Annotated in this window: 90 protein-coding genes and 2 tRNA genes (2 of these 92 only partly in view); 31 read left to right on the plus strand and 61 right to left on the minus strand. The window is 32.4% G+C overall.

What is annotated here, in order from left to right:
• A protein-coding gene (locus tag J3S90_RS09595; protein ID WP_210646017.1) for a S9 family peptidase crosses the window boundary here: on the plus strand, positions 1-2,038 show its 3' portion. Its footprint begins 551 nt before the window's first position; only the last 2,038 of its 2,589 coding nucleotides appear in the window; its start codon lies off the left edge, out of view; the stop codon is at positions 2,036-2,038.
• Between the two features lie 43 nt (positions 2,039-2,081).
• On the opposite strand, the gene J3S90_RS09600 is transcribed toward J3S90_RS09595, so the two are convergent.
• The 3 genes from J3S90_RS09600 to J3S90_RS09610 form a co-directional block, all read right to left on the minus strand.
• Positions 2,082-2,351 carry a DUF6520 family protein gene (locus tag J3S90_RS09600; protein ID WP_210646018.1) on the minus strand — a complete coding sequence of 90 codons (270 nt, stop codon included), beginning with the start codon at positions 2,349-2,351 and terminating at the stop codon, positions 2,082-2,084.
• Positions 2,352-2,446: 95 nt separating this feature from the next.
• Complete coding sequence (locus tag J3S90_RS09605) at positions 2,447-3,931, minus strand: MauE/DoxX family redox-associated membrane protein (protein WP_210646019.1); 1,485 nt, start codon at positions 3,929-3,931, stop codon at positions 2,447-2,449.
• A gap of 98 nt (positions 3,932-4,029) precedes the next feature.
• Positions 4,030-4,935: a helix-turn-helix domain-containing protein gene (locus J3S90_RS09610; protein ID WP_210646020.1), complete on the minus strand. Its 906-nt coding sequence runs from the start codon at positions 4,933-4,935 to the stop codon at positions 4,030-4,032.
• A 1,106-nt stretch (positions 4,936-6,041) separates the two neighbouring features.
• On the opposite strand from J3S90_RS09610, the gene J3S90_RS09615 reads away from it, so the two are divergent.
• From J3S90_RS09615 to J3S90_RS09625, 3 genes are all read left to right on the plus strand, one after another.
• The gene (locus tag J3S90_RS09615) at positions 6,042-6,335 is read left to right on the plus strand and encodes a helix-turn-helix domain-containing protein (protein WP_210646021.1); all 294 of its coding nucleotides are present in this window, start codon (positions 6,042-6,044) and stop codon (positions 6,333-6,335) included.
• Between the two features lie 99 nt (positions 6,336-6,434).
• Complete coding sequence (locus tag J3S90_RS09620) at positions 6,435-7,862, plus strand: DUF3945 domain-containing protein (RefSeq protein WP_210646022.1); 1,428 nt, start codon at positions 6,435-6,437, stop codon at positions 7,860-7,862.
• 21 nt (positions 7,863-7,883) lie between these two features.
• Positions 7,884-9,965, plus strand: coding sequence for a type IA DNA topoisomerase (locus J3S90_RS09625; RefSeq protein WP_210646023.1), 2,082 nt, complete (start codon positions 7,884-7,886; stop codon positions 9,963-9,965).
• A gap of 496 nt (positions 9,966-10,461) precedes the next feature.
• Here the strand turns inward: J3S90_RS09625 and J3S90_RS09630 are convergent, their stop codons facing one another.
• From J3S90_RS09630 to mobA, 11 genes are all read right to left on the minus strand, one after another.
• Positions 10,462-10,764, minus strand: coding sequence for a hypothetical protein (locus J3S90_RS09630; protein WP_210646024.1), 303 nt, complete (start codon positions 10,762-10,764; stop codon positions 10,462-10,464).
• Between the two features lie 14 nt (positions 10,765-10,778).
• On the minus strand, positions 10,779-11,150 hold the full coding sequence (locus tag J3S90_RS15945) for a hypothetical protein (RefSeq protein WP_236023922.1): 372 nt from the start codon (positions 11,148-11,150) through the stop codon (positions 10,779-10,781).
• 159 nt (positions 11,151-11,309) lie between these two features.
• Positions 11,310-11,543 carry a hypothetical protein gene (locus tag J3S90_RS15950; RefSeq protein ID WP_236023923.1) on the minus strand — a complete coding sequence of 78 codons (234 nt, stop codon included), beginning with the start codon at positions 11,541-11,543 and terminating at the stop codon, positions 11,310-11,312.
• A complete protein-coding gene (locus J3S90_RS09640; protein ID WP_210646025.1) occupies positions 11,537-12,526 on the minus strand; it encodes a MarR family transcriptional regulator in 990 nt (329 codons plus the stop codon). The genes J3S90_RS15950 and J3S90_RS09640 overlap by 7 nt, the downstream gene beginning before the upstream one ends.
• 123 nt (positions 12,527-12,649) lie before the next feature.
• Positions 12,650-13,408 carry a metallophosphoesterase gene (locus J3S90_RS09645; protein WP_210646026.1) on the minus strand — a complete coding sequence of 253 codons (759 nt, stop codon included), beginning with the start codon at positions 13,406-13,408 and terminating at the stop codon, positions 12,650-12,652.
• Positions 13,409-13,755: 347 nt separating this feature from the next.
• Complete coding sequence (locus J3S90_RS09650) at positions 13,756-15,786, minus strand: DUF4365 domain-containing protein (RefSeq protein ID WP_210646027.1); 2,031 nt, start codon at positions 15,784-15,786, stop codon at positions 13,756-13,758.
• 113 nt (positions 15,787-15,899) lie between these two features.
• Complete coding sequence (locus J3S90_RS09655) at positions 15,900-18,956, minus strand: Eco57I restriction-modification methylase domain-containing protein (RefSeq protein ID WP_210646028.1); 3,057 nt, start codon at positions 18,954-18,956, stop codon at positions 15,900-15,902.
• A 795-nt stretch (positions 18,957-19,751) separates the two neighbouring features.
• Positions 19,752-19,943 (minus strand): hypothetical protein, encoded by a 192-nt coding sequence (locus tag J3S90_RS09660; RefSeq protein WP_210646029.1) that lies wholly within the window; start codon positions 19,941-19,943, stop codon positions 19,752-19,754.
• Between the two features lie 810 nt (positions 19,944-20,753).
• Positions 20,754-22,754 (minus strand): conjugal transfer protein MobC, encoded by a 2,001-nt coding sequence (mobC, locus tag J3S90_RS09665; protein WP_210646030.1) that lies wholly within the window; start codon positions 22,752-22,754, stop codon positions 20,754-20,756.
• Positions 22,755-22,870: 116 nt separating this feature from the next.
• Positions 22,871-24,175: a conjugal transfer protein MobB gene (mobB, locus tag J3S90_RS09670; RefSeq protein WP_210646031.1), complete on the minus strand. Its 1,305-nt coding sequence runs from the start codon at positions 24,173-24,175 to the stop codon at positions 22,871-22,873.
• Positions 24,172-24,621: a conjugal transfer protein MobA gene (gene mobA / locus J3S90_RS09675; protein WP_210646032.1), complete on the minus strand. Its 450-nt coding sequence runs from the start codon at positions 24,619-24,621 to the stop codon at positions 24,172-24,174. The genes mobB and mobA overlap by 4 nt, the downstream gene beginning before the upstream one ends.
• A gap of 723 nt (positions 24,622-25,344) precedes the next feature.
• Here mobA and J3S90_RS09680 point away from each other — a divergent pair.
• Genes J3S90_RS09680 through J3S90_RS09690 form a run of 3 tightly spaced genes read left to right on the plus strand, consistent with a single transcriptional unit; the run spans position 25,345 to position 27,182 of the window.
• Complete coding sequence (locus J3S90_RS09680; protein ID WP_210646033.1) at positions 25,345-26,112, plus strand: ParA family protein; 768 nt, start codon at positions 25,345-25,347, stop codon at positions 26,110-26,112.
• Between the two features lie 4 nt (positions 26,113-26,116).
• Positions 26,117-26,542, plus strand: coding sequence for a DUF3408 domain-containing protein (locus tag J3S90_RS09685; RefSeq protein ID WP_210646034.1), 426 nt, complete (start codon positions 26,117-26,119; stop codon positions 26,540-26,542).
• On the plus strand, positions 26,517-27,182 hold the full coding sequence (locus J3S90_RS09690; RefSeq protein WP_449536179.1) for a conjugal transfer protein TraD: 666 nt from the start codon (positions 26,517-26,519) through the stop codon (positions 27,180-27,182). The genes J3S90_RS09685 and J3S90_RS09690 overlap by 26 nt, the downstream gene beginning before the upstream one ends.
• Positions 27,183-27,198: 16 nt before the next feature.
• Here J3S90_RS09690 and J3S90_RS09695 read toward each other — a convergent pair whose 3' ends face one another.
• From J3S90_RS09695 to J3S90_RS09705, 3 genes are read right to left on the minus strand one after another with little or no spacing between them, the layout of a single operon-like run.
• The gene (locus J3S90_RS09695; protein WP_210646035.1) at positions 27,199-27,999 is read right to left on the minus strand and encodes a TIGR02391 family protein; all 801 of its coding nucleotides are present in this window, start codon (positions 27,997-27,999) and stop codon (positions 27,199-27,201) included.
• A 5-nt stretch (positions 28,000-28,004) separates the two neighbouring features.
• Positions 28,005-29,045 carry a nucleoid-associated protein gene (locus J3S90_RS09700; RefSeq protein WP_210646036.1) on the minus strand — a complete coding sequence of 347 codons (1,041 nt, stop codon included), beginning with the start codon at positions 29,043-29,045 and terminating at the stop codon, positions 28,005-28,007.
• Positions 29,045-31,726 (minus strand): hypothetical protein, encoded by a 2,682-nt coding sequence (locus J3S90_RS09705; RefSeq protein WP_210646037.1) that lies wholly within the window; start codon positions 31,724-31,726, stop codon positions 29,045-29,047. Before J3S90_RS09705 ends, J3S90_RS09700 begins: the two co-directional genes overlap by 1 nt.
• A gap of 483 nt (positions 31,727-32,209) precedes the next feature.
• Here J3S90_RS09705 and J3S90_RS09710 point away from each other — a divergent pair, with 483 nt between their 5' ends.
• The 10 genes from J3S90_RS09710 to J3S90_RS09755 all read left to right on the plus strand — a co-directional run bounded on the left by J3S90_RS09710 (position 32,210) and on the right by J3S90_RS09755 (position 40,622).
• Positions 32,210-32,512: a DUF4134 domain-containing protein gene (locus J3S90_RS09710; RefSeq protein ID WP_210646038.1), complete on the plus strand. Its 303-nt coding sequence runs from the start codon at positions 32,210-32,212 to the stop codon at positions 32,510-32,512.
• 10 nt (positions 32,513-32,522) lie between these two features.
• The gene (locus tag J3S90_RS09715; protein ID WP_210646039.1) at positions 32,523-32,846 is read left to right on the plus strand and encodes a DUF4133 domain-containing protein; all 324 of its coding nucleotides are present in this window, start codon (positions 32,523-32,525) and stop codon (positions 32,844-32,846) included.
• Between the two features lie 5 nt (positions 32,847-32,851).
• On the plus strand, positions 32,852-35,356 hold the full coding sequence (locus tag J3S90_RS09720; RefSeq protein WP_210646040.1) for a TraG family conjugative transposon ATPase: 2,505 nt from the start codon (positions 32,852-32,854) through the stop codon (positions 35,354-35,356).
• Positions 35,357-35,380: 24 nt separating this feature from the next.
• Complete coding sequence (locus tag J3S90_RS09725) at positions 35,381-36,013, plus strand: DUF4141 domain-containing protein (protein ID WP_210646041.1); 633 nt, start codon at positions 35,381-35,383, stop codon at positions 36,011-36,013.
• Positions 36,014-36,015: 2 nt separating this feature from the next.
• Entirely contained in the window at positions 36,016-37,008 is a 993-nt protein-coding gene (traJ, locus tag J3S90_RS09730) for a conjugative transposon protein TraJ (RefSeq protein WP_210646042.1), read from the plus strand.
• Positions 37,009-37,027: 19 nt separating this feature from the next.
• Positions 37,028-37,651, plus strand: coding sequence for a conjugative transposon protein TraK (gene traK, locus J3S90_RS09735; protein ID WP_210646043.1), 624 nt, complete (start codon positions 37,028-37,030; stop codon positions 37,649-37,651).
• 11 nt (positions 37,652-37,662) lie between these two features.
• The gene (locus J3S90_RS09740) at positions 37,663-37,950 is read left to right on the plus strand and encodes a nitrogen regulatory IIA protein (protein WP_210646044.1); all 288 of its coding nucleotides are present in this window, start codon (positions 37,663-37,665) and stop codon (positions 37,948-37,950) included.
• Positions 37,937-39,238 (plus strand): conjugative transposon protein TraM, encoded by a 1,302-nt coding sequence (gene traM / locus J3S90_RS09745; RefSeq protein WP_210646045.1) that lies wholly within the window; start codon positions 37,937-37,939, stop codon positions 39,236-39,238. Before J3S90_RS09740 ends, traM begins: the two co-directional genes overlap by 14 nt.
• Before the next feature lie 34 nt (positions 39,239-39,272).
• Complete coding sequence (gene traN / locus J3S90_RS09750) at positions 39,273-40,175, plus strand: conjugative transposon protein TraN (protein ID WP_210646046.1); 903 nt, start codon at positions 39,273-39,275, stop codon at positions 40,173-40,175.
• A 216-nt stretch (positions 40,176-40,391) separates the two neighbouring features.
• Entirely contained in the window at positions 40,392-40,622 is a 231-nt protein-coding gene (locus tag J3S90_RS09755) for a hypothetical protein (protein ID WP_394369412.1), read from the plus strand.
• 425 nt (positions 40,623-41,047) lie between these two features.
• Here J3S90_RS09755 and J3S90_RS09760 read toward each other — a convergent pair whose 3' ends face one another.
• Entirely contained in the window at positions 41,048-42,121 is a 1,074-nt protein-coding gene (locus tag J3S90_RS09760) for a DUF932 domain-containing protein (protein ID WP_210646047.1), read from the minus strand.
• Between the two features lie 45 nt (positions 42,122-42,166).
• Positions 42,167-42,559, minus strand: coding sequence for a single-stranded DNA-binding protein (locus tag J3S90_RS09765; protein ID WP_210646048.1), 393 nt, complete (start codon positions 42,557-42,559; stop codon positions 42,167-42,169).
• A gap of 1,124 nt (positions 42,560-43,683) precedes the next feature.
• Here J3S90_RS09765 and J3S90_RS09770 point away from each other — a divergent pair.
• Positions 43,684-44,025 (plus strand): hypothetical protein, encoded by a 342-nt coding sequence (locus J3S90_RS09770; protein ID WP_210646049.1) that lies wholly within the window; start codon positions 43,684-43,686, stop codon positions 44,023-44,025.
• A gap of 65 nt (positions 44,026-44,090) precedes the next feature.
• Entirely contained in the window at positions 44,091-44,384 is a 294-nt protein-coding gene (locus tag J3S90_RS09775) for a helix-turn-helix domain-containing protein (RefSeq protein WP_236023924.1), read from the plus strand.
• A gap of 138 nt (positions 44,385-44,522) precedes the next feature.
• On the opposite strand, the gene J3S90_RS09780 is transcribed toward J3S90_RS09775, so the two are convergent.
• From J3S90_RS09780 to J3S90_RS09895, 24 genes are all read right to left on the minus strand, one after another.
• Positions 44,523-45,737, minus strand: coding sequence for a site-specific integrase (locus tag J3S90_RS09780; protein ID WP_210646050.1), 1,215 nt, complete (start codon positions 45,735-45,737; stop codon positions 44,523-44,525).
• Between the two features lie 250 nt (positions 45,738-45,987).
• Positions 45,988-46,075 (minus strand) — tRNA-Ser (locus J3S90_RS09785).
• A gap of 167 nt (positions 46,076-46,242) precedes the next feature.
• Positions 46,243-47,376, minus strand: a complete 1,134-nt coding sequence (ribB, locus tag J3S90_RS09790; protein ID WP_210646051.1) for a 3,4-dihydroxy-2-butanone-4-phosphate synthase — start codon at positions 47,374-47,376, stop codon at positions 46,243-46,245.
• Positions 47,377-47,384: 8 nt separating this feature from the next.
• Positions 47,385-48,818: an LptF/LptG family permease gene (locus J3S90_RS09795; protein WP_188050758.1), complete on the minus strand. Its 1,434-nt coding sequence runs from the start codon at positions 48,816-48,818 to the stop codon at positions 47,385-47,387.
• An 8-nt stretch (positions 48,819-48,826) separates the two neighbouring features.
• Complete coding sequence (locus tag J3S90_RS09800) at positions 48,827-49,504, minus strand: LolA family protein (RefSeq protein WP_188050878.1); 678 nt, start codon at positions 49,502-49,504, stop codon at positions 48,827-48,829.
• 4 nt (positions 49,505-49,508) lie between these two features.
• The gene (locus tag J3S90_RS09805) at positions 49,509-51,953 is read right to left on the minus strand and encodes a DNA translocase FtsK (RefSeq protein WP_210646052.1); all 2,445 of its coding nucleotides are present in this window, start codon (positions 51,951-51,953) and stop codon (positions 49,509-49,511) included.
• Between the two features lie 18 nt (positions 51,954-51,971).
• A complete protein-coding gene (locus J3S90_RS09810; RefSeq protein WP_210646053.1) occupies positions 51,972-52,346 on the minus strand; it encodes a diacylglycerol kinase in 375 nt (124 codons plus the stop codon).
• 10 nt (positions 52,347-52,356) lie between these two features.
• A complete protein-coding gene (gene tpx / locus J3S90_RS09815) occupies positions 52,357-52,854 on the minus strand; it encodes a thiol peroxidase (RefSeq protein ID WP_210646054.1) in 498 nt (165 codons plus the stop codon).
• Positions 52,855-53,043: 189 nt separating this feature from the next.
• Complete coding sequence (locus J3S90_RS09820) at positions 53,044-53,301, minus strand: DUF6952 family protein (protein WP_210646055.1); 258 nt, start codon at positions 53,299-53,301, stop codon at positions 53,044-53,046.
• Positions 53,302-53,357: 56 nt separating this feature from the next.
• The gene (locus J3S90_RS09825) at positions 53,358-53,666 is read right to left on the minus strand and encodes a thioredoxin family protein (RefSeq protein WP_210646056.1); all 309 of its coding nucleotides are present in this window, start codon (positions 53,664-53,666) and stop codon (positions 53,358-53,360) included.
• Between the two features lie 72 nt (positions 53,667-53,738).
• Positions 53,739-54,377 (minus strand): peroxiredoxin, encoded by a 639-nt coding sequence (locus tag J3S90_RS09830; RefSeq protein ID WP_188050752.1) that lies wholly within the window; start codon positions 54,375-54,377, stop codon positions 53,739-53,741.
• 228 nt (positions 54,378-54,605) lie between these two features.
• Positions 54,606-56,786 carry a catalase/peroxidase HPI gene (katG, locus tag J3S90_RS09835; RefSeq protein ID WP_210646057.1) on the minus strand — a complete coding sequence of 727 codons (2,181 nt, stop codon included), beginning with the start codon at positions 56,784-56,786 and terminating at the stop codon, positions 54,606-54,608.
• A gap of 180 nt (positions 56,787-56,966) precedes the next feature.
• Positions 56,967-58,424 (minus strand): Na+/H+ antiporter NhaC, encoded by a 1,458-nt coding sequence (nhaC, locus tag J3S90_RS09840; protein WP_210646058.1) that lies wholly within the window; start codon positions 58,422-58,424, stop codon positions 56,967-56,969.
• 220 nt (positions 58,425-58,644) lie between these two features.
• The gene (locus tag J3S90_RS09845) at positions 58,645-60,255 is read right to left on the minus strand and encodes a glycoside hydrolase family 3 protein (RefSeq protein ID WP_210646059.1); all 1,611 of its coding nucleotides are present in this window, start codon (positions 60,253-60,255) and stop codon (positions 58,645-58,647) included.
• A gap of 145 nt (positions 60,256-60,400) precedes the next feature.
• Positions 60,401-61,711, minus strand: a complete 1,311-nt coding sequence (locus J3S90_RS09850) for an MFS transporter (RefSeq protein ID WP_210646060.1) — start codon at positions 61,709-61,711, stop codon at positions 60,401-60,403.
• Positions 61,712-61,736: 25 nt separating this feature from the next.
• Positions 61,737-63,269 carry a glycoside hydrolase family 10 protein gene (locus tag J3S90_RS09855; RefSeq protein WP_210646061.1) on the minus strand — a complete coding sequence of 511 codons (1,533 nt, stop codon included), beginning with the start codon at positions 63,267-63,269 and terminating at the stop codon, positions 61,737-61,739.
• 151 nt (positions 63,270-63,420) lie between these two features.
• A complete protein-coding gene (locus tag J3S90_RS09860) occupies positions 63,421-64,692 on the minus strand; it encodes an acyltransferase family protein (RefSeq protein ID WP_210646062.1) in 1,272 nt (423 codons plus the stop codon).
• Between the two features lie 28 nt (positions 64,693-64,720).
• Positions 64,721-65,929 (minus strand): anhydro-N-acetylmuramic acid kinase, encoded by a 1,209-nt coding sequence (locus tag J3S90_RS09865; RefSeq protein WP_210646063.1) that lies wholly within the window; start codon positions 65,927-65,929, stop codon positions 64,721-64,723.
• 127 nt (positions 65,930-66,056) lie between these two features.
• Entirely contained in the window at positions 66,057-69,056 is a 3,000-nt protein-coding gene (locus tag J3S90_RS09870; protein ID WP_210646064.1) for a glycoside hydrolase family 3 N-terminal domain-containing protein, read from the minus strand.
• 85 nt (positions 69,057-69,141) lie between these two features.
• Entirely contained in the window at positions 69,142-70,650 is a 1,509-nt protein-coding gene (locus tag J3S90_RS09875; RefSeq protein WP_188050743.1) for a sodium:solute symporter, read from the minus strand.
• 53 nt (positions 70,651-70,703) lie between these two features.
• Complete coding sequence (murQ, locus tag J3S90_RS09880) at positions 70,704-71,531, minus strand: N-acetylmuramic acid 6-phosphate etherase (RefSeq protein WP_210646065.1); 828 nt, start codon at positions 71,529-71,531, stop codon at positions 70,704-70,706.
• A gap of 66 nt (positions 71,532-71,597) precedes the next feature.
• Positions 71,598-72,803: an exo-beta-N-acetylmuramidase NamZ family protein gene (locus J3S90_RS09885; protein WP_210646066.1), complete on the minus strand. Its 1,206-nt coding sequence runs from the start codon at positions 72,801-72,803 to the stop codon at positions 71,598-71,600.
• A 224-nt stretch (positions 72,804-73,027) separates the two neighbouring features.
• Entirely contained in the window at positions 73,028-74,755 is a 1,728-nt protein-coding gene (locus J3S90_RS09890) for a RagB/SusD family nutrient uptake outer membrane protein (RefSeq protein WP_210646067.1), read from the minus strand.
• Between the two features lie 24 nt (positions 74,756-74,779).
• A complete protein-coding gene (locus J3S90_RS09895; protein WP_210646068.1) occupies positions 74,780-78,046 on the minus strand; it encodes a SusC/RagA family TonB-linked outer membrane protein in 3,267 nt (1,088 codons plus the stop codon).
• Between the two features lie 215 nt (positions 78,047-78,261).
• Between J3S90_RS09895 and J3S90_RS09900 the strand changes: the two genes are divergently transcribed.
• The 7 genes from J3S90_RS09900 to J3S90_RS09930 all read left to right on the plus strand — a co-directional run bounded on the left by J3S90_RS09900 (position 78,262) and on the right by J3S90_RS09930 (position 91,022).
• The gene (locus J3S90_RS09900; protein WP_188050738.1) at positions 78,262-79,011 is read left to right on the plus strand and encodes a DeoR/GlpR family DNA-binding transcription regulator; all 750 of its coding nucleotides are present in this window, start codon (positions 78,262-78,264) and stop codon (positions 79,009-79,011) included.
• 126 nt (positions 79,012-79,137) lie between these two features.
• Positions 79,138-81,063 (plus strand): glucosamine-6-phosphate deaminase, encoded by a 1,926-nt coding sequence (gene nagB, locus J3S90_RS09905; protein ID WP_210646069.1) that lies wholly within the window; start codon positions 79,138-79,140, stop codon positions 81,061-81,063.
• A 28-nt stretch (positions 81,064-81,091) separates the two neighbouring features.
• A complete protein-coding gene (locus J3S90_RS09910; protein WP_210646070.1) occupies positions 81,092-83,119 on the plus strand; it encodes a beta-N-acetylhexosaminidase in 2,028 nt (675 codons plus the stop codon).
• 139 nt (positions 83,120-83,258) lie between these two features.
• Positions 83,259-86,171 carry an FAD-binding and (Fe-S)-binding domain-containing protein gene (locus J3S90_RS09915; protein WP_210646071.1) on the plus strand — a complete coding sequence of 971 codons (2,913 nt, stop codon included), beginning with the start codon at positions 83,259-83,261 and terminating at the stop codon, positions 86,169-86,171.
• Positions 86,172-86,266: 95 nt separating this feature from the next.
• Positions 86,267-87,082 carry an alpha/beta hydrolase gene (locus J3S90_RS09920; RefSeq protein WP_210646072.1) on the plus strand — a complete coding sequence of 272 codons (816 nt, stop codon included), beginning with the start codon at positions 86,267-86,269 and terminating at the stop codon, positions 87,080-87,082.
• 10 nt (positions 87,083-87,092) lie between these two features.
• A complete protein-coding gene (locus J3S90_RS09925; RefSeq protein ID WP_210646073.1) occupies positions 87,093-88,931 on the plus strand; it encodes an outer membrane protein assembly factor BamB family protein in 1,839 nt (612 codons plus the stop codon).
• 159 nt (positions 88,932-89,090) lie between these two features.
• Positions 89,091-91,022, plus strand: a complete 1,932-nt coding sequence (locus tag J3S90_RS09930) for an amino acid permease (RefSeq protein WP_210646074.1) — start codon at positions 89,091-89,093, stop codon at positions 91,020-91,022.
• A 94-nt stretch (positions 91,023-91,116) separates the two neighbouring features.
• On the opposite strand, the gene J3S90_RS09935 is transcribed toward J3S90_RS09930, so the two are convergent.
• Positions 91,117-91,692 (minus strand): hypothetical protein, encoded by a 576-nt coding sequence (locus J3S90_RS09935; protein ID WP_210646075.1) that lies wholly within the window; start codon positions 91,690-91,692, stop codon positions 91,117-91,119.
• 215 nt (positions 91,693-91,907) lie between these two features.
• Entirely contained in the window at positions 91,908-92,417 is a 510-nt protein-coding gene (locus J3S90_RS09940) for a YqiA/YcfP family alpha/beta fold hydrolase (protein ID WP_210646076.1), read from the minus strand.
• 425 nt (positions 92,418-92,842) lie between these two features.
• Here J3S90_RS09940 and J3S90_RS15955 point away from each other — a divergent pair, with 425 nt between their 5' ends.
• A complete protein-coding gene (locus J3S90_RS15955) occupies positions 92,843-93,202 on the plus strand; it encodes a hypothetical protein (protein WP_236023925.1) in 360 nt (119 codons plus the stop codon).
• A 373-nt stretch (positions 93,203-93,575) separates the two neighbouring features.
• On the opposite strand, the gene J3S90_RS09950 is transcribed toward J3S90_RS15955, so the two are convergent.
• Positions 93,576-94,382, minus strand: coding sequence for a DUF2490 domain-containing protein (locus tag J3S90_RS09950; protein ID WP_210646077.1), 807 nt, complete (start codon positions 94,380-94,382; stop codon positions 93,576-93,578).
• 13 nt (positions 94,383-94,395) lie between these two features.
• On the minus strand, positions 94,396-96,441 hold the full coding sequence (locus tag J3S90_RS09955; protein ID WP_210646078.1) for a TonB-dependent receptor: 2,046 nt from the start codon (positions 96,439-96,441) through the stop codon (positions 94,396-94,398).
• A gap of 987 nt (positions 96,442-97,428) precedes the next feature.
• Here J3S90_RS09955 and J3S90_RS09960 point away from each other — a divergent pair.
• Both J3S90_RS09960 and J3S90_RS09965 read left to right on the plus strand, forming a co-directional pair.
• The gene (locus tag J3S90_RS09960; protein WP_210646079.1) at positions 97,429-98,652 is read left to right on the plus strand and encodes a metallophosphoesterase family protein; all 1,224 of its coding nucleotides are present in this window, start codon (positions 97,429-97,431) and stop codon (positions 98,650-98,652) included.
• Between the two features lie 11 nt (positions 98,653-98,663).
• Positions 98,664-101,705, plus strand: a complete 3,042-nt coding sequence (locus J3S90_RS09965; RefSeq protein ID WP_210646080.1) for an SbcC/MukB-like Walker B domain-containing protein — start codon at positions 98,664-98,666, stop codon at positions 101,703-101,705.
• A gap of 15 nt (positions 101,706-101,720) precedes the next feature.
• Here the strand turns inward: J3S90_RS09965 and cls are convergent, their stop codons facing one another.
• From cls to J3S90_RS10010, 9 genes are all read right to left on the minus strand, one after another.
• Complete coding sequence (cls, locus tag J3S90_RS09970) at positions 101,721-103,175, minus strand: cardiolipin synthase (protein ID WP_210646081.1); 1,455 nt, start codon at positions 103,173-103,175, stop codon at positions 101,721-101,723.
• Positions 103,176-103,185: 10 nt separating this feature from the next.
• Positions 103,186-104,112, minus strand: a complete 927-nt coding sequence (locus J3S90_RS09975; protein WP_236023926.1) for a DMT family transporter — start codon at positions 104,110-104,112, stop codon at positions 103,186-103,188.
• 161 nt (positions 104,113-104,273) lie between these two features.
• Positions 104,274-105,053 (minus strand): glucose 1-dehydrogenase, encoded by a 780-nt coding sequence (locus J3S90_RS09980; RefSeq protein WP_210646082.1) that lies wholly within the window; start codon positions 105,051-105,053, stop codon positions 104,274-104,276.
• A 58-nt stretch (positions 105,054-105,111) separates the two neighbouring features.
• A complete protein-coding gene (locus tag J3S90_RS09985; protein WP_210646083.1) occupies positions 105,112-106,815 on the minus strand; it encodes an amidohydrolase in 1,704 nt (567 codons plus the stop codon).
• Positions 106,816-106,936: 121 nt separating this feature from the next.
• Complete coding sequence (locus J3S90_RS09990; protein WP_210646084.1) at positions 106,937-107,353, minus strand: DUF2141 domain-containing protein; 417 nt, start codon at positions 107,351-107,353, stop codon at positions 106,937-106,939.
• Positions 107,354-107,641: 288 nt separating this feature from the next.
• Complete coding sequence (locus tag J3S90_RS09995) at positions 107,642-108,085, minus strand: META domain-containing protein (RefSeq protein ID WP_188050721.1); 444 nt, start codon at positions 108,083-108,085, stop codon at positions 107,642-107,644.
• A gap of 207 nt (positions 108,086-108,292) precedes the next feature.
• Positions 108,293-108,961, minus strand: coding sequence for a ferredoxin reductase domain-containing protein (locus tag J3S90_RS10000; protein ID WP_236023927.1), 669 nt, complete (start codon positions 108,959-108,961; stop codon positions 108,293-108,295).
• Between the two features lie 101 nt (positions 108,962-109,062).
• The gene (locus tag J3S90_RS10005) at positions 109,063-109,530 is read right to left on the minus strand and encodes a PepSY-like domain-containing protein (RefSeq protein WP_188050719.1); all 468 of its coding nucleotides are present in this window, start codon (positions 109,528-109,530) and stop codon (positions 109,063-109,065) included.
• 733 nt (positions 109,531-110,263) lie between these two features.
• Positions 110,264-110,337, minus strand: a tRNA-Arg gene (locus J3S90_RS10010).
• A gap of 93 nt (positions 110,338-110,430) precedes the next feature.
• Here J3S90_RS10010 and J3S90_RS10015 point away from each other — a divergent pair.
• Positions 110,431-110,943 (plus strand): adenine phosphoribosyltransferase, encoded by a 513-nt coding sequence (locus tag J3S90_RS10015; RefSeq protein ID WP_210646085.1) that lies wholly within the window; start codon positions 110,431-110,433, stop codon positions 110,941-110,943.
• On the opposite strand, the gene J3S90_RS10020 is transcribed toward J3S90_RS10015, so the two are convergent.
• The 5 genes from J3S90_RS10020 to J3S90_RS10040 all read right to left on the minus strand — a co-directional run bounded on the left by J3S90_RS10020 (position 110,940) and on the right by J3S90_RS10040 (position 114,923).
• Positions 110,940-111,080 (minus strand): SsrA-binding protein, encoded by a 141-nt coding sequence (locus tag J3S90_RS10020; RefSeq protein ID WP_210646086.1) that lies wholly within the window; start codon positions 111,078-111,080, stop codon positions 110,940-110,942. The genes J3S90_RS10015 and J3S90_RS10020 overlap by 4 nt on opposite strands.
• A gap of 63 nt (positions 111,081-111,143) precedes the next feature.
• Entirely contained in the window at positions 111,144-112,061 is a 918-nt protein-coding gene (locus J3S90_RS10025) for a hypothetical protein (RefSeq protein WP_210646087.1), read from the minus strand.
• 10 nt (positions 112,062-112,071) lie between these two features.
• Positions 112,072-112,980: a M56 family metallopeptidase gene (locus J3S90_RS10030; protein WP_210646088.1), complete on the minus strand. Its 909-nt coding sequence runs from the start codon at positions 112,978-112,980 to the stop codon at positions 112,072-112,074.
• A gap of 45 nt (positions 112,981-113,025) precedes the next feature.
• Positions 113,026-113,388, minus strand: coding sequence for a BlaI/MecI/CopY family transcriptional regulator (locus J3S90_RS10035; protein ID WP_188050706.1), 363 nt, complete (start codon positions 113,386-113,388; stop codon positions 113,026-113,028).
• A gap of 323 nt (positions 113,389-113,711) precedes the next feature.
• Positions 113,712-114,923, minus strand: a complete 1,212-nt coding sequence (locus J3S90_RS10040; RefSeq protein WP_210646089.1) for an MDR family MFS transporter — start codon at positions 114,921-114,923, stop codon at positions 113,712-113,714.
• A 358-nt stretch (positions 114,924-115,281) separates the two neighbouring features.
• On the opposite strand from J3S90_RS10040, the gene J3S90_RS10045 reads away from it, so the two are divergent.
• Positions 115,282-115,343 carry the 5' end (the start) of a DUF1684 domain-containing protein gene (locus J3S90_RS10045; protein ID WP_210646090.1) on the plus strand. The gene runs 541 nt beyond the window's last position, so only the first 62 of its 603 coding nucleotides appear in the window; its start codon is at positions 115,282-115,284; its stop codon lies off the right edge, out of view.

A 115,343-nucleotide genomic window follows, 5' to 3' on the forward strand; every position in this document is an offset into this window, starting at 1 on the left:
GAATCTTACAAAGACTGTAAATTATTTTACTCTGCATAATTTAGAAAATTATAATTTATATTCAACTACGGAATCCCTTGGTTCCTTGATACTATCAGAGTATGGAGGTGGTTTTTTCGTTATGGAGTCAGGTTTGAATTTCACGGATACTATTTTGTTGTATTTTAATAATACAAATGTTGAACCTATTCGTTTTGATCCAAAAAACTATCCTGATTTCCCCTTGTTCCATGGAGTTGTGCGAGATTTATCATTCCGCATATCTAAAGATGGAAAACGTGTGTTTTTTGGAATTAAAAAATCAAAGGACACTACTTTTAATAATAAAGATGCCGTTGAGGTTTGGGACACTGATCAAGCAGTTTTATATCCTAAAGCCAAAAAAGATGATTTGGAATTTCAGGCACAATTGATTTGTTGGTTTCCAGCTGAAAATCGCTTTATCAAGGTGACTGATGTTTTGCACTCTAACGTGCAATTAAACGGCAGTAAATCTGTTGCAGTAGTATATAATCCTAGTGCTTACGCACCTGTTTTTAACCGAGAAGGTGAAGTAGACTACTACTTGTATAATATTGTTGATAACACAAGAAAGCTATTGTTACAGCAGCAACCAAGCGAACGTGGGCTGATTTCATTTTCACCTGATGGCAATTATATTTGTTATTTTAAAGATGGTAATTGGTGGTTGTATGATATTGCACAAGCTATACATAAAAATATTACAGCCAAATTTGATACCACATGGTTTTCCAATGATATGAAATATAGTTCTAGACCTAAAGTGTTTGGAATTAATGGTTGGAGTTCTGACCATAAGTCGTTGTATTTAAGAGACGAATATGATGTTTTTGAATTTAATATTGAGCAACAACAGTTGAGGAGATTAACCAAAGGGAAGGAAAAAAATGTTGTTTATTCTATTGACTCCAGTTGTTTTTTAAAAAGATTGTATAACAATTATAATGGTTGGGAGTCTGTAATCGTGAATATTAAACAACCCATTATTTTCAAATCGCAAGATCAAAATTCGAAGGTTCAATTCTATTCACTGCTACAAAAAAACGGATCGCTAGCCATGCTCTCTTCTCCTAAACTAAAAGCAGATGTGCTTGTCATGTCGGAAAGTGGTGTCTGTGTTTTCAGCGAACAAAGTTACACGGTTGCTCCAAGATTAGTTTGCATTCGAAATCAAAAAAGGAAAATTTTGTACGAAAGTAATAAGCAGCAGTCGCCTTACAATTGGGGTAAAGTAATTCAGATTAATTACAGTACAGAAGATGGAAAAAATCTAAGTGGCTTACTTTATTACCCTTCAAACTATGACAGTACTAAAAAATATCCCTTAATTGTTTCTATTTATTCTGAGATGACACGCTATTTGCATGATTATATGTCGCCTTCAAATTATAACGATACTGGTTTTAATATTAAGAATTTCGTCCTAAAGGATTATTTTGTACTTGCTCCTGACATTGTTTATGATGAAGGGTTCCCGGGAATCAGTGGTTACAATTGTGTTGAAGCTGCAACCAAAAGTGTTATTGCAACTGGTTTAATAGATTCCAAACGTATTGGTCTTACGGGTCATTCCTTCGGAGGTTATGAAACCAACTTTATTGTTACAAAAAGTTCGCTTTTTGCTTGTGCAGTGGCTGGGGCAGGGGTTGCAGATTTAATTAGTTGGGGATTTACAGTTAATTCTGTCAGGAATATAGCTGAACTGTGGCGGAGTGAAAATCAGCAATGGCGTATGGGTGGTCCGTTTTTTGAGAATAAGGAAAATTATGCTTTAAATTCTCCTTTATTTTTTGCGGAAAAAGTTACCACTCCCTTGTTGACATGGACAGGAAGATTAGAAAACAACCTTCCTTTTGATCAAAACATCTTGTTTTTTAATGCTCTGCGCCGAGCTGGAAAGAAAAACGTGATGCTAATATATCCCAATGAAGGGCACACTATTATTCAAAAGGAAAATCAAATAGATCTGACTAGACGAATTGAAGAGTGGTTTGATTATTATTTACAATCTAAATAAAAAAGTAAAAGCAGTTCTGTCAAGAACTGCTTTTTTTAAATATTTATATTCTGTAAAGTGGTTTTGCACAAGTTGTACCAGTATCCAAATCAAACACTTGTGACGCACCTATGGTACATAGTACACTACCATTTTCATCACATTCTACTTCGACACTTTGGCAACTTGAAGGTAACGGTGCGTGAATGTAACCAGTCATTGTTACAACATCTGCTTTACTTTCATTTACGTCATTAGTAGTTACTGCAGCAGCACTTGCTAACATGAATGCTGCAATAGGCAACATCATGATTTTTACAACATTTGTTTTCATAATAAAGATATTTATTGTTAGTAAAAAATGATCTACTCTTTTATACAGGTTTTCGATCTAGGTCCTGCTAACGGCCGTATTAGATTTTTAAATTATTAATTTTTCAGAATAGATAATATGGGTTTTCCAAAATTGTAACGGACCACTTTATGGCCAATTATCGCATAAATACCGCTATCATTGGCTACATAATCGGTCATCTTTTCATCATTTTCGTGATAAATATAACAACTGCCTATATAAGTCTGTTTTTCATAATTGTATATATCTATTATGGATGCTTTAGTCCATATTGTACTGTTCTCAAAGCGTCCACGTAATCCTGATTGAATAAAAAGTAAATTGTTGTGCATTGTACTTTTAATATTTACTGAATAGGGTGGAGCAGCTAATTTTGAATCGCCTGATTTTAAAATTTTGACTACTTTAAGTTTTGCTTGTGAAGTGGTATCGATTGTTTTACCACGAAAGAGGAGTTTCAAATGACTGTCAGTTGCAGTATATTGATTACGATAGAAATAGGTATATATAAAAATATTCCTTTTAGGGCTGTAGGCCATCATCCCGTCGGTATCAAATTTACCATCCATTTGTTTCTGCAGTATTTTTTCAGCTCTGTTAATTTTATAGTTGTTACCTTTCTCAATTGTTCCCAAGAAACTCTCACCGTTACGTAGTTGCTGACCCATAAATATACATTTATTATATGCTACCGGTTGTAACATAGTAAAATAGGGTTTGCGTGTGACCCATGTCTTAGCTTCCCAATTGGATACCGCCCCACGATAAATGATAGGAACATATCCATCATACAGAAAAAATACAGTATCTAAAACTTTGATTTTTACCGACCGAAATTCAAATTTATCATTGTCTAATGTAATTGTAAATAGCTTTTTTTGATTGGAGCGGTAGTCTATTTCCAGAACAGTTAATGGTGAAAATGTATTACCGAGATATACTTTATTTTTAGATTGACCAGCAAAGTAAAAACCGTAGTTATTTAATTCTACTGCTTGTAATCTTGAGATTATATTTGGTGTAAATCTGCGTATAAAGGGATTTTCTTTCTGAATAGTAGATTCGGAATTGATAAACAAAATTATTATTAGGAAAGAACTAATCGAAATTGTTGTAATTAATGCTGGCAGTGCTTTTTTTATGTGATTGTTTAAAAGAATTGCAACACAGCCGCTGACAATAAAAAAAATATTAAAAAGTAGGTGCTCTGTCCAACCCAATTTCTCTAAAATTCCACCACAGGAGCAAGGTACATAGGCACTAAAGTTGAGTATTATAATGATGTAAGATGTAAACATACTCATCAAGGCTATTGCTAAGTACAGCGCATACGTTCTGTACTGTGGAATCCCTAGTATAATAGAAATGAGTAATTCACTGCCTATAACGCCATAAGACACATATTCAGCATATGAACTTAATAGCGGTGATTGCCCCAATTGCACTTGAAAGTTTTGAAAATCCATTAGTTTGCTAACTGCAGCATATACAAAAAGCAATATGAACAAATAGCTTATTGTGATTTTGAATTTCTCTCTTAGTGTAGCAGTTAATTTCATTTTAGATTTTTTAGTAGCGTAAAATTCTACAATAAAATTTTGTAAAGTTATGCAATTCAGGCATTTCGTTATTCAAAAAGTAAAACAGGGCAAATGTATTAGGATTGAAGACCTTCTTCAGGTCTTGAAAGATCACTTGGTTTGTAGCCAAATCTTTTTTTGAAGGCTTTATAGAAATTGAGATAGCCCTTAAAACCATTCAGATAGGCAATTTCTTTTAAAGAAACAGATGTTTGCTGGATCATTAGATTTGCTCTTTTTAAGCGTTCCTCTTGATAAAAGCTATAGACACTGGTTTTAAAAAAGGTTCTAAAACCATTTTTTAATATGTGTTCTTCAATAGCAAACATTCGTGCTAGGTGATGTAAAGTGGGTAATGGTTCATCCAGATGAATTAAAATATAATCATGCAAATTTTGTACCGTCGTCACTTCAGTGTGTTTGCGAATTTTTGAACCAGATACACTTTCGTTAATGTTACGCATCTCTTCCAGCATGGTTGATACTGAACTTACAATTATTTCATCGCTGTATAGTAATCGTGATACTGTGCAAAATGACGGCAGTAAGTGATTATCACCAGTAATTAAAATTAATTGCAAAGAAGTGTTGTAATTAGAGTTTTTATTTAATTCATCAAGAATACCCTTCCAAATATCTTTCGATTGCTGAGCGATTAATTTACCAAAGTCGGTATTGACAATTGTATCCGGATTGTACTTAAGAGTAAGCGGCACTTCATTATTAAAACTCAATAAAACAAAATCATTATCCAATACAAAGGTTAACTGAATTAGATTGTGGTATTGGTAGCAAGCGGTTATGTATCCTGATTCCGCATTTATTTTTTGGAGTTCTTCAGCAATTTTATTTAATGCTTCAGCAGTATTTTTTAATTCATCATTACTATTATCATGGATGCGGAAGGTCATATTTCCAGTTGCCATTTCGAACAGCATTTGGTAAATACGTTTAATCCGGTCCTGATTAAATTGTTCTGACATATTGTATAATTTGAAGTGATTTGCCGGTTGAAGAAAAGGGAAAACCTGTGCAAACCTATCAAAATAAATTATTTGAAGCTAAAACTGTAGTGTGTAATTCGGGAATTGAATAGGGAAAATTAAGTTCGATTATAGTCTTAGATTTGTTTTAGGCATATAATTTTAGGATTGTTTGAATTTGAATGCGAGGCATTGAAGTTTAAGATACTTCTAAATTTTATCTTGTTACTATTAAGAGACATACTTTTCAGTTGGGATGTATTTGTTGATGATTCGGGAGGGGAGTTGTCAGTTTGAGAGATGAAAGTTCACATATTGCTACATTTTTATTAAAAAATACATGTTGTAATATAGAATTGAATAATGAGGTAATATTATAACGCAATTTAGTATCAAAGTAGACCTTTGTAAAAATAACTCTTCGTCTTAGCCATTAAATCATCTTTAAGTTTATCCTTCAAATCAATCATGTCCTAACTGACTTTCTTTTATACGAATTTTGAATAATGCTGAGTAGTTCATAAGTTTTTATGTCCAAGAATTTTGCCAACACTTAAATGGAAACCCAATTTTTAAGTGTAACCGTATATGCAAAAGTGTGTATAGCAATATGGTAAGTAAGTTCTTTTTCAGTTTCGCAATCAACAGCAATTTGTTTTAAAAAATTATAATTTTCCAATTACTCAAAATATGGGGTAGTTTTCTGATTATATCACTTTTCATAGGTTTAAGCCGCTAAAGTATTAGTATATCAGTGACTTTCTAAATTTTGATTATTTTTTAAAACTTTTATGAAGAGTATTAGTAGATTTTCTGAACTTGAATTTTCGCAACAAATATGTTTGAGTTCTTTTTTCAATTTTAAAGTTTATAAAAATAAAACTTTCACAACTTGTGAAGTACTTGTGAAATTCTTCTATTTATTTTTATAAAATTTACTCTTTTTAAAAAATAATTCTTTTCCACATTATCAGCTTAAAAAAACTCAAATTTTAATTTGTTAGAGTAAGGGCAATCTTAGTTTGAGTAAGCACATTTCTTAAATATAAATTTCAAAATAAAAAATATTGAAATTTAAAGGATATAACCTCTTAAAATATATCACTATGAATATAGATAGAATGGAATTTATAGCGTGGATGGAGCGTATCATGGATCGTTTTGATATTTTGAACGAGCATATTAATGAAAATCAAAAGAAACGAAATAACATTGATGGTGAGGAATTACTGGACAATCAGGATCTCCTACAAATGTTAAAGATTAGTAACCGTTCCCTTCAGCGATATCGCTCAACGGGTAAGCTACCATATTATACAATAAGTGGAAAAATTTACTATAAACTATCCGATGTTCATCAGTTTGTTCGAGACAGTTTTAATGCTCCTAGACATAATTAAAAGACAACCAAAGACAAAATCTACCATCTAAAGTCAGTCTTTGAGCAATGTGGTTTTAACTATTTATTTTCGATTAAGTAAATTTTAAAAAGCATTGACATGAGAGAAGAAATTGTAAGTAATCCAAAATTAGGGGATCAATTTTCGGATGTTTTGTTGGTGTCTGATACCAATAAAAAGGAAGTAAGGGCAGTTAAGGGAATTGGAAAAGATAACGAACTACAGTCAGTAGTTCCGGATAAAAAAAATGATAGCCAGTTCATGCGTGTGGATAGACAAGGTGATTTGTTTTCTAATTTTTTTTCCAACTTTTATCGACAGTTAAAGGATCCAACAAATTTAATCTTTTTTAGAGTTCCAGAAAACCAAGCAATACACATAGCGAAAAGAATGCAGAAAGAAGTTGATAAACCTACGAAAATGGGAGGGAAGCAATTTGAACAACACGAGATAAAATTAGATTATAAACCTGAAAATAAAAATAATATGGAAACTAAACAATCAACACCCGAAGTTGGCGAGTATCGCTACAAATTGGAACAAATCGATTGGAAAGCTATGTCTAATCTAGGATTAGGTCAAGAGCGTCTCGAAAAAATGAACTTATTAGAACCGCTGTTAAAAGGCTATAAAACCAATGAACTAGTTCCTGTAAGTCTTGATTTGGGATCGTCCATCACGCGAATGGACGCTAGACTATCACTACAAGAAAAAGAAAACGGACAAGTTGTTCTTGCTATTCATGGCATCCGAAAAGAACCTCAGTTAAACTACAAATTCTTCGGACATGAATTTACAAAAGAAGATAAGGAAAACTTGCTCAAAACAGGAAACATGGGGAGAGTCGTTGATTTGATTAATCCCAAATCGGGTGAAACAATCCCTTCTATAATTAGCCTTGATCGTTTGACCAAAGAAGTTATTGCACTGCGCACAGAACATATCAAAATCCCAGAAGAAATAAAGGGAATAAAACTAAACGAGCAACAAAAGCAGACGTTGACAGATGGTAAATCTTTGTATATCGAAGATATGATTTCCAAAAAAGGAGAGCCTTTCAATGCATCGGTTCAATTTAATGCGGATAAACGTTATGTTGAATTTCTTTTTGATAGAGCAAATCCCAATAAACAATCACAAAGTAAACAACAAGATGTACCAAAAGAATTTCGAGGCAAAGAACTTGACGAACAACAACATCAAAATCTTAAAGACGGACAAACCGTTTATGTAAGTGGTTTGCTTGACAAGAAAGGTAAGGAATATCAAGGGTATATTACATTCGATAAAGAAACAGCCAAAACTGTTTTTTCTTTTGATAATCCTAATAAATTAAAAGAAAAAGCAACACCAAAAGAGGAAAGTAAAATACAAGTTGCTGTTAATTCAGAAGGTAAAACCAACGAGGCAACTAAGAATATTAAAGAGCCATTAAAAAGCGGACAGAATAATCCTGACAGTACCAAACAACAAGAACAACAGGAGAAGCCAAAAGCGGCAGCTAAATCAAAAGGTCGAAAAATGTAATTATTCTAAAGTGTCAAATCAATGAAAGTAGTTATTGCAGAAAAACCAAGTGTTGCTCGAGAGATAGCCATCTTGTTAGGAGCTACTGAGAAGAAAGAGGGTTACCTGACAGGGAATGGATATCAGGTAACCTGGGCGTTCGGACATTTAGCGTCTTTGGCAATGCCAGAAGATTATGGTGTAAATGGATTTCAAAGAGAGGCTTTACCTGTATTACCTAATCCATTTTTGTTAACAGTGCGCAAGGTCAAGATAGATAAAAGTTATGTTCGTGATCTAGGGGCATTAAAACAACTGAATGTTATTGATCAACTATTTAAAAATTGTGAAAGCATAGTTGTGGCTACTGATGCAGGACGAGAGGGGGAGCTTATTTTTCGTTACATCTACGAATATCTTAATTGCAGTAAGCCTTTTGAGCGTTTGTGGATTAGTTCGCTAACTGAAAAAGCAATTCTAAATGGTTTTAATAACTTGAAACCAGGAAAAGATTTTGATGATCTGCATCAAGCAGCATTAGGTAGAAGCCGTGCAGACTGGTTAGTAGGAATTAATGCATCACAAGCATTAACCATAGCAAGTAGAGGAGGTATTTATTCTTTGGGAAGGGTTCAGACACCTACACTAGCACTCATTTGTAAACGATTTTTAGAAAACAAGTCATTTGTTATCAAGGAATATTGGCAAATTGAATTGGAACATCGTAAAGAGTTTATAGATTTCAAAAGTTTTTCTATAATTAAATGGGATGAAAGTAAGCAAGCTGATGATGCGTTGAAATCGTTACAGAGACATGGAACAGCTTTGGTTACTGGCATAGAAACAAAAACAGTTAATGACCAGTCACCATTGCTATTCGATCTTACAGCATTACAGAAAGAGGCTAATATAAAATTAAACCTAACTGCTGAGGAAACGCTTAATATCGCTCAAAGCCTTTATGAGAAAAAATTCATTAGTTACCCTCGTACCGGGAGCAAGTATATTCCTGAAGATATGTGGGGAGAAATTTGTAAACTTATCTGGATTTTGGAAGAGACAGAGAAATTTAAAGGAGTAGTTGCTAAAATGAAGATAGGACGTTTAAATAAACGAATTGTCAATGATTTAAAAGTAACTGATCACCATGGTTTATTGATTACAGATAAGATCCCATCAGGTTTGTCTGCAAAGGAAAATGCTATTTATGAAATGATCGCTTATCGTTTACTTGAAGCAGTTTCTCCTGTTTGTATCAAAGAGCTAACTAATGTTGTCTTCCAAATTATACACTATGATTTTGAACTAAAAGGGATTAAAATTATTGATGCAGGTTGGCGAGCTATAAAAGGCAGTTTTTCAGATCAAGAAAAGGATCCTCTTCAAGATTTACCAGAACTAAAAATTGGTGATGAAGTCAAGATTAAGGCAGCCAGAATATTGGAGAAGAAAACCAAACCACCTGCTCTTTATACGGAAGCTAGTTTACTTTCTGCAATGGAAAATGCAGGAAATCAGATCGGAAATAAAGAAGAACGTAAAGTATTGCAATGTATTGGAATTGGTACACCAGCAACTAGAGCAGCTATTATTGAAACACTTTTTAAAAGAGATTATGTGAAACGCGATAAAAAGGCACTTGTACCTTCAGACAAAGGATTAAAAGTTTACGAATTAGTAAAAGACATGAAGATTGCTAATGTAGCGATGACCTCCGAGTGGGAATTGAACCTGCAAAAAATAGAAAACAAAGAAGAGGATATAGCAACATTTCAAAAAGGAATAGAAGCTTTTACAACTACTATTACAGAAGAACTACTTACTCTATCTATTGAAGTCGAAAAGCAACCAGAACTAATTTGTCCAAGATGTAAAGTTCAGAAATTAGCGATTCGGGATAAGTTGGTAAAATGCAAGGATGAAAATTGTAATTGGGTTCAGTTTCGAAATATATGTGGCGTACAGCTAAGCCTTCTGGATTTAGAGGGATTAATAAGCAAAGGAAAGACTAGTCTCCTAAAAGGAATGATTAGTAAATCAGGAAAGAAATTCGATGCATTTATAGTTATGAATGAAGTAGGAGAAACCTCTTTTGTTTTTCCAGAAAAGAAGAAAAGGAGATAAAGTCATTGATTAATTTCTGTTTATTTTTAGCAAAATCTAACTATGAGTGAATGGTATAATTGACTAAAATATAAGAGATAAAGTACGTGAGTACCAACTCACATTTTAAAAAGGAAGGCTATAAACTGGATAGGGCTGGAATGCAGTGGAGCGTAGGATCGGAGCATAACGAAATGAAGCTTTATCCTGGTTATTAAAGCCTGACCGAACACAAGGAATGAACGTGTGGAGATGAGGAACGGAACAGCATAGAAAAATAGCTTCTTATTTTTAAGAGGCTGTTTTTGTATTGGCTGTGAAGTGCCTGTGAAAGGTAGGGATGCCAAAAAACAAATTTCGTTTATACCTTCTTGATGAAGGCATACCGACTGGAACAGCCGAACGGAGCAGAGTGATTGACTGGAGTGAGACTTATTGATTATCTAAATTGTCTCTTGGAACGTTTCTGCTGTTGAGTTAAATTGGTAATCGTGTTTGCCATAGTTTCTAAATTCTATTATTTATTGCCTTGGAGATAAAGTGTTAGAACTGCAATGTATGTTGTCAAGGATATATTGAGCCAAAATTGCCAATTTATAACATCTATGATGCTGACAATTAGTAGGATGGTAGCGATAATACATAGTACGATGCTGCTTTTTTGTCGTTTTTTAGTTTTATTGACTGGAGTGAATTGTTTATTTTTAAAACCAGTGTTGTAAATGTTCACTCCACTATTAATCACCTGATTTGTATCATTGTCAATTATAGCCCAACCAATTGAATCTGTTCCTAAATCAAGTCCTAAATACTTTCCCATTTATTTTATTATTTTTAAATATTAAAAGCCCTAATCAATTGCTCAAATAATTCCTTTACATTCACATTTCCTGGACCCATTTCTTTAAAAATTTGTTTGTCTGGCAAATCAGTTTTTACTGCTTCAGCAAAATTTGTTATATCAGTTTTTATGGTTGCCGGGATTTCGAAATTATCATCTGCTGTTAGCAGTAGTAATAATCTGAAAACATCCATTTTATGTTTTCTTAATTGTCTTTCATCAATTTTTTCTCCGTCTTCTTTGCGCGTTTTATAGTCTAGGAATGCCTTGGCTTTTAATCCTATTAAAGCCTCTGTATTGGCTAGATGTATTCCGTTATCTAATTGGCTGTGTAGTATGGTGAAGTTATAATAATCATCATTCATCAATATGGCTGATAAACTTGAAATTTCAGTGTCAACAGGAATAGGTGTTAAATAGGTTTCTTCATTTAAATCTAATAAATCAGGTATTCTGGAGAATAATTCAATTTGAAATGGAAATTCTTCTACTTGTGGTTTCTGGAAGCGATAGTATTTGCTGTCTTATTCACTTTTCTCCTTGACATCATAATTTCCTTGTTTGATAAACTCCCAAAAATGAATTACAAATTCGGGGCTTAATGCTTCAATGACTAAAATAATATCAATATCTTTTGTTGCTCTTGGTGTAAGTCCAACGCTATCAATGATAATATCGCAAGCGGTTCCACCAATGATGATATAGTTATCTGTGAATTTTTTGAAATGCTGTCTGAAAATTTCTAAACCTCTTACCATACATATTTTTCTATTATTTGGTCTAATGCCATATCTGTTCGTTCATCAATAAATCCGTCTTTTAAACTTAAATATAATGACAATGGATCTACATTATTTTTCTTTGTTATTCCTTTTGTGAGTAGTTGTGGATTGTATTTCCAAACTTCTAATGCATAGTTGCCATTTTCACTATTTAGGTTTACTAAAAGATTGTTTTTTCTCAATTCGTAAAATTGTTTTTTCTCAATAGCAAAATATTCTATTGAACTTGGATTCATATCTGTGTATTCTTCTAATGCGGTTGTATTAGATTTTAATAAACCTTTAGGTTTTTCATCAATGTAGACTGTTTTAAATATTGGATTAATTAAAAATCGTTCACTGTCTTTCCAAAGTTTTACAATATGTTTTTCGAATATGATATTCTTTTCTTTAGTACCTTCTACTTTCACTATGGCTAATCTTTTCAAGTTTTCTATTGCTTTGGTAATTCCCATTTGTGTATATTCAAATTTTTCTGCAAGTTCTTTGAATGTATATTGGCTTAAGTTATCCTCTTTGTGTAAAATTTGATATAATAAGATGAGTTGAGCTGAGGGCAGTAGCAAGACTGATTTTTTAAATGCTTTGTCTTTCTCAAAATCTTGAAGATCTATTAGCAACTCAGGCATAAACATTTGTTTCCCAGGTATAATGAAACTTATTCTGTTTTCTATTAGCCGTTTACGATTTATTGTAGTTATATTATCGGTAACTATAATTATCCTTTTTTCAAGTTTTTTTTGAATCTCAACTACTTGCTTTCTTAACTGGTTAGCATTGAAAGTATCTTCCTTATTCAACTCCAATAAAATTAATTGGTGATTTCTAAAGGTGGTGCTATAGAATTTAAAATTACTTTTTAATACATAAGGTAATTTATTCAATTGTTCACTTTTCAACTCTTGTATTTCGAGCTGCACATCGAGTATTTGTTGAAAATATTTTTTTAATTCTTCCATAATAAACTAATAAAATTCATAATAAACTAGATAGGTTTATTATGCAAATATAGGTTTATTATGATAATTATCAATTAATTAATGGATAAAGTCAATTGATTATTTTATAATTTGTCAACTTATTTAAATTGAAATAATAGCTTTGTTGTTAAATCCTCTATTTTCATTGTATTTGATATATCCCAATTGATTGGTCAGCAGTTTTGTATTTTCAATTTGAAAATCACAAACATTACAATGATGATGCCCATAAATCCAATAATCAATAGTATTATTTTCAATAACGAAATCTAAGTTTGAGGCGAAGGCTTCATTAATTTTGCTGTCGGCATATTTTTCAGGGTAATGGCTAAATGTTGGCGCATGATGTGTTACTACAATTGTTTTTTTATCATTGCTTTCCTGTACTGCTTTTTTAATAAATGCTAAACTTTCTTGATGCAGCATATTATAATCATCAGGATTGAATAAACGATCCACGTATTTAATTACTTTAAAGTCAGAGAGACTTTCTTGTATAAGCCATTGTCTTGACGGAGAAATGTTCGACCATAAAGTTGAAAAAATCAGATTGACACCTGAAATTTCTTTAACGCAATTGTTTACCAAAAAAATATTGTCTCGGATTTGCTCCTCCAAAACACAACTTTTTTCTGCAATGTTGTAATAGTAATATTCGTGATTTCCAGGAATCCAAAAAGTCGTTCTAAAATGCTCTGAAATGTAATCGAAAAAATCCTGATGTTCATCCATTATCGCAAACGGCACTATATCACCAGCTAAAATTAGAATATCTGCTCCTGGTTTAATGGGGTTTTGAAGTAGATAGTTTTTATTTTCTGGGAACTCAAGATGTAGGTCGGAACAATATTGGATTTTCATACTAAGGAAGTTGTTTGGTTTTTAAAAAATAAGGAATTTCCTTCTCTAATTTAGGACGTTTTGACCTAAATTAAAAATATTTAATCTTCTCATCAAAATAATTATCTTCTTTAAAATCATCACTTTTGGCAGAAGAGATGGCGTCCGGAGGATTGAATATATTCATCTTCTTCGGTCAATGAGTCCATTAAGCTTTCAGCTAACTGGTAACTCAGTTCTGCTCTTTGGTCGATAGGTAGGTTTTGGGCTTCATCAAAGTTGGACATAGCTGTTTAGTGTATGATTGTAGTAACGGATTATAAATCCGCTCCATCGGGTCTAGACGTTTAAAATAGATGAACGAAAATCTATTTTTGTTTCATTCTGTAAAATTTATTTTCAAAAAAAATCTTTCTTGCATTATACATATTTTTGAAGCTCTCAAAACCCTTATCTTCAATATTTCCTCGAAGGTATCCTTCTCTTGTTACTGGATATACATAAACATTGACTATAGGAACAACACCTAGTTCAAACATATATTTGAATTGGTCTTTTAATTTTGAATTACTAATATTAAAAACTCGATAAAATTCCTCCAATTTATCTTTAGGAAGGTGAAAATTTCCCATTGGAAATAATTCAATTTGATGGTAATCTGTATGATTGAGCTTTATATCTTTGTCTATATTATCAAATTCTTTTAGTTCTGCAGTCATTCTCTGGGTCTCTTCCTTAGGATGATATATTTTCTCATTTAAAAGATTTTGTAACATTTGGTGGTTTGTTCCCCCATTCTTTATGAAGCTAACTTGGTTTCTAAAACTTTTTATATCTAATAACTCCACTTTTTCTTCCATTGTTTTCAAAAGTATTTTTGCTGCTTCATTCTGGTTTTGGTAGTGAAGTATTTCATATTTTATTGATTGACAAAAAAGTATATTTTCGACGTGACCAATACTATCAAAATAATTTGTACACCTCTCAATATTATTTTGAATTGTTTCGAAATTATTTGATAAGTCTTGGTTAAAAGAAGGCTCTTTTACAACTTTAAGAATTTCAAAAGTCGAGTATTTTTCGAAATCATATTTTTGTTTGTAAGAGAATAGATAAAAGAAGGCGAAATAATTGTTCACTTCTTGAGCTTCTTTATATAGAATGGTATATTGATTTTCTATTGTTTTAAATTGTGATTCTATTTCTTTACCTACTTCTATTCTGAATTCCATATTAACTCCAATGCTTTCTTCAAAAGCATTTATTTTGCATAGATAATTTCGGTAATTTACTAAGGCAATTTTCCCTTCATAAATTAATAATTCAGATTTTGCTCTCAGTTTTACGTGAAGTGATGCCGCTGGATTTGAAATAATAGATTGTAAACTTGATTCAAATTCTTCAATTCTTAATTTTTCAGTACGATAAAATTTTTCTTTTAAAATTTCAATTGCATTATCTATTTGAATGTGAAATGAAATATGCTTGTCAGGAGGTAAAGCAGAAATGATATTTTTATACTCTTCTTCAGTTATCATTTGGAATAACAATTTAACACAAGAAGTGATAAAAATCAAATGATTTTGTAAATCTAAATCTAAATCCAGTTTTTCTTTTGCGGCTTCTTTTAATTTTTTTAATGAACTTAAGTAATCTCCACTATAATAATAAGCTAGACCAACAATCATATTATATCTTGTAGAGTGTAATAAACTGCTTGAAGTTCTCTTATGTAATTCTATTACTTTGTTCCAATTGGACTGATTAATTAATTCAAAACCAAACTTTTCGATAATATCCCTGATTTCAGAGTCACTGGTTACATTACCATCATAATCGACAAGTATTTTATCGGCAAAATTAAATTGACCACTTTTAACGGCAAGAATTGAATTTATTTTTCTAAGAGTAATTCCTTTCTTTAAGGCCTTGTTATATATTAATTTGATAGTATTAGCATCAATTTTTTTTGAAAATTGCAATGTATGATTTGATTGTTTTTCCCAATCAGGATTTTCATTGTTAAGTTTTACTATGAAATCATCAAGACATTCATAATAGAAGCAATCTTCTTCGAGTATATAAAAACCATAATATCCCGGTTGAGCATTATTTAAAAGATATTGAATGTTAGAAGTTTCTAAATTCTTACTATATGTGCCATTTTTATTTGTTTTGGCCTTTTCTTTACTTTTTAGTTGAAAGTTAAATCCAAATCCAGTAACTAGATCATCATAAATTATTTCACATCGATAATCAACACCATTGTCAATATTTTCAGGTTTTAAAATAAATTTTTCTACATCAAATAATGGTTCAAAAATTCTCTTTGAGATCACTTCCAAATTTTGATTTTTAGATCTTTTAGGCAATGACATTTTATTTAAATTATGTTCCATTTTATATTTAATGTTTTAATTTTTAACTATTTTCAACAATCCCAATTTACTCACGCTTTTTTTTTGTTTTTTTGGTGTTCGTGAATAAAAATTGATATTATTTTGTTTTAAAATTACGATTGTTCAACAATTTTTATTTCCTCCTCACTCAAACCATACAATTCATAAACCATTTTGTCGATTTCTTTATCGGTTTTGTCGATTTCCTGTTTTAGGGTTTGAGCTTGTTGTTTGTAGTCTTCAAAAATTTCCATCCATTCTATTTCATCTTTTTTGGAAAGTGTTGGTTTGCCAGTTGCCTTTATGGCTTTGTTGAGTTCCAGAATGAAGGTAGAAAAGTTTTGGTCGTGCCAGTTTTCCAACTTTTTACTGAGTTTTTCTAAATTTAATTGACCTGAATAATATTTGATAAATTTAATATTGATAGTTTGTAAGTCATTGTTTAACGATAGCATTGAGTTTGCTTTCTGAACAAATAATTCTTGGTTTTCCAAAGTAATTATTCTAATTGGTAATTCTTTAATGTCTTTAGGATTTAATTTTGGGAAAGTTTTTTTTGAAAAATTAGAACACTTTTGAGATGCATACCAACTTATTAATCTAGAGTTTACTATGGATAAAATATAAAATACATCAAATTCTTTATTGTTTAAAATAAAAGGAGTAATACTATGACCATAATAGCTTTTTTCTGAAGTAAATATAGTTTGAATTCTTTTGTTTTGACCAGGAATTTCTCTAAAAAGTAATCTTGGGGATTCAAAAAATTTTGGTTCCCTTGGAGCAGCTAACCAATCTCCATACTGTAACCATTCTTCATTTTTATTTATTGAATACCTGCTTATATGTTTTCCATCAAGCCATTTTCCACAAGTTTCATCAATTTTTAACTTATGATGATAAGCTCTGTTTTTTATTATTTCTTGTGATTGGCCTCTATAGCTGTCATAAGGGGTTAATCCTTGTATAGCATCCCCTAATTTACCTAAACTGATTGAGTTTTTATCAACTTTTGAAATTAATTCAAAAGTGTTTGTTGAAATTTCATATTCAATTTTCAGATCATTAGCTTTTTTCCATATAGAATATTTATATGCCCAAGAAATTCCATTTTCTGGAATTATAATAAAACTTTCTACCATTGAAATTTCTTTTTTCAATGTCAAAATAACACTGTTAACTTTAACGTCCGCAAATACGTTTTCACCACAAAATTTTAATTCCAAAACTGTTGAATTTTCTAGTAAAAATTTTCTAATATTACCAGATTTTTCTAATCTTAAAAATAATTCTGGTGTTATGAAAGACAACAAACCTTTTTCATTTAATATGGATACACCTCTTTCATAGAAGTACAAGTAACTTTCGAATTTATATTGATAACTTTTGTATTTTTTTAAAATATAGTTTTTTTCACTTTCATTAAAACTAGCTCCATAAGGCGGATTCCCAATAATCACATCAAAACCCCCTTTGGCAAAAACTTCCGGGAATTGTTCTTTCCAGTTAAAGGCTTTGTCTCCGGCTATGGCTTTGCTTTCTATAAGAGAGTTACCACATTTAATGTTGTTGTTCAGGCTCGTCAGTTTTCGTTTGGGTTGGGCAGTACGAAGCCACAAAGAGAGTTTCGCAATCTCGATACTTTCCTCATTAAGATCTACCCCATAGATGTTGTGTTCTAGGATTTGGTTTTCGATATCGGGAAAGACAAAGAAACCTCCAAAAAGTTGCTTGCTGAGTTCGTCCAGATAGGCGTGTTCCCGAATCAGGAAATCTAAGGCTTGGTTCAGGAAGGCTCCGGAGCCACAAGCCGGATCACAAATGGTGAGTTGTAACAGCCATTCGCGGTAGTCCTTTAGTTGCTGGTCCAGTTTTATGATGGTGTTGGATTGGCGGTTCTTGCGACCTTTGGCATACTCTTCGTCTATAATTCCAAGTTCCTGTTTTTTCTCGGTACAGAGTTTACCAATAGTATTGTCAACTATGTATTTGGTAATGTATTTTGGGGTGTAGAAAACCCCATCTTTTTTGCGTTTGGTTTTTTGTTTGTCGAAATCTGTTCCTTCAATTTCGGCATTGACACTTTCGATTTCGTTCAAGGAATGTTCGAAAATGTGCCCCAGAATATTGACATCCACCTGACTTTCAAAATCGTAGGTTGAAAGTTTTAAGGTATGGCGGTAGAGCAAATCATTGTCAATAATTACAGCGTCGAGAATGGTATCGGGCTGAAAAAGCCCACCGTTATAAGCAAAGATTTCTTCTTTCTTTTCGGTGCCTTTGCGACCAGTATCAAGATAGCCAAAGTATTGTTTGTAGCGGTCGTAAAGTGGCATTTCGACATCCAAATCGGCCAAGGCTTTCCATTCTTTAAGTACGGTATTGATGGAGTTTGGCGCTAGTAGTCCGCGATCTTCGGCAAAGAGAATGAACAAAAAACGATCGATCAATTTTTGTGATTTTTGGAAAAGAATCAGTTTAGTAGTCTTTTCGGGTAGCTCCATCAACATCACATTATTCCTGTTCTGTTTGACTAAATCCCGGTACAATTCGCGTTTGAAAACGGAATAATCGGAATAGAATTTTTTGGTGATATTTTCTTCTTCCACTACCGAAGCTTCTTTTATGCTGAGTGGTTTGTTAGCTAGGATATTTTCTTTAGCCAGACAGAGGTAGAAAATTTCAAATTCGGCGTGGGTGAGGGTAAATAGATTGAATTCTTCATAGTCCACGGCATTATTGATGTAGAACCTCAACTTCTCGAAATTGGAGGTAATGACATAGATACAACCTGTTTGGTTGGCTTTGTAATCAAAGGCTTGTTGGCGGATGCTTTCGAGGTCTTTGGTATTGGTCCCCTTAAGTTCGATTACTCCTAGGGCGTTTCCGTCTTTGAGAATGGCACCATCCACTTTTTTGGCTCCTCTTATGTTTTTGAGTTCCGTGGTCAGGTTGAAGCTTGGTGCCGGATTGAGTGTATAGCCCAAGATATCCACAAACAATTCACGTAAAAAACCTTCCTGGAATTGTTCTTCCTTGCTGTTTCGAATGTTTTCTTGAATAACAGCATTGTGAAAATACTTGGTGTATTTTTTATAGGCTTTCTGAACTTGTACTGTATCTTGTTGACTCAAATATTTTTTGAGTACGGAAGGCTGAAATAATGACATTGGTAACGCTTTTTTTTTGAGAATCTAAAAATACACAATTTGAAAGAAGTGTAAGATTTTTGTTATTAACAAAGTTGGCTGATAAATTACACTACTTTCAAAGTTATGCGGAGTAAATGGGATTAGTTTACGGTTTTCCACATCTTGATATAATTTAATAGCTACTTGGACTTCGTTTATTCATTTGTTTTGTGGTTATTTGGTTTACTTTGGTTGGTAAAATGTAAATAAACACTTAATATTTTAAAATAACAATACCCACTTTTAGTGATATTAGTCTATTTAAAATGATTCAAGAGAGTAATTGAGTTTCTGTAATTTAATCAGTTCATGCTTTGGATCTTATAGCATTGGTAGTTGCGCAAAATAACTGTTATGCTTTCTCTTTTTTCTCCAAAAGGAGTATGAATAATTACGAAAATTGCTTGTGTAATCGTTTTTATGTTACAATATAAATTGTAATATTTTATATAAATCAAAACCTCAAAAATTTTTATTTCAGTTGATTTTATAAAGTCAAAAATTTGAGTTCGCCAATTTTTAAAATAATTTCTTGAAAAATATCTTACTCGACTAATTCTTCGATAATTAGATCTACTCTAGTTGTTGGTTGAATAAAGAAAATGAATTTTCATTTTCTTAACCGTGGCGCATAATCAACTACAGAACTTCTAGGGTTGAAATAATCTTTGTTTCCATTGGCTGTGTTAATGAAATCTGCCATACAAATTTCTTATTTAGGAAAAACAATTATCAAGACTATTTTTCTGCAATTTTAATTTAAATGTTTGTTTATCAAAATGAGATATGTTTTTGGTTTATAGGTATTTCATTGATGATTTTATTTATGATGTTGTAGTTGTGATTTTCAAAAATAGCCGCAGCGTTTTGTAATTCAAGAATGTAAAAGCATTGTTGAGCAGGAGTGATTTTGTTGTTTTCTAAGAAATCTGCAATTGGGTCGGTTTTAAATCTTAATGCTCCCATACGACTTTCGTCTTACACAAACACTAGAAAAACAATATCATAGAGTGTTTTTGGTTTTTCATTTTTTTCTTTAGACAGTTACACTTCTCTACTTTTTAATAAAGTGCGTCCTCAAGTATCAGGTATGCTTTCTTGAAAGATACCAAAGTTTTCTTTTTGGCCCGGGTACTGTGAGTTACTTTATAATTGAATGTCGGGCTGTAAAATATTTTTTGTTCGTTTTTAGCCAATTTTTATTGTATTCAAAACTGAATGCCTTTTTTCCTTTGGCTTGTTTAGTTCTTTCAATACCTCTTAGTTTAGGTTTCTGCATTTGTTACCAATACGCATAAACGTAGATATCGGTTTAGGCTGGAGACATGTATTTTTATTCAGAATATTTCAATAAGTCAAGATCTTGGAGTTTGCTTCCCAGTTAGCCATCTGCAGCTAGTTTTAAAAAATCATCTTGAATTGCTAAAACTCGAAGTACATTGAAGTAAGCACCAATTGCTACACTAGAAGTTCCTTTTTTTATTTGGTATAAAGTATTTCTAACGATAAAGGCTCTTCCAGCGCTTTGTATCGCTGTTAGTATTCTCGCCCATTCTGCCCATTCTGCCCAAGACGAGTTGGTATTTCGGGAAAAAGATTTATTTTCTAGTGCTCATTTTTATAAACGTTCGTTATTATGAACAAAAACAACCAATTTGTACATAATAACAAACATTTTTGCTTTTGTTTCTTGAATGGTTTTATATACATAGAATGCTTAGATACCCTATTTGAAGATTATATATAAGTCTGCTAGATAGTCGATATTCTTTTCAATTAACCCTCCTGAACCAAATGCTGTAAATCAGGATCATTCTTAATTCGATCCAATTCACTTTCGATAATCAAAACAATATCCCGTTTTATCTGTTTGTAATTAGCCTCAATTTCGGCTTTCATTTGATCTTCACCTTTTTCATCAACGAAAGATAAGATAACGGGTATCTTCTTATAAGCCTTAGTTTCTGAAGCTACTTTTTCATTATCGACTACAATTTCAGAATGGAAAATTTTCTGTTCAATACGTTCATCAAAGTTATCTGAAACAGCTCCGACAAACATTCCTTGTGTAAGTGTGGAGATTTTTGAAGCTGGTATCAAGCTATCTAATTGTGTAGAAATGGATGTTGATTTATCGTTTCTGTTTATAGTAAGACTCTGGCGTTTCTGCAATATCTTCCCAAAGCGTTCCGATAAGCTTTTCGCAGTATCTCCTACAACCTGACCGCTAAAGATATTACCCACCGTATTTTGGATAACCTTACTTTCCTTATCGCCATAATCTCTTGTCAATTGAGAATAGTCCTGAAACCCCAAACACACGGCTACTTTATTACTTCTAGCCGTTGCGATCAAGTTATCTAATCCTCTAAAGTAGATCGTTGGCAACTCATCGATTATAACAGAGCTTTTTAATTTTCCTTTCTTATTGATTAGTTTTATAATTCTCGAATTATACAAACCTAAAGCAGCTGAATAAATATTTTGTCTGTCGGGATTGTTTCCAACGCAAAGTATTTTAGGTTCATCTGGATTATTGATATCCAGCGAAAAATCATCTCCAGTCATCACCCAATATAGTTGAGGTGAAATCATTCGTGACAAAGGAATTTTTGCGGAAGCGATTTGACCTTGCAACTGATCTTGTGCGCCACCTTGCCAAGCATCCATAAAGGGAGATAAATAGTTTTCTAGATCAGGGTAGGAAGTAAGTATGGTAAATACATCAACATATTTCTTGTTGAGTAATTCAATGGCATGTGGGAACGTACAGTACTTTCCGTTGTCATAAATTTTTAGATACCAGATTATAGCGGCAAGTAATATAATAGGAGATTCGACAAAGAAATCTCCTTGTTTTTGTATCCAACTACGGTTAAGATTTAGCATAATGGTATAGGCAGATTCATAAGCATCTGAGATGTCAGTCATGAAATCCGGATTGATAGGATTACAGCGATGGCTTCTACTAGGATCATCAAAGTTGATGATATAGAACTTTGGTTTAACGATATAATTATCGCTATGCTTTAGTAAATGATTATAAGCAATAGTGGAAAGATCATCGAATTTAAAATCATAGATATACATCGAAAATCCTTTTTCAATATGCTGCTTGATATAGTTATTTATAATGGCATAACTTTTACCTGATCCAGGTGTTCCCAAAACTATGGAAGCTCTAAAAGGATTTACGACGTTAATCCATCCTTTATTCCATTTGCCTTTATAATAAAATTGGGTAGGCAGATTAACCGAATATTCATTTTGCATCAATTTGGTTTCCTGCATGAAACTTTCATTTTCGTTATTAAAGACATCGTTCATGAGATTGGTACGAAGCAAACGGCTAATCCAAACTCCAGCCATCATTAACAAAATGTAACCTGCTGAAGTGGTCACGATATATAATGAAGTAGCTAGGCTTGCGGATAACTTTAATAATGGTGTATTGAAAAAAAAAAGAATAAAACCAATAATTAAGACAACGGATATTTTAGACCAACTAATTTTTTCGTTTTTTACTCCTTTTGTTCCCAAACAGCTTAAAGCTAATAATACAAGTGCAAAAATCTTGGTGTATAAGGTGTGAGAGAACAGGCTTGCCGTACGCTGAAAATTACCTAGTATCTTGTTAATGATCTGCAGTGTCCAGCCCTTTTCTAAAAAAAAGCTATAACAAAACCAGTAAAAGTGCATTAGCATCAAAAGGATACTTACTGCTCGCATGAAAGCCATTATTTTGGCTAGTCCTCTTAAATCGTCTTCTCCTTGCATGTTTAAACTAGTTAAAATTTCAGCAAGTGAATTTAATAGTTAGCAGAAATCCATTAATCGAAGTGACTTCAAATGGCTTTTAGTGGCGCTATTTGTCTGTAGAATAACTTATGAATCTATTTCTTGCTTCGATAATTTCTTTGTTTCGCCTTTTTCTTCATTTGATTAGCAAATGCTTGCTCTTCATAATCTTCACCTTGAGATTCGGCCAATAAACTAGCAAGGCTTTCTGTAAGTCCAAAACTAGTACTAGGGTGGGCTGACTGATTTCTATCAACAAAATCAAAAAGTGAATGTGGTTTTTCTGTTTCTATTTTGGTTTCCTTTTTAGATTCGGACGATGAACTTTTTATAGTTTCCTGAGGTTTTTGAGATGTTGTTTCTTTCCAACAGTCGTTAAAAATAGTAGCAGATAAATTTTTGCCCAATTGTGAGCCATTCCAAACGGTACGTGATTCATGGTCGATAAAAGTCATTCCGTAAATGCGTCCTTGCTCATTTCTTCGAACAACCGTATTTACGCCTTGCTCTAGTAGCTGTTTCTTAAAATCGGTTTCGTTATAAGAAGTATGAATGGCAACTTCGATCGTTTTTTTTAGGATCTCTTTTGTAGGTTCAGTTTTCATTTTTTCTTTTGATTTTTCGAAATGGTTTTGCAAACTGTCCATTCCAGCCTGTTTTCCAAATAATGATGCCTTAAATGGATTAGTTGCTTTTTGTCCCATTTCATTCAATGCAAAATAGACAAGCCCTTGCTTTGGTATCCCATTTAGCTCTCCTTTTACTTCTTCAGCTGATATTTTAAAAAGAGAAAGTAGCGCGTTATATGCCCCTAAACTTTGATACTGATAATACTTTGGTAGATGCCTAACTACTGATGCTATTTGGCTCGTTATATTAGCTTCTCTGTAGTCAACTGGTTTGAAAATTGCTTCTTTTGGATTTCGATTTTTTGCAGTTGCAGGTTGTAGTTGGAATTGCTGTTCGAATGAACGACAAGCCTCCATTGAACGTAATTTTTCGTAGGAATCAGGTAGTTTTTTACCGTAACGATCTACACAGGTCGAAACGATATGGATGTGCGTTCGCTCTATATCAGTATGTTTAAATACTACATAGGGCTGGTCTCCATAGCCCATAAGTTTCATATACTCTTCTGCAATCTTTTTAAAGTCTTCATCGCTTACAATGTCTTTTGGATTGGGATTGAGAGAGATATGTAAAACTGGTTTTTCTGTTCGTTTATTCGCAAATAGGTAAGGTTCAAATGAACTATATAATTGATTTACGGTAAACTGTCCATTGACTGTTTCTCTTATTCTATGGGTGGCTAGTATTGTTCCATTTTCTTGATCAACTTTCAAATGGTTATACGAAAGCGCGCCAATTATATTTGCTCCACGACCTATTTTTGCTATCATATTTCTTCTTTTTTAATCAAATGTTTCCCTTCAAATTCTTCTGTCAATTGTATAATAGCACGACATAATTGAGCTAATTCTATTGTTTGTTTTTCTAATTTAAAGAGATAAGCGGCTGCTTTTTTTTCGGAAAAATTACGGTAGAGTATCTTTACAATCTGATTGTAATTAACGCCAACGGCACGAAACTGACCATATAAAGTGGTCAATCTCATGTAATAATCCATTGTTGCCATATCTACTTTTACCGTTTTTATTTGCTTTTCAAATAGTACCGAAGTAATAAAATGAGCTTTACTGTCTGCTCCTGAAGTTTCAAAAAGAGAAAGGAATTTAGCATTTTCCTGTTCCGTTAATCGAAAAACATAGCGATGGATGCTAGGATCCTTTTTGGGATTCCTACCGCTTTTGTTTCGTTTATTATCTTCTTGACCTTCCATTATCATTCCAATTTTAATTTTTAGAAAACCCCGACTTTGGAGGGAGTTTTTAGCCCCGCCGCAGGGGGCAAGTTGTTTTGAGGCACGGAATTCATTTCGAGTGCCTCAAAACACAACTTGCTCTGTTCTGGTGAACAGATAATCCGTCCGCCTGTCGGCGGAACAGGATTTAGTAAAGCAGGGAAAAAACGGCTTAAGGCCGTTCCAGTTCTTATCCAGATATTGATTTGATCCTTTCATTGATTCATTTGATTTGTATTAAAACAAAGTAAATAATAGAATTTTAGAATGTTGCAGTAGAAAGCATTGCCAAACAACGCCAGTAAAAGCCAATTAGTACCTTCTGTTAAAACATAGATGTATTAGATGCTTTATTTGTACTCATAAACAAACATAAATACATATTTAGGTAGGGGAGTAACAACATAATTACGCATGTAGTACTGTAGAAAAGTACTGTCATACAGCTATAATTAGCTATGGATTGAACTACCTAATTATAAGATTAAGTACAGACCTATTTAGGTTTTTAAGTAAATCTGCAGGTCAATATTTATCTATTTACCTATAGATTTAAAGGCACAGATCAATGTATAGATACTTTGTTAAGTACCTATTTGACTACATAAAACGATAGGTAGCGAGGAATATATATACTGTACTATGCAACTAAGTGGATATATACATCTACATGTAATTGAATATATAATAAATTAAAATAACTGTAATATGAATGCAAATCACAAAACAAAATTTATCGCCTTTTCTTCTCAAAAGGGCGGTGTAGGAAAAAGTACGTTTACGACATTGGTTGCAAGTACCATGCATTATCGATTGGGTTACAATGTTGCCGTATTTGATGCCGATTTTCCACAGCACAGTTTGATAAAAATGAAATCTCGGGACTTTTCCATGGTAATGGAAAATGAGCATTTGAAAAAACTAGCGTATAGACAGTTTACTACCATCAGCAAGAAAGCATATCCTATTATACAACACAAAGCAGAAAGCGTATTGGAAGCGGCAAAAGAATTTCTAAATACCTCTAATGTTGCGATAGATGTTATATTCTTTGATCTCCCTGGAACGGTAAACACTCCCGGTATTCTGAATGCTTTGGCAGGAATGCACCACATTTTTACACCTATTACGGCTGACCGTTTGGTAATGGAGAGTACGCTCATTTTTACACAACTTTTACAAGATGTAATTATGAAAAAAGGAGCAACTTCTATTGAAACTATTTATCTGTTTTGGAATCAAGTTGATGGTAGGGAAAGCACCCCTTTATATGAAGTTTACAACCAACTTATTGAAGACTTGGGATTAAGTTTAATGCAAAGCCAAATCAAGAACAGTACCCGTTTTCGAAAAGAAAGTGAAGAGAATAGCAAAACCGTATTTCGTTCTACTGTAATGCCTCCCGATGAACGTTTGATGAAAGCTTGTCAATTAGACCAATTTATGAACGAATTTTTTAAAATCATTCAATTGTAGCCTTATGGAGAAAGAAAATAAGAAAAAATCTACTCCCGAAATTAACGAGGAGTTGATGATGAACCTGATGGTGGAAGGTATAAAAAAAGAAGGTTTACAAGTTCCGATAGAAAAGGAAACTGAAAATAGAAATTATAATGAACCTGCCAAAGAGAAAAGCACGATTAAGGAAAAGAGTAGGGGCAAACGGGCAAGCGAAGGGGATTACGAAGGTATCTTTTTCAAAAGAATCGATACCAATGCTCGTGATGGGAAAACGGTCTATATCAGACCCGATTTTCACGAAAAACTTTCCCGCATTGTTCAGGTGATAGGCGAAGACAAGATCACTATTTATGCTTATTTGGATAATTTACTAGATTACCATTTTCAGGAATTTGGTGAGCAGATAACTAAGAGTTTTAATGATAAATACAAACCCATTTTATAATGAAGCTATGGAAACAGTAATCGTAATATGCTTGCTTATTGTTATTGTACTGCTGTTACAAGACATAATAGTCATTAAGAAATATCAGGAGCAAAAGCCAATACAGGATAAAAACAATTTAAAGCTACCTGATATTATGGGACAACCCAAGCCTCGAAGAAGTCTTTCAGTGCCAATGAGTACCAATGAAAGTCAAAAGCTAGAGCAGGAACATAAAACGGATAATTTTGAAATTGAAATCAACGAAGAAAAAGTCGAATTACAAATGCTACCAGAAGAGCTGGATGAAGTTTTGGGGAATGTACCTGATTTTGAGAATGAAGAGGAAGAATGGAATAGTTATGGAATATCCGATGGCGAAAATGGTTTTGCCCAAGGGGTTACCTTTGAAGAATTAAGCACTGTAAAAAAGTTGTTAAAAAAAGAGAAAATGAGACCCTCTCAAAAGGAAACAGCCGCAGCAATAGTTCAGAAAATACAAGGAACCGAATTATTCGACCTATTGGAAAATTCTATCGAAGATGCTTCTCAAAAAATAGCCAAGCTGCTAGACGGTACACTTTCTGCAGAGACGGATTCTGGTTCTTCTTTTTTGCATAAAAGTGATTTGGAAGGTTTTGATATTGGGGAGTTTGTTTGAAAATCCTTTGTCTATATTATATAACTTTATCAAGTCGTTTATGTATAAAAGAAACAGTGTTTAAAATATCCAAAGCTTCTTCTTCTGTAATTTCAAACTTAATTTTTGGCTCATGTGCCGTTGGATTTCTTATCAAACCAAATATTCCCTTAATTAGATTACACAACCCTATATGCTCACTTCTGTCTGTATCCGTTATTAAAAGATTGATTTTAATCAATGGGTTACTGGTAGAAAATGAAGTTTCAGCTAAAGCATTACCATCTGCGTATAGTCCAGTCATAGTTCTTAAACGATCTGCAATGCTTTTGGTTGCTTCAAAGACTGAATGAAAGTAATTTTCAACCAAAAGTTCAGCTTTACAATATTTAAATATAGCAGAATGAACATTTCTATTTTCTAACTTATGTTTTAAACGACTTGCACGCTGTTCTGATTCTGCAATTGTAGTAGCTTTTTCAACTATTCTGAATTTGCCTTCTTCCGTAAGCTCTATACCTATAAAATACAAACGTTTATTTACCTCCAGTCTACAGTTATGAAAAGCCTCTTCTTTTCCAATGTATCTAACGGGTTGCAATGCATCCTGAACAAATTTTAGTATATGATTTGAACATCGATTCTTATTTTGCCAATCAGCAAAAGCAGAATACAGGCGTTTCCATTTAGTGTTTTGAGAATCAATATCTGGAATATTAGAATTCACTAGGATTTGGCCTATTTCTGTACCACTTAAACCATCTGTAGTATCTCCAATAGATCTGCATAGTCCTTCTAATACATGTGGTTCAAACATTGGTCGTTTAGTACTAGCCATATTTTTTACTTTTCTTCTTCGTAATAAATTTTATAAAATTTTCTTCCAGTTTCATCTGTTCCATTTTCAATAAGCTTTTTATCCCCATGAATATAGATGTGGAAATTTTTATCCAATTTTAATACACTCTTAAAAACACGAGCTTGCTTCTTAACTGCTTTATCTGAGATTTCAAAGTTTTCAGAAGGAGCAATTTCATTATCTTTCCTAAAAGTTTTATCAAAATTTTGAAAGGATGCAATCAAACTATCATCTTCAAAGACTTTTTTCTCAAATTCTTGTTTGTCGAATTTCTCGTTATTTTTAAAGTAATCAACCGAACGATTTAGTAAATCTATTTTATCCGCTTTACTTACTTCAAATTCTTCAGAAAGATGTTTTGTAACAAAGTCTTTTGTAATAGATAGGAAATTTTTTGTAAAATGGTAATTATCCGCACTTGGTCGAATGCTCAGAAAATCATCTTTCCAATATTGTGTGTCGTTTGATTTATTAGAGTCAACGATACAAACTGTGTATCCACTTTCAACTTTTACATCGAATATAATACAACCTTTATCAAGTTTTCCAATATTTACACCATTTTCATATTTGATGGTGTAATTATCCTTTGTGGGATCAAATTTTAGAAACACGTCTTTTACTTCTGTTTTAAATAACCCAATTGCTGTAGTCTCTATACCATCCAAAAAAATATTTTCAAATAAACAAATTGTAAATTCTCCTGCATTAACTTTTGGATGAGTAGAACTTTCGTATAGATGTTTTGATATTTCAACAGTATTATCATAAAAGGAATCAGTGTTGGAAAATATCCTGCTAATTAATGTATAAACTGCATTTAATGACAGTTCAGTAGGATTACTGAAATTAAATTTTTCATTATCTTGAAAAGACGAAAGAAAATACTTTAATAAATATTTTTCTGTATCTCCCTCAACTATGTTTACTTCTCCTGATGAAACTTTTATTCTTTCGTCTCTCAATTTGTTTCCAACAAAATGAGTAACTATACTTTGTAATTTAACTCCTGTAAAATCGATCATTATTCTATAATATTGAATTGTTTAAGTTTTTCCAATTTTATTCTTTCAATTTCTTTTGAAAGTTCCCTCTTAAAAAGGTCTATGTTTGCTAGTTTTTTTACTTGTAATGACATGTATAAATTAGGTTCCGATTTGAATACTCCATCTTTTTCAGGTTTATTTTTTAGAGCGTCTGAGAAATTATATTTCACACTATAAAAGCCATTTTTTAAATTGTAATGGTCATATTTGTAAGTAATATAAATTTCCTCTAATAAAAGAACTTTCTTGAAATCATCTTCCGAAATCTCATTAATTCCCGACAAGTTTCTACCTGAAAAATAAGTAATCAAATCTTTATCTTTTTTATCTTTAAATGCTTCAGGTATATCTTCAACATCATCAAATTTGAATTTGATTGATTTAATTTCGGGCTCTTTAAATATTGTAGATGAAGTAATATTTGTAAAGCTTAGTAAAAAATTGACACGGTCAATATTGTCTTTAAAACTCTTGAACATAATTTTAATAGTTTCATCTTTAATAAAATCAGCTTGTTTAAATTCACTTTCAACACTTTTCATTACCCTTTTAGCGATAACCTTATCTTCACGAGACACCGTATTTACTCGATTTACTACCAGAGTATCATTTTCTTTTGTACAAATAATTTCAATTCTTCCCCATAAAGTATTTACTGATACTTGGCTGGTAGGATCTTTTCTTTCTGTACGCACATCAAGTATGTATTCATTAGGATTAGACGGGTTTGGTTTAAAAACTGGTGTATCTAGCAGTTTCGTGTTTAGATTCTCTGTTACATTATCAAAATTTGGACGTATTCGCTTAAATACACTTTCTAGACTTTCATTTTGTTTTATTTGAAATATCTCGTTAATTGTATTAACGGGTCTATCTTTTACATCTATAAGGGTCTTAAAATCTTCCAGCTCTTTAGGACTAAACAAAAGGACTGACATTAAACTAATCAGTTTACTTCGATCAGCACTTTTTACAAAAATCCCTTTTTTTGCAAGGAAAATTTTCATATCGTTGGCCGTGATTGCATCAGTTTTTAGAAAAGGCTTAATAATATCTCCGTATGGGAGTATGTTTACAAAGGCTTCGTTTAAGTGCTTTGATTTCAGTTGAGTTTGAGTCTTTAGCTCGTCAAAGTTTTCGTTTTTTACAAGAGAATTTGATGTTGCCAAAACTCCGTCCAATGCCTCAGCATCTATCCGGTCATATTTTTGTACCTGAATTTTATCTTCCAAAATTTCGTCATCAAAAGAGCGTATAACCTCGGCTACGATGTTCTTGTTTTCTATTTCATTATAATCTGAAAAATATAGAAGATACTCATTTCCCAAACCACTTGTAAGCCTAATTGTCAACCAAATGAGTTTTTTCAATGAATCCTCCGAAAAAGAGTCAGAGCAGAAAATAAGGATACTTATCTTGTTGCTACTTTCCTTAATTATTGGGAGTATTGAGCTATTAATGAATTGAGCAGGCAACTTTGTACCTCTTTTACCTATTTGCCCAGGGCTTTGATTAGCTTCAGTTATTGGATATAAAAACTTTACTGTAAGATCTTCGCGATAATTTTTAGCAGTTACAATGGAACTTATTAAAAATACAGCTTTATTATTATCTACAAGATAATAGTACATTTCTTCATTTAGCCAGTCTTTTCTATAGTTGTCTTTTGCATGATGAATAAAATCTTGATTTACCTCTGAATTTTCTGTTGTGAGCCAAAAAAGAATATTATGATATTCTGTTGAAGAATTTCTTTTAAGTCGTATTTTATTTTTTAATTGCAAATCATCAAAAATTTTTTCAGAGCTATAGTGGTAACGCTGAATTTCCTTTTTTGATGATAAAGGGTAGGTTAAATCATGAATTGATGTTACTAAAATGGCATCATCTGTGTTAGATTTTAGCTTACTTTCAAAATCTCCAAAAAAGTCGACTTTAAATTCATCCTCCTCTTCAGTTTTATCATTATAGATTTTTAAGGCAATGTTTTCATTGAAATTTGTCCATCCTATCAATTCTAAAATTTTCTCCACAATTCTAATGTTAAAAGGTTTACTTTCATTAGCAGCGGGACTCGCCAATACCGCAAACGGATTGGTTTCTATTTGTCTTTCAATAGCAGAAATCCAATCTAATAGTTGTTTGTCAAAATCTTCTCTAGTGACTTCTTTACCCGTAATTGAATTTGTTCCAAAGTGCATAGCAAGTGTCTTAACGAGAATTTCTCTAACTTTAGAAGACATCTTCGTCCTGCCGTGTTTTTCATAGTAAGCATCAATTTTTGTTGAAGCAATATCGATAAGATTATCAGTATTTAAGGATTGTACTTTTGATATTTTTACCTTTCCAATTGAATCACTTTTGAGGAGTTTTTCTTCTGGATGCCCAACAACAATCAATTCATACTCTTCAATATTTGGAGAGTTGGTAATTAATTCATTACTCCATTTTTTAGCATCAGTGAGCCTGATTATATTTTGAGAGGATTTTACTTGACAAACTTTCACTTTATCTGAATAAACCCACCTAATATCAACTTTTTCGGATTCATCCAATGGCTCTAAGGTTACTTCAGACCACTTATTGTCTGAATCCAATGCGTCTAAAATACAGATAATTGTTTGTATCAGATAACCTCTTATTCCTGCATTACCTCCCATATTTTAATTTTTGTATTATTTTTAATAAGGTTTAATTGTTTTTTTGACTCAATTTAGAAGCATATTAATAAAAAAGCTAATGTAATATATTTCTTTGTTTTAATTTCTGTTTTTAGCCAGACAATTACACTGATTACCAATTTAATAACACATTTGTACAGAAGTCTTTTGAGATTGTATGCATGTCAATAGTAGAAACTCCTATTTTATTACTTGTTCTATTTTCTTCATCAATATTTGAAATCGTTCTTCTCTAATTAGCAATTTTTCATCATGCTGTATTGCATATTGCGATTTACAATATAACATTTTTGATTACTCAAATTTAGTGTTTTTTATTATCACAAACTAAGTTGTCAAGTCTTCTTCTGCCAAACAACTCCACTTAACGACAACATATTAAACTGCAACTGTCTCCACATGATATTTGTTTAGTACTCCTGCAAAGTGCAGGAATAGAGAACAATTTAATTTATTAAAATCATGAAAAATCAAAGAAAAAAACTAGTGTTGGTAGCTTCTGTACTATCAACAATTGGTGCAGTAGCACAAGGAAACGGTACAGCGGGAATCACTGAGGCTACACAAATGGTAACCTCTTATTTTGATCCTGCGACAAAACTCATTTACGCTATTGGAGCAGTAGTAGGGCTCATTGGCGGGGTAAAGGTGTACAACAAGTTTAGTAGCGGTGATCCTGATACAAGTAAGACTGCAGCCAGTTGGTTTGGTGCTTGTATATTTCTTATCGTAGCGGCAACTGTTTTACGTTCTTTCTTCCTTTAATTATTGTCTTATGAATATTTACAATATAAATAAGGGAATAGGAAGAACAGTTGAGTTTAAAGGACTTAAAGCACAATACTTATTCCTATTTGCAGGTGGTCTACTCGGGATGCTTATCCTGATAATGATCTTGTACATGACTGGAGTCAATTCTTATCTGTGTCTGTTTATCGGAATTGGTGGGGGATCACTGCTAGTGTGGCAAATTTTTTCACTAAACAAAAAGTACGGCGAACATGGGTTGATGAAAGTGGGAGCCAATAAACGACATCCACGATACATCATTTGTCGAAAGCCAGTGCATCGTTATTTTAAGTTCAACTCCAAATTGTAAAAGCTATGAGAAATAAATCAAAAGCGACTACATTGGAATCTAAGTTTCCGTTGTTAGCAGTCGAAAACAATTGTATCATCTCAAAAGATGCTGATATCACAGCTTGTTTTCGAGTACAGCTTCCAGAACTTTTCACTGTAGCCTCTGCGGAATATGAAGCCATTCATTCGGCGTGGCACAAGGCGATCAAGACATTGCCTGACTATACTGTGGTACACAAACAGGATTGGTACATTAAAGAAAATTATGCTCCTGATATTGCAAAAGAAGATTTAAGTTTTTTGGCAAAATCGTACCAGCAACATTTTAATGAGCGTCCATTTCTCAATCATTATTGTTATCTGTTTTTAACAAAAACTTCCAAAGAGCGTATGCGAATGCAGAGTAATTTCTCTTCGCTTTGCAAAGGAGTACTTATCCCAAAAGAAATAAGAGATAAAGAAACAATCCATCGTTTTATGGAATCGGTATCGCAATTTGAACGCATCGTGAATGATTCAGGTTTTATAAAATTGGAACGATTAAGCGAGGAAGACATCATTGGAACAAATGACAAACAAGGATTATTGGAACAATACCTAAGCCTTTCAAGAGAGGAGGGAACACCCATGCAGGATATTGCTTTAGGAGCGGAAGAAGTTCGTATTGGAAACAAAAGACTTTGTTTGCATACTTTGTCAGACACCGATGATTTGCCTAGTTCCGTATCCGCAGAAACCCGTTACGAAAAATTGTCCACCGATAGAAGTGATTGCCTCTTGTCTTTTGCGGCACCTGTTGGATTGCTGTTGAGCTGTAATCACATCTACAACCAGTACCTTTTTTTGGATAACAGTGAGGACAACCTTAGGAAGTTTGAGAAATCAGCAAGAAATATGCACTCTTTGGCACGGTATAGCAGAGCCAACCAAATCAATAAAGAATGGATAGAACGTTATTTGAACGAAGCACACTCTTTCGGACATGCTTCTATTCGAGCGCATTTCAATGTGATGGCTTGGTCTGATAACCCAGCAGAACTAAAACAGTTAAAGAACGATACAGGTAGCGCTTTGGCGTTGATGGAATGCAAACCAAGGCACAACACTACCGATGTTGCGACGCTTTATTGGGCAGGAATGCCAGGGAATGCAGGGGATTTTCCGAGTGAAGAAAGTTTTTACACTTTCATCGAACCTGCGTTGTGTTTTTTTACGGAGGAAACCAATTATAAAAGTTCACCGTCTCCTTTCGGAATTAAAATGGCTGACCGACTTACAGGAAAACCGATTCACTTGGATATTTCTGATTTGCCAATGAAAAAGGGTATTATCACGAATAGGAATAAGTTTATTTTGGGGCCTTCAGGCTCTGGAAAGTCATTTTTCACCAATCACATGGTCAGACAATATTACGAGCAAGGTGCGCATGTATTGCTAGTAGATACTGGAAATTCGTATCAAGGTTTGTGCGAACTCATCAAAGGAAAAACCAAAGGAGAAGATGGGGTTTATTTCACTTATACCGAAGACAATCCAATTGCCTTTAATCCTTTCTACACCGATGATGGCGTATTCGATATTGAGAAAAGAGAAAGTGTCAAAACTTTGATATTGACTTTATGGAAACGGGATGATGAACCACCAACTCGTTCGGAAGAAGTCGCATTGTCTAATGCTGTGAGTGGTTATATTGAACGCATCAAGCAGCATGACGATTTTCCGTCTTTCAATGGGTTTTATGAATTTGTACAAGGGGACTATAGAAAGGTATTGGAAGATAAAAAGGTACGAGAAAAAGACTTTGATATTGACAACTTCTTAAATGTATTAGAACCCTATTACAAGGGCGGAGAATATGATTATCTGCTAAACTCAGAGAAGCAACTTGACTTACTTAGTAAGCGATTTATTGTTTTCGAAATTGATGCCATCAAGGATCACAAAATTCTTTTTCCAATTGTGACTATTATTATCATGGAGGTTTTCATCAATAAGATGCGTCGCCTGAAGGGAATACGAAAGCTAATCCTGATTGAAGAAGCTTGGAAAGCGATCGCCAAAGAAGGAATGGCGGAATACATAAAATACCTTTTTAAAACGGTACGGAAGTTTTTTGGAGAAGCGATAGTGGTAACTCAAGAAGTAGATGATATTATTCAATCACCTATTGTCAAAGAAAGTATTATCAATAATTCAGATTGTAAAATACTCCTTGACCAACGTAAATACATGAACAAATTTGATGATATCCAAGCCATGCTTGGTCTTACTGAAAAAGAAAAAGCGCAGGTACTTTCGATCAATATGAACAATGATCCCAATAGGTTATACAAAGAAGTTTGGATTGGGTTAGGAGGAACGCATTCTGCAGTATATGCCACAGAAGTGAGTCTTGAAGAATATTTAGCCTATACAACAGAAGAAACCGAAAAGTTAGAAGTGATACGTCTTGCGGCAGAACTGGATGGAAATGTAGAGCAAGCCATTAAAAGGTTAGCTCTTGAGAAAAGAGAAAAAGAAAACAAATAGTAAACATTTTAAAAAAGAGTAAAAATGAAAAATTTAAAAATTATGGTATGCATGGCAATTTTATTTACTGTGATACCTACTGCTAAAGCACAATGGGTGGTAACAGATCCTACGAATTTGGCTCAAGGAATTGTCAATTCAGCGAGACAGATCATACAGACTTCGAGCACTGCGACTAACATGATTAACAACTTTAAGGAGGTCCAAAAAGTCTATAATCAAGGAAAAGAATACTATGATAAGCTAAAGGCAGTAAACAACCTTGTGAAGGATGCTCGAAAGGTACAACAGACTGTATTACTTGTTGGTGATGTTTCTGAGATGTATGTAAAGAATTTTGGAAAAATGTTGAACGATACTAATTTCAATGAACAAGAATTAACGGCTATTGCTAATGGGTATTCCGTCTTACTGAATGAAAGTACCGAACTTCTGAAAGAGTTAAAGCAAATTGTAAGTACTTCCAGCTTGTCGCTTACGGATAAGGAGCGAATGGATATTATTGATAGTGTGTATATTAAAGTAAAAGAGTACCACAATTTGGTTCGTTATTTTACCAATAAAAATATTTCTGTTAGTTATCTGCGAGCAAAGAAAGCAAACAGTAGTAAAAGAGTTTTGGAGCTTTACGGAAATGCTAACCAAAAATACTGGTAACCATGGAATTTAGTAATCTACACCAAGTACTACGATCGCTCTATGACGAGATGCTGCCACTATCAGCAAATATGGCAGCAGTAGCTAAAGGTTTAGCTGGATTGGGAGCTTTGTTTTATGTAGCGTTAAAAGTGTGGCAGGCACTCAGTAGTGCAGAACCGATAGACGTATATCCGCTACTTAGGCCATTTGCATTAGGCCTCTGTATTATGTTTTTTCCAACGATTGTTTTAGGAACGCTCAACGGCGTGCTTAGTCCAATTGTAAAAGGAACACACAGTATATTAGAAAACCAAGTGCTGGATTTGAATGCTTTGCAACAGCAAAAAGACCTATTGGAGAGAGAGGCAATGCTTCGAAATCCAGAGACAGCTTATTTAGCATCTGATGAAGAATTTGATAAAAAATTGGATGAAATAGGTTGGTCTCCTGCTGATTTAGCAACCATATCGGGTATGTATATCGAAAGAGAAATGTACGGGGTAAAGAAAATGATTCGGGATAGTTTTCGAGAGTTTTTGGAAGTGCTTTTTCAAGCTGCCGCACTAGTCATTGACACGATTCGAACTTTTTTTTTAATTGTGTTATCAATTTTAGGACCTATAGCTTTTGCTATTTCGGTCTGGGATGGGTTTCAGTCCACGCTGACGCAATGGTTTACCCGATACATTAGTGTGTACCTCTGGCTGCCAGTTTCTGATCTTTTTAGCGCGATGTTGTCCAAGATCCAATCACTAATACTTCAAAAGGATATCGACAGTTTATCCGATCCCAGTTTTATTCCAGATTCATCCAGTACGGTGTACATCATCTTTATGATTATTGGAATCATTGGCTACTTCACAATTCCAACAGTAACCGGTTGGATTATTCAGGCTGGGGGAGCAGGTAACTTTATGCGGAACCTAAACCAAACTACCACCAAAACTGGAAATATGGTAGGTGCTGGTACAGGAGCAGTTGCGGGAAATATTGGAGGTAGATTAATGCAGTAACAATTTAAAATTGAAGAAAATGGAATTTAAAACATTAAGAAATATCGAAAATAGCTTTAAGCAAATCAGACTGTATGCCATAATATTTGTAGTACTCTGTGTTGGCGTAGCAGGATATGCAATATGGGAATCGTATCGATTTGCAGAATTGCAGCGTCAAAAAGTTTATGTGTTGGATAACGGAAAATCATTAATGCTAGCGCTGGCACAAGATGCTTCAATCAATCGTCCTGTAGAAGCTCGGGAGCATGTACGCCGATTTCATGAGCTTTTTTTTACGCTGGCACCTGACAAGGATGCTATAGAAAACAATGTGAAAAGAGCATTCAATCTAGCAGACAAGAGCGCTTTTAATTATTACAAAGACTTAGCTGAAAAGGGATATTACAATCGGATCATTTCAGGGAATGTACAACAGCGACTTGAAGTAGATAGTGTGGTTTGCAACTTCGAAACCTATCCTTATGCAGTAAAAACCTATGCTAAACAAATCATCATTCGCTCTAGTAATGTAACCAAACGCAATCTTATTACCTCCTGCTATCTTGTGAATTCGGTTCGTTCAGATACTAATCCGCAAGGTTTCAACATAGAAAAGTTTACTGTAGTGCAGAATAATGATTTAGAAATTATAGAACGCTAAAATAAACCAAGATGGAAAATCTTCGAACAAATATTGACCAATGGTTAATACAAATTGATGCACGCTGGAGAGCGCTCCCTTTAAAAAAACAGTACAAGTACATTCTGTATTGTTTTATCAGTTATTTGATTCTTACGGTAGTTGTTACCCTTAGCGTTTGGTTTGAAACCGGAAAAAACAGTAGCAAGCTAGATGAGGATCGTATTGAAAACGCTCTTATCAAAAAGAACGAATCCACGACATCGTTGGGGGATTCATTGCTATTAATTATAAAAAACAGAAGACATGAAAGAAAGTGAAAACAAAAAAAACACGGTTTTGGTTACAGATGGTAACTTAAATGAAAGTACAGATACAGTACGAGAACTTTCAGATAATAAATTAGAAAAATTTAAAAAGCCACTCTTGTTCACGTTGATGAGTATAGTATTTCTTGGTTGTATGTATTTAATTTTTAAACCATCGGAAGACATAAAAAAGAAAGAAGGAATAGGTCTTAATGATTCAGTTCCTCAAGCTTCTACTGTCGGTTTACAACATGATAAACAAAAAGCCTATGAACAAGAATTGATGGACGAAAAAAATCAACAAAAACAAAATGCGCTAAGCTCGCTTTCTGATTACTGGAGTGAAGGTAACATCCACGAAACAGTTGATGATGGTCCTGAAAATGAAAAAGAAGCTAATACCAATACTTCGCTGAATAGTTATCGCAATGCGCAAAAAACACTAGGTACTTTTTATGAAAACGATACTGCTGAGACACAGGAATTGCAGAAACAACTGGATGAATTAAAAGCACAAATGGCTAGAAAAGACGAAGCGCCTATGAATCCAGTAGATACCCAATTGGAACTTATGGAAAAATCCTATCAGATGGCTGCAAAATACTTGCCTACGAATACAGCATCAAAGGAACAATCAAAGGAGAAAAAGGAAGCTATTGCTAGCCCTTCTAGCCAAAAGGAATCGTTTGTCTCAATTATTTCGGCTCGTAAAAGTGCGGTTTCGTCATTGCATAGAGATCTTCCTGATAGCACCTTTATAGCCAGTTGGAGCGAAAGTCGCAATCGTGGATTCTTTACAGTTGGCAAAATAGAACAAGCGTCACAACCCAAAAATAGTGTTCGTGCAGTCATCCAAACCACACAAGTGGTATCAGTGGAAAGTAATGTTCGTTTACGTTTGTTAGAGCCAGCCAAAATGCAAAATCGTATTATTCCACAAGGGACAGTATTGACGGCAAATTCAAAATTTAATCAAGGAAGGCTGCAAATGAGGATTACCTCGATTGAGTTGGATGGTAATATTATTGCAGTTGATCTGACCATTTATAGTTTAGATGGACAACAAGGATTATTTGTACCCTATTCGCCAGAAATGAGCGCTGTAAAAGAAATGGCTGCCAATATGGGGCAAACCTCAGGAAGCAGTATTATGATTTCAAGCTCCCCGGGGCAACAGATAGCCGGCGATTTGAGCCGTGGTCTTGTCCAAGGCATTTCAGGCTATTTTTCCAAAAAAATGAAAACACCAAAAGTGACGTTGAAGTCAGGGCTTCAAGTGTTTCTAGTCTCAAAAAATTAAATGTTCAGTTTGGTAAAATTTAATAAAGTAAAATATGAAAACAACAATAAAAAATATAGTATTAGGATTGGTCTTATTTTTAGGATACAGTACGGAATCAGAAGGGCAAGTGACTGTTAATAATGCCCAAAAAATGAATTTAGAGGAAATAGAGCCGTACAGGATAGAGGTAACTTATAGTAAAACTTCACATCTGTTATTTCCTGCTGTAATCCGATACGTAGATTTAGGAAGTGACTATTTGATTGCGAGTAAAGCAGAAGATGCGGAAAATGTATTACGAGTAAAAGCTTCAGTGCGCAATTTTGAAGAGGAAACCAACTTTTCTGTAATTACCGAAGATGGCCATTTTTATAATTTCAATGTGGGTTACAATCCTTTAGCTGTGGATTTGAATTATAATCTTTTAGGAATGCAGAAAGGGATTAGTAGATCACCTACAAATGATGTTCTTTTTGAGGAACTCGGAAAGAATTCGCCTTCATTGGTGAGCGATTTAATGGAAACGATATGTAAAAAAGACAAACGTATAGTAAAAAATAAGGGTGCTAGAAGTTTTGGTATCGAATTCTTATTGAAAGGACTATACATCGATGAGGGTAAGTTCTATTTCCATACTCAAGTTACAAACTTTAGTCATGTCTCCTTTAATATCGATTTCATTACTTTTAAAGTAGTGGACAAAAAGCTAGCTAAACGCACAGTTTTACAAGAAAGGATGTTGCATGCACTAAAAACCTATAAGCCACTGGGCGCAATTAAAGGTAAAACAGCAGAGCCAAATGTTTTTCTGCTGGACCAATTTACTATTGGCAATGATAAAATACTGCTAATAGAAATTTCCGAAAAAAACGGAGATAGACATCAGGTACTAAAACTTAAAAATTCAGATTTAGTCAAAGCAAAACTAATAACGAATAACAAGTCTCGTGACTGAAATAGATCCTTTTGAATAAGATGTTTGAAAACTAATCATTTCAAAAATTCAAAATATTAAAATGGAAAGCAGGCTGTGTCACTCGTAATGACAGAGCCTGTTTTTTTTAGAACGACATAATTTATTATTTAATTAGCTTTAAATCAATGGATTGAGTTTTTTTTAAAAAAATAATTTTTCTTAAATTTAGAAATTGAAAATTAAAATAATCACATTATGTATTCAACATTAGTTTTAAGTATTCTAGCTTTACTAAGTGGTTTCGGTATGCGTTATTGGATTAACAGAAGAAAATTTTACAGAAGAAGTCCTTTGGGTGTGGAAGGTTTTTCAAGTTATGAAAAAATCAGTCTTTATTTTATTTCTGGAACGTTAAGGAAAATGGATAGCCTATATTCTGATTATTTTTGGACTCCTTTTTTTGTGGAGCTATTCAAGAGAAAGTAACGATAGTAAAGAGATGATTCAAAAAGAGGTATCGTATAAACACGTTTAAAAGAAAATAAAAAAAAGCGGCATTCTTTTGCTTCTTTTCTTTTGACGCTTATGTGGAAAGAAAAGAAGTCCAGTAAAAAAGATAGGATAATGAATATCCTATATAATAAACGCGACCTTTTTGGTGAAATAGCAAGAGCAATGAGAAGCTACGCTGTTGCCGTTTTACTAAAAGGGTTGTACCACTTCCTGCAAAAAGACTTTCCCGACCATGGGAAGGGAGTGTCTTTTTGCACCCAAAGTCTGAGGTAATGCAACTGGAAAAGGTTGTGTCCCAAAATCCTTAAGATTTAAAGAAAAACTTTATTCTGAAAAATAAGAAAAATAATTAAAGGCGACTGCTTTAGTGAGTAGTCGCCTTTAATTTTAAAATTTTTTTATTTGAAGTTGAAAACTTCAGTACCTATTTTTTGAAATGAGGCACACAGTTCAAAAGCTTTTTGTGATTTTATCTGTGCAGTACCGCCCAAAATGATAGATTGCAATTTGGCTTCATTATCCTTATAGCTACGTACATTTTGGTAGTAGCCTGTAACTGCGTTATAAGCTCCAAACAAAGTGCCTTTTGTCGTTTCCATTTGTTGTGAGTCGCTTGTCATAGCATAGGCAAAAGCATCTTCAACAGTGTTTTTAAAAACGGTGGATATTTCGTCCTCATTTCCGTTTTTAATATGCTGTAAGGTTTCCTTATTGGGACATAGTGCTAGTTGTATCAATTTTTTTGCCTCGTTGTCATTTACTCTTACTTTTGCCCATTCATTAAAAATCCCCTCAAGTTGATTACTAAATTCGTTTGCTAATCCCATTACTTTGTGAGCGTTATCCAAACGTTGTTTAGCTCCCGAAGTATGGCGGATACGTACTACATTGCTCATATTTCGAAGCGAAGCGTTAAGCGTATTTTGGCAAACAATTCTAACAGGTGTAAAAGCTGCCGTAATACTTCCACTACCATCATGAGAAGTGGTTAAAAAAATGTATTTTTCTGTGACATCATCACCAGTACCCACACGAATATAATCAGGTAGTTTTGCAGTAATGAAAATGCGTTCCCCATTTCCCAATGCGCCTGCAGTTTCGTACATGATTCCCTCTGTACCACCTACAATAGAATCAAAAAAACTAAAGGCCTCTCGATTTTGTACGATATGATAATCTTTGCCTACTACGCCCAACACCGTATTGTTATCATTGCGGATAGTAGCAAAATAATTAGGAACTTCCAGCTCATTATCTCTGATTTCGGTAGCGTTTGTATTTTTTACAAAACTTGAGACTTTTGTTAAAATAGGGCTTTTTATTACCTCATAATCGAGTCCAGCGTGCTGGATAGCTTCCGAACTTGTGGGATAGTCTTTTACGATTTGCCCTAAACCGTGCCATGCTTTTTCTTGTACGCTAAAAAATGAATAACGTCCTGTTCTTTCGTTGAAATTTAAATTGTGTGCCATGATATTAAAATTTTAAAAGGTTGAAAAATGATTAAATAAAAGGTGTTAAAAAGGTAGGTCATCGACCGTTTCATGTTCTGTAACTTTCCTCTTTTCTTGATCTGAGATGTCAAGTAGATTGTCTGTTTTCTTACCGCCTCCATGCAATTTAATAGTAGCCGTATGAAAATTTAAACTTGCTCTTAGTTCCCCGTGTTTCGCTGTCCACGCTCTAGTGCTTACTCTGCCTGTAAGCTCTACCAAAGCGCCTTTGGTCAGTATCTTCGCTACATTTGGACTTATCCAATAGGAGCAATCAAAATAGCTTGTTTGCTCTATGCGTTCGCCCTGTTTGTTGCGATAGCTGTCATTGATAGCTATCGAAAAGTTTACTACTTGTTTTTCCTGTGACGTTGTGCGTACTTCCGCATCCCTTGTCAGTCTTCCGATGATGTTCATAATTTCTAATTTTTAGAGTTATAATTTTTTAATTAATTTATTCGGCAATGAGAGGAGGAGCTGTTTCGTTTCACTCTGTTTCCATTTCTAAAGCTTTTGTTTTCCATAATTGACATTTTTTTTATTCGTTTAAAGAGTCGGAGTATGCTTTGTTTCGTTTCACGAGCATAAAAGGTTAGTGTTTAGCAAAAACAAGGTTTTATCAAATAAATACTATCCGCCTCGGCGGATGGAGATTTTTTGATAAACCCGTAGGGCTTGACCTTTTTTTTGCGTTAAGAACACTAGTATACCTTTGCTCTTGAAATGGGACAGAAAAGCATATTGGCACTTGAATAAAAAAATAGTGGAAGTTTAGAAAAGGTTTGTTCCAAATGGTTCAATGTGTTCGAAAAAAGAGATCAGCCATAAAGAATGACTTCAAAACTTTAAGTTTTTTCTACTTTCCTAAAATATCTGGCTATGAAAGCCAGGTAAAAGGATCTTAAAAAATAATCAATAGTATTTTTTAAGATTATTTTATCAGACATCCGACTAAGCTCTTTTTTAATGGAGTGGAGCGGAATTATAAATGTGCTTTGAGGATCAATTTTAAAAGTTCAATTCGATAATATTTTATTATAATATCTGGCTTCGAAAGCCAGGTAAAAGGATCTTAAGAAATAATGAATTATAATGCCATTATTTTTTAAGATTATTTTATCAGATATCCGATTAAGCTCTTTTATAATGGAGCGTAGCGGAGTTATAAATGTGCTTTGAGGATCAACCTAAATTGTGAATTGTATAAATTATTTAATAAATATATTATTCTTGATGTGAAGGTGAAAGTTAATTCGTTGAATTATAGTTGTTTAGTACGGTTGGACAAAAATGGTCAAAAAGTGACTTTGTATGACATATAGTTTTGTTTACGCTGTATTGCTTTAAATTTAAGTTTTGGAGCTAAATGTTAAACGAGTAAGTGCAAAATAATTTTAGATTAAGAACAATGATTTGTACTTCCGCAATGCTATGGAATTATGAAGTGTAATAGAAAAAATTTAGGCGATGATCTATATATGGTCAAGAATTTACATGAAAGACTAGGAATTGTTGAGGACTATCTATTTAGAATTGGCTTTGTGAAAAGTCATCACATATTACTTACGGAAGGTGTTGAAACTGTTAAATGTGGTTCTAGTCTGCAAAAAGGTGAATTAGTCTATTTGTTTCACATTTTGATGGAAGATGGAATATTATATTTTGATCCAGTAGATAAGAAAAGGAACAGAAGGCTTTTTCAAAACTTCATTGAAAAAAATTTCACATACTTTGGAGACGGCGGTTTCCAGCATCGCATCTTAGATTCGAGTAGGCATTTTTCGGAATGTGTAGGTTATACGTATAGGGAGAAGCAATTGCGCTACCTTGAAAAAATTATTATGATATTGCTATCAAAGAAGGAATATTTAACTAAATCATAGTATGTATTTAAGGGGCTGCATTCTTACGATTCAGAAAATTAATTGACTATTAAAATGTATACGTTATGGGAAAAGAAGAAGAAGAAAAGAGACATGAAGAGATGATAATAATTTTAAAAAAAGTACTACTACCATTATATTCCAAATTAGATGAAATTGAAGTTAAGCTTGTATCTTCTAATAATAACAAGTTTCCACAGTATTATAGAAATGAAGATTTAAAAAAAGTTTTTGGATTTTCAAGTAACACTATTGTTAAGTATCGACAAACAGGAATTCTGCCGTATACTAAGATGGGTGATATATTTTTGTATGAGGCAAGTAAAATAGAAAAATTACTGAATAAGAATGGACATTGAAAATAGAAATAAAATCAAGAACTGGAGATTCTTGCGATACGAATAATTAGAACAAAAAAGGATTCCTGCGGGAATCCTTTTTTGTTGAGAATACCTGGTTTTTTAAAAGATATCTCTATTAGGAATGGTGATGAAAGACTATACGTATTTTTCCTTCAGTTTTTCCATGTCTTCCATTACGTTTACATCTAAAACCTTAGCATAATGTTGCGTTTGTTTAATATTTGTATGCCCCATCATTGAAGAAACATTTTCTATTCTAACACCATTACCTAAAGTTACGGTGGTTGCAAAAGTATGTCTTGCGACATACCAGGTCAGGTTTTTATCAATTCCGCATAAATCCGCAATTTCCTTAAGGTATGCATTCATTTTTTGATTTGATATTTGAGGAATTAATCCTATTTGTAAGTCTTTATATTTACTGATAATTTTAAGAGTGGGAGGGAGTACAGGTACGTTTGCTCTGATTGCCGTTTTTGTTCTGTTAGTCATAATCCAAAGTGCGTCATTATTGTCTTGGAATATATTATTTGAAGTAAGTTTTGATGCATCTACAGGAGCATATCCTGTGTAGCAACTAAAAAGGAAAGTGTCCTTTACTCTCTCAAGACGCTCCGTCGTGAACATTTTATTTTCAATGCGGTTTAACTCTTGTTGAGTTAGGAATACTGCATTCTTAATATTTAATTTACCATCGTAAAGTATAAATGGATTTTTATCTATCAAACCCATCCTTATGCAGTAATAACAGGCTGTTTTATACATTCTCATATACTTTACCACCGAATTGTTTTTAATGCCAACCCGCCCTTTATAAACACTTTCATATTTAAGGAAAGATTCTAGATTATAAATGAAGGCGCTAGATATTTCATTTAATGAAATATCTTGAATTCCATATTGCTTTTTCATAAAGATGGTCAGTAGTTCTTTGGAGCGTTCATATTTTTGGAAAGATGCTTTAGATCTTTCGTCTGTATTGACCTTTTTTTGAAAATAGTTATTATGCGTTTCTATCAGGTGTAAAATGCTTGTCCCTTCAGTTTTTGTTTTCCCTGTAAACTCATTTTTAAGTTGAGTCAAAGAGATTTCTGGGTCAACTTTAGTCAACTCATTAAATTTTTTTTCGAGGTTCAACTCAAATATGTCCAAGGCATGTTTGAGTACTTTTTCTTTTTCAATTTTGAGTACATTCCTAAGGTTGTTGGTAAACTGCCATCTCTCTTTAGAGATACGTTTACTGGTGGTCATATCAATAGATTGCTGATTGTGGGAGATTCGCGCAAAAATAGGAGATTCACCATTTTTGTTTGCTTTACCGGGCTTGAGGATAAAAATTACTTTTAACATAATTTAGGTTTTTAAATTAATAATCAAATTGATTTAAAAACTTTGAAAGTATCTAGTATTCAAAGGGAATTCCCGGGGAATACTTGAATTTTAGTGTCCCTATTTTTAGTGAAAAATAGAAGGGTCACTAATAGGGACACTAGCCTTTGATAGTATATGTGTATTTTGAGACTTGACAAAAAACAAAAAAGCCTTTAAATACTAGTATTTAAAGGCTTTTGACTTTTAAAGTTTCTTTTGAAACTCTATGTGGCGGAGAAAGAGGGATTCGAACCCCCGGACCTGTTACAGTCAACAGTTTTCAAGACTGCCGCATTCGACCGCTCTGCCATTTCTCCAATATGTCGCTTTCGTTATCTGATTGCGAGTGCAAATATAAGCACCTTTTTCGGTTTACAAAAACAATTTTAATAAAAATTTCAACTGTTTTTTAAAGTATTTTTTAAACCTTTCATTTCCTTTGTTTTAGCTTTGAAAATAATTTCAGAAATGAAACTAAAAACTTTTAATAACTAACGTATTCTGTTATTTCAAGACCATAACCAATCATTCCAACGCGTTTTTCTTGTTTCGTATTAGACACCAATCTTATCTTTGAAATATCAATATCATGAAGAATTTGGGCTCCAATTCCAAAATCTTTATTATCGATTTTTAATTTTGGTGCTTTCATTTCACCCTTTGTCTGTAATTCTTTTAATTCAGTGATACGATTTAATAAATTTACAGATTGCATATCTTGATTAATAAAAATAACAGCTCCTTTGCCTTGCTCATTAATTATTTTGAACATATCGTCTAACTGCTGGTCGGCATTATTAGTTAGGGTTCCTAATAAATCATTATTTACTTGAGACGAATTAATGCGTGTTAAAATAGGTTCTCCTAGATTCCAGGTTCCTTTTGTTAATGCAATATGAATTTGTTTATTGGTCGTTTGCTGATACGCTCTTAAACGGAAAGCTCCAAAACGCGTTTCTATATCAAAATCTTCTTTTTTGATAATTAAACTGTCATGTTGCATGCGATAGGCAACCAAAGCTTCAATTGAAACTAATTTTAAATCAAACTTTTTAGCGACTTCAACCAATTGAGGCAAACGTGCCATAGTTCCATCTTCATTCATAATTTCAACAATTACTCCTGCTGATTTAAAACCCGCCAAGCGTGCAAAATCAATAGCAGCTTCTGTGTGCCCTGTACGTCTTAAAACACCACCTTGTTTTGCAATTAAAGGAAAAATATGTCCAGGTCTTGCCAAATCATGTGGTTTTGTATCGGTATTTACCAATGACAAAACAGTTTTTGCTCTGTCAGCTGCAGATATTCCAGTAGTTACACCGTTTCCTCTTAAATCTACTGAAACTGTAAAAGCAGTTTCCATTGGATCAGTATTATTAGTAACCATTACGTGAAGACCTAATTCTTTACAACGGCTTTCTGTCAAAGGAGCACAGATTAAACCACGTCCGTGTGTAGCCATGAAATTAATCATTTCAGGAGTTACCTTTTCGGCAGCAGCCAAAAAATCACCTTCATTTTCACGATCTTCATCATCAACAACAATTATTATTTTGCCTTGACGAATGTCTTCAATTGCTTCTTCAATTGTGTTGAGTTGTATTTTATTTAAGTCCATTTCGGGTATTAGTTTTGTGTTGGGAATAGTTTTTTTAGTAGTTTTTGGAATGGAGCTAATATAACATCCATATTGATTAAACCTATATCATTAGTAGCTCTATAAGTCAATAAAATAGCTAATGGAGTCAGAATTAGAGAGGATAACCATGCGCCCATAAATGGAGTCATTCCGTTCTCTTGTGCTAATCTTTTTCCAAAAGTATTTATAAAGTGAAAAGTTATAAATATCAAAATAGCAAAAACAATAGGAAGTCCTAATCCACCTTTTCTAATAATTGCACCTAGTGGAGCTCCTATGAAAAACATTAAAAAGCAAGCAAAAACAATTACAAACTTATCGTAAAGTGCTAATAGGTGATTGTTAATGTTTTTATGTTTGTTTAAAAACTCTGCATTTGATGCTTCTATTGAATAAATGCTATTCGCTATATTGCTATTCGCCATTTTTAAAACCTCTATTTTTTCAGCATTTGTGTATAATGATAAAATATCATTAGGTAATGGCTTATTCTTAGGTGTCGCAATAAATTTATTTTTCTTGGGAAATTCAATTTTACTATTGCTATTTTCAGCAAAAGAGAGAATATCAGTTTTTATGTTTTTATTTAATGAATCTAATGTGTAATTAAGTTCACTAATATTTAACATAGTGTTGGTATTGGATACGGATTCCTTATCAACATCTACTTTATTTAATTCTGATAAATCAATGTTTATAATTTGTTTTTTGAACGAACTTTTCGCAAAAGGCATTTTATCGCGATCTTCATATTTTTTGGGTACAATATCTTCATAATAATAACCGTCATTAAGCACCAATTGTAGAATGCTAGACTGTTCACTACTTATCAATTTACCATTTTTAGCTTTAATTACGGTTTTACTGCCGTCACCTATTTGAGATTTTTTATGAATGGTGATTCCCGTGAGAGTATTTCCCTCTGGTCCACTTTTTTTATTTACTTTGATATTATAAAAACCAACATCATTAAATTGTCCTTCTGCAATTGCTAATGCAGGCTTGAGTTGCGCTATGTTTTTCCTGAAATTAATAAATTTATACTCAGCAAAAGGAATCACATTATTAGCAAAAAAGAAAGCAACAATGCTTAATAAGATTATAAAAACAGTTAAACTTCGCATGGATCTTTGAAGCGAAATTCCAGATGATTTCATTGCAGCAAATTCATAATTTTCAGCTAAATTCCCGAAAGTCATGATCGAAGCAAGCAATATAGATAGGGGTAACACTAATGGTACAATCCTTGGCATCGAAAAAGCCAAAAATTTAAGAACCATCAAGAAATCTAAATCTTTACCCGCAAGTTCCGATATAAATAACCAAACAGTTTGAAGTATAAATATGAAAAATAGGATTACAAATACCGTAGCAAATGTAGTCAGAAAGGTTTTTAATAAGTATTTGTCAAGAATTTTCACTTAATGCATCAATCTAATTTGTTAATGTAGTAATTTGGATATTTACTTCCCGCAAAGGTAAATTGATTTTTTGACAAAGGTTGATTGGTTTTGAAAGAATTAACCGTTAATGTTGTTTTTGTACCTTTTTTACCCACTTCAATTAAATTGTAAATGTGTTTGGTCTGCACATCAATACCTAATAACACCTCTTTTCTCTGGTCTTTTGGGTTAGTAGAAACTAATTTAATGTATTGAATTTTTCTTCCTTTTACATTTTGCAATATGTCCATATTGTATTTGTATCCCGTATTGAAAAAAGTCAACATTTTTGATGGTGTTATTGCATTGTCATCTTTTTCATTTACTGTCGAAACAGTCACTTCTTCATCTTCTGGTACGATAGTATAGGTTTTTTTACCATCAAATATTTTTGTAACGCCCATGAAATTTAAGACATATTGATTGCCTTTCATAATTACATTTCCTTTACTATCTTGGTTTATATTTTCTTTAGAATTATTTAAAGAATATTTAAAGTCAATGGTGATATTATCATAGCTTTTTACCTTAGCTGCAACTTGGTCTAGTAGTTCTTTAGCTTTCTTATCTTGTGCTTGCCCTGAAAATCCAATAAGGAATAAGGCGGTTATAAGAAGAATTTTTGAGCCTAAATTTTTTATAAAATCTTGATTTGTTACTTTCATTGTATTATTTATTTTGTTCATTATTGAAAAATTGATCAAGAGAACTCATATCTAGAATATTTACGCTTCGTGCTTTACTTCCTTCAAATGGGCCAACAATTCCTGCAGCTTCAAGTTGGTCAATTAATCTACCCGCTCTATTGTAGCCTAATTTTAGTTTTCTTTGTAATAAAGAGGCTGATCCTTGTTGGGCATTAACAATAATTTCTGCTGCTTCTCTAAATAAAGTATCTCTGTCGGATATATCCATATCAAGATTGATGCCACTATCTTCTCCAATAAACTCTGGAAGTAAATAAGCAGTTGCATATGCTTTTTGTGAACCAATGAATTCTGTTATCTTTTCAACCTCAGGTGTGTCGATAAAAGCACATTGCACACGAACTACATCATTTCCATTGGTGTAAAGCATATCTCCACGACCAATTAATTGATCTGCTCCTTGTGTGTCAAGAATGGTTCTTGAATCAATTTTTGACGTAACTCTAAAAGCAATTCTAGCAGGGAAGTTGGCTTTTATTAAACCTGTAATCACGTTTACCGATGGTCTTTGTGTTGCAATAATTAAGTGAATTCCAATAGCACGCGCTAGTTGTGCTAAACGAGCAATAGGAACTTCAACTTCTTTACCCGCAGTCATAATCAAATCGGCAAATTCATCTACGACTAACACGATATAAGGAAGAAAGCGATGTCCATTTTCAGGATTCAGTTTTCTTGCTTTAAATTTATCATTGTATTCTTTGATGTTACGTACCATTGCATCTTTTAACAAAGTGTAGCGATTGTCCATTTCTACACAAAGTGAGTTCAATGTATTAACCACTTTTGCATTATCAGTGATAATGGCGTCATCCATGTCTGGAAGTTTCGCTAAATAATGTCTTTCTATTTTATTAAAAAGAGTCAATTCTACTTTTTTAGGATCGACTAAAACAAATTTAACTTCTGCTGGATGTTTTTTGTATAAAAGTGAAGTAAGAACCGCATTTAATCCAACTGATTTTCCTTGACCAGTTGCACCAGCCATTAATAAGTGAGGCATTTTAGCTAAATCAACTACAAATGTTTCATTAGAAATTGTTTTTCCAAGGGCGATTGGTAATTCCATTTCAGCTTCCTGAAATTTAGCTGAGCCAATTACACTTTTCATAGAAACCATCGTTGGATTTTTATTAGGAACCTCGATTCCTATCGTTCCTTTTCCAGGAATAGGAGCGATGATACGAATTCCTAATGCCGAAAGTGATAAAGCAATATCGTCCTCTAAACTTTTAATTTTAGAAATACGTATTCCGGCTTCTGGTACGATTTCATATAAAGTAACTGAGGGTCCTACGGTTGCTTTTATTTGAGCTATTTCAATTTTATAATTTCGAAGTGTATCTACAATTCGGTTTTTATTTTCTTCTAATTCTTCTTGGTTTATTGTAATTCCTCCAGTTGAATACTCTTTTAATAAATCAATGGTTGGAAATTTATAATTTGATAAATCTAATGTAGGGTCAAATAAACCAAAATCAGCCACTAATCTTGATGCGAGATTCTCTTCAATTATATCTTCTTCTGGAGCGGTTTCAATTACAAATGATTCACCTGCACCAACCATAACTTCAGGTAATGGTGGTGGCATAATTTCCATTGAAAGAGGTTTTGCAATAGGATCTTTATTTATATCAGACGAGTTGTTAATAGTAGGCTTTAACGCTTCTTTATTGATTTCAAATTGAGTGCCATTAGTTTTTAGGTGAATAGTGTCTTCTTCATCAACAACAGCAAACTCTTCTAAATTGTAATCTGTATTTTTATTATTTGAAATTTCAGTATTAACAGTAGGGTTTGTTTCTTTTTTAGTATCACTAAAAAAGGATTGTATGCTTTCTGGTGATAACTTTATTTTGAAAATAATGTAAATTATTAATCCGAAGATTAAAGTTAATAAAGTTCCTGTTTTACCGAGGTAATCTTGCAAAAATAAATTTAATTCATATCCTATTGTTCCGCCTAATTCTGGTGCTGATGTTGCAAAAAAACCAAACAATATGGACAAAATTATAATTACGAATAAATCCCAAAACCAAGTGTTTTTTAATTTTCGTACACTAATGCCCAGCACCATATAAATTCCGGTAAGAAAAAATAAACGTACAAATACAAATGCAGCAAGGCCAAAGCCTTTGTATATTAATAAATTGGCTAAAAAAGCGCCAAATTTACCCAACCAGTTTTCTACGATCTCAGATCGGTCGGTTAATTCGCCAACGGCACTTTGATCTTGCTGTCCGTAAATAAAAAAGGAAACAAACGCAAACAATAGAGCTATAGAAAATAAAACTAATAAAGAACCAATAACAATTTTGTGCTGCTTGGTAAGTTTTATTGGAGTTTTTGTCTCCGCAATAGTTTCATTTTTCTTGTTTGAAGAAGCTGTTTTTATTGTTTTTGCCATTCTTTTTTGTACTAAAGCCTATAAAAATAGAGGCACATATATTGTTAAACCAATTGCGATTGCTGTCATTGCAGCAAAGAACACGGCTCCTGCAGCGATATCCTTAATAAATCCAATTTTTTCGTGATAATTAGGATGTATAAAATCTGCTATTTTCTCAATAGCAGTGTTCAAACCTTCTACACTTAAAACTAAACCAATAGCAAAAATTTGAAAGAGCCATTCTGTTTTTGAAATACCAAAATAAAACCCAGCAATGGTCATCAAAATTCCTAAGGAAAATTGAACCATTACACTGTGTTCCGTTGTGATTAGTTTTATAGCCCCTTTATAAGCATAGGTCATGCTCTTCATTCTACCTGTGATGAAGGTATTGTCTTTTTGAAATTCCATTAATGAAGTTTTATAATACTGCTAATGCAGCTTCGTAATTAGGTTCGTCAGCAATTTCGGCTACTTGCTCGGTGTGTATTATTGTTCCTTTTTCATCTAAAACAATAATTACTCTTGAGTGCAAACCAGCTAAAGGTCCGTCAGTTATTTCTAAACCGTTCTTTTTTCCAAAATCACCATTTTTAAAATCCGATAAGTTAACTACATTTTCAAGTCCTTCTGCGCCACAAAAACGTTTTTGAGCAAATGGTAAATCTCTTGAAATGCATAAAACAGTAGTGTTATCTAATTGGCTAGCACTTTCGTTAAATTTTCTAACGGATGCTGCACAGGTACCTGTATCAATACTTGGAAAAATATTCAAGACTACTTTCTTTCCTGAAAAATCTCCTAATGAAACATCAGAAAGATCAGTGTTAATTAATTTAAAATCACTCAATTTAGTGCCAACTGCAGGTAATTGTCCTGAAGTGTGAATAGGATTTCCTCCTAATGTTATTGATGCCATGATGTCAATTTTTTTGTGAGGTTCAAAAGTATGAAAATTATTTAAGATTTTGTTCTCAATTCTAGGTTTAAAGTTTCCCTTTTTGGGTTGAAATAGTAAGTAGTATAAATTCTTACTGTTTAATTTCTTAAACAAAAAAAAACGTACTTGATTAGGAGTACGTTCTTCAATAGGGTAGTATGAATTATTTTATTTGTCTATAGCGCCTAAAACTCTTTTCATAAAAGTATTCAAAGCTTCTTTTTTATCGACTCCAGATTTTATTAATTTATTCACTTCTAAAGAACCATACATGTTTGAAATCAACTCTCCAATTACATCCAATTCCTCATCTTTAAGTGATGAAATCTCAGTCATTGCTTCTAGTACTTCAATAGTTTCTACGATATAATCTTCATCATTTTCTTCTATAAATTGAGTTAAATGCTTAATTACAGGTAATTTCATAGGTTTAGTTATTTTGTGTTTTTAAATTTTAATTTGGAATAAAACGGCTAAATAAATTAAACAATCTCTTGCACTAAATCAATAAGTACTTCTTGTTTATTAGTCTGAGTTTCATTTACTAGTTTACCATTTACAAAAGTGGCAAAAGTTGGCAGATTACTCACGTTAGCTAGTTTTCTAGATTCTGGAAAATTTTCGGCATCTACTAGAGCAAAAGTAATAGCTTCATTTTCAGCGGCTAATTTTTTAAATTTAGGTTTCATAATTCTACAGTTTCCGCACCAAGAGGCAGAAAATTGAACTACAACTTTCTCATTTTTTGAGATTAAATCCTGTAACGTATCTTCGGTTAATTCGATTAACATATTTTTGAATTTAAAAAATAATTTGCCATAGCATTCTTTAAAACTGCTATGACAAATTACATTGTTATTAATTTAGTTTAAGCTTAAATATTCAGCTGTACTTTTTCTGTCTGCACTCATTGCTTCTTTACCAGCTTCCCAGTTTGCAGGACAAACTTCTCCTTTTTCTTGGATGTGTGTGTAAGCGTCAACCATACGTAAGTATTCGTTTACGTTACGACCTAATGGCATATCATTAACACTTTCGTGGAAAATTTTTCCAGTTTCATCAATCAAATAAGTAGCTCTAAAAGTAACATTAGATCCTTCAACAATTACAGAATCTGTTTCTTCAGAATACTCTGTAGAATCAATATCAAGAATTCCTAAAATGTTTGATAAATTTCTATTAGTGTCAGCTAGAATTGGGTAAGTAACTCCTTCAATTCCACCATTGTTTTTTGGAGTATTTAACCAAGCAAAGTGTACTTCATTCGTATCGCAAGAAGCTCCAATTACGATTGTATTTCTTTTTTCAAATTCAGGTAAAGCAGCTTGAAAAGCATGTAATTCTGTTGGGCAAACAAAAGTAAAATCTTTTGGATACCAAAACAAAAGTACTTTTTTGTTGTTTTTTGTAGCTTCTTCAAAAATATTAATTTTTAAATTATCACCCATTTCTGAAATGGCATCTACTGCAATACTTGGGAATTTTTTTCCTACTAAAGACATATAATTTTAATTTAGATTGTTATTATTTTTTGTAGTGCAAAAGTACAAAAAAAGGACAAGCTATTTCTATTAATTTATGGTATTTTCTTATCAAATCATAAGTAAAACCTATGCGTTATAAAGACACTTTTAATGATTTTTTTTATATTTTGTATTGTGTAAATTTATCGGTATGTAAAAAAAAATCCACCATATAAATGGTGGATTTTAAGCAAAACAAATTAAATTTTAATTTAAATCAAAACGATCTAAATTCATCACTTTTGTCCAAACTTTGACAAAATCCTGGACGAATTTTTCTTTATTATCATCTTGCGCATATACTTCTGCATAAGATCTTAATATAGAATTAGATCCGAAAACTAAATCTACACGACTAGCGGTCCATTTTGTTACTCCAGATTTTCTATCTACAATGTTATATAAATTTTCTCCAACTGATTTCCAACTGTAATTCATATCCGTTAAATTAACAAAGAAATCATTTGTCAAAACACCTTCATTATTAGTGAAAACGCCCATTTTGGTACCATTATAGTTTGTACCAAGAACACGCATTCCGCCTAGCAAAACGGTCATTTCTGGAGCGGTCAATCCTAATAATTGTGCTTTATCTAACATTAATTCTTCGGGTTGAGCAGTGTTTTCTTTTTTCATGAAGTTCCTAAAAGCATCATTGGTTGGTTCTAAAACGCCAAAAGAGTTTGCATCTGTTTGTGCGTCACTAGAATCTCCTCTTCCTGCATAAAAAGGAACTTTTACATTAAACCCACCATCTTGAGCCGCTTTTTCAATAGCTGCGCTTCCGCCAAGTACAATTAAATCAGCGATACTTACTTTTTTTGCTAATCCAGATTGAATTTCAGTCAATTTTGCAATTACTTTTTGTAATCGTTCTGGTTCATTTGCAATCCAATCTTTTTGAGGAGCTAAACGAATTCTTGCACCATTTGCACCTCCTCTAAAATCAGAACCTCTAAAAGTTCTTGCGCTATCCCAAGCAGTATTGATCAATTCTACTCTTGTTAAACCACTATTAAGTAGTTTTACTTTTAATTCTTCAATTTCAGTTTCTGATAAAGTGTAATCTACTGTTGGAATTGGATCTTGCCAAACCAATTCTTCATTAGGAACATCAGCGCCTAAATATCTATTTTTTGGACCTAAATCCCGGTGTGTTAATTTAAACCAAGCTCTAGCAAAAACATCATTAAAATAGGCAGGATCTTTATGAAAACGCTCTGATATCACTCTGTATTTCGGATCCATTTTCATCGCCATATCGGCATCCGTCATAATAGGATTTCTTTTTACTGTTGGATCATAAGCATCAACAGGCATGTCTTCCTCTTTGATATTTATTGGTTCCCATTGCCAAGCACCAGCTGGACTTTTTTTCAATTCCCAATCATAAGTTAATAGCAAATGAAAATATTCATTGTCCCAACGCGTAGGATTTGTGGTCCAAGAACCTTCTAAACCACTAGTTATGGTATTAGCACCATTTCCACTTGGATTGATCCAACCAAAACCTTGATCATGAATTTCTCCGCCTTCTGGTTCTTTTCCTAGTTTAGAAGCATCCCCGTTTCCGTGCGCTTTTCCAACGGTATGACCTCCTGCAGTCAACGCACAAGTCTCTTCGTCATTCATAGCCATTCTTTCGAAAGTAACGCGAACGTCATGTGCCGTTTTTAAAGGATCAGGAACCCCATCAACTCCTTCTGGGTTCACATAAATCAATCCCATCATAACAGCTGCTAAAGGATTTTCTAAATCTCTTTCTCCAGAATACCTGCTGCCTTCACTTCCTGATTTTGCTAACCATTCTTTTTCAGCTCCCCAATACACTTCTTTTTGAGGATTCCAAATGTCTTTACGTCCTCCAGCAAATCCAAAGGTTTTAAAACCCATTGATTCGTAAGCCATGTTTCCGGCTAAAACGATTAAATCTGCCCAAGATATTTTGTTACCATATTTTTTCTTGATAGGCCATAATAACCTGCGTGCTTTATCTAAGTTTCCGTTATCAGGCCAACTATTTAAAGGTGCAAAACGTTGGTTTCCGGTTCCACTACCACCACGGCCATCGGAAATTCTATACGTTCCAGCAGAGTGCCAAGCCAAACGAATCATCAATCCACCATAATGACCCCAATCTGCAGGCCACCAATCCTGGCTTTCTGTCATTGATTTTTTAAGATCATTTTTTAATGCTTCTAAATCTAATTTCTTAAACTCTTCAGCATAATTGAAGTCATTTCCTAAAGGATTTGTTTTTGAATCATGTTGACTTAATATGTCTAAGTTTAGTGATTTTGGCCACCAATGTTGATTGGTAATTACCTCTTTTGAAGTATCTTCTTTTTGACTAAAAGGACACTTGCCAATTTCGTTAGAATGTTCCATATGTTTTTATTTATTCGTTATTTTCTAATACAAATTTACTCTAAAGATAGATAATTTTAATTGATTATGATTATAACTTTTTATTAAATCATAGTTTTTTGTTATGTCGTTAAAAAATATTAGAAAATGAGCAAAATATTGTGAAATTGGAAACAATAATTGAAATACAGCATTTTAAAATTAAATTTTTACTTCCGATACTAACTGTCTAATTTTGATGTTAAAAGCAGCAAAAATTAAAGTCATGAAAGGACTAATAATATTAAAAAAGGCATAAGGCAAATAATCTATAGTTGAAACCCCTAAAGTTCCAGCATGATAAGCTCCGCAAGTATTCCAAGGTATTAAAACAGAAGAAACAGTTCCTGCATCTTCAAGAGTTCTACTTAAATTTTCTGGTGCTAAGCCTTTATTTTTATAAGCTTTTGCGAACATTTTTCCTGGAACTACTATGGCTAAATATTGATCTGATGCCGTTATGTTTAGTGCTAAACAGCTTCCTACGGTTGCTGCAAATAAACCAAAAGTAGTATGCGCTAATTTAAGCAATGATTGACTAATTCTTGACAAAGCACCAATAGCATCCATGACACCACCAAAAACCATTGCACAAAGAATTAACCAAATTGTACCCAGCATTTTTTGCATTCCACCAGAGGTGAAAAGTGTTTCTAATGTTTTATTTTCCGTTGGTACAATTACCTCTGCAGTAATAGCATTCATAATTCCTTTATATGCCGATTGAAAAGTCATTTGTTCTACTCCTGCGATTTGATTAATGATTTGTGGCTGAAAAAATAAAGCAAAAAAGCCAGCTAATAATGTACCTATTAATAAAGCAATTAATGGTTCTGTCTTTCTAACAATTAAACCAATAACAATTATAGGTACAGTAAATAGCCAAGGTGAGATTGTAAAAGAATTTTGAATATCTGTTAGTAGTTTGGCTATATCAACATCACCCTTAATGTCTACTGATAAACCTAGAATAATAAATAAAATAAGTGTAAGGATATATGTTGGTATGGTTGTCAATGCCATATAGCGAATATGCGTAAACAAATCTGTTCCGGCCATAGCAGGAGCAAGGTTTGTTGTGTCTGACATTGGTGATAATTTATCTCCAAAATAAGCACCCGAAATTACTGCGCCTGCTACCATTCCTAGATCAAAACCTAAAGCGCCACCTACACCAATTAGTGCAATACCAACCGTAGCACTAGTAGTCCAAGAACTTCCTGTTGCTATAGAAATTATAGAACAGATGATTAAAGTAGCCGGTAAAAAAATTGCTGGACTTAGGATTTGTAAACCATAATAAATCATTGAGGGAATGATTCCGCTAATAAGCCAAGTACCGGCCAACGCACCGACCATTAATAATATCAAAATAGCGCCAACGGTAGCCTTAATATTTTCGGCTACTTCTTCCATCATTTTGATAAAAGTAACTTTGTTAAAAAAGCCCACTATTGCAGCTACTGCAGCCCCTAGTAATAAAACAAATTGGTTACTGCCGCTTAAAGCTTCATCGCCAAAAACATAAACATTAAAACCTAACATTGTAATAAGTGCCGCAACAGGAATTAAAGCTTCTCCAATTGATAATTCTTTATTTCTGTTAATTTTGGTATCCATTCTATATCGTTTAAGTTTGCAATATAGATAAAAATGTTGCTATGAGCCTAAAGTGAATTTTTGAAAACTCCTATTTCAAATGAACTTTAGACTCTTTTTTAACTCCAAAATTATATATGTAATTTAGTATTATTAGCTTTTGAATTTATGGGATTATTTTAATGTTTTCTAAATAATAGCATTTATATAAACCATTATTTTTTTGAAATAATTTCTTTTTTTATAAATTGCTAATGGTCACAGGTAGTGTTCCTTGGCATTCAGAATTTAACAGTAATTGATTGGCTGCTGCTTGTTGAAATTCTTCGAAATCCTGATACATTTGTATAATTCCAAGTGCTGAAGTTACGTTTGGAATGACTTGTAAAACATAAGGATTACCAAAGACATATAAAATACATTTTTTAGATAAAAATATTTTTTTTAAAAATTCTAAAACAGAGTCTTCTAAGTCAAAATTATTTAATGGTTTTGCTTTTGGTACAAACAAGGATATAATTAACGTATCAAACTCTTTTAGATTTTCTTCTAAATTAGTCATGCTAATTTCATTTTCAATTTCAAAAGAAAATTCTGGAGAAGATAAATTGGGAGATAAATTTTTAAAAAATGAATTATCACAGTTTTTATAGAGGCTTATTTTGGCTAAACTGTTGTTTGCTTTTGCAGAATAAACAAGGTCTGTATTTTGGTTATCTTTAATTTTAGTAATGCAATTTTGTGCTATTTTTAGATTTAATTCTGAGGTTTTATCAAAATCAAAATTGATAGTGGAGTTTTGTATGAAATTAAAATTTTCATTTAAAATGCCTACTTTTTCTTTACATTTCCACAAACGATTATAGCTTTCTTCAATTCTTTGCGGAGAAGCGTTTTTTAGAATTTCTTGAATTCCTTCTCTAACATTTACTGCAAAACACAAGATATCGTTTCCAGCATTGAAAGCTTCCCACTCCAATTGCCCTTTCTTTTGATATAAATCAGAAACGCTTCTCATATTTAGTGCATCAGAAATTACTAAACCATCATAATTTAATTGTTTGCGTAAAAGGGTTTCTATAATTGATTTTGATAAAGTTGCAGAAGTGTCTTTTCCTTCATTTAAAGCAGGAACAGCTAAGTGACCAATCATTATCGAATCTACATTATTCTCGATTCCTTTGATAAATGGAACTAATTCGTTTGCTAATAATTGCTCTAAATTTTCCTCTAAAATAGGTAATCCCAAATGAGAGTCCACATTAGTGTTTCCGTGTCCAGGAAAATGTTTGAGGCATCCTAAAACACCCACATCGTTCATTCCTCTAAGATATTCTAAAGCAAAATCACTTACCTTTTCTTTGTTTTCACCAAATGAACGATAGCCAATTACGGGGTTATTTGGATTATTATTGATATCAGCCAAAGGAGCTAAATTATAATGTATTCCAACTGATTTTAGATCTAAACCAATCTGCTTTCCAACTTCGTAAACTAGATGGGATTGCGATTTTGGCAATGCACCAAGAGTAATAGCATAAGGATATTGGGGTGTTTTTTCGACACGCATGGCCAATCCCCATTCGGCATCAATACTCATCAATAGTGGTGTAGGAGCACATTTTTGATAACGAACGATAAGTTCTTTTAGACGCTGGCAACTGTCATCGTTTAGAATTACTTTTTTCTTGGTTTCATAATTGGTAGCGGCACTGGCTCTACTATGAAAAAAAGTTAAACCACCAATATTATGATCTCTTATTAATCGTTCTGTTTCTTGAATATTTTCTTCGGTATCGTTTATAAAAACGGCTGGAAAAAAGAATTGTCCTATTTTTTGTTCTAAAGTCATTGTATTTAATTTAGTAGTGCCAGATAAAATTTTAAAAATTTTCAGCGAAGATTATTATTTTACTACTCATTTTTCATCGAGTTACAGCATTGTAAAAATTTTACAAATTTGCATTAGAATTTTGTAGATTTTTTTTGGAAACTATTTATACCGTTTTCTTACCAAATTCCTTTGGAAAAACTAAAAAACGAGATAATATTAATCCTGGAATAGTTGCCAGGAACACCCAAATAAAGAAATTTCCGTATCCTAAATATTCTTGAATATAACCACTTATCATTCCCGGTAGCATCATTCCAAGTGCCATAAATCCAGTTGCAATAGAGTAGTGGGATGTTTTAGATTCGCCATCTGCGACAAATATTAAATACATCATAAAAGCAGCAAAACCAAAACCATAACCAAATTGTTCAATTATTACTACTAAACTGGTATAAGTATTCATTGAATAATCAATGTTTGCATAAGAATTATTTATGACAATGTGCATGACATCTTGTGGCTGAAAATGTGATAATAAAACAAATCCTATTATAGGCAAGTGCATCACTAAAATCATAGGAAGGAGCCATTTTCCTAATCCATCTTTAGAAATAGCAATTCCGCCTAAAATCCCACCAATCGTTAGTGCAATTAATCCTAAAGTTCCATATATAATACCTACATCTTCAGTCTGTAAACCCATTCCACCATTTGCTATTGGATCTACTAAAAAAGGAGTTAGCATTTTTAATAATTGCGATTCTCCTAAACGAAATACAAGAATAAATGCTAGAATTAATCCGATTTGTTTTTTCTTAAAAAAACTGCTGAATACTTTTCCAAAATTCTTCTCTTCCTTTTCGCCTAAAGCAATTGGAAGCTCTGTTTTTGGCGTAGCAAAAAAGTTGTAAAGCGTTAATATTGACATTACAATTCCAACGAAAATCATCGTGTAAGACCAAGCCTGAACATTATTACCAAAGCGATGTTCTAAATAACCTGCTAATAATATAATTAAGCCATTTCCAGTTAGCATTGATGCTCTATAAAACGTGCTTCGAATCCCTAAAAAGAAAGATTGTTGTTCTTTCTCTAAAGCCAACATGTAAAAGCCATCACTGGCAACATCATTGGATGCCGATGCAAATGCAGCCATCCAAAAAACAGCTAAACTCAGTATGAAAAATTGGCTCGTGGGAATGATAAAACCAACTATTAAAAAGGCAATAGAAATTAGTAATTGCATCGATAAAAACCATTTTCTTTTAGTACCATACAAGTCTATAAATGGACTCCATAATGGTTTTATTACCCAAGGTAAATAAAGTAAACTAGTATAAAAACCAATGTCTTCATTGCTTATTCCCAGGTTTTTGTACATTAATACAGAAACGGATATGATTATTACGTAGGGAAATCCAGAAGCAAAATTTAAAACGGGAATCCAATACCAAGGTCTATTATCTGTTTTCATCTAGGGAAATTAAAGTCAGTTAAGTTTATTGTGCAAATTGCAGTTCTGTAGGTTCACTTTCATTACCATAATAGTCTATAAATGTGATCGCATAAGTCGCATTTTTATCAAATTTGTTAGTAGGAATAGCAACCTCTACAGTATCACTATTTTGTTTATAAGCTATTTTATTACTAATTTGAGTGGCATCGTTAATATCAATTTTTATACTGGATGGAGCACTATAAACCATTAGATAACGCACTTTACTATATAAAGGATATTGCACATTAAAACGCGTCGATAGAGAATCTGTAACGATATTAGTTGGTGTTGGTACAATGACCATTTTTTTAACAGAATTTGGTACCACTATAGGAAGCGCTGGATATTTATATTGATTTTCTGTAAGTAATTTTGTAACACTTTGATTTCTGTTTATAAATGATTTAGCGCTAAAAAAAGCATTTCCTTGAATGTTTTTATAGTTTCTTGCAAAGTCTATTTGATTTGGAATTTCTTTTGGATTATTCCATCTTTTATCAGAATCTGCGTTGATTTTATAACTTCCGTTTCCAATATAAACAGCTACATTTTTGGAGTTTTCTGACCACCAGCGTAAGAGTTTTGAATAAGAAGCTTTTGGGTGATCCATACTCCAATACAATTGTGGTATTAAGTAATCAATCCACCTGTATTCCATCCAAGCCATTGGATCTGCAAATAAATCATCATAATTGGTTTGGCCAGATTCTGTTTCTGAACCTCTAGGATCTACAGATTTATTGCGCCAAACTCCGAAAGGACTGATTCCAAATTGTACCCAAGGTTTACTGTTTTTTATGGCAATAGCAATGCATCTTACAAAATCGTTTACGTTAGATCGTCTCCAATCTTCTAAGGACATTCCGTCTCCATATTTTATAAAAGAGGCCGCATCGTTAAATTTTTCTCCTGGAACTTTATACGGATAAAAATAATCATCAAAGTGAATAGCATCTATGTCATAATTAGCCACTACTTCTTCAACAACAGCCGTTAGATGGTTTTGAACCTCTGGAAGAGCAGGGTTATAATAATATTTTCCAGCATATTTAATCATCCAATCTGGATGTTTATAAAAATCATGCTCAGGACTTAATTCTTCCGTTTTTAAATTCATTGTTGCACGATACGGATTTAACCAAGCATGAAATTCGAAGCCTCTTTGATGTGCTTCTGTAATCATCCATTCTAATGGATCAAAATAGGGATTGGGTGCTTTTCCTTCTTTTCCAGTTAAATATTTGGACCAAGGCGCTAATTTTGACGGATAAAAAGCATCGCCTACACTACGAATCTGAACAATGACAGCATTATAATTTAATTTTTTATAAGTATCTAAAATCTCTAAATAATCGGCTTTTTGTTTAGCAACGTTATCTGTGCTCGTTTTTGGCCAGTCTATATTTGCTACCGTTGCAATCCAAACGGCTCTAAATTCATTTTTGGGATGGGCTACCAATTCTTGTGCATTTCCTTTCGAAAAAGAGCATGTAAGAAAGGAAATAACTAAAAGAATGTGCTTGTAATTGTTCATCAGATTTTTATTTATAAAGTAATCAAAATTAGTTTTTTTAGTGAAATTTACCAGTGAAATAGGTTTTATAATTTGACTTATTTTCCTGCTTCAATTTCTTTGCCAAATTAGAGTTGCTCTTGTGTAAAATGTTTAATAATGATTTTTAAATTTATACTTTAAAGAATAATTTATATTTATAAAATCCCCATAAAATTAAACTCCAAAAAACTGCGTATCCCACAGCATAAAATAGTGATGCATTTAAAGGATCACTAAAAAGAGGAACGATGTTAAAATCGTATATAAATTTTTGAAGATTAATTGGTTCACTCGTTCCATTAGAATTTTCAATTTTGATAGCGCTTAAAGCTCTCGGAATTATTCCAGAAAAGAAAAATACAATCATTGGATTTACACCCCAAACTAAAAATAATTTAGTCCATCTTTTATAATCTGCTACATCAATGATGTAGTATAAAAGTGTTAGGCACAAAGAGGCAATTCCTGCTGTGTATAAAACATAAGAACTACTCCACAATGATTTGTTTATTGGAAAAACAATTCCCCAAATTAGTCCTAGAATTAGCAGAATAATTCCGGCAATGGCTGTTTTTTTTACTATTTCTAATTTTTCAATTGGTTTATTTAAAATCTGACCAATATACATTCCTAAGATTCCCGAGGCTATTGCTGGTAAGGTACTTAAAATCCCTTCTGGATCCCAAGTTTTAGAGGAAGCCCATAAATGACCATTGAGTACTAAATTATCTATCCAAGCAGCTAAGTTGGTCCCTTTTTGTAAATTTGCTGGCCCAAATCCGGGGACAGGGATTAAGGTCATCAGAGCCCAATAAACCAGCAAGATAATAGATGCTATTACAAGTTGTGTTTTAAGATTTGTTTTTAAATATAAAAGGGAACTAAAGAAATAAACAATTCCAATTCTTTGTAAAACTCCTGGAATTCTTACGTCTTCATAAGCCGGAATGCCACTATAAGCCAAGAATAATAGTATTGCTAATAATAGAAAAACTAAGTACGATTTAATTTTTAAAGTGAAGTTTCCTAAAAGGGCATAAGATACTGCAAATGTTATTATCAGTCTTGCAATTAACAAAGGAATGCCTTCCAATGATAACACTTCAATTCGGCTAAAGAAATTTAAAAATAAACCCAAACAGAAAATGCGTAACGAACGAACCAAAATTTTATTAAAAACGGCATAATCCAACAGTTTTGAAGGCATAGCAAATGGAATTGCTGTTCCCATTATGAAAATAAAAAAGGGGAAAACTAAATCAGTAGGGGTACAGCCGTTCCACTCGGCATGTTCTAACGGAGGATAAATATGAGACCAACTTCCGGGATTATTTACAATAGTCATCAGTAAAATGGTAAATCCTCTGAAGACATCAAGTGAAATTAAACGTTCTTTTTGCATGGTATTAGTTTGGTTAGTTTTAGTTTTTTTAATACGGGAAAGAAATTTTCCCCATAGATACGGAAGGAATTCCTTTGAGTTTTCCAAAATTTGATTTTCCTCCAGAAACAGTTTCATTAGCCAGAATAGCAAATAGTAACGCTTCTTTAGCATCTCCCGAAATTCCTAAATCATCGGTTTTTGCAAAAGTACAAGGCAATAATTCTTTAAGCCATTGCACTAATAATGGATTGTGTGCACCGCCACCAGACATGTAAATAGTAAATGTTTGAGGATCATAAATACTGGTATTTATTACAAAATGTATAGCCTCGGCAATAGTTTCAGCACTAAAGCGAGTTAATGTTGCTAATAAATCAGAAATTGAAATGTTTGTTGTGTTGCTTTGGGCTTGAGCTTTTTTTACATAATCTATATTAAAAAGTTCTGGACCTGTAGTTTTAGGAAACGACTTTGTAAAAAAATCATGTGATTTTAAACTTTCTAAAAGTGACTCATTTATAGAACCCGTTTTAGCAATTTCTGCATCTTGATCAAATGATTTATTTGGAAAATGAAGTTTTGTAAAGGCATCAATCAAGGTGTTTCCGGTTCCTGTATCGGTTACAAAAACCTCTTCTGGATTACTAGAAGTAGGCAAGTAAGTGAAATTTGAAATTCCGCCCATGTTGAGCATAATTCTATTTTCTCCTTTTTTTGAAAACAGGAAGTAATCACCATAAACGGCTAAAGGTGCGCCTTCGCCGCCCGCGGCAACATGTTTTTGTCTAAAATCAGATACGGTTATAATTCCTGTTTTAACTGCTATATGATCGCCATCTCCAATTTGCAATGTGGCATTTGGGAATTTTTCTTGTTGGTGTAAAATCTTTGGAGCATGAAAAACAGTTTGACCGTGGGATGCAATTAAATCGATTTTATCTGCATCAATTTGCCATTTATTTAAACATTTCAAAATCATATTCGCATGCAGAATACCAATCCATTCATTCAGTAAAACGAGTTTTTGAAAATTAATTGTTTGTTTTGCAAAAACAGATCTGATTTCCAATTTTATGTCTTCGGAATAATCAACAGTTTCAAATTCAATTAATTTTACTTCTGTTTCTTCACCTGAAGCTGAAATTTCACATAAAGCCACATCCAAACCATCTAATGAAGTTCCTGACATCAAACCAATAATAGCGCGTGTTGGCTTTTGTGCAATTTGATAAAGAGATTCTATATTTGAATTCATAATTGTCTGTGTAATGAAAATAAGGTCTTTTGTTAAATACTTATTAGTATTTTATTTTGTAAATTTAAAAGTTTTAATTGTTTTAAATAAAATTATAAACGCTTCATACAATTTTAAGTTTATTCTGTTATTTTATAATCGCATCTTGAATTATTTGTTGAATTTCTTCTCTAATTTTTTCTTTTGCTAACTTGTTTCCTTCGGCTGTTACTTCAGGATAAGTTCTGTTGGATAGAAAAATATAAACAATTTCGGTTTCTGGATCTACCCAAGCAATATCTCCAGTAAAACCAGTATGGCCAAAACTAGCTTTTGATACACAACCACAAGTGGGGCCATCTTTTCCTATTCGTTTATCAAAACCTAAGCCTCGTTCTACACCTTCAGCGGCGTAATAAGACGTATTAAAAGCATCGAATGTTGCAGCAGAAAAATATTGAATATTACCATAGTTTCCTTTCTGTAAATAAAGTTGCATCATTTTAGCCACATCCATTGCATTCGAGAAAATTCCGGCATGACCCGCAACTCCACCTTCCATTGCTGCGGCCATATCATGTACATATCCTTGCACCACTTGATGACGAAAATAAGTATCTATTTCTGATGGTGCGATATCATTTTTATTGAATTTTGTCAAGGGATTATAAAGCGTATAATTCATGCCAAGGGAACTATAAAAGTTTTTTTGACTCAATACCTCAAGTGGTTGTTTTGTTTTTCGCTCTAAATATTCTTTTAAGATAATGAAGGTAAAATCACTGTATTTGTACTCCTTTTTAACTGATAAAGGACTGTTAGCAATGATTTTCATAATCGTATCATGATAATCATTTCTAATATAAAGATCGTCAGCTACTTTGGTAGAAAATGCAGCGCTTGGAACTTTATGATAGTATTTTTCTAATGGTTTATTATTGTTATCTAATGTTGCTTTATAAAACGGAATCCAAGCTTGAAGCCCTGCATAATGGGTCAGTAAATCTTTGAAATTGATGTTTGCTTTATTTGATTTTGCGAAAAGTGGCACCATTTTTTTTAATTCTGTATCGAGCGTAACTTTTTTTCGGTTGTACAATTGCATCACGTTTGGAAGCGTCGAAATCATTTTAGAGAGTGAAGCTACATCATATAAATCTGAATTGGTTACTTCTTTTGTGCCTTCATAAGTAAGATGTCCGTATGATTTTTGAAAAATAACATTTCCTTTTCGAGCAACTAAAACTTGCATTCCTGGAGTCATTTTGCCATCAATTGCTTTTTGTGCGATAGCATCTATTTTAGCTAAAATTTTTGGATTTAAGTTTTCATTCTCAGGAGCAGTAAAACCCAAACGATTTAGTTTAGTTGTCGATAAACCATCATTTACACGGAAAGATTTGTTGATCGATACAGGAAGTTTTCCTTTGGCTTCGACCGCACCAAACACTACTTCTGCAGAAACTATTTGACTTATATCAGAGTTTTGGTAGGAGACTACGAGTCCTTCAATAGCATCAAAATCTGAAATAGGAAGTAAGGTGTAAGGTTTAGCAAATACATCTAGAATCACTTTATTGTGCTTTGCAATTTCTTGTAACCAAAGCATTTCTGTTTCGGTAAAGTCTTGTTTAGCCCAAGTTTTATTTTCTTTATGAAAACCAATAATTACAATGTCGTATTTTTTTAATTCCGTGTTTAGGCTATCAATACTGCTACTTGCCACTTCGGTTACATTGGTATATTTTTTTAATGTAGACACAAAAGTACTATTAGAATCATCGCCTAATTTTACATAGGCTATTTTTTGACTCAAATTTTTGATAGGAAGAATTTCCTTCTTGTTTTTTAGGACGGTGATTGCATTTTCGTATAATTTGTAATTTAAAGCATCGTTTTGAGAAGGGTTGATATCAGCAATAAGATTTTTAATTTCTATTGCTTTATAATTGTTTAAGCCTGCTTTAAATTTGTAACGCAATATTTTTTTGACAGAATGTGCAAGACGTTCTTCGGTAAGAATTCCTTCATTATAATAAGATTCTAATTTTGTCATTGCAACAGGAACATTTTCTGGACCTAACAACATATCATTTCCTGCAAGAAGTACGGCTAACTCAAGATCGCCTGGACCTTTAAAATCCGTAGCGCCCTTCATCGCTAAACCATCGGTTATAATTAAACCATCAAAACCCAATTGATTTTGTAACAAATTCGTAACAATATTATAGGAGGCCGAGGAGGGATAATCAGCTTTAGTTTCTAAACTTGGTATATTAAGATGTCCCACCATCACTGAAACTAAACCTTCATCAAACATTTTTTTATAAGGATACAATTCTACGCTATCAATTCTATCTTTTGAAAATGTTACTAATGGCAACGTGTAATGCGAGTCAGCAGAAGTGTCGCCATGACCTGGAAAGTGTTTCCCAGTACTAAATACACCTTGACTTTGAACCCCTTTCATTAATGCAACCCCTTTATTTGCCACATTAATTTTGCTTTCGCCAAAGGAACGATTTCCTATAATCGGATTTTTAGGGTTGGTATTTATGTCTAGCACAGGACCAAAGTTAAAATGGATTCCCATTCTTTTTGCTTCAGCACCCATTTGTATTCCTACTTTTTCTATTAAATTTAAATCTTGAATGGCTCCTAAGGTCATATTCCAAGGGAAAACATAAGTAGAATCTAATCTCATACTCAAACCCCATTCGGCATCGAGACCTATAAAAAGAGGAACTTTTGCTTTAGCTTGGTATTCATTTGTTAATTTCGCTTGTCGAACCGGACCGCCTTGAAAAAAAATAATTCCACCCACTTTATAATTCTCTATTAAGTCTTTAACCTTATTTTCATGTATAGAATCTTTATTGGAATATGCAGAAACCATAAAAAGTTGACCAAGTTTTTCTTTGACTGATAATTTATTATAGATGCTATCTACCCAACGTGTTTCAGAATCAGAATCTTTTAAAAATTTTTTTCTTTCTGATTTATTTAAACCCTTATAAACCATAGTGTCGTTTATAAAAGAATCCGTTTTTAAATGGCCAATTGTAGTTGCTTTTTTTGTAGTTGCACAATTGGTAATTAAAAATAGAAACGCAATGTAAAGGCTAATCTTTATAAAGTAATTTTTCATTTAGTTTATTTTAAGCGAATTGCGTACCCATCATTTTTTTTGATGGACACAATTCATTAGTCAGTAATTTTTATCTTTAGTAGAGCTAAAAGCTTATTTTTTTTGCACTATGGGAACTGGTTATTAATAAACCTAAATAAGTCAACAGTCCGTTGAGTACTATAAGTTCGTTGTCAAATACATATCCAGAAAATAAGGTTCTGGAATACTCATTTATTAAGTACGTAAATAGGGGAGAGAGTAAACAGATATATGGCACTAGTCTATCGTTTACATTTCTTGTTTTCTGAAATAAGCCAAAAGCATATAATCCTAATAATGGTCCGTAAGTATAGGATGCTACTCTAAATATCATTCCTACAACTGAGCTGTCATTGATAGAATTAAAAACAAGTATCACCAAGAAAATTAGTGCGGAAAAACTGATGTGAACTAAATGCCTAATGCGGACATTATTTTTCTTTTTTTGATTTTCTTCTTTGTCCATTCCTAAAAAATCGACACAAAAGGAGGTTGTCAAAGCTGTTAAAGCAGAATCTGTAGTGGCAAAAGTAGCTGCAATAATACCAAGTAAAAACACGATTGCCGGAACTATGGAGAGATGATTTAAAGCTATTTCTGGAAAAAGCAAATCGGTTCTTGGTTTGCCAGTAACTAAATCGGTTGGTATTGCTATTCCGTTTTTATTGGCATAAATATAAAGTAAAGCACCAACACTCAAGAAAAAGATATTAATAAGAACAAATATTCCTGTAAAGGTGAACATGTTTTTTTGGGCTTCACCAATATTTTTGCAACTCAGATTTTTTTGCATTAAATCTTGGTCTAAGCCTGTCATAGCGATGGTGACAAACATTCCGCCTAAAATTTGTTTTACAAAATGGAATTTACTTCCTAAGAAATCATCAAAGAAAAATATTTTTGAATAGTTACTGTTTTTTACTTCTTCAAATGCGCCAATGGCACTTAAATCCATACTGTCGCAAATAAAATAGATTGTCAAGAAAACCGATGTTACTAAGAAAAATGTTTGTAAAGTATCGGTAATAATAATTGTTTTGAGTCCACCGCGATATGTGTAAGAAAAGATAAGTAGTAGCGAAATTAAAACAGTAACCGCAAAAGGAATTCCGTAGTAATCAAAAACATAGCGCTGCAATACGATAACGACTAAATATAATCTAAAAGCAGAGCTAATGGTTCTACTAATTAAGAATATTGATGCAGCAGTTTTATAACTGTAAAAACCCATTCTTTGCTCAATATAGCTATAAATTGAGGTTAAGTTCATTCTGTAATACAACGGCAATAATAATTTTGTAATTACTATAAAGCCGATAGCATTTCCTATGATGAACTGAAAATATTTAAATTGTTCCCCACTGGCCGCACCAACTTCGCCAGGAACTGATATAAAGGTTACCCCAGAAAGAGCCGTTCCAATCATTCCAAAAGCTACTAAATACCATTTAGAGTTTTTATTCGCTGTAAAAAACGCTTCATTTCCATCATCTTTCCGACTCACAATATGCGAGATATAAAATAATACTCCGAAGTAAACAAGAATAAGAATTAGGATGGCGCTTGGTGTCATTTTATCTGGTGGTTAGTTTGGTAATTTACAGAGCGTAATAGCTATTTTTGGAATTAATGTTCTAAGTTTTTATTCTCAGCTAATAGAACTGCTCGTACACTTTTGTGTTTGTTTAATAATTCAGAAGCTAATTTTTCATCAATTTTAAGTTCTTCTACAATCATTTCTACACCTCTTTGTACAAGTTTTTTATTAGATAACTGCATGTCTATCATTTTATTACCGTACACTTTTCCTAACTTTATCATTACCGAAGTAGAGATCATATTGAGAACCAGTTTTTGTGAAGTTCCTGCTTTCATACGAGTACTTCCTGTTAGAAATTCTGGACCGACAACAATTTCTATAGGAAAATCAGCTTCTTTAGAAATTAGACTTTCGCTATTGCATGAGATACTTCCGGTACTAATATTATGTTCGCGAGCCATTTTTAAACCCCCAATAACGTAAGGTGTATTTCCAGAAGCAGCAATACCAATTACAAAATCACTACTGGTTATAGCATGTTTTTTTAAATCCTCCCAAGCTTGATTAAAATCATCTTCGGCATTTTCTACCGCTTTTCTAATTGCGTAATCGCCTCCAGCAATAATACCAATTACTAAATCATGTGAAACTCCGAAGGTAGGAGGACACTCAGAAGCATCTAAAATACCTATTCTTCCAGAAGTTCCTGCACCAATGTAAAATAAGCGTCCGCCTTTTTGCATTTTAATTACAATGGCATCTACTAGTTTTTCGATATTCGGAATTTGTTTTTTTATCACGCTTGAAACCTTCTTGTCCTCCGCATTTATTCCCATGAGTATTTCCTCAGTACTCATTTTTTCTAGATTAGCGTACAGTGATTCTTGTTCGGTATCAGGATTGTTTTTAGCCATTTTTTTATTTTTTAAAGGATCATTGTCATTCTAGTAATTCGAGGTCGACATTAATTAATTTTTTATTTAATAGATAAGATACTTCGCTCTCATTTTTTTAAATGAAGCTAAATCTTTTTGCCAACTCTCTCTTATCTTATTTTCAGGAATACCATTTTCTATTTGTTGTTGTAGTTTTTTGGTTCCAGCTAATTTTGTAAAAAAAGCATTGAAGAATTTGGTTTTATCAGTTGTATTTTGATACGCTTTGATAAGCCATTTAAGTTCTAATTGTGTTAGTTTTTTATTAGATGACAAATCTTCTCCAAAACATTCTTTACCATTATGCATGGGATCTTTAGCTCCAAAATTTGGTTTCGGAGTAAAAGTATAATCAAAGTACTGTTTGGTTAAAAAAGGCGAACCATAAATTTGGAATTGCTTCTCTGTTCCGCGTCCTACACTTACATTGGTACCTTCAAAAAGACATAAACTAGCGTATAAATTAATAGCTTGATCGTTTGGTAAATTAGGAGAAGGTTTTATGGGTAAACTGTAAGACATTGTATGTTTGTAGTTAAGGCAAGGTATTACAGTTAGTTTGCAATGAGCAGCATTTTTAAGCCATTTTTGACCATTAATCATTTGGCCATATTCTCCAATTGTCATTCCATGAAGCAACGGAATAGGGTGCATGCCAACAAAACTTGAAAAATCTTTTTCTAAAAGTGGACCATCTATGATAGCTCCATTTGGATTAGGTCTGTCGAGTATTATTAATGGAATTCCATTTTCAGCGCAAGCTTCCATTACATAATGTAAAGAAGAAATATAAGTATAAAAACGAGCGCCAACATCTTGTAAATCAAATACCATAACATCAAGTGTGGCTAATTGATCTTTCTTAGGTTTTTTATTATCGCCATAAAGCGAAATAATAGGCAATCCTGTTTTAGCATCTTTTCCATCAACTACATGTTCGCCAGCATCTGCAGTTCCTCTAAAACCGTGTTCGGGTGCAAAAATAGTTTGAATATTTATTTTTTTCTCAACCAAAAAATCGACAACATGTGTCTTATCACTTAAAATCCCAGTTTGATTGGTAACGATTCCAACTTTTTTGTTCTTTAATAAAGGAAGGTATTTCTCAAAATTATCTGCACCAGTCTTGATCGTTTGGGTTTTAATTTCTATATCAATTTTAGCTGTATTTATATCAAGTGAGTTGCTGTAAGTTGTTAGGCAACTTAAAGCAAATGTGATAGCTATACTTCTTTTTATAAATTTGATCATTTTAAACAGGAGTTTATTGTTGGTAAGCTTAAATTTTAAGTAAAAGTAACTTTTATACTTAATAATTCCTTTTTCATACAGCTTAAAGGATTACAGTTATGGATACAGTGAACTAGTTAAACGAGAATTAATGAGTTTTTTTATCGTTTAATTAATTTTTTAAAAGAGCAATATTTATATAACTAGCTCTAGGTTTGATCTCTAGAGCTAGTTAATTTATAGTATTACCAACCTGGATTTTGTTTTAATTCTACTCCCTCAGCAAGGAATAAACTAATATCATTTGTTGGGATGGCTGATAAGTAGTGCTTTGGTGCGATAAAAGTTCTAGAAACAGTGTAGGGTATCACGTAACCGTTTGCATCGACTTTTGTTTTAGACGCAGTTCCTATTAATGAAGGAATTCTTGCTCCTAATAATACATCTGGATTTTTGGTACCATCAAGATAATCTCCTTTTTTCCAACGTAAAATATCTGCTTTTCTAAGACTGGTCCAGCTCATGAATTCTAATCTGCGTTCGCGGCGTATTTCCCAAATAAGCGGACTTACAACTCCAGATATCTGCTCTAAAGCGGATGTTCTCTGAGGATCGTTAATTTGTATTCCGCCCACAGATGCATTAGAGCCATCTGTAGTCAAGGTAGCAATACCAGCGCGTGCTTTAACTTTATTGATTGATAAATTAAGATCTGCATTGGTCGCTGTTCCAAGTTCTGCACAAGCTTCTGCATAATTTAAATAAACTTCACTTAAAGTAAATATGGGAGCGTCAATTTGATTTTGACCAATAGTTGTCACCTCAGTCCCAGTGGCAGCAGGATTATTATACAATTGAAATACATAACCCGTAATTGATGTTAATCCGTTTAAGGGTTTGTCAGAATAGGCATAATCAACATTTCCAAAAGCTTTAGCAAAACGAGGATCTCTATTTGCAAATACATTTGTAATCGTATTATCTCCAAGATATTCAGCATTTCCTCCGATTTGTTTTACCGGTAAACCATTTATTGTTGTATAACTTTCTGCTGCAAATTTTGATAAACCACTTTGTACGGTAGAAGTATTAGTGTAGGCTTGAATAGAGTTACCCAACACACCTCTAAGGTATCTTTTGCCTAAAATTACTTCGGTGTTATTTAGTAATTCTAAAGAATTATATAACGATTTCCAATCGGGATTTAATTTATATGCCGCATTATTCATAACTGCCAATGCCGCATCTTTAGCTTTTTGAAGGTATTGAGTTCCTGGTTGTGCAAGATTGTATTTTCTATTAGTTCCTTCGTAAAGCGCTACTCTACTTAATAAAGCATAAGCAGTATATTTATTTACAGTAATGTTTTTATCATCAATAGGGAGCATCAAAGTTGTTGCTTCCTCTAGATCTTTAATCACATTATTAATTACTTCAGCTCTGCTAAGTGCCGGTTTATACACTTTAGCGTCATCTTGATTTAAGTAGGCATCAGTATAAGGAACATCACCAAATTCTTGTGCTAAACGGAAATAACTAAAAGCTCTAAAAAATTTTGCAACCCCTAAATAGTGGTTTTTCTTGGCTTGCTCCATAGAGACAGCAGGCACTCTTTCAAGCATTAAATTACAACGACGAATCAAAGTGTAATATGAATTCCAGTTTGCGTTGGTTGCATTAGCAGTAGTATTGAATGTAGTAAAAACATTCATCGCTAAATTATCATCAAAATTATTTGAATTATGAAAATAAAAATCAGCAGTTGTTCCTGAATTATTTCCGTAGCCTAAAAAGGTATCATAATTTAACCATGAATAGGTTTTAACATTATTTTCAGAGGTCCAAAAATTACTATCTGTAAATATATCTTTTGGTGGTGTGTCTAGAAAATCCGAGCAGCTAAAAGACAGTCCTGCTAGTGAAAGGGCAAGAACGGATAGCTTTATCTTAGCGTTTATTTTTAAATTTCTCATTTTCTTTAATTTTTAATTTAATTTTTAAAATGCAACTTGAATACCTACCGACCATGTTTTAGAATAAGGGAAAGTTCTTCCCCAAGTCGCCTCAGATTCATTAATTTCTGGATCTACAGGTAAATTACCATCTTTAAAAGTCAATAGATTAAGTCCAGAAACATAATATCTAAATTTGTCTACACCAATTTTTTTAGTCAATGTTTTAGGTAAAGTGTAACCAACAGTTAAACTTTTTAATCTTAAATATGCCATGTTTAGTAAGTATCTAGATTGAGCTACAAAGTTGTTAGAGCCCGGAGCGTAGGTTCCAAAAGCATTAGCATCATGTTTAGGGTATGGATTAGGGTAATAAGCATCTGTATTATCGGGTGTCCAATAATCATTCATATTAGCATACATCGCATCTGTTCTACTGTAAAATGGCAACACTAAATCAGAAGTAGCCCAATATTGTCTTTCGCCAACTCCTTGAAAGAAAGCATCGATATCAAAACCGTAAACATTTCCACCAAGACGTATTCCATATTGGTATTTAGGAGTTGCATTTCCAATAACACTTAAATCTCCAGAATCATCTGCTGTTCCTTTACCTCTTGTAATCTTTCCGTTTCCGTCAAGGTCTTTGTACATAACATCTCCTGCACCATATTTAAAGGTACCAGAACGAACATCTTTATAATCAACACTATTTACAATTAATCCAGTAGCATCTATAACATCAGAAGATTGTATTAGTCTTTCTGTGGTTAAACCCCAGATTTCACCAATTTTTTGTCCTGCATAAAAAGAGCCTAATAGTTTAGAAGAGTTATTCCACTCGGTCACCTCAGTTGTATAATCGGATAGTGTTAGATCTGCATAAACACCAATGTTTTTGGTGATTTCTTTATTAAAATTAACTCCTAATTCCCATCCTCTAGTTCTAAGATTTCCAGAGTTGGTATTAGCAGCTGCTTGACCAAAAGAACCTGGAAGCGTTTTCCCTGGAGATAAAACTCCTTTGGTATCTCTCTGATAATAATCAAATGTCAAACCTAACATGTTGAATACTCTTACATCTAATCCGATATCTTGAGTAGTTACTTTTTCCCATGTCAAATTTGCATCGACATTACTTGGTAATGATACTGAAGGTGGTACAGTAGATCCACTTCCTAACCAAGTAGGATTTGAATTGGTCATAATTGGTAAAAAGGCATTGTTGGCAATGTTTTGATTTCCAATAGATCCTATGGATGCACGTACTTTTAAATCATTTAACCAACTGCGTGTACTTTCCATAAATTTCTCGTTTGAAATTCTATATCCAACAGATGCTGAAGGGAAAAATCCCCATTGCTCTTGTGTTGGAAATTTTGACGAACCATCATAACGACCATTCAATTCTAATAAATATCTTCCGTCGTAATCATAATTAACTCTAGCGAAGAATCCTGCTATAGCATACTGCGACAATCCAGGATTAAGGGTTAAATTAGAAGAAAGGGGTGAGGTAAATTGATCCCCAATGGCTAGGTTAAATTCGGGTTTGTTTTTATCCAACAAAGTATTTCTTCGAGCATATGTTCTTTCAAAGGATTGCCATTCTGAGTTTAATCCACCTAAAACTTTAAAGTTGTGTACGCTATTTAGTGTTTTAGAATAATTGACATAAACGTTTGCTACATTAATGATGTAAGAAGACTTTGCTTGAGCAACAAAATCATTCCCAGATTCCATCATTGTAGGTATTCCAGCTACTAAATCGGCAGCACTTGTCCACCAATCCCATAACGGAATTTGCCCACCATTCATTTTATTACTTATGTAATTATTATCTACACTGTATTCACCAATTATATTAAAGTTTTTTGTAACCTGAGCAGTCAATTTAGCACTGATTCGGGTGTCTTTTTCAACTCTTTCATTCATTGACGCATTATTCATATAACCTGGTGCATGACGAAAAGAAACACCTTTATAAGTACCGTAAGGAAAATAAGATCCCCAACGCATATAATAACCAAAATAACCATTTCCAGCCGTATCTAATCCGCTATTGTAATAGTTAAATGGTGAGTCGTATTTCTGGATAGAAGAAAGGATTTTGAAATCTCCTGTTAACCAATCTGCTAATTGGGTGCTCATACCCATGTTTAGGTTAATCCTTTGATTTGTTTCGGTATTAATATTCATAACTCCTTCTTGATTGGCCACTCCTAAGGAAACTATAAAGGAACTTTTTTCGGATAAAGAACCTTGTGCAGAAAAGTTATGATAAGATTGAATTGCATTCTTTTTAAGCATTTCTTTATGCGGATCCCAAACTCTATAAAAATATTCTTTTCCACCAATAACTTCAAAATCTTCGCCTAAAATCATGTTTTTATCATTACTATTTCGTGATGAAGCATATTTTTGTTGCCAATTTATAATTCCTGGTAGTAATGTTTTATAATTCATTCCAAAAGATTCTGGATTTGCATTTCCTGCGCGCTCCTGCGCCTGAATCATAGCTGGAAGTTCTACAGTAGGATCATTAAACTCAATTAGAGAGATAGGATTACTCCAACCATAATTATTACTATATGAAAAACGAACTTTTCCTTTAGAATCTTTCCCATTTTTAGTTGTAATTAAGATTACACCAAAAGCGGCACGAGCACCATAGATAGAAGCCGATGCTGCATCTTTTAAAACCGACATAGAGGCTACATCTTCTGGATTTATCAAAGACATATCAGACGGGACACCATCTACTAATACTAAAGGAGATCCAGTTGCAGTACCATTTATAATTGTTCCGGCGCCACGAATGTTTATATTAGAAGATTTACCAATATTACCAGAATTAAAAGTAATGTTTAAACCAGGAGTTGTACCCTGAAGTCCTTTACTTATGTCAGTTAGAGGTTTGCTACCAAGCGCTCTTTCAACATCTACTTTTGCAACTGCACCTGTTAAGTTTGCTTTTTTCTGAGAGGCAAAACCAACCACTACAACTTCATCTAAATTTAATGTATTTTCTAAGAGAGCTACATTTACTGTTTGTTGTTGCGCAATTTTAACTTCTTTCGTGGTAAAGCCCATATAACTAAAAACAAGAACATCATTTACGGATGCATTGATTAGATATTGTCCGTCCATGTCCGTAACACTGCTTTTTGTTGTGCCTTTAATTAGAACTGTGGCACCCGGAATTGGGATTCCATCTGCATTGTTTGTAATAGTTCCAGAAATTGTTTTCGTTTGTGCAAATGTCAATTGTACTAAAAAAAACAATAATGAAATCAGCAATGATTTTTTCATAATTATTTGGTTTTTTTATGGTTATAGTACAAATATATTTAAACGCACTGTATTTTTGCAACATTTTTCGAATTATTTTAATATTTTTATCGAATAACGCAAAATAACGCATAATATTAATGTTATTTTATAATTATTTTGTTAACTTATGATAGGATATAACTTATATTAAATCAAATATTTTATACATTTGCCTCCTATCTATAAAAAAGAATATGTTAAAAGCAGAAAGACATAATTACATAAAAACTAAACTTGCTGAGCAGCATCGTGTTAGTACTATTGAATTAGCTTTAGATTTGGGAATTTCAGAAGATTCTATTAGGAGAGATTTGAATAAACTACATGAAAAAGGTGCGCTTGAAAAAGTATATGGTGGCGCAATTCCTATTACTGAAAAAAACAAAAGTGTTTTTGATATTGTGATAACTAATGAAGACAAGAAGAAGAAAATAGGATATAAGGCATTGTCTTTATTGCATGATGGGCAAGTGATCATAATGAGTGGTGGTACTACGAACTTAGTTTTTTCAAAACTCATTCCAACAATGTTAAAGGCGACAATATATACCTATAGTTTGCCTATAGCGATGCAATTATCGCAATACCCTAACATTGATTTGATTTTTATTGGTGGTAAAATGCAAAAGAATGCAATGGTTACTATTGGTATTGATGTTTTGCAGGTTCTTTCAAAAATTAAAGCAGACATTTGTTTTATGGGGGTTAGTAGTATCGATATAAAGCAAGGTCTTACTGAAGAAGGATATGAGGTTTCAGTTGTCAAAAAAGCAATGATAGAATCATCAGATAAGGTGATAGCAATGTTTACTTCGGATAAATTGAATACTAAAAAAGCACACGTTGTTTGTGATTTAAGTAAGTTAGATACCATTGTGACCGATTTAGATCCAGAGGAGATCAAACTAGAAGAGTTTAAAAAATCAGGTGTTTCTATTATCTAATTGTATCTAATTACTTTTGCGTTTTTATGCGTTATTTTGTTTTTATTTGTTAAATAATGCAAAATAAAATAATCTTTTTATTTTTTGTATATATTTGTTAAACTATTTTAACTAATATCATCGATTATGAAAGACAATGCTTCCTTGGCTTATGATGTTCCTGGCAAATTTGAGGAAACTCGATTTGAAAAAAATCATAATGTAATTTTTAAAAGTGCAATCGAGGCTTCTCAAAATGTTGCACAAGAAATAGCACAATTAATACGTTATAAGCAGTCTTCAAACGAATTATGTGTGTTAGGATTAGCTACAGGATCATCGCCTATAAAGGTTTATGAGGAATTAGTTCGAATGCACAAAGAGGAAGGATTGAGTTTTTCTAATGTGATCACTTTTAACTTAGATGAATATTATCCGATGACTAAGGAAAATCGCCAGAGTTATCACTATTTTATGCATCAACATTTGTTTAATCACATAGATATAAAGCCCGAAAATATAAATATTCCAGATGGAACTGTTACATTAGACAAATTGAACCAATACTGTATAGATTATGATAAAAAAATTATGCAGCTTGGAGGGATTGATTTTCAGTTATTAGGAATTGGGCGTACGGGTCATGTTGGTTTTAATGAGCCAGGATCTCACATTAATTCTGGAACTAGAATTATAACCTTAGATCATATTACTAGAATTGATGCTTCTTCGGGTTTTAATGGTATTGCAAACGTTCCTAAAAGAGCGATTACCATGGGCGTTTCTACTATTTTAAGATCAAAGAGAATCGTACTATTGGCTTGGGGACAGAATAAAGCTGATATTGTAAAAAGAACAATTCAAGGAGACATTAGCGCAGACGTTCCTGCTACTTTTTTGCAAAATCATTCGAATACCACTTTTGTTTTAGATCAATTTGCGGCTACAGAACTTACACGATTTAAAACCCCTTGGTTGGTTGGAGAATGTATTTGGACACAAGAATTAAAAAGTAAAGCAATTATTTGGCTTTGTAATGAAACCAAACAATCGATACTTAAACTCACCGATCGTGATTACAACAATAATGGTATGTCTGATCTATTGGCGCTCGAAGGTTCTTCCTATGATCTCAATATAAATATGTTTAATGTTTTACAACATACTATAACGGGTTGGCCTGGAGGAAAGCCCAATACCGAGGACAGTAATAGGCCAGAACGTTCTAATCCTGCCCAAAAAAGAGTTATTCTTTTTAGTCCACATCCAGACGATGATGTGATTTCTATGGGAGGAACATTTTCTAAATTAATAAAGCAAGGGCACGATGTACATGTTGTGTATCAAACTTCGGGCAATATTGCTGTGACCGATGATGAAGCTTTGAAATTTGCCGAAGTTGGTCTTGATTTTATAGGAGACCATTCTAATGGTATAGATTTTTTATCCGTTATTGAGGATTTAAAAAATAAAACTGAAAATGAAACCGATTCTCTAGAAGTAAGAAAATTAAAAGGTCTTATTAGAAGAAGAGAATCTTACGCTGCCACTAGGTATATAGGTCTTAAAGATGAAAACACTCATTTTCTTGATCTTCCTTTTTATGAAACAGGACAAATAAAGAAAAATCCATTAGGTCCAGAAGACATCGCAATTGTTGCTGAAATAATTTCAAAAATAAAGCCACATCAAGTTTTTGCAGCGGGAGATTTAGCAGATCCGCATGGTACACATGAAGTTTGTTTGAATGCCATTTTTGCAGCAATGAAAAAATTAAAATCAGAATCGTATATGAACGATTGTTGGTTGTGGTTGTATCGAGGTGCATGGCACGAATGGGATATTCATGAAATTGACATGGCAGTACCATTAAGTCCTGATGAAGTTTTGATTAAAAGGCATGCTATTTTATACCATCAATCTCAAAAAGACAGAGTCATGTTTCAAGGAAATGATTCTAGAGAATTTTGGGTTAGAGCCGAAGATCGAAATAAAAATACAGCAAAAACATACGATGATTTGGGTCTAGCACAATATGAAGCTATAGAAGCTTTTAAACGTTTTGATTATTGATTTATATATTAGAGGCAAATTTTAAATTATGAAATATATATTAATTCTATTATTATCGGTTTTTGTTTCTAATGCTCAAATACAAAAAGAGCAGTTAGACTTAATGCCTTGGCCTCAAAAGATAGATTTGGGTACTGGAACTTTCGCTTTAAACAAAAATTTTAAAGTTAATATTACTGGTAATCCAAACTCCCGAATTTTTATAGGAGCAACTAGCTTTTTGCGTAGGTTAGATAATAGAACAGGATTATTTCTGCCACAAAATTTTTTAACTCAAATTAATGAAAGCCCAGAGGCTGAGCTGCAAATTAATTGTGGATCAGCTGGTAAAATAGAAATTAACGAAATTGAAAGCTACGAACTTATTGTTACTTCAAGTAAAATAACACTAAATGCACCAAATGATTTAGGAGCTTTACATGGTTTAGAAACTTTGTTACAATTACTTCAAAACAATAGCACTTCTTACTATTTCCCTACTGTTTCAATTACTGATGCTCCACGATTTACCTGGAGAGGTTTAATGATTGATGCCTCAAGGCATTTTCAACCAGTAGCTGTTATTAAGAGAAATTTAGATGCTATGGCAGCTATGAAAATGAATGTTTTTCATTGGCATTTAGCCGATGACCAAGGATGGAGAATTCAAATAAAAAAATTACCTAAACTAACTGATTTAGGTTCAAATGGAAATTTTTATTCCCAAGAAGAAATAAAAGATATTGTTAAATATGCTGATGAGAGAGGGATTCTTGTTGTTCCAGAAATAGATATTCCTGGACACGCATCGGCATTATTGGCTGCCTATCCTGAAATAGGGAGTAAGGTAGATAACGGAATTGGTAGTTATGCAATTCAAACCAATTCAGGGATTTATAATGCCGTTTTAGACCCTACAAATCCTAAAACCTATCAATTGCTTGAAGAAATCTTTGATGAGGTTTGTCCCTTATTTCCTGGTGCTTATTTTCATATTGGTGGGGACGAAAATAACGGAAAAGAATGGGCCTCAAATCCTAGAATTCAGGAATTTATGAAAAAAAATAAGTTTTCTGGAAAACATGATTTACAAACCTATTTTAATATGAAGTTAATTCCGATGCTAAAAAAGCATTCTAAAAAGCTTATGGGTTGGGAAGAAATTATGACAGACAATATGTCTAAAGATGCCATAATACATGCTTGGCGTGGCGTAAATGAAGGACTACAGCCTGGTGAATCATTAATTAAAGCGGCAAAAAACGGGTATAATACAGTATTGTCTAATGGGTTTTATATCGATTTAATGCTAAGTATAGCAACACACTATCAAAATCAATCGCTCTCTAAAAATGCGTTATTAAGTCCTGAGGAAAAAGCAAGAATATTAGGTGGTGAAGCAGCAATGTGGAGTGAATTGGCAACACCTTTAAATATTGATTCTAGAATCTGGCCACGAACAGCAGCTATAGCAGAGCGATTATGGTCTAACGAAAACGTAAATGATTTGCAAAGTTTGTATAAAAGGTTAAAAACAATTTCCTTTAGGTTAGAAGAGGTCGGAATTACACACATCAGAAATAAAGAGGTTATTTTAAGAAACATTAGCAACAACCAAAATACAATAGCCTTAAATGATTTTTCGAATGTTTGTGAACCTCTAAAAAATTACAAACGCAATGGTGGTGGTAAAAAATACCGCATGCATTCTCCACTAACACTTTTTGCAGATGCTTGTACTGTAGATGCTTCTGACGCAATTGATTTTAATTTCGCTGTAAAAAAATATTTAGACAATAAGAATATAGAAAATGAAGTTGTAGTAACTAACTTTTTTAGAAAATGGATTAAAATGAATACTGATTTAATCATTGTAAGTAGTAATGCTCCATTGGTGCAACCTCTTTTACCATTATCCCAAAAATTAAGTGAAATTTCAGAGCAACTGTTACTTTTAATAGAAAAGAAAAAGAATAGTGATAAGTCGAAACTGAATGTTTTGATAGAACAAGCAAATATTCGAAATGACGCTGATGTAGAGTTGGCTGTGCTTTCAGGTATAAAACTGCTTTTATAAATAACAAAGAAGATGTTTACTGAGTTTCCTATTTAAAACTTTTTTTAGATTAGCTATTGACTCAAATTTTAGAAGTTTTTATAGAATGATTTTACTATAATTTACTTTTTTTTAAAATAATTAATTACAATATATATAAATGACTATTACTCAAAAATTATTAGAATTATCAACATCATTAGAAGGAACACTTTTGCACGATGAGTTACATAAAATTTTGTACTCTACTGATGCTTCTGCGTACAGAATCTTTCCTATTGCTGCTGCCATTCCAAAATCTGAGTTAGATATTGTAAAAATTATTCAATTTGCATCCAAAAATAATATATCTATCACACCAAGAACAGCAGGTACTTCTCTCGCAGGACAGACGGTTGGAGGCGGGATAATTGTTGATGTTTCTAAGCATTTTACAAAAATTGTAGCTTTTGATCCAATCCATAAAACAGTAACAGTACAACCAGGTGTAATTCGAGATGAATTAAATTTATACTTAAAGCCACACGGATTATTTTTTGGCCCCAATACATCAACATCCAACCGATGTATGATTGGAGGCATGGTAGGAAATAACTCTTCGGGAACAACCTCTATTCGATATGGAGTGACCAGAGATAAAATAGTTGAAATAAAAGCAATATTGAGTGATGGAAGTAGCGCTATATTTAAAGAAATTAGTTCTGATGAATTTTTAGAAAAAACAAAAGGGGAAAGTTTAGAAAGTGGTATTTATAAAAGTATTTATGAGGAGTTATCCAATACAGATCAACAAATCGAAATTATAAAGGAATTTCCAAAGCCAGAAATTCACAGACGTAATACAGGATATGCAGTTGATTTATTACTAAAGTCAGAACTTTTTGGAGGAACAGAAAAAACAATAAATTTAGGCAAATTGCTTTGCGGAAGTGAAGGAACGCTAGCTTTTACCACTGAAATTACATTGAAAGTAGATGAATTACCGCCAACAAATAATGTGATGGTTGTAGCTCATTTTCATAGCATTCAAGAAAGTTTAGAAGCTGTAGTGACTGCCATGAAACATCATTTGTATACTTGCGAAATGATGGACGACACCATACTAGATTGTACTAAAAACAATAGAGAGCAAGCTAAAAACAGATTTTTCATTCAAGGAAATCCAAAGGCTGTTATCATGCTAGAAGTGGCTTCGCATACTAGTATGGAAGATGCCGAAAATCAAGCGGATGCATTAATCACTGATCTTCAAAAAAACAATCACGGTTATGCTTTGCCTAAAATTTTTGGCGCTGATATTGATAAAATAAATGAACTTCGTAAAGCAGGTTTAGGGCTTTTAGGAAGTATTGTTGGTGATAATAAAGCAGCCGATTCTATTGAAGATACTGCTGTAGAATTAAGTGATTTACCCAATTATATCGCTGAATTTTCAGCCATGATGGAGCGACACGGTCAGAGTGCTATTTATTATGCGCATGCTGGTGCTGGCGAATTGCATTTGCGTCCCGTATTAAATTTAAAAACAAAAGAAGGATTGCATCAATTTAGGAATATAGCAACAGAAGTTGCTGTATTAGTAAAAAAATATAGAGGTTCGCTTAGTGGTGAACATGGCGACGGAATTGTTCGAGGTGAATTTTTGCCTTTTATGATTGGTGACAAAAATTACGAATTGCTCAAACGAATAAAAAAAGCCTTTGATCCTCATACCATATTGAACGTTGGTAAAATTGTTAATGCCTCTAAAATGGATGAGAATCTAAGAGTAGAAGCAGGAAGAGTAGAACCCGATGTCAAAACGATTCAGGATTTCTCAGATAGTTTAGGGATTTTAAGAGCTGCCGAAAAATGCAATGGTTCAGGAGATTGTAGAAAACTACCTTCGGCTGGAGGAAGTATGTGTCCAAGTTATCGGGCAACTCGTAACGAAAAAGACACTACTCGTGCCAGAGCAAATGCCTTAAGAGAATATTTGACTCATTCAGAAAAGGAAAATAAATTTGATCAAGAGGAATTGTATAAAGTATTTGAATTGTGTGTGAGCTGCAAGGCTTGTGCTAGTGAATGTCCAAGTAATGTAGATGTAGCCGCTTTAAAATCAGAGTTTTTATATCAATATCAAAAAGCAAATGGATTTTCATTGCGAAATAAAACGTTTGCCTTTAATGCGAAATTAAATGGCTTAGGAAGTCTTTTTCCATCCTTTACTAATTTTATTGTTAACCTTCCTTTTGTCAAAAAAACTATGGGAATTGCTTCTCAAAGACAAGTACCACTTTTAGCAGCCAAAACTTTTAGAAAATGGTATGGAAAAAATTGGAATTTAGAAATAACGGAGTCATTTACAAAGGGAAAAGTATGTCTTTTTTGTGATGAGTTTACCAATTTCTATGATGTTTCAGTCGGAATAGATGCGTATGAATTATTGACAGCATTGGGATATGAAGTTATTTTAGTAGATCATGAAGAAAGCGGAAGAGCTTTTATTTCAAAAGGTTTCCTGGAACAAGCCAAAGCAATTGCTAATACGAACGTAGCCATCTTTTCAGATTATATTAGTGCTGATTGTCCTTTAATAGGAATCGAACCTTCGGCAATATTGACATTTAGAGACGAGTACATTAGATTAGCAGATGATAAAGAAAATGCCAAAAAGTTAGCTACAAATGTTTTTACCATTGAAGAGTTTTTTAAAAATGAAATTAACTCTGGTAAAATAACTTCAGAACAATTTTCTGATGAGGTTAAAACCATTAAAATTCACGGACATTGCCATCAAAAATCTTTAAGTTCTATTGAAGCTACTTTTGCAATGTTAAACTTACCTAAAAATAATTCAGTTACCATTTACAATTCTGGATGCTGCGGAATGGCTGGCTCTTTTGGATATGAAAAAGAGCATTATAAAATCAGTATGCAAATGGGAGAGGATACTTTGTTTCCAAAAATACGTACGACAGATTTAGCTGTAATTATTGCTGCTGCTGGAACAAGTTGCCGCCATCAAATATTTGATGGAACCAATAGAAAAGCCTTGCATCCAGTCACTATTTTGAGAAATTGTTTGTAATTGTTTACTTTCTTTTGGACGTCTTGCGATTTTAATTTAATGACTGTTTTAATAAAAATGTGTTGCTTTTTTTAAACTAAAAATAATCCTAAACTATGAAAAAAATACTCATTTTTACTTTCCTCTTACTGCTTTGTTTTTCTGTCAAAGCGGCTAAAATTGATACTTTAGAGGTGTTTAGTGTAGCAATGAATAAAAATATAAAAACCTGCGTAATCACTCCAAATGGATATAAAAAAAGCAATAAAAAGTTTCCAGTAGTCTATCTCTTGCATGGCTATAGTGGTAATTATGCAACTTGGGTTAACAGTTTTAAAGATTTGGCAAATCAAGTAGACCAATATAATTACATAGTAATTGGCGTAGACGGAAATTATTCTAGCTGGTATTTCGATAGCCCGATAGATGCTACTTTTAGATACGAAACCTACATCGTTGACGAGTTGGTTCCTTTTATTGATAAAAAATACAAAACTAAAGCCAATCCAGAGGGTAGAGCAATATCTGGACTAAGCATGGGCGGTCACGGAGCATTGTACCTATCTTTTAAACACCAAGATGTTTTTGGAGCAGCAGGCAGCATGAGTGGTGGAGTAGATATTAGACCATTTCCAGAAAATTGGGATATAAAAAAACGTCTCGGATCCATAACTGATTTTCCAGAAAATTGGGAGAAAAATACAGTTACTAATATGCTTGATAAGGTTAAAAATAATAATTTAAAACTCATTATTGATTGTGGAGTTGATGATTTTTTTATTGACGTAAACAGAACCTTACATCAAAAAATGGTGGCTTTAAAAATAAACCACGATTATATAGAAAGACCCGGGAAACACAATATAGAATATTGGGAGAACTCCTTAAAATTTCAATTGTTGTTTTTTAATAATTTTTTCAATAAAACATAAATAATTGATTATGAAATATTTGTATTCCAAAATTCTTTTTCTTTTTATCATTACTTCTTGTTTATCCCAAAAAATAGATAAAAATCAAGACATCAAATTTGTACACCTTACAGATATACACGTAACCGAAGGAAATGATAATGATTTTTTATTGCAAAAAATTATTAAGGAGATTAACGAATCGACTAATGAATTTGTAATTATAACAGGTGATTTGACCAATCGTGGTGATGACGATGAACTCAATCGAGTACATACTATTCTTTCAGGTTTAAAAATTCCTTATCACATTATTTCTGGCAATCATGAAACTACGTGGAGTGAAAGTGCAGCCTTGACTTATAAAAAACTTTGGGGAGCTGATCGGTTTGCTTTTTCAAAAGGAGATTACCTTTTTATTGGTTTTCCTTGTGGACCTTACATGAAAATGGGCGATGGTTTTGTAAAAAAAGAGGACCTTTTGTTTTTAGATAAAACCATAAAAGATAGTCTTATTAATAGTTCTAAAAAAGTATTGAGTTTTTCACATTATCCTTTAGATAATAGCCTGAGTAATTATAAAGAAGTGCTTACTGTTTTAAAAAAATATCCAACCGTTGCTAATTTTTGCGGTCACGGTCATACTTTAAAAGAGTATAATTTTTCGGGTTTAAGTGGAGTTATGGGAGCATCTATTACTTCTCGTGACGGAAAAACACAAAGTTATAATGAAGTAATTGTTAGTAATGATAGTATTCGTATTTTTAAAAAAGAGCTTGAAAAACCAGCTACTTTTAAATTTTCTGTTTCTGCAAAACCCTCAAAAATTGAAATTACCGAACCAAAAGAAAAGCAATCTATTGCACCTTTTATTCAAGATGTAGCCTCTATCTATAGTGTTCCAAGTTTTGATAAAAAAAATATTTATTTTGCCAATTCTCTTGGACAAATTCAGTCTGTAAATCTGAAAAGTAAAACTTTGAACTGGAAAATACAAACAGCTAATTCAATTTATTTTACCCCAACAATTGTCAAAAAAACGATAGTTGTTGGAACAATTGAAGGTCAGATTTTAGGGTTTGATAAAGATACCGCCAAAGAAAAATGGAATATTGCTGTGGGCGGAATTTTAGTAGGTACACCGATTGTAGAAAATAATAGAATCTATACGGCAAGTGCTACCCAATTTATTTGTGTAGATGCTGTTACAGGAATCATGATTTGGGAAAGCAAACTACCATTGTCTTACTCACAAGGAAAACCATTAATTCATGAGAATACTATTATTTTTGGATCATGGGATACTTTTCTATATTGTTTAAATAAAAACACTGGAGCACTTTTATGGAAATGGAATAATGGAAATGAAAAACAAGAGTTGTATTCGCCAGGGAATGTTAATGTAGTAGCATCAAAAAACAGACTTTATTTTGTTACTCCAGAGCGTTTTCTTACTATTTTAGATATTAATTCAGGAAAAACTTTATTGAGAACTAAGCAATGGAAAGTTAGAGAATCGATGGGGAAAAGTGAAGATGGTACCCTTTTTTATGCTAAAACAATGGATGGGGAATTACTACAACTTCCTTTAAATGATAATTTAGAACTGACGGAAGATAATCTAAAAAAAGAAAGTAAGATTCTAGATTTAAAAATTGGGTATGAACATAATCCTGCTGGAATTCTAGAAAAGAATGGAAAAATTTATTTGGGAAGTCGAAAAGGAGAAGTAATTATTGTCGATGCTAAAAAAATGATGATTATTAAAACAATTAAACTAGGGAGTTCAAGTATTAATGGCTTTTCAATAGACGAATCAGGTAGCGTTTGGACTGCATTAATTGAAGGAGGAATTTATAAAATAGATTAGTTTTTATTTTTTTTTTAATGAGTTTCAAAAAATGCCGAATCAAATCTTTCAGAATTAAATTTGTTTTATACATTTGGATTTTAAATAACAGTTGCATTATTTGTAAAATAAAAGAGTGTTAATTACAGAATATTAATTTTTAATGATAAAATTCATTTTATGGCGTTAAATGGTTTGTTTAGAAAAAAGACAGTACAAGATATTTTAAAACAAGTAGAAAAGAATAACGCTGACGGACATGATGCTTTAGGTAAACATTTGACTGCACGAGATTTGACTGCATTTGGTATTGCCGCAATTGTAGGAGCAGGAATTTTTAGTACCATTGGAAAAGCAAGCGCCGATGGAGGTCCAGCTGTTATTTTTCTGTTTTTATTTACTGCCATTGCCTGTAGTTTTGCTGCTTTTGCTTATGCTGAATTCGCTTCTATGGTTCCCGTTTCTGGAAGTGCTTATACCTATTCTTATGTTGCTTTTGGAGAAATTATTGCTTGGATTATTGGTTGGGCATTAATAATGGAATATTCCGTTGGTAATATAACTGTTGCCATATCGTGGAGTGATTATTTTACCGGTTTACTCAAAAGTGGTGGCTTAGAACTTCCTCAATGGGTTCAGATGGATTATTTGTCTGCGTCTAACGGGTTTAATGATGCAACTGCCCTTATGCAAAGTGGTAAACAATTTGCTAATTTAAGTCCAGCTTTACAAGATGCGTTCACTGCTTGGACCACCTCACCCGTTATAGGTTCTTTTCACTTTGTAGCTGATCTCCCTGCTTTACTAATCATTGTATTAATTACAGCCTTGATTTATCGCGGTATGAAAGAGTCTAGAAATGCAAGTAATATCATGGTAGTTGTTAAGTTATGTGTGGTATTATTAGTTATCGCTGTTGGGATTTTTTACGTAGACACAGCCAATTGGGATCCATTTGCTCCAAACGGAGTGACAGGAGTTCTTAAAGGGGTTTCTGCAGTGTTTTTTGCTTATATTGGTTTCGATGCTATTTCTACAACTGCCGAAGAATGTAAAGATCCACAGCGCGATCTTCCTAGAGGTATGATGTGGGCCATTATTATTTGCACTATTTTATATATTGCCATTGCTTTGGTACTAACAGGAATGGTCAATTTTAGTTTATTAAATGTTGGTGATCCTTTAGCCTTTGTTTTTGAGAAATTAGATCTAAAATGGATGTCGGGTATTATTGCTGTAAGTGCCGTAGTTGCTATGGCAAGTGTTCTATTAGTTTTTCAGATGGGGCAACCTCGTATCTGGATGAGCATGAGTCGTGATGGTTTGTTACCAAAACGTTTTTCAAAAGTACATCCTAAATACAAAACGCCTTCTTATGCAACAATAGTAACAGGTTTTGTGGTAGCAGTTCCAGCGTTGTTTTTAAACTTGACATTGGTTACCGATTTATGTAGTATTGGAACTCTGTTTGCATTTGTTTTGGTTTGTGCAGGGGTTTTGGTTCTTCAAAATAGAACGGACATTCCTCGCGGAAAATTTAAAACGCCTTATGTAAATTCTAAATTTATTATGCCTGTTTTAATTGTGATCGGATTAGTATTTGCTTTTGGTTTTAATAAAAAAGCAACTATGGATTTTATAACAAATGAAACTCAAATCAATAATTCGGAGGCTATCATTACCTCTTTAAATAAAGAAGAAACAAATAAAGTATATGACTATTTAGTAAGTATTGATCCAAAAAATAAAACCGTTGGAACTCCCGATTTAGAGCTCTTATTAAGTAAATACCATAAAGACGATGCAACTTATTCTAGTGTTATTGCCGGTATGCCCATTGCAGATTCTGTAAAATACGAAAGTGGTTTTGGCTTGTTTAAGCATAAAATTCCAATGTGGATTTTTCTAATTGTTTTAGTAGGTTTATTAGTTTGGTCTTTTAAATCAAACTTATCTTTAATACCATTATTAGGCTTAATTTGTTGTCTTTATATGATGGCAGAATTAAGTGTATGGAATTGGATTTATTTTGGCATCTGGCTTTTATTAGGCTTAATTATTTATTTTAGTTTTAGTCGTAAAAACAGTAAACTAAATCACATTACAGAATAGTAATTACTCATATAAAAAAAACCGTCTAAATTAGTTTAGGCGGTTTTTTTATGAATAATAAATAAATTTTTGTCTTAAATACAAAGTAAATTAATTAAAGAATTTCAAAAGCATTTTGATACGTAATTACGGATTCACTTTTTATCCAATTAAAATTTTTGTTTTGATACTCAATTTTATTTAGAAATTGCTCTTTTTTAAATTTTGATACGAAAAAAGTAAAGTCATCTAAATCCAAACGTTCTGTTTCTACCTCTAATTCTACGGAGTGTAACAAGCCCATTGTCTTTTGATGAATGTAAATGCCTCTTTCTAATAAATCGAGGTCAAAGGCTGGATTACTATCTATTTGATATAAAGGAAATAGTACCAACTCATTGAATATATCGTTGGGTTTTATTTTTAATACTTTGCGGCGATTGAACCAAATTTCGATGTGGCTTTTGGGTTTGTCTAAAATTCCGGTAACTACTTTTGCATTTATATCTAATATAGAACTAATTTTATTGTCCTTTAATTGATGATAAAAAAAAGGATCCAGTATAAGATCAGTAAGAGCACATTTTTTTTTTGAGGCTATAGCAGACCATTTTTCAAGTCTAGAATCATCCAACTGTATTTGTCTAATTTCGATACCTTCTCCGAAAGTATTTATCTTAATTTTTGGCAATTTGGTATTATATTATAATTTAGACAAAGGTATCATTTAATAGCTTTAAAAATAGTTACACTCTTAGATAAACTAATGTTTTAGATGACTACTAGCTAATTCCTAAAGCACTCTGTAACAATAATGCTTTTTATAAAACTAGAAATTATAAACAAGAAATTATTGTGTTAGGTTCATTGTTTCTAATTAGTACTATTCATTTTTAGGGAATATCATCAATTCAATTTTAATAATTCGATTTGCTTGAAAAATTCAATTACTTCTTTTTCAAAAATGCTTACGGGTATTTGATGACCTAATTTGTTGTGTATAGAAATTTTGATATCTATAGTAGGAAGCCGATTTTCTGCTAGCCATTTTAAAGTACTGTTGGCTTTAATGACTTCATCTTGACCTCCCAAAACAAATTGTAGAAATGCTGGTGTATTTTTAGAATCTATTTCCGGAATATTTTGAGCAATAGGTCTATGAGGTAAAGCTGGATTAAATAGTAAAGCAGGACATTTGATAGTATTAGCAATGTAGTAAGCCATAAATCCGCCCATACTACTTCCCATAATAAGATCAAATGAATGTTCATTATTATTTTTTAGCAATAATTTAAATATATTTGGATCACTATTATAATCCATGTCTGGTGCTATTACGGTGGCAAAACGTTCTAAAACATCTCTTTTTTCTGGACTTAGTTTACTTTCTAATCCATGTAAATATAAAAGGGTCATCGTTATATTATTTTAAATGTTGCTTGTAAATAGTTGTTTTATTGAATTTTGATTATTGTGAAAAAATCTTGTAATAAAATTCAAATTACAAGATATCAATATAAAGTATTTTATGATGTCAAATAAAAAAATAAATCTATAAGTTTTTTATAATTGATTTAGAATGTTACATTATAAATAATTAAAAGTATTGCCGTATATTTAACCTCCCATACTTAGTGACAGTTGCTAAATTTTATAACTTTATTTTGTAAATGAAACAATCTATAAAACTGATCAGTAATTACGAATACAAGAAATTATTTCTACCAACAGTTTCTACAAATGATCATTTTAATGAATCTAAACTTCAGGTGTACTGAATTTAAAATTATCTAAAAAGTATTGTCATTCCGGTTAAACTTTACAGAACCTCTTTTAATTTTTTGATTTTTGTAACTAAAGGTTTTGTAAAGCAACAACTAGAAACCTCAGTTTTTGAAATAAACGCTAATGAATCACTGAATATTAAAAAAGGAAATTTTACCGCAACCTTAGAATTATCGGCTGATGTGGAAGGTTTTTTTGTAGTCTATAAAAACGAAATTATTACTGATATTGCTTTGAATAAAAATGATTTGAGTTTTTTCTATACCTCGCCATTTTTAATTTTGAATGCCGTAAGTTTTGATTGGATTGTACGTGCCTTCATACTACTAAAGGAGGAATTATTGACCGGCTACCGCATTATGGAAATTTGTGTTGCCTTATTTCAAGCTATTTTATTGAAAATTATTCGATTATAAAATAAAGTAAATGAAGTGTTGTCACGAGCTCGTTATATTTCTTTTCATTTTAGAGAATTGGTTCAAAAACACACTGTAAATCATAAAACCATTTCGTATTACTCGAATCAATTGAAAATATCCGATAACTTTTGAATAAATGTGTTAAAGATCCTACTGGCAAACCACAAAAAAGTGGATCAACGAGATTATTATATGGAACAGGCAATTATTGTTACAAGATCATTCTCGAGATGTAGCAGGTATCGCTTTGGAGTTAAATTATCAATCTCCTTCTTATTTTCGCGCTTATTTAAAAAAGTAACGGGCTATTCGCCATCTGAATATCGATTACAGATTGCCAAATAGCCCGATGCTAAAAGTGTTATAAAATTTATAGTGTTTTCCCAAAAGGATTATTCCAAATCACATCTATAGCGATATAATTTACTCCAGATATTTTACTGCCTTTACCAATTAAATTGTAACCATAACCAAAATCAAATGTAAAAGGAATTTCGTGAGGTGTTAACTGATAATAAAGTCCAAATCTACTATCCTTATATTCAAATTTAGTCCACTCGCTAGTAGGTTTGTATTTTTTACTTGTTGCAAAAAGGGCTTCAGCACTACCAATTAAATGATGTACTTTTTGAGTTCCTAAATCAATATTTATTTGAGTTTTAAAGCGAGTACGAAATTGATAATCTTCATTACTTTTTGTGAAATCAGGATTAAAAAATTTTCTATATTCTTGGCGAAAGGTATTTTTCCATTTAATAGTGCTATTTCCTGTCAAATAGGAATAACGGCCGTAAATTCTGAATTCTTGTTTTATGGCAGGATCAGCAACTTCATAAGGAGCGCTAGATTCATATTCATTTTGTCGTCTGTAACTCAACGCATACGAATATTGCCAGTGTTTGGCATAGCGATTAGAGAATTCCTGATTCAATACTAATATTCCCATTTTATTAAAAGGATTATTATCGTCTGGCGTGCTTTTTCTACCAATACCTATATAAGTAGTTGATTCTTTTTTATGAACCGTGTCTAATGCTTGCTTGATTCCAAAAGCAAACCAAGAGGCATTATTCCCTTTTCCTAATCCTGGAGGACTTAATTGTGCATAAGAACTAACAAACAACATAAACAGAATTCCTGTGATTATTGTTTTTTTTATGTTTAAAAAATTTCTCACGCGATTTTTATTTTTAAAATTTATAACTAATTCCTGCTTTTACGGCAAATGGTGTTCCAGGAGTATAACATAATTCAGATACGGAACTAGACTCATTTTTAAGTCTTGTTTCAGTTTCAAATTGTGCTTCATTCCATTTTGTATCCAGCAAATTTAATACTTGCAAATTGACTTCCCAACTTTTTTTTCCGTAAGCCAAAACAAGATCATTTACAAAATAACCTCTAGTTTTTACTGAATTGTCTTCTGTTGCTGGTTTGGCGTCCATATAACGGTATCTCAAATTAGCTGAGAAACCTGATGGAAGTTTTACTGCAACGCCACCTGTACTGGTAAATGCAGGAACTAACGGGATGTAATTTTCTCCTTTTGGTGCATCAATCGCACGAGCATTAGCATAATTAATGTCACCATCTAAATACAACCATGATATAGGTTGGTAACGAATACTAAGATCAGCGCCTAAACGACGGGTTTTTCCTGATGGTTCAACAACCGCTTCATCACCTACGTACACAAATTCTTGTTTCAAAAACATATACCATACTGCTGGCTGGATAATCATGTTTTTTGTAGGACGAATAATTACACCTAAATCACTACCAATAGAGTAGGGTAAGATGTCTTTTCCATTTTGTTCTACAACTACTCGTACATCGTTAGAGTGGAAACCCATTCCTGATTTCAAATACCATTGCAAATTGCTGTTTTGAGTATAGGAAATGTTCAATTTTGGACTTATTCTTGTTGCAGAGGCATCTTGTCCTGCAGGTAGACTATTCAGACGATCATGCAAATTAAAAACAAAATGATCCACACGTACTGCTGGGTTAATGGTCCATTTTCCAATTCTCCAATCCATAGTAGTATAAGCATGTACATTAATTTCTGTAGCGGATACGTCAGAGAGTCTATTCAACAATAAATCACGGTAAAATACATGACTCAATTGCAAATCATAAATATCATCAAGACGCAAACCAGCACCTGATGTCCATGTTATTTTGCTATTTTCTAAATCAAAACGACGAATGTATTTATTATCGAAACCGTAAATACTACGATTGTCAGTTTGCTCAATTTCATCACCATAAACTGGATCATTCAAGAAAAAGGTGAAATTAGAAAACAGATTAAATTTGTATCTAGAATAGAATAAATTGCTAGAAAACTCTTCATTTTCATTGATAAGGTTTCTATAGTTTACAGCAACATTTGTTCTTGATGTACTTCCGCCTTCTGTAGGATCAATATAACCCCAACGGTCAATTATTCCTTGGGATACAGCGCGTTCTGGAATTTGTCCTGATGCGTTCCAACCCGAACTAAACGTAGAACCTAAAATAGATATATATTGTTTACTGTCTATCCATTGACTGTATTTTGTCAATATATTAATGCGATTAAAATTCTGCTTTACAGCAAATGGACCATCGGAATAATTAAATTCACTCGCCACATAAAAATTTTTGTCTTTAATATCTCTATTTAATAAGTTAATCATCGTTACAGCACGCATCGTGTTGAAAGATCCACCTTCTAACTTGAAAATGTTGTTTTCTAACTTGTCGAAGGTGCTGAAATTCACATAACCTGAGGTGTTAAAATCACCTTTGTCCGCGTAATAAGCGCCTTTTCCAAAATCAATATCCTTGATCGTCTCTGGAATCAGAAAATGCAAATCAGCATAACCTTGTCCGTGTGCATGCGATACCATATTTACCGGAATACCATCGGCTGTTACACTAACATCAGTACCGTGATCATTGTCAAAACCACGCAAGAATATTTGTTCGGCTTTACCACCGCCAGCGTGCTGAGCAATAAATAGTCCTGGAACTTTGCGCAATAAATCTTGTGCTGAGTTTACAGGAGCCATTTTTAAATCGACTTGCATGACTTGTTTTCTAAAATCAGCTTGATTGATGATGATCTTGCTAAGATGCACTGTGTCTTTTTCTGTTTTTGTTGAATCTAGCTTCTTAACATTCTGTGCAAATCCATTTTGTGTTAATAGCAAAATTGCTCCAAGAGCGAAAAGCCTAATCGTATTTCTCATTATTTTATGTCTAATTGCAAAAAAACGAAATATTGTCGTGATATCCACGTAAATCCCAAGCAAAAGCAGAGAAAGTTAATTTTGAAACACTAAAGTATTAAAGTTTCTATTTCTTATTTATGCTTAATGTTATTCATTATTAAGCGGTTGTGTTTTTGGCTAAAAGCTTGTAAATACTCTTTTTAAAGGAACAATTACCCACATTAGTAATACAAAAAGCAATCACTGTAACTAAGATAAATGGAATGTAAAAAAAAGGAATCTTTAGCAAATAATATCAGTTTTAAAAAACTAATTATTGCTTATAATTGCCATTCAATAGAATCTAAATTTATCTAAAAAGCTCTATGAAATCTAAATTGAGATAACTTTTTTTTATAAAATAGAAAAATTATTGCGATAATTTAATTCGTAAACTTATATGTGTTTTAATTTAAATTAGTGTTAGATATTCTTTTATAATTGTTTTTAAAATAATGAAAAAACAGTGAGTTTAGAATATAATAAAATTTCATTTCAGTTTAAATTTAATTATAAGGTATGATTATTTAAAATACTGATTTATAAATATTTAAACTTGTTTTATTTTGCTGAAATTAAAAGTTATAATTTCATTTTGAGCTATTTATAAAAACCGTTATTCTATTTCTTTTAGGAATGCCATAATTATAGCGAGAATTGAATTAGATTATCAAATATTTAAATCAATAAAATCCTTTTTTTATACATATAAACTGTGTAATCTGTGTTCCATTTTTTAAGTTTATTTTCCGAAATAAAAAATCTATAAAATCAATTTCATTTAAATGATTATTTTATAGAAAAATATCTATTTAAAATTGTCATATCGAGTTTAATTTTAAAGGAATTTTCACCAATTAATTTTATTCAATAATGCTTTTTTCAAGATTATTATTAGGATATTGCTATAGCAAAAAATAATTGCTTAGAAAGAAGATAAGTAGTCCATACACAACACTATAGATAATGAAAATACTGCATACTGCCGACTGGCATTTAGGGAAAAAACTAGATCATTTTTCCCGTTTGGAAGAACAAAAAAAGGTGATGAATGAAATTTGTGAAGTTGCAGAAGATCAACTTGCAGACGTAGTTATCGTGGCAGGCGATTTGTTTGACACGTTTAATCCTCCTGTAGAAGCAGTTGATTTACTATATAAAACCTTAAAAAGATTGACCAATAATGGCAAGCGCCCTGTAATTGCAATTGCTGGAAATCACGATAGTCCAGATCGAATTGACTCTCCTAATCCTTTAGCACGTGAATGCGGAATCCTATTTGTAGGAAACCCCGATGTTACCATTCCTAGGATAAAAATTGAAAATGGTTTTGAAATTACGCAGTCAGAAAATGGTTTTATAGAAATAAAATTGCCTCAATTTGATTATCCCATTCGTGTAATTACCACTCCTTATGCAAATGAAATGCGTTTAAAAACCTATCTTGGAGCAGATAATAAAGAGCAACAATTGAATGATTTGTTGCAAGATTCTTGGGCGATGTTAGCAAATAAATACTGCGACAACAAAGGCGTAAATATCTTGACTACTCATTTGTATATGTTAAAACGTGGCGGTGAAATCCTAGAGGAACCAGATGGCGAAAAACCGTTGCGAATTGGTAATGCTGATATTGTTTACACCGATTGCATTCCAGAACAAATGCAATATACCGCTCTAGGCCATTTGCATCGCTTTCAAAACGTAGGCGGCCATTCCAGTCCTGTTGTGTATTCTAGCAGTCCTTTATCGTATAGTTTTTCGGAAGCAGGTCAAGATAAAAAAGTCGTACTAATTGACGTAGAGCCAAATAAAGCGGTGAAATTTACCGCTATTCCGCTAAAATCTGGACGTGTTTTACATAGAAAACGTTTTGAATCTATTGATGATGCGGTAGAATGGTTGTTAGCAAATCCGTATTGTTTAATCGAATTGACACTTGTAAGCGATATTTTTTTTACAACGCAAGATTTGAAAAGAATTCACGAAAGTCATGACGGAATTATTTATATTATTCCAGTGGTTAAAAAGGATTCGAATCAGGATTTACAAATACCAAAAGTAAATTTAGAGCAAGATATTCAGGGATTATTTACTGATTTTTTTAAGTCCAAATACAAGCAAGATCCTAACGAAGAAGTATTGGATTTGTTCAATGAAATTGTAGGAAGTCAAGCAAAAAACGAATAAAAAAAGGTCTTATGTTACCATTAAAATTAAGTATTACTGGTTTGTATTCTTATCAAAAAAAACAAACTATTGATTTTGAAGAGTTGACCAATGCTGGTTTATTCGGGATCTTTGGAGCAGTAGGTTCTGGAAAATCTTCCGTTTTAGAAGCTATTGGTTTTGTTTTGTATGGCGAAACGGATCGTTTGAATAAAACCGATAAAAGAGCCTATAATATGCTCAATCTTAAATCAGATCGTGCCAATATTGAATTCGAATTTTTGAATTATCAAGAGCGAAAATTCAAATTTGTAGCTGATTGGAAGCGAAAAAAACGATTTGAGGAGACAACTTCTATAGAACGATTGGCTTATGAATGGAAAGACGAACAATGGATTCCGTTGAATTCTGCGGATGCGACAACAATAATTGGACTTACTTATGAAAATTTTAGAAGAACTATTATAATTCCACAAGGGAAATTTAATGAATTTTTAGGCCTGAAAGGAAAAGAACGTTCGGATATGATGAAGGAAATTTTTCATTTAGAGCGTTTTGATTTGACTTATAAAGTTTCGGCTTTGCAAAAAGAAACATCAAGTAAATTAGACTTTTTAAGAGGAGAATTATCTGGCTTTGAAGCGATTTCTACCGAAGCCATTACAACTTTACAAAACGAAGTTATAAGCGCCACTGCTGAATTACAAGAGGATAAAACAACGTTGATTTTAGCTGAAAAAGAAGTGAAAGAACTTGCTGTTTTGAAAGCGAATTTTGAGGATTTAGAAAAAAAGAAAGAGATTCTTTCTAAGCTGAATCTTGAAAAAGTTGCGATTGATGCGCTACAATTAGAAATAGATTTATTCGAAAAAACAGAACGAAATTTCAAAGCGAATTTAATAAAGCTAAAAACAGAGAAAACGGCTTTAGAAAAAGCGAAGGAAAACCTGCTTTCGACTGAAAATCAGAAGAAAGTAGTAGCGGAGAGTAATTTAAAAAGTAAAGCTACTTTAGAAATATTACAGCCTGATTTTGACAAACTCGATAATTCTAAGAGCAAATTTTCTGATTTAGAATCGATAGAAAAAATCAGAATTGCAAATGCAGAAGTTGCTGTTATTGACGAAAAAATAAAGGCAGCAGAAGGGCTATTTTTAGAAAGTGAGAAAAAAGAAAAGGATTTAGTAGCAAAATTAGACTCTATTCATAATCAATTGGTAGATTCCAAAAAAAAGCGATTGGACGCTTCTTTCTTATTAGAGTTAGGAACTTGGTACCAACAAGAGCTAAATCTTAAGAATAATTTTGAAGAGAATTATAAAAAGCAAGTCACAATACAAAAGGAATTAAATTCAAAAATAGCTGCTTTTCAACTTTTAGAAGTACCTTTTGAAAACTGGAAAACTATTTTAAAAACAAATTTAGAGACGCTTTCTTCCGAAAAGGAAATAGCGATTGAAACAAAAACAAAACTTTTAGTTTCGAAAGAGTTAGTGCAGTTTGCAGAAAATTTACATGATGGTGAAAATTGTCCGCTTTGTGGCTCACAAGAGCATCCGCATTTGATGCAAGGAGAAGATGTGTCTAATCAATTAGAAATTATTTCAAATACAATTACTGATTTAGCGGATAAAGAAGCGAAAATCATTTTGAAAAAGGGAGCATGTGAAAAATTAGAATTCGAAATAAATCATTTTCAAGAGCAATTAAAAGGAATTGAGAGGGAAAGTATAAGCATAGAAAATCAGCAAAAAACTCACTTTTCAAAATTCATATGGAGCGATTTTGATCCAAAAGATTCACAGCTTTTTGAAGCAAAAAAAGCAGAACAGCAACTTTTAGAAAAGGAGATAATTGCTTTAGAAGTAAACGAAAAAGAATTTCGCAAGGAGCAAGAAACTATTGCTTTGGCACTAAAAAATCATAACAGTACCAAAAACGAATTAGAAACAAAAAAAGCTTCTAAAAGCGGTGCAATTGAAAATGAGTTATCAAAATTAAAAGTGCTATCACTTATTGATTATGAAGCGATTACACTAGCTTCAATTCAAGCTGAAAAAATAGAATTATTCAATAAAAATTTAAAAACAGCAGAAGATTATAAGTTTATAAACGATGCTATTAACAAGGAAAATCTAGAGTTATCAGCTTTAACTGCAGTTTTAAAAACTATTCAATTACAAGTTGTTGATAGTGAGAAGGCTTTGCTAGAAACCCAAAAAATCATTAGTGAATTACTTCAAGAGCATCATTTTTCTTCTGTTGAAGAAGTGAGAACCATACTTATTAAAAATTGGAACTTAGAAGCTGAAAAAGAGAAAGTAAAACTTTTTGCGGTGAATTTGCAAACTTCAATAAATTCTGTTTCGGAAGCGGAGAAACTGTTAATAGGTAAAACATTCGATAGTAAACTTCTAGAGGAAAAAACGGCGCTGGTTGCTGCAGTTCAATTAAAATATGAAACCCAATTGGGGAAAGTTTCTACTTTGCAAGATAACTTACAGCGAATGAATGCCGCATTTGTAGAAAAAGCAGAATTATTAAACCAATCTGAAGTTTTAAATGCACGCTTTACTAATTTAGGAATTTTAGCTAATATGTTCAACGCAAGTGGTTTTGTAAACTATGTGTCGAGTATTTATTTGCAAAATTTAGCGGATGTTGCTAATGTTCGCTTTCATCGAATGACTAAAAATCAATTGAGTTTAACGATTAATAGTTCTAATGAATTTGAAGTGATTGATTATCTAAACGATGGAGCTTCTAGAAGTGTAAAGACGCTCTCGGGAGGTCAGGGTTTTCAAGCTTCCTTATGTTTAGCATTGGCATTGGCAGAAAGCGTTCAATCATTGAATAAAAATGATAAAAATTTCTTTTTTATAGATGAAGGGTTTGGTACACAAGATCCTGAAAGTATATCAATTGTTTTTGAAACCTTACAGTCCTTGTATAAAGAGAATCGAATTGTGGGGATTATTTCGCATGTAGGCGAATTGCAAGAACGAATTCCGCGCTCAGTAAATGTTATTAAGGACGAGGAAAAAGGAAGTATCGTAAGCGAAAGTTGGATTTAAGTATTGCAATTACATTTATAAAAAGGGAGAAATCAAACGAACTATTTTTTCCCATAAATGAATGCGTTTTGGACGGTTAAGCCAAGAAATAGCGTCAATTTGTGCAGATTCTTTTAAATCATTTTCAAAAGCTTCTTTAAGTTGCTTCGCTATATTCTTACTATAAATCATTGCATTGACTTCAAAGTTCAAATCAAAACTGCGATAATCCATATTTGCCGAACCAATAATAGCCAAATCATCATCAATTACCATAGTTTTTGCGTGAACAAAACCTTTGTTGTATTTGTAAATTTTCGCACCATATTCAATTAATTCTGTATAATAAGAACTTGCAGCTGTATTGACCATTTTAGAATCGGAAATTCCAGGAATCAAAACCTTTACATCCAGACCGCTTTGAATGGCGATAATTAAAGCATCCATCAAACTTTCGCCCGGAATAAAATAAGGACTTGTAATGTAAATACTTCTTTTGGCACAACTAATGGCTTCTAATAGCGAATAAAATATTAGCGGTTGACCACTATCAGGTCCAGAAGCCGCTATTTGAACCACATCATTTTCAATAGTATTATTTTGTGGAATTTCAGGAAAATAGCTATTACTGTACGTTAATTTTTTGTTGCTACAAAAATTCCAATCGCACACAAAAAGATATTGTAAATAGGAGGTAGCTTGTCCCTTAATCATTAAATGAGTGTCTCGCCAGTATAAATTATTCTTATTTTCTAAATCATTTCGATACTTATCACTCATATTAATACCGCCAACAAAACCAACATTTCCATCAATAATTACAATTTTTCTATGATTTCTATAGTTGATGCGACTAGCTAATGCATACCATTTTATTTTGTAGAAAGGTGCTGTAGCAACTCCAGCTTGATTTAGATTTTGTATAAAATTTTTACCCAAACCATGACTTCCAAAATCATCATATAGAAATCGAACTTCTAGACCTTCTTTTGCCTTTTTAATAAGGATTTCGGCTATTTGATTTCCAGTAACATCATTTTCATAAATATAATATTCAATATGAATGTGTGACTTTGCGTTTTCTAAAGCATTAACTAATTCTGGGAATTTTTCTTCTCCATTAATAAGTAATTTTACTTCATTATTTGCTGTTATGGGACTACTGCCGGAACGGCGAATAAATTCTGTTAGTGTTAAATATTTTTCCTGAATTAAACCCGAATCTCGTATAGAATCAGACTGTTTATTCATTTTGTTCCGAATTTCTAGTCGCATTGGTTCATCTTCTACAATTTTTTTGGTGTATAGTTTTCTCTTGCGATAATTAATTCCAAAAGAAAAATAAAAGATCATTCCCAATACTGGAACAAAAATTATAAAGAGAATATAAGCCAATGCTTTTGTGCTACTTCGTGTATCGTAAAGTACTCTCAAAATCACTAAAAAAGTCAATAGTAAATAAGCCGATTGTATGATTAATATCCAATTCATAATACTGTTTTTAAGCGGGAATACTAATTGGAGCCGTCTTTTTTTCTCGAATTAAATAAATTCCGATTAAGATTAATACACCACCCAAAATGTACCAAAAATTAAATTCTTCACCATCTAAAATTCCCCAAATTATGGCTACAACTGGCAAAAGATAACTCGAAATACTTGCAAAAACGGCAGAGGTATTTTGAATCAATTTAAAATACAGAAGCATTGCAATCGCTGTTCCAAAGATGGTTAAAAAAGACATGTAAATTATAGGTTCTATGTAATTTGGGTGCATTTCAAAATTTTGAATCATTCCAGTGAAATACAATATTATTGCAGATGGAATTGCCCAAAAGCTATAAACAGCTGCGGTTAATTTTATTGCATCTAATTCAGGTAATTTTTCTTTTACAATTAGCGAATTTACTGCGTAAGAAGCGCCTCCTAAAACAATCAACATTGCATAACCAAACTGAGAATTTTCAGAATTTCCTTCAGAAAAAAAGATTAAACTTGCAGCTCCAATAAATCCGATTATAGCACCAATTACTTGCGTTAACTTGCTTTTAATTCCAAAAAATAGAAATCCAAAAGCCAAAATAAATATAGGAACTAAGGAATCTAAAATTCCTGCTAAAGAACTACTAACTTGGGTTTGAGCTATTGGAAATAAAAACATTGGTACAAAATTCCCAAAAAATCCAGCGATAATTACCCATAATAAAGTACTTCTTCTCATTCGTAAAAGTGCAGGAATACCTATTGCAGCTAAAATTAATCCGGAACCAACTACTCGAATTGCACCAATTTCATAAGGTGAGAAAACTAATAATGATTTTTTAATCAAAATAAAGGAACTTCCCCAAGTTATAGAAATAAAGAGTAACAGAAACCAACGATTGTTGTAGATTTTATCCATAAAAGTAATACCTAATGTTTTAGACAACAATGTACTATAAAATAAAGCCTAATGGCGAATAAAATTATCTAGTAGGCTCAAATTAATAACTGAAATAATGTTAGAAATCATTAAAAGAAAAGACGTAAAAACAAAATCTAATTTTGTAGAAAAATAGGTTATTTGTATTACGTCCTGAATTTTAAAATTTACATATCTAAAGTTTGCTCGCCACCACCATTGATGAAAATAACTTGACCACTTGTCCAGCTTGAAATTGGCGCTGCAAAATAAAGAACTGCACCAGCGATGTCTTCTGCTTCACCCAATCTGTGGATAGGTGTGTGTTTCAACATAGCTTTTTCCAAATCTGGCGTTAATACAGTACTTAAAGCGTGGGTTCTTGTTGCTCCAGGTCCAATTGCGTTTATTCTAATATTGTCTGGTCCATAATCGAAAGCTAGGTTACGTGTCATGTGGTTTATTGCTGCTTTTGATGATGCATAGGCACTTATTGCTGGACTTTTATTGATAGAAGCCATGGAAGACATATTAATAATACTACCGTAACCCGCTTTTTTCATATGTGGTGCAACTAATTGACAAAGACGCCACATACTAAAAACGTTCATATCGAACACTTTTTTAAATTGTGCTACCTCAATATCGTAAGGACTTTCTTTTCCTGCTCCACCGCCACCAACATTATTTACCAATATTTCTATGCTGCCAAACTTTTCAATAGTTTTATCTACTAAGTTGATTAAAGCATTGTCATCAAGTATATTACAGTCAATTGCTATTGATGTTCCGCCATTATCATTTATTGCTTTTGATGTTTCCTGAGCAGCTTCCAAATTATAATCTGAAACCACAACTTTCGCGCCATAAGCAGCTAGTATTTCGCAGCATGCTTTTCCTATTCCGCCCGCTCCGCCTGTTACTATTGCTGTTTTTCCTTTTAAGTCAAAATGTTTTGTGATATCCATTATTGTATTTATTTTAAATTGTTAATTGTGACCTCTGGGTCTTTTTATTGTAATAATTTTATTTTTTATAAATTGATTTTCCTTCTTTAATCGTTTCTACTACTTTGATGTTCTTGATTTCCATCGGTTTTACTTTTAATGGATTTTTGTCTAAAATCACAAAATCAGCTAATTTTCCTACGGTTAAATTTCCTTTTAAATTTTCATCGAAAAATTCGTAAGCGGCGAAAGAAGTAATCGCTTGTATTGCTAGATAAGGAGTTGTTCTTTCGGCTTGACCGATAATTGCACCCGAACGAGAAACACGATTCACAGCGGTCCAAATGGTGAAAATTGGATCAATAGGAGTAACCGTAGCATCCGAATGATTGGTTGGTTTTAAACCTAAATTTTTTGCCGAAACCATCGGACTTAAAAAATCGGCACGTTCTTTTCCTAAATTTTGTACGTGAATATCACCCCAAAAATAAGCGTGATTCGTAAAAAATGAAGGTTCCATATTGTATTTTACAAATGTATCTAATTGTTCCGGACGCACAAATTGCGAATGAATTACAATAGTTCTTCGGTCTTTATTTAAAGGTTGATTTAGTTTTTCGCAAGCCAATTTGTGCGCTAATAAAACCATATCAATCGAAGCATCACCATTACAATGAATAAATAATTGATTGTCTTTGGCGTAAGCTGTTTCGAACAATTTGTTGATGGCTTCCTGTGATAAACTCGGTAAACCTCTACAATCGTGGTGGCAACCTGGAACATCGGTTAAAAAAGGTTTGCTAAAAAAAGCCGTTTTTCCTTGTGGAGAACCATCAGCAACGATTTTTGTTCCTTGAGTTTTAAATCCTTTTTTGTAGGTTTTGAATAGGAGTGAAGTGTCGGTCAAATTACTATCTAATTCGGAATATCCCGCTAAAGCAATCAAATCGATCTTCATTTTTCCAGCATCGGCTTGTGATTGAAAAAATCTAATAGATTCTCGACTCGTCATTCCGTCTTGTGCTGTCGTTATTCCGTTTGACGCGTAATAATCTTGCGTAGTATCGAAAAATTCAGCTTGTTTTGAATCTAATTTTTCCATCATTAAACGCACAAAAGGATACATAGCCGTTTCTTGCACTAAACCTGTTGGATCATTAGAATTAGGAAATCGAACAATTGTTCCACCATCAGGATCTTTTGAATTTGAAGAAGTATTTAATTCCTTTAAACCTAAAGAATTTGCGACCCCCATATGTCCACTTGTATGTTGTAAATACACGGGATTATTAGGTAAAATTTTGTCTATGTCTTTCTTGGTTGGATGTCGTTTTTCTGTTAATTGGCCATCGTCATAACCCCAACCAAAAATCCATTCGCCATCTGGAATCTTATTTTTTTCTTTATATTCCTTCAAGTTTTTAAGAATATCGTCAATATTTTTGATTTTTCCGACGGGTTCTGGATTCAAATCTACTTGTCCCATCGTATTAGAAACCATTCCAAAATGACTGTGTGGATCGATAAAACCCGGTAATAAAGTCTTACCTTTTAAATCAATTTTTTTGGAATCTTTAAACTGAGATTCGGCATCCGATTTACTTCCTACAAATACAATTTTTCCGTTTTGAATTACAACAGCTTCTACATATTTTGGAATATCTTCTTCCATGGTAAGAATGTCTCCATTATAGAATAATTTTGAAGCAACTATTGAATTTTCACTTTTTTCTTTACAGCCTAATAAGGAAAACAGTAACATTATAGATATGATCTGTTTCATAATTTAGTTTTTTGGATGCTTTCATAAAATTAAGTTTTTTTATTAAAAAAATATGTTTCCTATATTACTTTTTTAAAGTTCTAAAGGAAACATATCTGTAAAAGTGAATTGATAATCTTTTTTAATTAATCATCTCAATATTTAAAGTTTTATTCTCTAACAAAGTAAACTTGCAATCTTTGTATTTTGGTGGACCAAATTTCGGTTTAAAATTGTTAGAAAAACCATACGCTTCTTTCGGAATTCCCATAAAATTACGATTGCATTCGTTGTCTGAGTTTTCATCATGATACATAGAAATAGCATATTCTCCCTTTGGCAAATCAGTAATAGTAATAAATGCGGTGCTTTTATTAACCTTTATAGCGTAGTTTTTTATACTTCCAATTTCTTTCAAAAAATTAGTCTCTTTGTTAAAAACACCAATTTTAATTTCTCCTTTTATCTTTTCGATGTTGGAAACTTTGATAATTAACTCTGGATTTTCGGATGAAAATAACGTAGAAATAAGCGTAGTAAATAAAAATAAGATATTCATGTTTTTGTTTTTATGATGGTTATACTGAAATTAAAACTATTCTCATTCCTAATTCTTAGTAAAGTCTAGATTAACTTCAAAAGAATTATTTTGAATAGGTATATAACTACGTTAGCAAATTTGTTGCCAATTGATAACTTATAGACTTTTAATTTAGTTTTTTTTAAAAATTATAAATCATTTACTGTTATAGTTGTAAATCCCGTAAGAAATTAAATTTATTCAAATCCTTTTTACATTTAATTTTTAAAAAAACATCAATTTATATAGCAATTCGAAATTGTAGGTTTACATGTATACAGCTTCAAAAACGGCTAAGGACACTTTTTTATCAGAACTTAAAGTAAGCACATCGTTTGTAAGACTATAATTTTTAGCTAATTCTAAAACTTTTAATAGTTTACTTTCATCATTACCTACATTTGGACAAATTTTCATTGTTACCGCTATATTTTTAAAACTGATTCTATTATTGCCTTCTAAAGTATATTGACCAGAGAGTGTATTGCAACCCGCAAATCCAGTAACTGTTTTATCATTCATTCTGAGTGTAATAAAGATTTCACGTTCTTGGTTTTCTTTAAAAACGACCTCTTTGCCCTCGATTGATTTAAGTTTCCAATATTTTTCGGTAATGCTTCCGATAGTAGATTCTTTAGTAGTTTTGATTGTTGAAGTACAACCAGTAATTAGTAGAATTAATAATAAGAGTGTAAAAGATTTTATTTTCATTTTTAAGTTATTTTTGATTTAAATGTCAATAAAGAATCTTTTAAGTATTGTTCTAAAAAGATAAATTAGATAATAATCAGACATTTTTTTAGTAATCCACAAAGATAGCAATACTTATTCATAGTCACTTTAAAAGAAAATAAGGCTATAGTTTTAAATTCATTAAATAGTTTTTCAATATTTATTATTAATGAATTGTCAATAGTTTTAATACGACTCTTTAATAATTTGACTTTCTTTTATTCCAATAGAGTTCAAGCTTTTTATTACGCTTTCCATCATTGGTGGAGGACCACATAAATAATAATTTGGTGTATCCTCTTGAACGTATTTTTTAATTATTTCGTTGTTTATATAGCCATGTTCATAACCTTCTACCCATTCATCAGAAAGTACATTTATAAAGTTTTTACCTAATATTTTGTCAAAATAATCTTTAGCAATAATATCTTTAGCTGTTTTATTAGCAAATATCAATTTACTATTACCAATTTCTCCATTCAATTCTAAGACTTTTAAAATGGCGATAAAAGGGGTAATTCCTGCGCCACCAGCAATAAAAACACCTTCACCATGACTTTTGATATCTCCAAAAGGATCGTTTAATAAGAGTTCATCTCCCACATTTGCACTAAGAAATTTATTGGTGACTCTTTTTCTAGAAGGATAGGTCTTTATAGTAAATTCTAAATAGTTCTCTTCTGGCAAGGAAGTGAATGTAAAACAACTCAACTTATCGCTCCATTCCGGTTCGTTAAAGGATATATCTGCTGCTTGACCAGGAATAAAAGAGTACTCATTTGGTTTTTCAAATTGTACTTTTAGTACATCATGAGTTATTTTTTCGAGAGAACTAATTTTTACAATTTGCGACATAATTTTTATTTTAGGATTTTTAGTATAAAAAAATAAATACTGCAGGTTTATCTCATTTGTTGGTAAAATAAGAAAATTTTATTGCGTAAAATAGACTTGCTTTAATCTTTTTGGATCATCTGTAAGAAATAGCCCTCTGAATCAAAAACTAAATCATAGAAAGCACCATTATTAATTATACCGACTTCATAAATAACTTTACCATCATAATCGATTGTTTTAGAAGCTTCATTTATTGGAATTTTCGGATAATTTTTTTTCAAATATTTTTTGACTGTACGTGGTAATTCATTGCTGATTAAACTTATTTCTAAAGCTTTAAATTGTCCATCCTTATAATACATGGCTGCATTTTTTACAGCATTTACTTGAAATTTTCCAATAAATACCAGTTGGTCTTGATCATCACCTTGATAGGTACTGCTCCAAATAGCTGTTGTATTAGGAAATTGTTTTTGAAATGCAAATTCTACTTCAATTGGTATTCTTTCAGAGTTTATTGTTTGATAATTTTGTCCCAAAGCTGTCAAACTTAGAACCATTACAATTGATACTATTAAACTTTTCATTTTTTTTATTTTTGAAATTAAAGTTTTTTACACTCATAAAAATATTTTCTAGTCGCTGTAAAATATATGTACTGGAAAAGATTCTTTAGTTAATAAGGTGGATTTTTTTTGTTTAAATAGTCTTTAAAATTGGTTAAGTATTTGTTATAAAGGTATTTATGAGTTTTATAAAGGTATGAATTAAAATGAATTACTACAATTTTAGAAATGCTTTTTTTGTATTTAAAATTTGATTTCTTGTGAAGAGCCTTACAGATTGATGGAATAATAAGGTTTGTTGAAACTAGAAAATAAAAGACACAAGATTATTTCTGTTTTTTAATATAAAAGCAAATACTATTTAACGTTTTGAATTTCTAAAAAGTATATACTGTGTTGGGTTTATAAGCTTAGTAGTAATGCTTATTTAAGCTTTATTATAGACATTAATATCCAAAAATATTAAAAGGCTACTTTTGATTCTTAATAGAACAGATTAAAGTTATAAATTTTAATTTTCATTTTTTGTTAAAAGATTGATAGCCTTAAAGTGTAGTAATAGGAGTGATATCAGAATTCAGTTTATCAATTTAATTGTTTCTGAATATTATGCAATTATAAGCTTTAATTACTTAAATCTTAAACTTATAGTTGTGTCTGATTTTATTTTTTTCTTATATTAGTTCAATAAGTTATTATTAGGCTATTTTTCACAACTAAGCATAAAAAAACCCCAACATCTGTTGGGGTTTTGTGACCTTGACTGGATTCAAACCAGTAACCTCTTGAGCCGTAATCAAGTGCGCTATTCAGTTGCGCCACAAGGCCATTTGCAAGTGGTTATAATAACCTGATTGCGGGTGCAAATATAGGGATAAAAGTGTAATTTGCAATAGTAAAATAGTAAAAAAATAAAAAAATATGTCATTAAAAAATTATATACGTGATATTCAAGGTTTTCCAAAAGAAGGAATTTTGTTTAAAGACATTACGCCGCTGTTAATTAACGCCGATGCGAGCAAAAATTGCATTAAAATATTGGTTTCTTCTTTAAAAGATAAGAAAATAGATAAGGTGATAGGTGTAGAGAGTCGAGGTTTTTTATTTGGTATGCTAATCGCACAAGAATTAAATGTGGGTTTTGTTCCTGTTAGAAAACCCAACAAATTGCCCTATAAAACAATTTCTGCCACTTATGATTTAGAATATGGCACCGATACTCTCGAAATTCATATCGATGCTATTCAGAAAGGAGATCGTGTCGTGATTCACGATGATGTGCTGGCTACTGGAGGAACTATCAAAGCTGTTTGTGAATTAGTTGAACGCTTAGGTGGTGAAATTGTACAATGTAATTTCATTATGGAATTATCATTTCTAAACGGTAGAGAAAAAGTGAAAGAACAAGAAATTTTTGCCGCAATAAAGTATTAATTTAAAGCGCGAGTGGTTACATAATAACGAAAACCAATAATTGCCATTTGCCATTTTGTGGCTTTAGCCAAGTCCAATCGTTGTTTTGTAAAACTAGGAAGTATAAGTTTATTGATCTGAGCTAAAATTTTGTACATACTTTTTTTTCAAAGATATAAAAAAAGACGGTCTTGCTGAGACCGTCTTTGATTGAAAATATCTTATTGTTTTTTAGTAGTTATTTTAATAATTTTTTTGTCCACATCAGATTTAATAACCTCCATTTTTTCTATTGAATTTGGACTTATCTTATCTAATTCCGATTTTGAAGATTTTACACCATTAATATAAATTTCTGCTTCCTCTACAGATGGTTTATTTGAAGTTGCCTTAACATACACAATTTTGGTGGTTGTTTTACTTACCTGTTTGTTGTTTAAATTAGTTGGATCGGTTTTTTCTAAATTTAAATCACGTTGGTTAGTTTTCAATTTAGCATTTCTCTTTATGCTTAGAGTATCAGTAGTCGATTTATTTTGAGTAAATGAAAATGTTTTAGGAGTTTTTGCTGTGGTAGCGACTGTTGATGTAACAAAATTTTCGTCCTTAGTTGTAATTTCATAAGCACCGTTTTCTCCAGCTAGACCATATTTTATTATTGCATCTTTTCTATTTAAAGTTTTTATAATATCAATTTCTTCATCTAATGGGATATTTATTGCATTTCCTTTACTCTGAGTTTGATTATTGATTACTATTAATAATTCTTTACGATTAATTTTGATACTATTTAGTGACAAGGAATTATTATCTGTATTCTTAGAATTAGGTAATTTTGCCTTTGTATCAGTCAAATTGGTACTAGATGAAATAAAAACCTCAATTTTATTGTCTTTATCTTTTACTACTTTAATGATAAAAGGCAAAATTGGTTTGTCTTGATTTATTTCATGTACTGTTTTGTAGCTTTTACCATCGGTAGCAGTAACTTTTATACTAGTGATCTCATTTTGAGAATTTCGTTTTATTTTTTTTATTTTAACTTCAGTCCCTAATTCAGTTTTAAATAGATTGATGATTCTATCAAGATCTAAGTCGGTTGATTTTTCTGTAATTTGAGCTTCTAATTGTATTTCCAATTGCTCATCATTAATTGGAGGTTTTTAGATTTTCTAGTTTTGGGTTATTTTTCTCTTGTGCAACAACCTTGATTTGAAAGAGCATTACAAAGGCAATTAATGCTGGAATTACAACGGCATACTTCCAAGAATTCCTCTTTTTTGATTGATTTTTGTTTAACATAACAATTCGTTTTTTGATTAATGATTGATAAAAATGATTGGTAAGGGAAACACAATTTTCTTGTGTTGTAATTTTTAAAAGTGTGATTTGATAGGCTTTTTTGTCTGCTATTTTTTTTGTAGCCTCATGATCGGCTATGAATTCTAAATTTTGAAGAATTGCTTTTTTGTAGAACCAAATAAAAGGATTGAACCAAAAAACGATACAAAATAGTCTCGAAATTAGCACATCTACAGTATGTTTTTGCTCGCAATGTATTTTTTCATGCTCTATAATGTTCTTTAATTCAGTTGGATTGTATAAAGACGAATTGTAAACGATAGTATTAAAATAGGAAAATGGAGCAATATTATCTGTGGTGTCAATAAATTTAAAATCGGCTTGCTTTTGAATTGTTTTATTTTTAAAAATATTTTTCAAACTGTAAAATTCAAAAGCAAATCTAAGAATCAATAATAAGAATCCAATTCCATATATAATTGCAAAAATTAAATACCAATTGATTGTAAAAACAGCTGTTTCATTAATTGTTGTAATAGGAATTTTTGTCCAATCTATTATTCTTACACTTGGTTCTACCAATATAATTTTTGTGTAAAAAAGTAAAGGCAATATAACAGCAGTACATAAACCTACTATTAAAAACCAACGATTAGTGGTGAAAAAAGTTTCTTTGCGCAACAATAAATAATAGGAAAAATAGAATAAGACAAGTAGTCCGCTGGATTTAAAAAGATAAACAAATAATGGTTCCATGATAAAACGGGAATTAAGTTTTAAATAATTTAAAAGAGTATAATTTTACTCTTTTTGGTTTTCGATCATGGCTAAGATCTCTCTTAATTCGGCAGCAGAAATTTTGTCTTCTTTTGCAAAAAAAGAAACCATGTTTTTATAGGAACTATTAAAATAATTGTCAATTGCAGTATTCATAAATTTTTTTCTATACTCTTCAATTGGCACAATAGGATAATACTGATGGGTATTTCCAAAGGCATTGTGAGCAACAAAACCTTTTTCTTCAAGATTACGCACAATAGTAGACAGCGTATTATAATGGGGTTGATCTTCAGTTATTTCGGCCATTACTTCTTTGACGAAAGCTTTTTTGAGCTTCCATATAATGTGCATGATTTCTTCTTCTTTGTTGGTTAATTTTTGCATAGTTCTATATTTTGTCATTCTGAGTTTAGACGAAGGACAAACTTACAACTAAATTTTTAGTTAGTAAACTATTTTTCTAGTTAATTAACTAAATTATTAGTTTGTAAGCTGATTATTATAAAATTAATTAATAATTTAAAAAATAAAAACCTTTAAACAATTGAAAATAGGTAATGTAAAAGAGTTTGCGTGAGGGATAGAAGCTGGCTACCATAGTAGCGCGTATAGCCCGACAGCATTAGTAAAAGGGGCTAAATAACACTACTGTTTTTTAGCCCCCTTTACTAATGGAGTCACGCCCAAAATAGAAATTGGAAATTAATTTACTCTTTCTGTACTAATTTTTGCAACCAAATACATCCTGCTAATGAAAGCATTCCTAAAGTTCCCATCACAAACCAATTGGTTTGATAACCAAAATTTGCAATGATTTCTAGTCCAGTTTTAGAGCTGGCAATGTGAGCCAAACTAAAACTCATGGTGAATAATGCCATATAGCGTCCTTCGTGCCCTTTTGGGGCTCTACTTAATGCAAATGAATTGGAGAATGGAAAAATAAACATTTCGCCAAAAGTGATAAATAAGATACTCACCACAAGCATTCCCGCCCAAATATTGATTAATAAAACATAAAAACTAATAGACATTAATAAGGAACCCCAGAGAATAATTTTGATTTTATTGATGTTTTTTCGTTGACTAAAACTGACTATTGGCATTTCAAGAAAGAATATTAACAAACCGTTTAAGGATAATAAAAGGCCACTTTGAAATTCAGTTAATCCAAATTTTTCATTGTGATATAACGGTAAAGTGGTGAAAAGTTGGAAGAAAAGCATGGCTGTAACAAAACAAACAAATAGAAAAATCCAAAATATTTTATCTTTAAAAACCGAAGCTGGTATTTCGGTTTCGCTATTCGTAGCATTCAAATCCGCTGGTTTTTTGCGTTCTTTTACCAATAAAGTAAAAATTAAAATAGATACAATACAGGAAGTTCCATCAACCCAAAACAATCCGCTGTATCCTAAATTCATGATGATCAACCCACCCAATGCAGGCCCGGCCGTGAATCCTAAATTTACTGCTAGCCTAACAAGAGTCAATGCTCTGGTGCGATTTTCGGATTTTGCATAAGTTCCTAATGATACAAACATGGCAGGACGAAACATATCTGCAACGGTCATAATAAAGAACATCGCAAAGCATAACCCCCAAAAAGTACGCACATATTGAACCGCAAAAAGTAATAATCCGCTGGTAAATAAACTAAAAACCATGATTTTATAAAACCCTATTTTATCTGATAATTTTCCGCCGAGCCAAGAGCCTAACATCGAACCAAAACCAAAACATACCATAATCCATCCTACTTGCGCATAGGAAAAATTCAAATCTTCTTTCAAATACTTGGATAAAAACGGCAAAACCATTGTCCCAGCTCGATTGATGAAGGTAATTAAAGTCAGAATCCAGACCTCTCTTGTAAAACCTCTGTAATTATTAATATAGCGACTTAAAGCAGTTTTAATCATAAAAATATTTTCTATGTTGCAAATTTACAATGTTTTTCAGGAGCTTTTTCCAGCTATCCGCTACAATCTTTTCTTTTTTAAGAAAAAAACAAAAGGATTTCCCCTTCTATCTGGGCTAGGATATGGTGCCAATGAGAGGTGTTTTTTTCATAATTAATATTAGAAAATGATTCGTAATAGAGTAGCAAAAAATCTGCGCTTATTCATTTTAACTGTATTTTTAGGGTTCTAATTCGACATAAAGTACTTTTTTTTCATTATTATAAATTGAAATTTATAGATTTTAGTATGATAATAGCATAAATATAAACATTGTAGCTTTCTAACTTTTACGCTATTTTTGTGTAAAAATATACAAATGAGAATCCTACTTTTTTTTGTTTTATTCCTGCAGGTCCAAATTGGTTTTTCTCAAGAAAA

Source organism: Flavobacterium flabelliforme, from assembly GCF_017948675.1.
Taxonomy (GTDB): domain Bacteria; phylum Bacteroidota; class Bacteroidia; order Flavobacteriales; family Flavobacteriaceae; genus Flavobacterium; species Flavobacterium pygoscelis.

Bases quoted from the DNA above. Each gene is read 5' to 3' on its own strand.
- J3S90_RS09600 (WP_210646018.1), bottom strand. From the start codon at position 2,351: ATGAAAACAAATGTTGTAAAAATCATGATGTTGCCTATTGCAGCATTC.
- J3S90_RS09605 (WP_210646019.1), bottom strand. From the start codon at position 3,931: ATGAAATTAACTGCTACACTAAGAGAGAAATTCAAAATCACAATAAGC.
- J3S90_RS09610 (WP_210646020.1), bottom strand. From the start codon at position 4,935: ATGTCAGAACAATTTAATCAGGACCGGATTAAACGTATTTACCAAATG.
- J3S90_RS09615 (WP_210646021.1), top strand. From the start codon at position 6,042: ATGAATATAGATAGAATGGAATTTATAGCGTGGATGGAGCGTATCATG.
- J3S90_RS09620 (WP_210646022.1), top strand. From the start codon at position 6,435: ATGAGAGAAGAAATTGTAAGTAATCCAAAATTAGGGGATCAATTTTCG.
- J3S90_RS09625 (WP_210646023.1), top strand. From the start codon at position 7,884: ATGAAAGTAGTTATTGCAGAAAAACCAAGTGTTGCTCGAGAGATAGCC.
- J3S90_RS09630 (WP_210646024.1), bottom strand. From the start codon at position 10,764: ATGGGAAAGTATTTAGGACTTGATTTAGGAACAGATTCAATTGGTTGG.
- J3S90_RS15945 (WP_236023922.1), bottom strand. From the start codon at position 11,150: ATGAATGATGATTATTATAACTTCACCATACTACACAGCCAATTAGAT.
- J3S90_RS15950 (WP_236023923.1), bottom strand. From the start codon at position 11,543: ATGGTAAGAGGTTTAGAAATTTTCAGACAGCATTTCAAAAAATTCACA.
- J3S90_RS09640 (WP_210646025.1), bottom strand. From the start codon at position 12,526: ATGGAAGAATTAAAAAAATATTTTCAACAAATACTCGATGTGCAGCTC.
- J3S90_RS09645 (WP_210646026.1), bottom strand. From the start codon at position 13,408: ATGAAAATCCAATATTGTTCCGACCTACATCTTGAGTTCCCAGAAAAT.
- J3S90_RS09650 (WP_210646027.1), bottom strand. From the start codon at position 15,786: ATGGAACATAATTTAAATAAAATGTCATTGCCTAAAAGATCTAAAAAT.
- J3S90_RS09655 (WP_210646028.1), bottom strand. From the start codon at position 18,956: ATGTCATTATTTCAGCCTTCCGTACTCAAAAAATATTTGAGTCAACAA.
- J3S90_RS09660 (WP_210646029.1), bottom strand. From the start codon at position 19,943: ATGGGAGCATTAAGATTTAAAACCGACCCAATTGCAGATTTCTTAGAA.
- mobC (WP_210646030.1), bottom strand. From the start codon at position 22,754: ATGCAAGGAGAAGACGATTTAAGAGGACTAGCCAAAATAATGGCTTTC.
- mobB (WP_210646031.1), bottom strand. From the start codon at position 24,175: ATGATAGCAAAAATAGGTCGTGGAGCAAATATAATTGGCGCGCTTTCG.
- mobA (WP_210646032.1), bottom strand. From the start codon at position 24,621: ATGATAATGGAAGGTCAAGAAGATAATAAACGAAACAAAAGCGGTAGG.
- J3S90_RS09680 (WP_210646033.1), top strand. From the start codon at position 25,345: ATGAATGCAAATCACAAAACAAAATTTATCGCCTTTTCTTCTCAAAAG.
- J3S90_RS09685 (WP_210646034.1), top strand. From the start codon at position 26,117: ATGGAGAAAGAAAATAAGAAAAAATCTACTCCCGAAATTAACGAGGAG.
- J3S90_RS09690 (WP_449536179.1), top strand. From the start codon at position 26,517: ATGATAAATACAAACCCATTTTATAATGAAGCTATGGAAACAGTAATC.
- J3S90_RS09695 (WP_210646035.1), bottom strand. From the start codon at position 27,999: ATGGCTAGTACTAAACGACCAATGTTTGAACCACATGTATTAGAAGGA.
- J3S90_RS09700 (WP_210646036.1), bottom strand. From the start codon at position 29,045: ATGATCGATTTTACAGGAGTTAAATTACAAAGTATAGTTACTCATTTT.
- J3S90_RS09705 (WP_210646037.1), bottom strand. From the start codon at position 31,726: ATGGGAGGTAATGCAGGAATAAGAGGTTATCTGATACAAACAATTATC.
- J3S90_RS09710 (WP_210646038.1), top strand. From the start codon at position 32,210: ATGAAAAATCAAAGAAAAAAACTAGTGTTGGTAGCTTCTGTACTATCA.
- J3S90_RS09715 (WP_210646039.1), top strand. From the start codon at position 32,523: ATGAATATTTACAATATAAATAAGGGAATAGGAAGAACAGTTGAGTTT.
- J3S90_RS09720 (WP_210646040.1), top strand. From the start codon at position 32,852: ATGAGAAATAAATCAAAAGCGACTACATTGGAATCTAAGTTTCCGTTG.
- J3S90_RS09725 (WP_210646041.1), top strand. From the start codon at position 35,381: ATGAAAAATTTAAAAATTATGGTATGCATGGCAATTTTATTTACTGTG.
- traJ (WP_210646042.1), top strand. From the start codon at position 36,016: ATGGAATTTAGTAATCTACACCAAGTACTACGATCGCTCTATGACGAG.
- traK (WP_210646043.1), top strand. From the start codon at position 37,028: ATGGAATTTAAAACATTAAGAAATATCGAAAATAGCTTTAAGCAAATC.
- J3S90_RS09740 (WP_210646044.1), top strand. From the start codon at position 37,663: ATGGAAAATCTTCGAACAAATATTGACCAATGGTTAATACAAATTGAT.
- traM (WP_210646045.1), top strand. From the start codon at position 37,937: ATGAAAGAAAGTGAAAACAAAAAAAACACGGTTTTGGTTACAGATGGT.
- traN (WP_210646046.1), top strand. From the start codon at position 39,273: ATGAAAACAACAATAAAAAATATAGTATTAGGATTGGTCTTATTTTTA.
- J3S90_RS09755 (WP_394369412.1), top strand. From the start codon at position 40,392: ATGTATTCAACATTAGTTTTAAGTATTCTAGCTTTACTAAGTGGTTTC.
- J3S90_RS09760 (WP_210646047.1), bottom strand. From the start codon at position 42,121: ATGGCACACAATTTAAATTTCAACGAAAGAACAGGACGTTATTCATTT.
- J3S90_RS09765 (WP_210646048.1), bottom strand. From the start codon at position 42,559: ATGAACATCATCGGAAGACTGACAAGGGATGCGGAAGTACGCACAACG.
- J3S90_RS09775 (WP_236023924.1), top strand. From the start codon at position 44,091: ATGGGAAAAGAAGAAGAAGAAAAGAGACATGAAGAGATGATAATAATT.
- J3S90_RS09780 (WP_210646050.1), bottom strand. From the start codon at position 45,737: ATGTTAAAAGTAATTTTTATCCTCAAGCCCGGTAAAGCAAACAAAAAT.
- ribB (WP_210646051.1), bottom strand. From the start codon at position 47,376: ATGGACTTAAATAAAATACAACTCAACACAATTGAAGAAGCAATTGAA.
- J3S90_RS09800 (WP_188050878.1), bottom strand. From the start codon at position 49,504: ATGAAAGTAACAAATCAAGATTTTATAAAAAATTTAGGCTCAAAAATT.
- J3S90_RS09805 (WP_210646052.1), bottom strand. From the start codon at position 51,953: ATGGCAAAAACAATAAAAACAGCTTCTTCAAACAAGAAAAATGAAACT.
- J3S90_RS09810 (WP_210646053.1), bottom strand. From the start codon at position 52,346: ATGGAATTTCAAAAAGACAATACCTTCATCACAGGTAGAATGAAGAGC.
- tpx (WP_210646054.1), bottom strand. From the start codon at position 52,854: ATGGCATCAATAACATTAGGAGGAAATCCTATTCACACTTCAGGACAA.
- J3S90_RS09820 (WP_210646055.1), bottom strand. From the start codon at position 53,301: ATGAAATTACCTGTAATTAAGCATTTAACTCAATTTATAGAAGAAAAT.
- J3S90_RS09825 (WP_210646056.1), bottom strand. From the start codon at position 53,666: ATGTTAATCGAATTAACCGAAGATACGTTACAGGATTTAATCTCAAAA.
- J3S90_RS09830 (WP_188050752.1), bottom strand. From the start codon at position 54,377: ATGTCTTTAGTAGGAAAAAAATTCCCAAGTATTGCAGTAGATGCCATT.
- katG (WP_210646057.1), bottom strand. From the start codon at position 56,786: ATGGAACATTCTAACGAAATTGGCAAGTGTCCTTTTAGTCAAAAAGAA.
- nhaC (WP_210646058.1), bottom strand. From the start codon at position 58,424: ATGGATACCAAAATTAACAGAAATAAAGAATTATCAATTGGAGAAGCT.
- J3S90_RS09845 (WP_210646059.1), bottom strand. From the start codon at position 60,255: ATGACTTTAGAACAAAAAATAGGACAATTCTTTTTTCCAGCCGTTTTT.
- J3S90_RS09850 (WP_210646060.1), bottom strand. From the start codon at position 61,711: ATGAAAACAGATAATAGACCTTGGTATTGGATTCCCGTTTTAAATTTT.
- J3S90_RS09855 (WP_210646061.1), bottom strand. From the start codon at position 63,269: ATGAACAATTACAAGCACATTCTTTTAGTTATTTCCTTTCTTACATGC.
- J3S90_RS09860 (WP_210646062.1), bottom strand. From the start codon at position 64,692: ATGCAAAAAGAACGTTTAATTTCACTTGATGTCTTCAGAGGATTTACC.
- J3S90_RS09865 (WP_210646063.1), bottom strand. From the start codon at position 65,929: ATGAATTCAAATATAGAATCTCTTTATCAAATTGCACAAAAGCCAACA.
- J3S90_RS09870 (WP_210646064.1), bottom strand. From the start codon at position 69,056: ATGAAAAATTACTTTATAAAGATTAGCCTTTACATTGCGTTTCTATTT.
- J3S90_RS09875 (WP_188050743.1), bottom strand. From the start codon at position 70,650: ATGACACCAAGCGCCATCCTAATTCTTATTCTTGTTTACTTCGGAGTA.
- murQ (WP_210646065.1), bottom strand. From the start codon at position 71,531: ATGGCTAAAAACAATCCTGATACCGAACAAGAATCACTGTACGCTAAT.
- J3S90_RS09885 (WP_210646066.1), bottom strand. From the start codon at position 72,803: ATGATCAAATTTATAAAAAGAAGTATAGCTATCACATTTGCTTTAAGT.
- J3S90_RS09890 (WP_210646067.1), bottom strand. From the start codon at position 74,755: ATGAGAAATTTAAAAATAAACGCTAAGATAAAGCTATCCGTTCTTGCC.
- J3S90_RS09895 (WP_210646068.1), bottom strand. From the start codon at position 78,046: ATGAAAAAATCATTGCTGATTTCATTATTGTTTTTTTTAGTACAATTG.
- J3S90_RS09900 (WP_188050738.1), top strand. From the start codon at position 78,262: ATGTTAAAAGCAGAAAGACATAATTACATAAAAACTAAACTTGCTGAG.
- nagB (WP_210646069.1), top strand. From the start codon at position 79,138: ATGAAAGACAATGCTTCCTTGGCTTATGATGTTCCTGGCAAATTTGAG.
- J3S90_RS09910 (WP_210646070.1), top strand. From the start codon at position 81,092: ATGAAATATATATTAATTCTATTATTATCGGTTTTTGTTTCTAATGCT.
- J3S90_RS09915 (WP_210646071.1), top strand. From the start codon at position 83,259: ATGACTATTACTCAAAAATTATTAGAATTATCAACATCATTAGAAGGA.
- J3S90_RS09920 (WP_210646072.1), top strand. From the start codon at position 86,267: ATGAAAAAAATACTCATTTTTACTTTCCTCTTACTGCTTTGTTTTTCT.
- J3S90_RS09925 (WP_210646073.1), top strand. From the start codon at position 87,093: ATGAAATATTTGTATTCCAAAATTCTTTTTCTTTTTATCATTACTTCT.
- J3S90_RS09930 (WP_210646074.1), top strand. From the start codon at position 89,091: ATGGCGTTAAATGGTTTGTTTAGAAAAAAGACAGTACAAGATATTTTA.
- J3S90_RS09940 (WP_210646076.1), bottom strand. From the start codon at position 92,417: ATGACCCTTTTATATTTACATGGATTAGAAAGTAAACTAAGTCCAGAA.
- J3S90_RS09955 (WP_210646078.1), bottom strand. From the start codon at position 96,441: ATGAGAAATACGATTAGGCTTTTCGCTCTTGGAGCAATTTTGCTATTA.
- J3S90_RS09960 (WP_210646079.1), top strand. From the start codon at position 97,429: ATGAAAATACTGCATACTGCCGACTGGCATTTAGGGAAAAAACTAGAT.
- J3S90_RS09965 (WP_210646080.1), top strand. From the start codon at position 98,664: ATGTTACCATTAAAATTAAGTATTACTGGTTTGTATTCTTATCAAAAA.
- cls (WP_210646081.1), bottom strand. From the start codon at position 103,175: ATGAATTGGATATTAATCATACAATCGGCTTATTTACTATTGACTTTT.
- J3S90_RS09980 (WP_210646082.1), bottom strand. From the start codon at position 105,053: ATGGATATCACAAAACATTTTGACTTAAAAGGAAAAACAGCAATAGTA.
- J3S90_RS09985 (WP_210646083.1), bottom strand. From the start codon at position 106,815: ATGAAACAGATCATATCTATAATGTTACTGTTTTCCTTATTAGGCTGT.
- J3S90_RS09990 (WP_210646084.1), bottom strand. From the start codon at position 107,353: ATGAATATCTTATTTTTATTTACTACGCTTATTTCTACGTTATTTTCA.
- J3S90_RS09995 (WP_188050721.1), bottom strand. From the start codon at position 108,085: ATGAAAATAAAATCTTTTACACTCTTATTATTAATTCTACTAATTACT.
- J3S90_RS10000 (WP_236023927.1), bottom strand. From the start codon at position 108,961: ATGTCGCAAATTGTAAAAATTAGTTCTCTCGAAAAAATAACTCATGAT.
- J3S90_RS10005 (WP_188050719.1), bottom strand. From the start codon at position 109,530: ATGAAAAGTTTAATAGTATCAATTGTAATGGTTCTAAGTTTGACAGCT.
- J3S90_RS10015 (WP_210646085.1), top strand. From the start codon at position 110,431: ATGTCATTAAAAAATTATATACGTGATATTCAAGGTTTTCCAAAAGAA.
- J3S90_RS10020 (WP_210646086.1), bottom strand. From the start codon at position 111,080: ATGTACAAAATTTTAGCTCAGATCAATAAACTTATACTTCCTAGTTTT.
- J3S90_RS10030 (WP_210646088.1), bottom strand. From the start codon at position 112,980: ATGGAACCATTATTTGTTTATCTTTTTAAATCCAGCGGACTACTTGTC.
- J3S90_RS10035 (WP_188050706.1), bottom strand. From the start codon at position 113,388: ATGCAAAAATTAACCAACAAAGAAGAAGAAATCATGCACATTATATGG.
- J3S90_RS10040 (WP_210646089.1), bottom strand. From the start codon at position 114,923: ATGATTAAAACTGCTTTAAGTCGCTATATTAATAATTACAGAGGTTTT.